General features: G+C 51.2%; 105 protein-coding genes, 2 other RNA genes, 15 pseudogenes and 1 riboswitch (1 of these 123 only partly in view). Of the genes and pseudogenes, 62 read left to right on the forward strand and 60 right to left on the reverse strand.

Annotation, left to right across the window (positions count from 1 at the left end):
• A non-coding RNA gene (locus J4685_RS02635) (RtT sRNA) lies at positions 1-70 on the forward strand; it begins 161 nt to the left of the window's first position.
• 44 nt (positions 71-114) lie between these two features.
• Positions 115-245: non-coding RNA, RtT sRNA (locus J4685_RS02640), on the forward strand.
• A 102-nt stretch (positions 246-347) separates the two neighbouring features.
• Here J4685_RS02640 and J4685_RS02645 read toward each other — a convergent pair.
• The 6 genes from J4685_RS02645 to narK all read right to left on the reverse strand — a co-directional run bounded on the left by J4685_RS02645 (position 348) and on the right by narK (position 10,564).
• Complete coding sequence (locus J4685_RS02645) at positions 348-1,877, reverse strand: tetratricopeptide repeat protein (protein WP_011233033.1); 1,530 nt, start codon at positions 1,875-1,877, stop codon at positions 348-350.
• Between the two features lie 241 nt (positions 1,878-2,118).
• Positions 2,119-2,796: a respiratory nitrate reductase subunit gamma gene (gene narI / locus J4685_RS02650; RefSeq protein WP_000545594.1), complete on the reverse strand. Its 678-nt coding sequence runs from the start codon at positions 2,794-2,796 to the stop codon at positions 2,119-2,121.
• Positions 2,796-3,506, reverse strand: a complete 711-nt coding sequence (narJ, locus tag J4685_RS02655; protein WP_000571668.1) for a nitrate reductase molybdenum cofactor assembly chaperone — start codon at positions 3,504-3,506, stop codon at positions 2,796-2,798. Before narJ ends, narI begins: the two co-directional genes overlap by 1 nt.
• Entirely contained in the window at positions 3,503-5,038 is a 1,536-nt protein-coding gene (gene narH, locus J4685_RS02660) for a nitrate reductase subunit beta (RefSeq protein WP_000702629.1), read from the reverse strand. Before narH ends, narJ begins: the two co-directional genes overlap by 4 nt.
• On the reverse strand, positions 5,035-8,778 hold the full coding sequence (locus tag J4685_RS02665) for a nitrate reductase subunit alpha (RefSeq protein ID WP_000032894.1): 3,744 nt from the start codon (positions 8,776-8,778) through the stop codon (positions 5,035-5,037). The genes narH and J4685_RS02665 overlap by 4 nt, the downstream gene beginning before the upstream one ends.
• Positions 8,779-9,166: 388 nt before the next feature.
• On the reverse strand, positions 9,167-10,564 hold the full coding sequence (gene narK, locus J4685_RS02670; RefSeq protein ID WP_000019848.1) for a nitrate transporter NarK: 1,398 nt from the start codon (positions 10,562-10,564) through the stop codon (positions 9,167-9,169).
• Positions 10,565-10,904: 340 nt separating this feature from the next.
• Between narK and narX the strand changes: the two genes are divergently transcribed.
• Both narX and narL read left to right on the forward strand, forming a co-directional pair.
• Positions 10,905-12,701 (forward strand): nitrate/nitrite two-component system sensor histidine kinase NarX, encoded by a 1,797-nt coding sequence (gene narX / locus J4685_RS02675; RefSeq protein WP_000476244.1) that lies wholly within the window; start codon positions 10,905-10,907, stop codon positions 12,699-12,701.
• Positions 12,694-13,344 (forward strand): two-component system response regulator NarL, encoded by a 651-nt coding sequence (gene narL, locus J4685_RS02680; protein WP_001064598.1) that lies wholly within the window; start codon positions 12,694-12,696, stop codon positions 13,342-13,344. The genes narX and narL overlap by 8 nt, the downstream gene beginning before the upstream one ends.
• On the opposite strand, the gene J4685_RS02685 is transcribed toward narL, so the two are convergent.
• Positions 13,345-14,769: a YchO/YchP family invasin gene (locus tag J4685_RS02685; RefSeq protein ID WP_001116408.1), complete on the reverse strand. Its 1,425-nt coding sequence runs from the start codon at positions 14,767-14,769 to the stop codon at positions 13,345-13,347. It abuts the gene before it with no gap.
• A 176-nt stretch (positions 14,770-14,945) separates the two neighbouring features.
• Between J4685_RS02685 and J4685_RS02690 the strand changes: the two genes are divergently transcribed.
• The gene (locus J4685_RS02690; protein WP_001179794.1) at positions 14,946-15,299 is read left to right on the forward strand and encodes a DsrE/DsrF/TusD sulfur relay family protein; all 354 of its coding nucleotides are present in this window, start codon (positions 14,946-14,948) and stop codon (positions 15,297-15,299) included.
• Between the two features lie 79 nt (positions 15,300-15,378).
• Here J4685_RS02690 and chaB read toward each other — a convergent pair.
• Positions 15,379-15,609 (reverse strand): annotated as a pseudogene (chaB, locus tag J4685_RS02695) (putative cation transport regulator ChaB).
• A 266-nt stretch (positions 15,610-15,875) separates the two neighbouring features.
• Here chaB and chaA point away from each other — a divergent pair.
• Complete coding sequence (gene chaA / locus J4685_RS02700; protein ID WP_000148420.1) at positions 15,876-16,976, forward strand: sodium-potassium/proton antiporter ChaA; 1,101 nt, start codon at positions 15,876-15,878, stop codon at positions 16,974-16,976.
• A gap of 53 nt (positions 16,977-17,029) precedes the next feature.
• On the opposite strand, the gene kdsA is transcribed toward chaA, so the two are convergent.
• From kdsA to hemA, 6 genes are read right to left on the reverse strand one after another with little or no spacing between them, the layout of a single operon-like run.
• The gene (kdsA, locus tag J4685_RS02705; protein WP_000811050.1) at positions 17,030-17,884 is read right to left on the reverse strand and encodes a 3-deoxy-8-phosphooctulonate synthase; all 855 of its coding nucleotides are present in this window, start codon (positions 17,882-17,884) and stop codon (positions 17,030-17,032) included.
• A 37-nt stretch (positions 17,885-17,921) separates the two neighbouring features.
• Positions 17,922-18,731 carry an invasion regulator SirB1 gene (sirB1, locus tag J4685_RS02710; RefSeq protein ID WP_001257065.1) on the reverse strand — a complete coding sequence of 270 codons (810 nt, stop codon included), beginning with the start codon at positions 18,729-18,731 and terminating at the stop codon, positions 17,922-17,924.
• A 3-nt stretch (positions 18,732-18,734) separates the two neighbouring features.
• On the reverse strand, positions 18,735-19,124 hold the full coding sequence (gene sirB2 / locus J4685_RS02715) for an invasion regulator SirB2 (RefSeq protein WP_000150667.1): 390 nt from the start codon (positions 19,122-19,124) through the stop codon (positions 18,735-18,737).
• Positions 19,121-19,954 carry a peptide chain release factor N(5)-glutamine methyltransferase gene (gene prmC, locus J4685_RS02720; RefSeq protein WP_000347318.1) on the reverse strand — a complete coding sequence of 278 codons (834 nt, stop codon included), beginning with the start codon at positions 19,952-19,954 and terminating at the stop codon, positions 19,121-19,123. The genes sirB2 and prmC overlap by 4 nt, the downstream gene beginning before the upstream one ends.
• Complete coding sequence (gene prfA / locus J4685_RS02725; protein ID WP_000804704.1) at positions 19,954-21,036, reverse strand: peptide chain release factor 1; 1,083 nt, start codon at positions 21,034-21,036, stop codon at positions 19,954-19,956. The genes prmC and prfA overlap by 1 nt, the downstream gene beginning before the upstream one ends.
• Positions 21,037-21,076: 40 nt before the next feature.
• Positions 21,077-22,333 carry a glutamyl-tRNA reductase gene (gene hemA, locus J4685_RS02730; RefSeq protein ID WP_000173208.1) on the reverse strand — a complete coding sequence of 419 codons (1,257 nt, stop codon included), beginning with the start codon at positions 22,331-22,333 and terminating at the stop codon, positions 21,077-21,079.
• 313 nt (positions 22,334-22,646) lie between these two features.
• Here hemA and lolB point away from each other — a divergent pair, with 313 nt between their 5' ends.
• From lolB to dauA, 4 genes are all read left to right on the forward strand, one after another.
• Positions 22,647-23,270, forward strand: a complete 624-nt coding sequence (gene lolB, locus J4685_RS02735; protein ID WP_000174484.1) for a lipoprotein insertase outer membrane protein LolB — start codon at positions 22,647-22,649, stop codon at positions 23,268-23,270.
• Entirely contained in the window at positions 23,267-24,118 is an 852-nt protein-coding gene (ispE, locus tag J4685_RS02740; RefSeq protein ID WP_000988256.1) for a 4-(cytidine 5'-diphospho)-2-C-methyl-D-erythritol kinase, read from the forward strand. Before lolB ends, ispE begins: the two co-directional genes overlap by 4 nt.
• A gap of 265 nt (positions 24,119-24,383) precedes the next feature.
• Entirely contained in the window at positions 24,384-25,331 is a 948-nt protein-coding gene (gene prs / locus J4685_RS02745; protein ID WP_011233032.1) for a ribose-phosphate diphosphokinase, read from the forward strand.
• A 124-nt stretch (positions 25,332-25,455) separates the two neighbouring features.
• Positions 25,456-27,141, forward strand: coding sequence for a C4-dicarboxylic acid transporter DauA (dauA, locus tag J4685_RS02750; protein ID WP_001037196.1), 1,686 nt, complete (start codon positions 25,456-25,458; stop codon positions 27,139-27,141).
• A gap of 44 nt (positions 27,142-27,185) precedes the next feature.
• On the opposite strand, the gene ychH is transcribed toward dauA, so the two are convergent.
• A complete protein-coding gene (gene ychH / locus J4685_RS02755) occupies positions 27,186-27,464 on the reverse strand; it encodes a stress-induced protein YchH (RefSeq protein ID WP_000823879.1) in 279 nt (92 codons plus the stop codon).
• A 275-nt stretch (positions 27,465-27,739) separates the two neighbouring features.
• Here ychH and pth point away from each other — a divergent pair, with 275 nt between their 5' ends.
• A complete protein-coding gene (gene pth / locus J4685_RS02760) occupies positions 27,740-28,324 on the forward strand; it encodes an aminoacyl-tRNA hydrolase (protein ID WP_000985595.1) in 585 nt (194 codons plus the stop codon).
• A gap of 116 nt (positions 28,325-28,440) precedes the next feature.
• The gene (ychF, locus tag J4685_RS02765; RefSeq protein ID WP_000505855.1) at positions 28,441-29,532 is read left to right on the forward strand and encodes a redox-regulated ATPase YchF; all 1,092 of its coding nucleotides are present in this window, start codon (positions 28,441-28,443) and stop codon (positions 29,530-29,532) included.
• 158 nt (positions 29,533-29,690) lie between these two features.
• Here ychF and J4685_RS02770 read toward each other — a convergent pair whose 3' ends face one another.
• Entirely contained in the window at positions 29,691-30,956 is a 1,266-nt protein-coding gene (locus J4685_RS02770) for a DUF4427 domain-containing protein (protein ID WP_000794378.1), read from the reverse strand.
• Between the two features lie 524 nt (positions 30,957-31,480).
• On the opposite strand from J4685_RS02770, the pseudogene hyaA reads away from it, so the two are divergent.
• The 8 genes and pseudogenes from hyaA (at position 31,481) to J4685_RS02810 (ending at position 40,043) form a co-directional block, all read left to right on the forward strand.
• Positions 31,481-32,558: pseudogene (gene hyaA / locus J4685_RS02775) on the forward strand (hydrogenase 1 small subunit).
• A gap of 5 nt (positions 32,559-32,563) precedes the next feature.
• A pseudogene (locus J4685_RS02780) lies at positions 32,564-32,734 on the forward strand (hydrogenase-1 operon protein HyaE); the annotation flags it as partial.
• Positions 32,731-33,579 (forward strand): hydrogenase expression/formation protein, encoded by an 849-nt coding sequence (locus J4685_RS02785; RefSeq protein WP_000063364.1) that lies wholly within the window; start codon positions 32,731-32,733, stop codon positions 33,577-33,579. The pseudogene J4685_RS02780 and the gene J4685_RS02785, both read left to right, overlap by 4 nt.
• A 74-nt stretch (positions 33,580-33,653) precedes the next feature.
• Positions 33,654-35,198, forward strand: coding sequence for a cytochrome bd-II oxidase subunit 1 (appC, locus tag J4685_RS02790; protein ID WP_000263616.1), 1,545 nt, complete (start codon positions 33,654-33,656; stop codon positions 35,196-35,198).
• Positions 35,199-35,209: 11 nt separating this feature from the next.
• Positions 35,210-36,346: a cytochrome d ubiquinol oxidase subunit II gene (gene appB, locus J4685_RS02795; RefSeq protein WP_000888112.1), complete on the forward strand. Its 1,137-nt coding sequence runs from the start codon at positions 35,210-35,212 to the stop codon at positions 36,344-36,346.
• A 12-nt stretch (positions 36,347-36,358) separates the two neighbouring features.
• A complete protein-coding gene (cbdX, locus tag J4685_RS02800; RefSeq protein WP_000270301.1) occupies positions 36,359-36,448 on the forward strand; it encodes a cytochrome bd-II oxidase subunit CbdX in 90 nt (29 codons plus the stop codon).
• A gap of 394 nt (positions 36,449-36,842) precedes the next feature.
• The gene (locus J4685_RS02805) at positions 36,843-38,117 is read left to right on the forward strand and encodes a Glu/Leu/Phe/Val family dehydrogenase (RefSeq protein ID WP_016505306.1); all 1,275 of its coding nucleotides are present in this window, start codon (positions 36,843-36,845) and stop codon (positions 38,115-38,117) included.
• A 213-nt stretch (positions 38,118-38,330) separates the two neighbouring features.
• Entirely contained in the window at positions 38,331-40,043 is a 1,713-nt protein-coding gene (locus J4685_RS02810; protein WP_000612832.1) for an alpha,alpha-trehalase, read from the forward strand.
• Between the two features lie 62 nt (positions 40,044-40,105).
• On the opposite strand, the gene J4685_RS02815 is transcribed toward J4685_RS02810, so the two are convergent.
• Positions 40,106-40,360 (reverse strand): GlsB/YeaQ/YmgE family stress response membrane protein, encoded by a 255-nt coding sequence (locus tag J4685_RS02815; RefSeq protein WP_000511323.1) that lies wholly within the window; start codon positions 40,358-40,360, stop codon positions 40,106-40,108.
• A 168-nt stretch (positions 40,361-40,528) separates the two neighbouring features.
• On the opposite strand from J4685_RS02815, the pseudogene ycgR reads away from it, so the two are divergent.
• A pseudogene (gene ycgR / locus J4685_RS02820) lies at positions 40,529-41,262 on the forward strand (flagellar brake protein YcgR).
• A gap of 13 nt (positions 41,263-41,275) precedes the next feature.
• On the opposite strand, the gene emtA reads toward ycgR, so the two are convergent.
• Entirely contained in the window at positions 41,276-41,887 is a 612-nt protein-coding gene (gene emtA / locus J4685_RS02825) for a membrane-bound lytic murein transglycosylase EmtA (RefSeq protein ID WP_000776974.1), read from the reverse strand.
• A 170-nt stretch (positions 41,888-42,057) separates the two neighbouring features.
• On the opposite strand from emtA, the gene ldcA reads away from it, so the two are divergent.
• Positions 42,058-42,972: a muramoyltetrapeptide carboxypeptidase gene (ldcA, locus tag J4685_RS02830; RefSeq protein WP_000051613.1), complete on the forward strand. Its 915-nt coding sequence runs from the start codon at positions 42,058-42,060 to the stop codon at positions 42,970-42,972.
• A gap of 96 nt (positions 42,973-43,068) precedes the next feature.
• Complete coding sequence (locus J4685_RS02835; protein ID WP_000338376.1) at positions 43,069-44,802, forward strand: potassium/proton antiporter; 1,734 nt, start codon at positions 43,069-43,071, stop codon at positions 44,800-44,802.
• A 62-nt stretch (positions 44,803-44,864) separates the two neighbouring features.
• On the opposite strand, the gene dadX is transcribed toward J4685_RS02835, so the two are convergent.
• Together dadX and J4685_RS02845 are read right to left on the reverse strand one after the other, a co-directional pair.
• Positions 44,865-45,935, reverse strand: coding sequence for a catabolic alanine racemase DadX (gene dadX / locus J4685_RS02840; RefSeq protein WP_000197903.1), 1,071 nt, complete (start codon positions 45,933-45,935; stop codon positions 44,865-44,867).
• A 13-nt stretch (positions 45,936-45,948) separates the two neighbouring features.
• Positions 45,949-47,247 carry a D-amino acid dehydrogenase gene (locus J4685_RS02845; protein WP_001266935.1) on the reverse strand — a complete coding sequence of 433 codons (1,299 nt, stop codon included), beginning with the start codon at positions 47,245-47,247 and terminating at the stop codon, positions 45,949-45,951.
• A gap of 322 nt (positions 47,248-47,569) precedes the next feature.
• On the opposite strand from J4685_RS02845, the gene J4685_RS02850 reads away from it, so the two are divergent.
• On the forward strand, positions 47,570-49,102 hold the full coding sequence (locus tag J4685_RS02850) for a SpoVR family protein (RefSeq protein ID WP_000190832.1): 1,533 nt from the start codon (positions 47,570-47,572) through the stop codon (positions 49,100-49,102).
• Positions 49,103-49,148: 46 nt separating this feature from the next.
• On the opposite strand, the gene fadR is transcribed toward J4685_RS02850, so the two are convergent.
• Complete coding sequence (gene fadR / locus J4685_RS02855) at positions 49,149-49,868, reverse strand: fatty acid metabolism transcriptional regulator FadR (RefSeq protein WP_000234826.1); 720 nt, start codon at positions 49,866-49,868, stop codon at positions 49,149-49,151.
• A gap of 219 nt (positions 49,869-50,087) precedes the next feature.
• Between fadR and nhaB the strand changes: the two genes are divergently transcribed.
• The 3 genes from nhaB (at position 50,088) to J4685_RS02870 (ending at position 52,754) form a co-directional block, all read left to right on the forward strand.
• Positions 50,088-51,632, forward strand: coding sequence for a Na(+)/H(+) antiporter NhaB (nhaB, locus tag J4685_RS02860; RefSeq protein ID WP_000406445.1), 1,545 nt, complete (start codon positions 50,088-50,090; stop codon positions 51,630-51,632).
• Between the two features lie 141 nt (positions 51,633-51,773).
• Positions 51,774-52,304: a disulfide bond formation protein DsbB gene (dsbB, locus tag J4685_RS02865; RefSeq protein ID WP_000943475.1), complete on the forward strand. Its 531-nt coding sequence runs from the start codon at positions 51,774-51,776 to the stop codon at positions 52,302-52,304.
• Positions 52,305-52,412: 108 nt separating this feature from the next.
• On the forward strand, positions 52,413-52,754 hold the full coding sequence (locus tag J4685_RS02870; RefSeq protein ID WP_000018967.1) for a DUF1971 domain-containing protein: 342 nt from the start codon (positions 52,413-52,415) through the stop codon (positions 52,752-52,754).
• Between the two features lie 71 nt (positions 52,755-52,825).
• On the opposite strand, the gene J4685_RS02875 is transcribed toward J4685_RS02870, so the two are convergent.
• The 5 genes from J4685_RS02875 to J4685_RS02895 form a co-directional block, all read right to left on the reverse strand.
• Positions 52,826-52,999 (reverse strand): GnsA/GnsB family addiction module toxin, encoded by a 174-nt coding sequence (locus J4685_RS02875; protein WP_001083583.1) that lies wholly within the window; start codon positions 52,997-52,999, stop codon positions 52,826-52,828.
• 192 nt (positions 53,000-53,191) lie between these two features.
• On the reverse strand, positions 53,192-53,329 hold the full coding sequence (locus tag J4685_RS02880) for a hypothetical protein (RefSeq protein ID WP_001519337.1): 138 nt from the start codon (positions 53,327-53,329) through the stop codon (positions 53,192-53,194).
• A gap of 351 nt (positions 53,330-53,680) precedes the next feature.
• Entirely contained in the window at positions 53,681-54,127 is a 447-nt protein-coding gene (locus tag J4685_RS02885) for a YcgN family cysteine cluster protein (RefSeq protein ID WP_001285703.1), read from the reverse strand.
• A 92-nt stretch (positions 54,128-54,219) separates the two neighbouring features.
• Positions 54,220-54,879 (reverse strand): fumarylacetoacetate hydrolase family protein, encoded by a 660-nt coding sequence (locus J4685_RS02890; protein WP_001519895.1) that lies wholly within the window; start codon positions 54,877-54,879, stop codon positions 54,220-54,222.
• Between the two features lie 49 nt (positions 54,880-54,928).
• Positions 54,929-55,222, reverse strand: coding sequence for a YcgL domain-containing protein (locus tag J4685_RS02895; RefSeq protein ID WP_016504813.1), 294 nt, complete (start codon positions 55,220-55,222; stop codon positions 54,929-54,931).
• A gap of 125 nt (positions 55,223-55,347) precedes the next feature.
• Between J4685_RS02895 and minC the strand changes: the two genes are divergently transcribed.
• The 3 genes from minC to minE are packed head-to-tail and all read left to right on the forward strand — an operon-like array spanning position 55,348 to position 57,161.
• On the forward strand, positions 55,348-56,055 hold the full coding sequence (gene minC / locus J4685_RS02900) for a septum site-determining protein MinC (protein ID WP_000072527.1): 708 nt from the start codon (positions 55,348-55,350) through the stop codon (positions 56,053-56,055).
• Between the two features lie 23 nt (positions 56,056-56,078).
• Positions 56,079-56,891, forward strand: a complete 813-nt coding sequence (minD, locus tag J4685_RS02905) for a septum site-determining protein MinD (protein ID WP_000101047.1) — start codon at positions 56,079-56,081, stop codon at positions 56,889-56,891.
• A gap of 3 nt (positions 56,892-56,894) precedes the next feature.
• Positions 56,895-57,161: a cell division topological specificity factor MinE gene (gene minE / locus J4685_RS02910; RefSeq protein WP_001185666.1), complete on the forward strand. Its 267-nt coding sequence runs from the start codon at positions 56,895-56,897 to the stop codon at positions 57,159-57,161.
• Between the two features lie 121 nt (positions 57,162-57,282).
• Here the strand turns inward: minE and rnd are convergent, their stop codons facing one another.
• From rnd to J4685_RS02935, 5 genes are all read right to left on the reverse strand, one after another.
• Positions 57,283-58,410: a ribonuclease D gene (gene rnd / locus J4685_RS02915; protein ID WP_001109135.1), complete on the reverse strand. Its 1,128-nt coding sequence runs from the start codon at positions 58,408-58,410 to the stop codon at positions 57,283-57,285.
• A gap of 72 nt (positions 58,411-58,482) precedes the next feature.
• Complete coding sequence (gene fadD / locus J4685_RS02920) at positions 58,483-60,168, reverse strand: long-chain-fatty-acid--CoA ligase FadD (protein ID WP_000758419.1); 1,686 nt, start codon at positions 60,166-60,168, stop codon at positions 58,483-58,485.
• Positions 60,169-60,372: 204 nt separating this feature from the next.
• Complete coding sequence (locus tag J4685_RS02925; protein ID WP_000290594.1) at positions 60,373-60,954, reverse strand: Slp family lipoprotein; 582 nt, start codon at positions 60,952-60,954, stop codon at positions 60,373-60,375.
• Between the two features lie 71 nt (positions 60,955-61,025).
• Complete coding sequence (gene tsaB, locus J4685_RS02930; RefSeq protein ID WP_001221018.1) at positions 61,026-61,721, reverse strand: tRNA (adenosine(37)-N6)-threonylcarbamoyltransferase complex dimerization subunit type 1 TsaB; 696 nt, start codon at positions 61,719-61,721, stop codon at positions 61,026-61,028.
• A 57-nt stretch (positions 61,722-61,778) separates the two neighbouring features.
• A complete protein-coding gene (locus J4685_RS02935) occupies positions 61,779-63,689 on the reverse strand; it encodes an ATP-dependent DNA helicase (protein WP_000128812.1) in 1,911 nt (636 codons plus the stop codon).
• 131 nt (positions 63,690-63,820) lie between these two features.
• Between J4685_RS02935 and J4685_RS02940 the strand changes: the two genes are divergently transcribed.
• Entirely contained in the window at positions 63,821-64,165 is a 345-nt protein-coding gene (locus J4685_RS02940) for a RidA family protein (protein ID WP_000029550.1), read from the forward strand.
• Positions 64,166-64,170: 5 nt separating this feature from the next.
• Here the strand turns inward: J4685_RS02940 and J4685_RS02945 are convergent, their stop codons facing one another.
• Positions 64,171-64,350, reverse strand: coding sequence for a YoaH family protein (locus tag J4685_RS02945; protein ID WP_000457328.1), 180 nt, complete (start codon positions 64,348-64,350; stop codon positions 64,171-64,173).
• 80 nt (positions 64,351-64,430) lie between these two features.
• Between J4685_RS02945 and pabB the strand changes: the two genes are divergently transcribed.
• From pabB to J4685_RS02965, 4 genes are all read left to right on the forward strand, one after another.
• Complete coding sequence (pabB, locus tag J4685_RS02950) at positions 64,431-65,795, forward strand: aminodeoxychorismate synthase component 1 (RefSeq protein ID WP_000978469.1); 1,365 nt, start codon at positions 64,431-64,433, stop codon at positions 65,793-65,795.
• Positions 65,796-65,798: 3 nt separating this feature from the next.
• The gene (locus J4685_RS02955) at positions 65,799-66,377 is read left to right on the forward strand and encodes a CoA pyrophosphatase (protein ID WP_000381531.1); all 579 of its coding nucleotides are present in this window, start codon (positions 65,799-65,801) and stop codon (positions 66,375-66,377) included.
• Between the two features lie 263 nt (positions 66,378-66,640).
• Positions 66,641-68,005 (forward strand): L-serine ammonia-lyase, encoded by a 1,365-nt coding sequence (gene sdaA, locus J4685_RS02960; RefSeq protein ID WP_000624276.1) that lies wholly within the window; start codon positions 66,641-66,643, stop codon positions 68,003-68,005.
• A 137-nt stretch (positions 68,006-68,142) separates the two neighbouring features.
• Positions 68,143-69,744 (forward strand): EAL domain-containing protein, encoded by a 1,602-nt coding sequence (locus J4685_RS02965; RefSeq protein WP_001192535.1) that lies wholly within the window; start codon positions 68,143-68,145, stop codon positions 69,742-69,744.
• 21 nt (positions 69,745-69,765) lie between these two features.
• Here the strand turns inward: J4685_RS02965 and yoaE are convergent, their stop codons facing one another.
• A complete protein-coding gene (yoaE, locus tag J4685_RS02970; protein WP_000421819.1) occupies positions 69,766-71,325 on the reverse strand; it encodes a CNNM family cation transport protein YoaE in 1,560 nt (519 codons plus the stop codon).
• Complete coding sequence (locus tag J4685_RS22730) at positions 71,313-71,645, reverse strand: protein YoaL (protein ID WP_011233029.1); 333 nt, start codon at positions 71,643-71,645, stop codon at positions 71,313-71,315. Before J4685_RS22730 ends, yoaE begins: the two co-directional genes overlap by 13 nt.
• A gap of 152 nt (positions 71,646-71,797) precedes the next feature.
• Here J4685_RS22730 and manX point away from each other — a divergent pair, with 152 nt between their 5' ends.
• The 5 genes from manX (at position 71,798) to mntP (ending at position 75,975) form a co-directional block, all read left to right on the forward strand.
• The gene (gene manX, locus J4685_RS02975) at positions 71,798-72,766 is read left to right on the forward strand and encodes a PTS mannose transporter subunit IIAB (protein ID WP_000150521.1); all 969 of its coding nucleotides are present in this window, start codon (positions 71,798-71,800) and stop codon (positions 72,764-72,766) included.
• A 52-nt stretch (positions 72,767-72,818) separates the two neighbouring features.
• Positions 72,819-73,619, forward strand: coding sequence for a PTS mannose/fructose/sorbose transporter subunit IIC (locus J4685_RS02980; RefSeq protein ID WP_000406916.1), 801 nt, complete (start codon positions 72,819-72,821; stop codon positions 73,617-73,619).
• Positions 73,620-73,631: 12 nt separating this feature from the next.
• Positions 73,632-74,483, forward strand: coding sequence for a PTS mannose transporter subunit IID (locus J4685_RS02985; protein ID WP_011233028.1), 852 nt, complete (start codon positions 73,632-73,634; stop codon positions 74,481-74,483).
• A 57-nt stretch (positions 74,484-74,540) separates the two neighbouring features.
• Positions 74,541-74,999, forward strand: coding sequence for a DUF986 family protein (locus J4685_RS02990; protein WP_000156291.1), 459 nt, complete (start codon positions 74,541-74,543; stop codon positions 74,997-74,999).
• A 196-nt stretch (positions 75,000-75,195) separates the two neighbouring features.
• A riboswitch (yybP-ykoY riboswitch) is annotated at positions 75,196-75,297 on the forward strand.
• Positions 75,298-75,408: 111 nt separating this feature from the next.
• Positions 75,409-75,975, forward strand: a complete 567-nt coding sequence (gene mntP, locus J4685_RS02995; protein WP_001518359.1) for a manganese efflux pump MntP — start codon at positions 75,409-75,411, stop codon at positions 75,973-75,975.
• On the opposite strand, the gene rlmA is transcribed toward mntP, so the two are convergent.
• From rlmA to mgrB, 6 genes are all read right to left on the reverse strand, one after another.
• Positions 75,972-76,781 (reverse strand): 23S rRNA (guanine(745)-N(1))-methyltransferase, encoded by an 810-nt coding sequence (gene rlmA, locus J4685_RS03000; protein WP_000010924.1) that lies wholly within the window; start codon positions 76,779-76,781, stop codon positions 75,972-75,974. The genes mntP and rlmA overlap by 4 nt on opposite strands.
• A 65-nt stretch (positions 76,782-76,846) precedes the next feature.
• Positions 76,847-78,592, reverse strand: coding sequence for a peptidoglycan glycosyltransferase FtsI (gene ftsI / locus J4685_RS03005; protein WP_000730309.1), 1,746 nt, complete (start codon positions 78,590-78,592; stop codon positions 76,847-76,849).
• A gap of 219 nt (positions 78,593-78,811) precedes the next feature.
• Positions 78,812-79,021 carry a transcription antiterminator/RNA stability regulator CspE gene (gene cspE / locus J4685_RS03010; RefSeq protein WP_001062678.1) on the reverse strand — a complete coding sequence of 70 codons (210 nt, stop codon included), beginning with the start codon at positions 79,019-79,021 and terminating at the stop codon, positions 78,812-78,814.
• A 12-nt stretch (positions 79,022-79,033) separates the two neighbouring features.
• Positions 79,034-79,177: a DUF2627 domain-containing protein gene (locus J4685_RS03015; protein WP_001537930.1), complete on the reverse strand. Its 144-nt coding sequence runs from the start codon at positions 79,175-79,177 to the stop codon at positions 79,034-79,036.
• A 648-nt stretch (positions 79,178-79,825) separates the two neighbouring features.
• Positions 79,826-80,113: a YebO family protein gene (locus J4685_RS03020; RefSeq protein WP_011233027.1), complete on the reverse strand. Its 288-nt coding sequence runs from the start codon at positions 80,111-80,113 to the stop codon at positions 79,826-79,828.
• Between the two features lie 70 nt (positions 80,114-80,183).
• Positions 80,184-80,327, reverse strand: coding sequence for a PhoP/PhoQ regulator MgrB (mgrB, locus tag J4685_RS03025; protein ID WP_000714547.1), 144 nt, complete (start codon positions 80,325-80,327; stop codon positions 80,184-80,186).
• 157 nt (positions 80,328-80,484) lie between these two features.
• Between mgrB and yobH the strand changes: the two genes are divergently transcribed.
• On the forward strand, positions 80,485-80,724 hold the full coding sequence (yobH, locus tag J4685_RS03030) for an invasion protein YobH (RefSeq protein ID WP_001239776.1): 240 nt from the start codon (positions 80,485-80,487) through the stop codon (positions 80,722-80,724).
• Between the two features lie 211 nt (positions 80,725-80,935).
• Here yobH and kdgR read toward each other — a convergent pair whose 3' ends face one another.
• Positions 80,936-81,727 carry a DNA-binding transcriptional regulator KdgR gene (kdgR, locus tag J4685_RS03035; protein WP_001262210.1) on the reverse strand — a complete coding sequence of 264 codons (792 nt, stop codon included), beginning with the start codon at positions 81,725-81,727 and terminating at the stop codon, positions 80,936-80,938.
• A 175-nt stretch (positions 81,728-81,902) separates the two neighbouring features.
• On the opposite strand from kdgR, the gene J4685_RS03040 reads away from it, so the two are divergent.
• Entirely contained in the window at positions 81,903-83,276 is a 1,374-nt protein-coding gene (locus tag J4685_RS03040) for an MFS transporter (RefSeq protein WP_000416142.1), read from the forward strand.
• Between the two features lie 47 nt (positions 83,277-83,323).
• Here J4685_RS03040 and htpX read toward each other — a convergent pair whose 3' ends face one another.
• The 4 genes from htpX to J4685_RS03060 all read right to left on the reverse strand — a co-directional run bounded on the left by htpX (position 83,324) and on the right by J4685_RS03060 (position 87,748).
• The gene (htpX, locus tag J4685_RS03045; protein ID WP_000984498.1) at positions 83,324-84,205 is read right to left on the reverse strand and encodes a protease HtpX; all 882 of its coding nucleotides are present in this window, start codon (positions 84,203-84,205) and stop codon (positions 83,324-83,326) included.
• Between the two features lie 193 nt (positions 84,206-84,398).
• Positions 84,399-86,447, reverse strand: a complete 2,049-nt coding sequence (prc, locus tag J4685_RS03050; protein ID WP_001091231.1) for a carboxy terminal-processing peptidase — start codon at positions 86,445-86,447, stop codon at positions 84,399-84,401.
• Between the two features lie 19 nt (positions 86,448-86,466).
• Positions 86,467-87,153 carry an RNA chaperone ProQ gene (proQ, locus tag J4685_RS03055; RefSeq protein WP_000431401.1) on the reverse strand — a complete coding sequence of 229 codons (687 nt, stop codon included), beginning with the start codon at positions 87,151-87,153 and terminating at the stop codon, positions 86,467-86,469.
• 97 nt (positions 87,154-87,250) lie between these two features.
• On the reverse strand, positions 87,251-87,748 hold the full coding sequence (locus J4685_RS03060; RefSeq protein WP_001518229.1) for a GAF domain-containing protein: 498 nt from the start codon (positions 87,746-87,748) through the stop codon (positions 87,251-87,253).
• Between the two features lie 128 nt (positions 87,749-87,876).
• Between J4685_RS03060 and yebS the strand changes: the two genes are divergently transcribed.
• The 5 genes from yebS (at position 87,877) to J4685_RS03085 (ending at position 93,934) form a co-directional block, all read left to right on the forward strand.
• The gene (gene yebS, locus J4685_RS03065; protein ID WP_001207289.1) at positions 87,877-89,160 is read left to right on the forward strand and encodes a membrane integrity lipid transport subunit YebS; all 1,284 of its coding nucleotides are present in this window, start codon (positions 87,877-87,879) and stop codon (positions 89,158-89,160) included.
• A complete protein-coding gene (locus J4685_RS03070; protein WP_001529852.1) occupies positions 89,129-91,762 on the forward strand; it encodes a PqiB family protein in 2,634 nt (877 codons plus the stop codon). Before yebS ends, J4685_RS03070 begins: the two co-directional genes overlap by 32 nt.
• A gap of 77 nt (positions 91,763-91,839) precedes the next feature.
• Positions 91,840-93,279, forward strand: a complete 1,440-nt coding sequence (gene rsmF / locus J4685_RS03075; RefSeq protein WP_011233026.1) for a 16S rRNA (cytosine(1407)-C(5))-methyltransferase RsmF — start codon at positions 91,840-91,842, stop codon at positions 93,277-93,279.
• A gap of 116 nt (positions 93,280-93,395) precedes the next feature.
• Positions 93,396-93,632 (forward strand): YebV family protein, encoded by a 237-nt coding sequence (locus tag J4685_RS03080; RefSeq protein WP_024131167.1) that lies wholly within the window; start codon positions 93,396-93,398, stop codon positions 93,630-93,632.
• Between the two features lie 110 nt (positions 93,633-93,742).
• The gene (locus J4685_RS03085; RefSeq protein WP_000457838.1) at positions 93,743-93,934 is read left to right on the forward strand and encodes a YebW family protein; all 192 of its coding nucleotides are present in this window, start codon (positions 93,743-93,745) and stop codon (positions 93,932-93,934) included.
• A gap of 18 nt (positions 93,935-93,952) precedes the next feature.
• On the opposite strand, the gene pphA is transcribed toward J4685_RS03085, so the two are convergent.
• From pphA to sopE2, 4 genes are all read right to left on the reverse strand, one after another.
• On the reverse strand, positions 93,953-94,603 hold the full coding sequence (gene pphA, locus J4685_RS03090) for a protein-serine/threonine phosphatase (protein ID WP_000986171.1): 651 nt from the start codon (positions 94,601-94,603) through the stop codon (positions 93,953-93,955).
• A 17-nt stretch (positions 94,604-94,620) separates the two neighbouring features.
• A complete protein-coding gene (locus J4685_RS22670) occupies positions 94,621-94,836 on the reverse strand; it encodes a hypothetical protein (RefSeq protein ID WP_024131546.1) in 216 nt (71 codons plus the stop codon).
• On the reverse strand, positions 94,827-94,991 hold the full coding sequence (locus J4685_RS03095) for a hypothetical protein (protein WP_001134855.1): 165 nt from the start codon (positions 94,989-94,991) through the stop codon (positions 94,827-94,829). Before J4685_RS03095 ends, J4685_RS22670 begins: the two co-directional genes overlap by 10 nt.
• Positions 94,992-95,275: 284 nt before the next feature.
• Positions 95,276-95,998: an SPI-1 type III secretion system guanine nucleotide exchange factor SopE2 gene (sopE2, locus tag J4685_RS03100; RefSeq protein WP_001284212.1), complete on the reverse strand. Its 723-nt coding sequence runs from the start codon at positions 95,996-95,998 to the stop codon at positions 95,276-95,278.
• 682 nt (positions 95,999-96,680) lie between these two features.
• Between sopE2 and J4685_RS03105 the strand changes: the two are divergent.
• A pseudogene (locus J4685_RS03105) lies at positions 96,681-97,075 on the forward strand (DUF1398 domain-containing protein).
• Between the two features lie 328 nt (positions 97,076-97,403).
• The gene (locus J4685_RS03110) at positions 97,404-97,880 is read left to right on the forward strand and encodes a hypothetical protein (RefSeq protein ID WP_000030943.1); all 477 of its coding nucleotides are present in this window, start codon (positions 97,404-97,406) and stop codon (positions 97,878-97,880) included.
• A 375-nt stretch (positions 97,881-98,255) separates the two neighbouring features.
• On the opposite strand, the gene J4685_RS03115 is transcribed toward J4685_RS03110, so the two are convergent.
• A complete protein-coding gene (locus tag J4685_RS03115; RefSeq protein WP_000354404.1) occupies positions 98,256-98,675 on the reverse strand; it encodes a GNAT family N-acetyltransferase in 420 nt (139 codons plus the stop codon).
• A gap of 370 nt (positions 98,676-99,045) precedes the next feature.
• Here J4685_RS03115 and J4685_RS03120 point away from each other — a divergent pair, with 370 nt between their 5' ends.
• Positions 99,046-99,315, forward strand: a complete 270-nt coding sequence (locus J4685_RS03120; protein ID WP_011233024.1) for a hypothetical protein — start codon at positions 99,046-99,048, stop codon at positions 99,313-99,315.
• A gap of 165 nt (positions 99,316-99,480) precedes the next feature.
• Positions 99,481-99,621 (forward strand): hypothetical protein, encoded by a 141-nt coding sequence (locus J4685_RS03125; RefSeq protein ID WP_000490064.1) that lies wholly within the window; start codon positions 99,481-99,483, stop codon positions 99,619-99,621.
• A 145-nt stretch (positions 99,622-99,766) separates the two neighbouring features.
• Here the strand turns inward: J4685_RS03125 and J4685_RS03130 are convergent.
• A pseudogene (locus J4685_RS03130) lies at positions 99,767-100,962 on the reverse strand (IS256 family transposase).
• Between the two features lie 69 nt (positions 100,963-101,031).
• On the opposite strand from J4685_RS03130, the pseudogene J4685_RS03135 reads away from it, so the two are divergent.
• Positions 101,032-101,454: pseudogene (locus J4685_RS03135) on the forward strand (tyrosine-type recombinase/integrase); the annotation flags it as partial.
• Positions 101,455-102,037: 583 nt separating this feature from the next.
• Here the strand turns inward: J4685_RS03135 and J4685_RS22410 are convergent.
• Positions 102,038-102,142, reverse strand: coding sequence for a DUF4113 domain-containing protein (locus tag J4685_RS22410; RefSeq protein WP_306292161.1), 105 nt, complete (start codon positions 102,140-102,142; stop codon positions 102,038-102,040).
• A 600-nt stretch (positions 102,143-102,742) separates the two neighbouring features.
• Between J4685_RS22410 and J4685_RS03145 the strand changes: the two genes are divergently transcribed.
• The 3 genes from J4685_RS03145 (at position 102,743) to J4685_RS03155 (ending at position 104,572) form a co-directional block, all read left to right on the forward strand.
• The gene (locus J4685_RS03145; RefSeq protein ID WP_001233452.1) at positions 102,743-103,657 is read left to right on the forward strand and encodes a DMT family transporter; all 915 of its coding nucleotides are present in this window, start codon (positions 102,743-102,745) and stop codon (positions 103,655-103,657) included.
• Positions 103,658-103,789: 132 nt separating this feature from the next.
• Positions 103,790-103,948, forward strand: a complete 159-nt coding sequence (locus tag J4685_RS03150; protein ID WP_000480735.1) for a DUF5993 family protein — start codon at positions 103,790-103,792, stop codon at positions 103,946-103,948.
• A 9-nt stretch (positions 103,949-103,957) separates the two neighbouring features.
• Positions 103,958-104,572, forward strand: coding sequence for a disulfide bond formation protein B (locus J4685_RS03155; protein ID WP_000848061.1), 615 nt, complete (start codon positions 103,958-103,960; stop codon positions 104,570-104,572).
• A gap of 408 nt (positions 104,573-104,980) precedes the next feature.
• Here J4685_RS03155 and J4685_RS03160 read toward each other — a convergent pair whose 3' ends face one another.
• Positions 104,981-106,960, reverse strand: coding sequence for an alkyl/aryl-sulfatase (locus J4685_RS03160; RefSeq protein ID WP_001237396.1), 1,980 nt, complete (start codon positions 106,958-106,960; stop codon positions 104,981-104,983).
• Between the two features lie 395 nt (positions 106,961-107,355).
• On the opposite strand from J4685_RS03160, the gene J4685_RS03165 reads away from it, so the two are divergent.
• Positions 107,356-108,486 carry a GGDEF domain-containing protein gene (locus tag J4685_RS03165; protein WP_000529517.1) on the forward strand — a complete coding sequence of 377 codons (1,131 nt, stop codon included), beginning with the start codon at positions 107,356-107,358 and terminating at the stop codon, positions 108,484-108,486.
• A 286-nt stretch (positions 108,487-108,772) separates the two neighbouring features.
• Here J4685_RS03165 and J4685_RS03170 read toward each other — a convergent pair whose 3' ends face one another.
• Both J4685_RS03170 and J4685_RS22415 read right to left on the reverse strand, forming a co-directional pair.
• On the reverse strand, positions 108,773-109,168 hold the full coding sequence (locus tag J4685_RS03170; protein WP_000089408.1) for a DUF977 family protein: 396 nt from the start codon (positions 109,166-109,168) through the stop codon (positions 108,773-108,775).
• A gap of 13 nt (positions 109,169-109,181) precedes the next feature.
• Positions 109,182-109,292: pseudogene (locus J4685_RS22415) on the reverse strand (replication protein); the annotation flags it as partial.
• On the opposite strand from J4685_RS22415, the pseudogene J4685_RS03175 reads away from it, so the two are divergent.
• The 3 genes and pseudogenes from J4685_RS03175 to J4685_RS03185 all read left to right on the forward strand — a co-directional run.
• Positions 109,289-109,653 (forward strand): annotated as a pseudogene (locus J4685_RS03175) (recombinase RecT); the annotation flags it as partial. The pseudogenes J4685_RS22415 and J4685_RS03175 sit on opposite strands and share 4 nt — an antisense overlap.
• A pseudogene (locus J4685_RS03180) lies at positions 109,652-109,960 on the forward strand (tyrosine-type recombinase/integrase); the annotation flags it as partial. The pseudogenes J4685_RS03175 and J4685_RS03180, both read left to right, overlap by 2 nt.
• A 933-nt stretch (positions 109,961-110,893) precedes the next feature.
• Positions 110,894-111,694, forward strand: a complete 801-nt coding sequence (locus J4685_RS03185; RefSeq protein ID WP_001536069.1) for a hypothetical protein — start codon at positions 110,894-110,896, stop codon at positions 111,692-111,694.
• 28 nt (positions 111,695-111,722) lie between these two features.
• Here the strand turns inward: J4685_RS03185 and J4685_RS03190 are convergent.
• Positions 111,723-111,865 (reverse strand): annotated as a pseudogene (locus tag J4685_RS03190) (helix-turn-helix domain-containing protein); the annotation flags it as partial.
• A 476-nt stretch (positions 111,866-112,341) separates the two neighbouring features.
• On the opposite strand from J4685_RS03190, the gene J4685_RS03195 reads away from it, so the two are divergent.
• The 3 genes and pseudogenes from J4685_RS03195 to J4685_RS03205 all read left to right on the forward strand — a co-directional run bounded on the left by J4685_RS03195 (position 112,342) and on the right by J4685_RS03205 (position 113,733).
• A complete protein-coding gene (locus J4685_RS03195; protein ID WP_011233020.1) occupies positions 112,342-113,112 on the forward strand; it encodes a transporter substrate-binding domain-containing protein in 771 nt (256 codons plus the stop codon).
• A 16-nt stretch (positions 113,113-113,128) separates the two neighbouring features.
• A pseudogene (locus J4685_RS22675) lies at positions 113,129-113,305 on the forward strand (phage tail protein); the annotation flags it as partial.
• Positions 113,306-113,547: 242 nt separating this feature from the next.
• Complete coding sequence (locus J4685_RS03205; RefSeq protein ID WP_071601151.1) at positions 113,548-113,733, forward strand: PagK family vesicle-borne virulence factor; 186 nt, start codon at positions 113,548-113,550, stop codon at positions 113,731-113,733.
• A gap of 90 nt (positions 113,734-113,823) precedes the next feature.
• Here J4685_RS03205 and J4685_RS03210 read toward each other — a convergent pair.
• The 4 genes and pseudogenes from J4685_RS03210 to J4685_RS03220 all read right to left on the reverse strand — a co-directional run.
• Positions 113,824-113,933 (reverse strand): annotated as a pseudogene (locus tag J4685_RS03210) (tail fiber assembly protein); the annotation flags it as partial.
• Positions 113,934-113,981: 48 nt separating this feature from the next.
• Complete coding sequence (locus J4685_RS22430; protein ID WP_011233019.1) at positions 113,982-114,314, reverse strand: DUF1353 domain-containing protein; 333 nt, start codon at positions 114,312-114,314, stop codon at positions 113,982-113,984.
• A gap of 105 nt (positions 114,315-114,419) precedes the next feature.
• Positions 114,420-114,959 (reverse strand): annotated as a pseudogene (locus J4685_RS22435) (DUF4376 domain-containing protein); the annotation flags it as partial.
• A pseudogene (locus J4685_RS03220) lies at positions 114,955-115,290 on the reverse strand (hypothetical protein); the annotation flags it as partial. The pseudogenes J4685_RS22435 and J4685_RS03220, both read right to left, overlap by 5 nt.
• Between the last annotated feature and the right edge of the window lie 53 nt (positions 115,291-115,343).

The raw sequence follows: 115,343 nt of genomic DNA on the forward strand, positions 1-115,343 counted from the left end.
ANGGCGTTGCCGCAGGCAACGACCCGAAGGGCGAAGCGCGCAGCGCTGAGTCATCCTTCCCCCACCACCATCACTCCCGTCGCGTATATTATCCCCGTTAAGCATAGTGCCTCATATCTCTCTGTACGGGGAAGGATGAGAAGCTTCGACTAAGGTTCGATTCGAGCGCAGCGAGAAAGCGTTGCCGTAGGCAACGGCCCGAAGGGCGAAGCGCGCAGCGCTGAGTCATCCTTCCCCCACCACCATCACTTCATAAAGTACCAATTTCAAATCAATCAGCACTGCCCCATATCCTTACCCCACAGGCAGACTTCACTCCATGGCGCCATGGCTTATTGGTTATCTTATCAATACTTCTTCCTGGCAATCTTTTTCGCCTCCTTTGACTGGTCAATTTTTCGCCAGATGAGATTAAAGGCGGCATATGTCTCGCTAAGTTGATCTGGGGTGAGCGTTCCCTTGAGTCGGTTTCTTTCGGCAATGAGCGCTGAACAATCATCCTTAGATTTTTCCGTATACATACTTGCCATGTAATACCAAATATAGGCCTGCTTATTATCTTTAGGCACACCCTGGCGCCCATGAGCATAAATTTCCCCAAGCGCTGATTGTGCAGGAGTAAACCCCTGCTCTGCCGCTTTAAGGTACCACTTCAGCGCATTCCGGCTATTTTCAGGCACGCCTCTTCCCGTGCTATATGCTACGCCAAGCTGATATTGCGCTTTCGCAAAATCCTGTTTTGCTGCTTTTCGATACCATGCGATAGCCTGTCTGTCGCTTTGCGCGACGTCGCGACCAAAAGCAGACATGATGCCCAGATGCGTTTGCGCAGCAGGCAGTCCCTGGCGTGCGGCTTTGCGATACCACGCCAGCGCCTGTTGGTAGTCCTGAGAAACGCCCTCACCCTGCATAAACATCACGCCGATCGCATCCTGCGCCTCGGCCAATCCTTGCGCTGCGGCTCTGCGATACCACTCCAGCGCCAGGTTGTGATCTTTCAATAAGTGATAACCGTTGTAATACCATACGCCAAAATTGTACTGTACCTTTGCCATCACGCGTTGCGCTGTTTTTCGATACCACGTCTGAGAGTGAACCCGGTCAGCGGGATGCGCTTTATCATAGAGCGCACTCAGCGGAATGTGGCCTGGCGTATAGCTGCCTGGTATACCTTCATTAAGCCAGTAAACTGCCTGACGATAATCCTGAGGCACGCCTTCACCATAAAAATAGGCAACACCGAGATAAAGTTGCGCGGGGTAGTACATATTTTCCGCCGCTTTACGCATCAAGATCGCCGTTTGCTGATAATCCTGAGGAACGCCCTGACCGTGGGCGTACATTACTCCAAGCTTAAATTGTGCTGACGAAGCTGAACCCTGTCCGCGGACAACGCCCGCATCATTGGTTGGAGAGGCGGCTTTTCGATACCACTCCAGCGCTAGCTGGGTATTTTGGGGAAACCCATCGCCATACATATAGGCGTCACCGAGAATTTCTTGCGTACTACTATCCCCTAGCTCTGCCGCCTTGCGATACCACTCCAGCGCTTTTTGTCGACTAAGTGGAAAATTTTCACCATAGTTGTAATGATAGCCAAGGATGAAATAGGAAAAATCCGAACCTTGTTTACCCGCTTTCTCCAGCCATTTTATGGCTAGTTTATAATCAGGCTTAACGTATCGCCCCTCCGCATACCAGCTTCCAAGCGCGAACTGCGCGCTTTCATCTCCTTGTTCCGCTTTTTGCTCTAATTCCTGAACGTACTGGCATTCTTCTGAGTCGGCGGGATAGCGCTCCTCGCAGACAGCAGCGTGAGCCATTTTTGAAATAAATATATTTAATATTATTATTTTGAAAATTGATGAAAAACGCATACAACTATCCTTATTGTCGTTTATGGCGTGATTATATGCTGCATCATCCTTTTTCTGCTTACAAAAAACTCGCACAGATGCTGAATAAACCCAAAAACAAAGAGTACGGATTCAGATGCCAGACATGGCAGATCCGCTGTAAACGAAACAAGGCGGCGGTCGATAAGGCATTTATGCCGCACTCCGGCAAACAGCCATAAAAAAACTCCGCCGAAGCGGAGTTTAGGGCATCGAGAAAAAATCAGTGACGCGCACGTACAATCTGGTATTTGCGAGTCAGATACTCGACCGGCACGCTCCAGATATGCACCAGGCGCGAGAATGGGAACAACAGGAACAGCGTCATCCCCAGTACCAGGTGCATACGGAAGATAAAGGCCACACCGTCCAGATGTGCGGATGCGCCACCGTGGAAGGTCACAACTGACTGCGCCCACCCGACCAGCTTCATCATTTCACTCCCGTCCATATGCTGGGCGGAGAACGGAATGGTCAGCAGGCCCAGCGCGCACTGAATCACCAGCAGCGAGAGAATCAAAATATCTGCGCCAGTAGTGGTGGCGCGGACACGTGGGCTAAACAGACGACGCTTGAGCAGTAAAATACCGCCAACCAGCGTCAGCACGCCGCAGGCGCCGCCGGCAATCATCGCCATCTTCTGCTTCACGTCGACCGGCAGAAAAGCTTCATACATCCAGTGCGGCGTTAACATGCCCAGGAAGTGACCGGCGAAAATACCCAGAATCCCAATGTGGAACAGGTTTGACGCCAGGTTCATTCCTTTGCGATCCAGCATCTGACTGGAAGCCGCCCGCCAGGTGTACTGACCGTAGTCGTAACGTAACCAGCTACCGATCAGAAATACCGATCCGGCAATGTACGGGTAGATATCAAAGAAGAACATATTCAGGAAGTGCATTAGTGCTGTCCTCCGGTGGTGATATTCAGATATTGCGGCGCCACGGCCCCGGCAAAACGACGCTGGTGAGCGGAGATTTCCGACTCGCCACACCCTTGATCGGCGAAGAATTTCACCTGCTCTTCTTCCCAGACCGCATCCAGTGCCTGCGGGGTATCATCACGTGCTTCATTCGCAATTTTTTCAGCCACTTTGTCGCTGTCGATAACGGTATTCGCCAGTTTTAACAGCAGATCGAACAGCACCGCATAACGGCTGTCACGCTGTTGCAAACGTGCGCTGAGCAGCGCCAGAATCGGCGCGATATCCTGTAACCCCCCTAACGCTTCGCTTTTCGGCAATTGCGCAAGGTATTCCAGATACAGCGGCAGATGATCGGGAAGTTCGCGGCTGTCGAGCTGCAAACCGTGCTGCTCATACTGTGCCATCAGGTCAACCATCGCCTGACCGCGATCGCGGGACTCCCCGTGAACATGTTCAAACAGCAGCAGCGATGTGGCGCGACCACGGTCAAACAGTTCGCTATAAGCGGCCTGTACATCCAGCATGTCCTGCGCGGTTAAATCGCGCAGGAAAACGCCCAGAGTCTGGGCATCCTCTTTATCCAGGTTCTCAGATGACGCGAGCGCATCGAACAACTCCTGCTGATGCTGCCACAGGGCAGCATCCGGGTACTCGAGCAGACGCGAAACAATGACGAGTTCAATCATGCGTGCGGCTCCGTTTTGCTGGTCACATCAACAGCGTCGATGCGGCGGCTGTTGAACAGATTGAATTTGGTATCAGACCCGTGGCAACCATCGCCGAAGGTAAAGCCACAACCGCTTTTCTCCGGGAATGCGTCACGCGCCAGTTCACGATGGCTGCTCGGTACCACAAAGCGATCTTCATAATTAGCAATTGCCAGGTAACGATACATTTCCTGCGCTTGGGCTTCGCTTAAACCCACCTCTTCCAGCGCGCGGGTATCCACTTTACCGTCTACGGTTTCCGCACGTTTGTAGTGACGCATCGCCAGCATCCGTTTCAGCGCCAACAGTACCGGCTGGGTGTCGCCAGCGGTCAACAGGTTCGCCAGGTACTGCACCGGGATACGCAGACTGTCTACATCCGGCAGAATACCGTTGCTGCCCAGTTCACCCGCGTCGGCGGCAGACTGAATCGGTGACAAAGGCGGTACGTACCAGACCATCGGCAGCGTGCGGTATTCCGGATGCAGCGGCAGCGCCAGCTTCCAGTCCATCGCCATTTTGTACACTGGCGATTGCTGCGCCGCATCGATCACGCTCTGCGGCACGCCGTCCTTCAGCGCCTGCTCAATGACAGCCGGATCGTTCGGATCGAGGAACACGTCCAGTTGACGCTGGTACAGATCTTTTTCGTTTTCCGTACTGGCGGCGCTTTCAATGGCATCGGCGTCATACAGCAGTACGCCAAGATAACGGATACGGCCCACGCAGGTTTCCGAGCAAACGGTCGGCTGACCGGCTTCGATACGCGGGTAGCAGAAGATGCACTTCTCGGACTTGCCGCTCTTCCAGTTGAAGTAAATCTTCTTGTACGGGCAACCGGTGATACACATCCGCCAGCCGCGGCACTTGTCCTGGTCGATCAGCACGATGCCATCTTCTTCACGCTTATAAATCGCGCCGCTCGGGCAGGTCGCCACGCACGCCGGGTTGAGACAGTGCTCGCACAGGCGCGGCAGGTACATCATGAAGGTGTTTTCGAACTGGCCGTACATCGCCTTCTGCATGTTTTCGAAATTCTGATCTTTGGCGCGTTTTTCGAACTCGCCGCCCAGAATCTCTTCCCAGTTTGGCCCGCTGGTAATTTTGTCCATCCGCTGGCCGGTAATCAGCGAGCGCGGACGCGCGATCGGCTGATGTTTGCTTTCCGGCGCGGTATGCAGGTTCTGGTAGTCGTAATCAAACGGCTCGTAGTAGTCGTCGATGCCCGGCAGATGCGGGTTAGCGAAGATTTTACCCAGCAGCAGCGCCCGGTTGCCCATGCGCGGCTGTAGTTTGCCGTTGATTTTGCGGATCCAGCCGCCTTTCCATTTTTCCTGATTTTCCCAGTCATTCGGAAAACCAACGCCAGGCTTACTTTCTACGTTGTTGAACCACGCGTATTCCATACCTTCGCGACTGGTCCAGACGTTTTTACAGGTGACTGAACAGGTATGACAGCCGATGCACTTATCGAGATTCAGCACCATGCCGACTTGTGAACGAATTTTCATTTTACGCTCTCCTGTACCTGGTCATTGCCTTCGCCATCCAACCAGTTAATGTTCTTCATCTTACGTACCACCACAAACTCATCGCGGTTGGAGCCGACGGTACCATAGTAGTTAAAGCCGTAGGCTAACTGCGCATAGCCTCCGATCATATGGGTCGGTTTCGGCGTAATGCGCGTCACCGAGTTATGAATACCGCCGCGCTGCTGGGTAATTTCCGACCCCGGCAGGTTTACGATACGTTCCTGCGCGTGGTACATCATGGTCATGCCCGCCGGTACACGCTGGCTGACCACTGCGCGTGCGGTCAATGCGCCGTTGCTGTTGAAGACTTCGATCCAGTCGTTATCTTCAATGCCCAGATCTTTGGCGTCGGTTTCGCTCATCCATACAATCGGGCCGCCACGCGACAAGGTCAGCATCAACAGGTTATCGCTGTAGGTCGAGTGGATACCCCATTTCTGGTGCGGCGTCAGGAAGTTGAGCGCCTTCTCCGGATTACCGTTGGATTTACGCCCCATCACCGCTTTCACCGAGCGGGTGTCGATCGGTGGGCGATACACCAGCAGACTTTCGCCAAAGTCGCGCATCCACTGGTGATCCTGATACAACTGTTGGCGACCAGACAGCGTACGCCACGGGATCAGCTCGTGAACGTTGGTATAACCGGCGTTATAAGAAACGTGCTCATCTTCCAGACCAGACCAGGTCGGGCTGGAGATAATTTTGCGCGGCTGGGCCTGAATATCGCGGAAGCGGATTTTCTCTTCTTCTTTATTGGTCGCCAGATGCGTATGGTCGCGACCGGTAAACTCGCTCAGCGCCGCCCAGGCTTTCACCGCCACCTGACCGTTGGTTTCCGGCGCTAACGTCAGGATCATCTCTGCCGCGTCAATCGCCGTGTTGAGCATCGGCTGGCCTTTCGCCGGACCGTCCGCTTTGGTGTAATTAAGCTTACGCAGCAAGTCCATTTCGCTCTGCGTGTTCCAGGCAATCCCTTTCCCGCCGTTGCCGATTTTCTCCATCAGCGGGCCGATAGAGGTAAAGCGTTCGTAAGTCGCCGGGTAATCGCGCTCGACGGTCATGATGTGCGGCGCGGTTTTCCCTGGGATCAGATCGCATTCACCTTTTTTCCAGTCTTTCACGTCCAGCGGCTGTGCCAGTTCAGCGGCAGAGTCGTGCTGGATCGGCAGCGTCACGACGTCAGTCTCTTTACCCAGGTAGCCTACACAGACTTCGGAGAATTTCTTCGCAATGCCTTTGTAGATTTCCCAGTCGCTTTTCGATTCCCAGGCCGGATCTACGGCGGCAGACAGCGGATGAATAAACGGATGCATATCCGAGGTATTCATATCGTCTTTTTCATACCAGGTGGCGGTCGGCAGTACGATATCGGAGTACAGGCAGGTGCTCGACAGGCGGAAGTCCAGCGTCACCACCAGATCCAGTTTGCCGTCCAGGCCATTGTCACGCCATTCCACTTCTTCCGGCTTCACACCGCCCTGTTTACCCAGATCCAGCCCCTGAATACCATGCTCAGTACCCAGCAGATATTTCAGCATGTACTCATGGCCCTTACCGGAAGACCCAAGCAGGTTAGAACGCCAGATGAACAGGTTACGCGGGTGGTTTTTACCGTTTTCCGGCTGCTCGGCGGCAAAGCGAATCGAACCCTCTTTCAGGGATTTGACGGTATAATCTACCGGTGTCATACCGGCTTTTTCCGCTTCACGCGCAATATACAGCGGGTTAGTGCCTAACTGCGGCGCCGACGGCAACCAGCCCATACGCTCGGCGCGCACATTGAAGTCAATCAGATGACCGCTATAGCGGGATTTGTCCGCCATCGGCGACAGTAACTCCTCGGCGGTCACCGTCTCGTAGCGCCACTGGCTGGAGTGGTTATAGAAGTAAGAGGTGCTATTCATGTGACGCGCCGGACGCTGCCAGTCAAGGGCAAACGCCAGCGGCTGCCAGCCGGTCTGCGGACGCAGTTTTTCTTGGCCGACGTAGTGCGCCCAACCGCCGCCGCTCTGACCAACGCAACCACAGAACACCAACATATTGATCAGCCCGCGATAGTTCATATCGAGGTGATACCAGTGGTTCAGACCGGCGCCAACGATAATCATTGAACGCCCGTGCGTTTTGTCCGCGTTATCGGCGAACTCCCGTGCGATACGGATGATCTGCGCCCGCGGCACGCCGGTGATCTGCTCGGCCCATGCTGGCGTATACGCTTTGGTATCATCATAACTGGCGGCACAATTTTCATCGTTGAGGCCGCGTTCCAGACCATAGTTCGCCATGGTCAGGTCATACACGGTGGTGACTAACGCGGTAGAACCATCGGCCAGTTGCAGACGTTTAACCGGCAATTTATGCAGCAGGACGTTATCCAGCGCCACATGATTAAAGTACTCTGAACCTTCGCCGCCGAAATACGGGAAGCCCACGTCAGCAATCTCATCCTGGCTGCCCAGCAAGCTGAGCTGCAATTCAGTTTCTGCACCGGTAGTCCCGTCGCGCTGTTCGAGGTTCCATTTGCCTTTTTCGCCCCAGCGGAAACCAATTGAACCGTTTGGCGCCACCATTTCACCGTTGCTGTTGATAGCGACGGTTTTCCATTCCGGGTTATTTTCCTGCCCCAGCGAATCAACGAGATCGGCAGCGCGCAGCATACGACCTGCGGCATAATAACCATCACGCTCTTCAAGCATCACCAGCATTGGCATGTCGGTATAGCGACGGACATAATCGGTGAAGTACTGGCGCGGGTTGTCGAGGTGGAACTCGCGCAGCATGACGTGGCCCATCGCCAGCGCCATCGCCGCATCGGTCCCCTGCTTCGGCGCCAGCCACAGATCGCACAGTTTGGCGATTTCAGCATAGTCCGGCGTCACCGCGACGGTTTTAGTGCCTTTGTAACGTACTTCGGTAAAGAAGTGGGCGTCCGGCGTACGGGTTTGCGGCACGTTAGAGCCCCAGGCGATAATATAGCTGGAATTGTACCAGTCAGCGGATTCCGGCACGTCGGTCTGCTCGCCCCAGGTTTGCGGGGAGGCTGGCGGCAGGTCGCAGTACCAGTCGTAAAAGCTCAGGCAGGTACCGCCAATCAGCGAAAGATAACGTGCGCCGGAAGCGTAGGAGACCATCGACATCGCCGGAATGGGTGAGAAGCCCGCGACGCGGTCAGGGCCATAGGTTTTCACGGTGTACACGTTGGAGGCAGCGATCAGCTCGTTCACTTCCTGCCATGAGGAGCGAACAAAGCCGCCACGACCACGCGCCTGTTTGAAGCTTTTGGCTTTATCGGCATCTTCAATGATGGAGGCCCATGCCTCTACCGGATCGCGATGCAGTTTTTTCGCCTCGCGCCACATCTTCATCAGACGTTTGCGCATTAGCGGATATTTCAGTCGGTTAGCGCTGTAGAGATACCAGGAGTAACTTGCCCCGCGCGGGCAGCCGCGAGGTTCATGGTTTGGCATATCAGGACGGGTGCGCGGGTAATCGGTTTGCTGTGTTTCCCAGGTCACCAGACCATTTTTGACATAAATTTTCCAGCTACAAGAACCGGTGCAGTTCACCCCATGGGTTGAGCGCACAATTTTGTCATGCTGCCAACGTTGGCGGTATCCGTCCTCCCAGTCCCGGTTTGTTTCGAGAAGCTGGCCGTGCCCATCGGCAAAGGTTTCGCCCTTCTGCTTGAAGTAGCGAAACCGGTCCAGGAATTTACTCATCGGGTTTCTCCTGTGTGGAACCTTACGGCTCTCTGATAAATCGACATTGCTTAACTAAGGGCGAAGGTAACGCGCTGAATGGGCGTGAGAATTGATAACGATCAAGGCGGACAGGGATGCAAATGGCGCGCAAACCTTCTGCATACTCCTTTAGGAGGAGTGTGTTTATTTGTATATCTTACTGATTTAAATGCATAAAATTAAATTTACGCACGACATGAATGTTAAATTTTCAACCAGTGGGTATTAAGGGGTATCCCCCTGGATGACCGATAAAGATGTGCGTGGTCAGCCCTGTCGCGCCTCTCTTCTTGACTATAAGTATGTTGTAACTAAATACAGATAAAAAAAAAGCGCGGCCTAACGCCGCGCAAAGGATAATCAAAAGTTACTTTTTATTTTTAGAATGACGTCCATATACCGCCCAGGTAATAACGACGCAGGCGATATAGAAAATAAGAAAGACTTTCATCGCGCCGACTGGCGAACCGGTTAAGGCTAAAGATGAACCAAACGCTTTCGGAATAAAAAAGCCGCCAATCGCGCCAATCGCGGAAATAAAGCCCAGCGCCGCCGCCGTATCGGTCGCCGCTTCACGCATGGCTCTTTCGTCCGACCCGCCTTCCGCTTTAACCCGGTCCATTGTCAGTTTACGGAAGATAACAGAGATCATCTGGAAGGTAGAACCACTCCCCAGCCCCGCCGTCAGGAATAGTGCCAGAAATACCCCGTAGAATGCGATAAAGCTACCGCCAACGCCGCCAGTAGGTAATGTCAGGAACAGCAGACCGCTGAAAATCGCCATCAGGACAAAGTTGATAAGCGTGACGCGAGTCCCCCCCAGACGGTCAGAAATTGCGCCGCCTGCCGAACGCGCCAGCGCGCCGATAAACGGACCGAAAAACGCATAATGCAGGATCTGCACATCCGGGAATTGCGTTTTAGACAGCATAGCGAACCCCGCGGAGAAACCGATAAACGATCCGAAGGTCGCCAGATACAGCAGACTCATGATCCACAGGTGACCACGTTTGAGCACCGGCAGTTGCTCTTTTAGCGAGGCCTTAGACGTCGCCAGTTCGTTCATGCCGAACCACGCCGCCAGCGTAAAAATGGCCAGGAAAGGCACCCAAATCCAGGCTGCGTTCGCCAGATAGAGCTGAGAACCGTCCGGCTGCTCTACACCGTGGCTGCCAAAGGCGGCAAAGATAGAGAGCGAAACCACCAGCGGCGCAACCAGCTGCATCACACTCACGCCCATATTGCCCAGACCACCGTTCAGACCCAGCGCGCCGCCCTGCTTTTGTTTAGGAAAGAAAAAGCTGATGTTCGCCATACTGGAGGCAAAGTTCGCGCCGGCAAAACCACACAGCAAGGAAATAATAATGAAAGTGCTAAATGGCGTACTGGTATCCTGAACGGCAAAGCCTAACCATACGCAGGGCACGATGAGGATACCGGTACTGAACGCTGTCCAGCGACGTCCGCCAAATAGCGGCACCATAAAGGAGTAAGGCACCCGTAGCAGCGCGCCGGAAACAGATGGCAGCGCAGTCAACATAAAGAGCTGATCGGTCGTAAAATTAAATCCCACTTTCGGCAGGTTCACCGCCACTGCGCTGAATAGCATCCAGACGCAAAACGCCAGCAGTAAACACGGGACAGAAATCCACAAATTACGGCTGGCGACACGATGGCCGCGCTGCTGCCAGAATGCCGGATCTTCCGGACGCCATTCCGTGATAACAGCGCCAGTTGCCCTTTCCGGGGCGGATGAGTGACTCATAGACACCTCTGATTCTTGATTTGATGTCTGCCACATTAGGGTTTACTGCCGAAGGTAAGTTGATATAAATCAAAGGAAAAGTCGTCATCACCGGCGACTAAAAATAGTTATTGCCCTTAATGAGTAGGCTATTTTGGTAAAAAAGCTGTGGTTTTTCACCATGCTGTGTCTGTCTACTCCTTCCCGTCGCAGATACCTCTCTACGGCGGCAATTAAGGAGTAACTCGTTATAGGTATGGGTATACTCCGCTGTATCGTTGAGAATAGCGGCACAGCCGATTGACGCCCCTCTTTTTTGCTACGTTTTTTCGGCGACATTACCCCGAAGAAAGAAGGTAACATGTTTAAACGGTGTTTCTCTCCTCTTACGCTGGTTAACCAACTGGCGCTGATTGTCATGCTCTCTACCGCTATCGGCGTGGCGGGGATGGCGGTTTCCGGCTGGCTGGTTCAGGGCGTACAGGGTAGCGCTCATGCGATTAATAAAGCGGGCTCATTGCGTATGCAAAGCTATCGACTACTGGCAGCTGTCCCGCTGGATGCTAAAGATCAAAAGCTGCTGGATGAGATGGAGCAAACGGCATTCAGCCCGGAACTGACCCGCGCCGCTGAGCGAGACGGGCAGCAAAAGCAGCTTAAAGCGTTGCAGGATTACTGGCATAACGAACTCTCGCCAGGACTACAGCACGCGCAAAACGCGCACGCGGTCGCAGAAGATGTCACGCGCTTTGTGGCGGGCCTGGATCGCCTGGTGACGTCGTTCGACCATACTACTGAATTGCGTATCGAACGCGTGGTATTAGTTCACCGGGTAATGGCGATCTTTATGGCGCTATTGCTGGTATTTACGATTATCTGGCTACGTGTTCGCCTTTTGCAGCCCTGGAAACAGTTATTATCAATGGCGCGCGCCGTCAGTCAGCGCGACTTTACCCAACGTGCCAATATCAGTGGACGCAATGAGATGGCCGCGTTGGGTTCTGCGCTCAATAATATGTCTGAAGAGCTGGCCGAAAGTTATGCGGTACTGGAACAGCGCGTACAGGAAAAAACAGCCGGTCTGGAACATAAAAACCAGATTCTCTCGTTTTTGTGGCAAGCCAACCGCCGACTGCATTCACAGGCTCCGCTATGTGAGCGTCTTTCACCGGTACTGAATGGCCTGCAAAATTTAACCCAGTTGCATGATATTGAGCTGCGAGTCTATGACCTGGAAGATGAAGATAATCACCAGGAATTTACCTGTCAGTCGGACATCAGTTGCGATGATAAAGGCTGCCACCTTTGCCCACGTAGCGCCCTGCCGATGATTAACGGCGGCACCACCTTAAAATGGCGGCTCACCGACTCTCACACCCAATACGGTATTTTGCTGGCGACGCTGCCCTACGGACGCCATCTCAGCCACGATCAGCAACAGTTGGTGGACACGCTGGTTGAACAGCTTACCGCGACTCTGGCGCTCGACAGGCATCAGGAGCGCCAGCAGCAGTTGATTGTCATGGAAGAGCGTGCCACCATTGCCCGCGAACTGCATGATTCTATTGCCCAGTCGCTCTCTTGTATGAAGATGCAGGTGAGCTGCCTGCAAATGCAGGGCGACGTGTTACCGGAAAGCAGCCGTGAGTTACTCAGCCAAATTCGCAATGAGCTGAACTGCTCCTGGGCGCAACTGCGCGAACTGTTAACCACTTTCCGCTTACAGTTGACGGAACCCGGGCTACGTCCGGCGCTGGAAGCAAGCTGCCAGGAGTTCAGCGCCCGGTTTGGCTTTACGGTAAAACTGGATTATCAGCTTCCCCCCCGCCTGGTGCCGTCACACCAGGCGATACACCTGTTGCAAATTGCCAGGGAAGCCCTCAGCAACGCCCTTAAACACTCTCATGCCGACGATGTGGTGGTGACAGTGACGCAATGTGGCAAACAGGTCAAACTAAAAGTGCAGGATAATGGCTGCGGCGTCCCGGAAAACGCCGAACGCAGTAATCACTACGGCATGATCATCATGCGCGATCGGGCGCAAAGTTTGCGCGGCGATTGCCAGGTACGCCGACGCGAGACTGGCGGAACAGAGGTCACTGTTACTTTTATTCCAGAAACAAACTTCACAGAAACCCAGGGAGATACCCATGAATAATCAGGAACCGGCAACCATCCTGTTAATCGACGACCATCCGATGCTACGCACGGGTGTAAAGCAGCTTGTGAGTATGGCGCCCGATATCAGCGTGGTCGGAGAAGCCAGCAACGGTGAGCAGGGTATTGACCTGGCGGAATCGCTCGATCCCGATCTGATCCTCCTTGATTTGAATATGCCGGGAATGAATGGTCTCGAAACGCTGGATAAATTACGCGAAAAAGCGCTGTCAGGACGTATTGTCGTTTTCAGCGTATCCAACCATGAAGAAGATGTCGTCACGGCGCTAAAGCGCGGCGCGGATGGTTATCTGTTGAAAGACATGGAGCCGGAGGACTTGCTCAAAGCGTTACAACAGGCCGCCGCCGGCGAAATGGTATTAAGTGAAGCGTTAACGCCGGTACTGGCGGCCAGCCTGCGGGCCAACCGCGCCACCACCGATCGCGATGTAACGCAACTCACCCCGCGTGAGCGCGATATTCTGAAGCTCATCGCGCAGGGATTGCCAAATAAGATGATTGCCCGACGTCTGGATATCACCGAAAGTACGGTCAAAGTGCACGTGAAACATATGCTCAAGAAAATGAAGCTGAAATCGCGCGTGGAGGCCGCCGTCTGGGTACATCAGGAACGCATCTTTTAATTATTGCTCCTGGAACGGTTGCCAATGCGGATTATCGTCCGGCATCGTGATAAACGGTTCAGTCAGCGCGAGCGTGATCTCATTGGAAGAGACACGCTGACCTTTTTCATCCTCAACCACCACCGATAAACGCCAGCGATTTGCCGCGCCTTCGCGGTGATCCCAGGCCGGCATAATGATTGTCCAGCCCTCGGTACTGCGGGTGTCCGTTCCTGCCGTCAAACTTAAGGCCTGTGTATCGCCCTGCCAGCTCAAATGACGAATACCGTGCACGCTGCGCACCTGCAATTTTAACGCAACCGTCTCACCAGGCGTAAGATCCCAGGGCGGCGTCGCCAGAAAAACCGTTAACGTTTTACGCTGCCGATACTCCATTGTCGGCAGCGAGTTACGTTGCGGCGTATCATAGCGGCTACCGCGTAATGACTGGCTTTGCGCCACTTCACTGGCGGCAAGCTGCTTTTTGAGCGGCACGCCGAAGCGGTAGTTAAGCGTCAGCCCCAGGTTATTCTGACTGACCCCGCTCTCGCCCTGTTTGTGCTGGGCGGTCATGGTAAGCAAAGGTACTGGCGTATAGTTGAGACCCAGTTTTAACGCGACAGGATTGTGATACCCCGTTCCGGAGTCAAACAGATCCACGCTATCGCCAAAGTACTGCTCCAGACTAACGCTGGTATTGATATGCTGGTAAAACGGCAGCCGCATTTGCGCGTTGATATCATACCCGCGCGCCATTCGCTGTTCTAAGGTCGCCGTATGCGTCTGCCAGTCGGCAAAAGGCTGATAATAGTTGGCGGATAAACGCAAATATTCTCCCCACGCCTCCGCGCCAAAGCCGGCGCGCTGCAGATTTTCATCCAGCAGATTATCGTAAAAGGTATTATAGCCAAGAAGCCAGCCATCCTGTGCCCAGCGCTGTCCTATGCCAACGTTGCTTACCAGTCCGTCAGTCTGTTGCGTAAGACCAAGCTGGCTCCAGGTCAGATAGCGCTGTTTATCCTGTAAAGGGATAAACCAGCTTCCGCGACTGCCGTTAAAATGACCTTCGTTATCGACGTTAATATCAACGCTGGCGCTGCCCCAGGCTGATAGCCAGCTTTCAAGCTGCTGGTTAACCTGCTCGCTGACCACATCGCGTACCTGTCCGAAAGCGAATTGCCGCGCCTGTTCACCGGTATCCAGATCGTTATTTTTCATGCTGGCTTCGCCAAACGCTTTGGCCATCTCGGCAAAATGCTTTTCCCCTTCGTGGGATTCCGGCATCATGCCTAAATCCGGCAGACGGTTTTGCGTGAAAGGATCTTGCGCCTGCGCACGGATCGTACCGCTGGCAGCCAGCAGGAGAAGCGAGAGTGAGAATGAACGAAAAACAATACGGCTCAACGTGTCGGCAACTTCTAAAACAAAAGATGAGAGGAATGGCATCAGAGTAAACCATAACGTGTCCGGACAGGTTTTGCAGCCTTTTCTCGTGCTTCCAGGAATATCCTTATTTTTTCCGCAGAGCGTCCCGGGATTTTATCCACGCATTTGGCGGTACCCGGTTCCCGAGGTAACATAACGCCATTGCCGACAAAATTTCTCGAGGAGAAGGGTTATTCATGCAAAATATCGTCATTATCGCTAACGGCGCCGCCTACGGCAGCGAATCATTATTTAATAGCCTGCGTCTGGCCATTGCGCTGCGCGAGCAGGAAAGCCATCTCGATTTACGCCTGTTTTTGATGTCAGATGCCGTAACCGCAGGGTTACGCGGTCAAAAACCAGCCGAAGGCTACAATATTCAGCAAATGCTGGAAATTCTGACCGCGCAAAACGTACCGGTAAAATTATGCAAAACCTGTGCGGACGGACGTGGTATCACTCCCCTGCCGCTGATTGACGGTGTGGAAATCGGAACGCTGGTCGAGCTGGCGCAATGGACGCTGGCGGCGGACAAAGTGCTGACATTTTGAATCTGTACGCGGGAAAAGCTCCCGCGTCAGGATAGACTTCCGGCAAGAAAATCAGGCTAACGCGTGAGTAATACCGCGTTTATTTTTTCTTATGCCATTTATCATCCTCGCCTTTTTCATAATCGTTTTTAACCGCCGCCCAGGCGACTTTGTGTGCGGTTTCCTCGCGGCTGGCGTCATCACGACGATCGGCTTTATCTTTATATTGCTCCCAGGCGCTATTAAACGCTTCTTTGTAAATGTCCTAGGCATGGGCTGGAAGAACATTCCGCACATTATCGGGTAAATCACTTTTGGCTTTATACGGCATCAGCGCCTCCGTCTTCAGGGAAAACATTAAGTGTGGTAAACAATGCGTTATTACGCCAGTCGAGGAGGATTTTTGCTTTTTACGGAAATTAACTTTTTGTTATTTAAACACTGTTAAAACAAGATGCTTGTTTTACTGACCTTGAAAGAAAAAAATCGTCTACGCCGTAAAACTACGTAAAAAACAACTAAAAAAATACAAATTTCTGCTATTTTTACCTTCTTTACTCTTTCCAAAATATTAACACCTGCACAAGGGAGACCCACATGACACATGCCTGTGAGGCGGTGAAAACCCGCCATAAGGAGACTTCGCTTATTTTCCCGGTTCTTGCGCTGGTAGTGCTGTTCCTTTGGGGAAGCAGCCAGTCACTACCAGTGGTTATTGGCATCAATATCCTTGCACTTATTGGTATTTTAAGCAGCGCATTTAGCGTGGTCCGTCATGCCGATGTATTAGCGCACCGACTCGGCGAACCCTACGGATCGCTTATTTTAAGCCTGTCCGTCGTTATTCTTGAGGTGAGTTTAATTTCAGCGCTGATGGCCACCGGCGATGCTGCGCCAACGCTTATGCGCGATACGCTCTACTCTATTATTATGATTGTCACCGGGGGACTGGTCGGTTTCTCGTTGTTGTTGGGCGGGCGTAAATTCGCAACGCAATATATGAATTTATTCGGGATTAAGCAGTATCTTATCGCACTGTTTCCGCTGGCGATTATTGTACTGGTTTTTCCAATGGCATTGCCGCAAGCCAATTTCTCTACCGGTCAGGCATTATTGGTCGCGTTAATTTCCGCCGCGATGTACGGCGTATTTTTGTTGATTCAAACCAAAACGCACCAGAGCTTATTTATCTATGAACATGAAGATGAAGGCGATGATGACAATCCACACCACGGTAAACCCTCCGCGCACAGTAGCGGCTGGCATACGGTCTGGTTACTTATTCATTTAATTGCGGTCATTGCCGTTACCAAAATGAATGCCAGCCCGCTGGAGGCGTTGCTGACCAGCATGAACGCCCCGGTCGCCTTTACCGGTTTCCTGGTCGCGCTGTTAATTCTCTCGCCGGAAGGACTGGGCGCGCTGAAGGCGGTACTGAATAATCAGGTTCAGCGGGCAATGAATCTGTTCTTCGGATCGGTGTTGGCGACGATTTCATTAACCGTGCCGGTCGTCACGCTCATCGCCTGGGTGACAGGTAATGATCTGGTGTTTGGTTTAGGCGCGCCGGAAATGGTAGTGATGGTGGCCTCGTTAGTGCTGTGCCATATTTCGTTCTCTACCGGACGCACCAACGTGCTAAACGGCGCGGCGCATCTGGCTTTATTTGCCGCCTATCTGATGACGATTTTTGCCTGATATAAAAAAGCCGGATAGTATCTTATCCGGCCTACACAAGCTAAAAACCGCAATCAGTTCTCGGTATCCAGCTCGTCGAAGCTTTTCACCAAATCATCAATTGCTTTTATCTGGGTCAGGAACTGCTCCAGTTTCGCCAGCGGCAGCGCGGAAGGACCGTCGCACTTCGCGTTAGCCGGGTCCGGATGCGACTCCAGGAACAGGCCCGCCAGACCGACAGCCATACCAGCGCGCGCCAGCTCGGTCACCTGACCACGACGACCGCCAGAGGCGGCGCCAAATGGGTCGCGGCATTGCAGCGCATGGGTAACGTCGAAAATCACCGGCGAGTTGCCGGAGACCTTTTTCATCACGCTAAAGCCCAGCATATCCACCACCAGGTTGTCATAACCGAAGTTCGCGCCGCGGTCGCACAGAATCACCTTATCGTTACCGCCCTCATGGAACTTATCCACGATATTGCCCATCTGACCCGGGCTTACGAACTGCGGCTTTTTCACGTTAATCACAGCGCCGGTTTTCGCCATCGCTTCCACCAGGTCGGTCTGGCGCGCCAGAAACGCCGGGAGCTGAATCACGTCAACCACATCAGCCACAGGCTGCACCTGGCTGGCTTCATGGACGTCAGTGATCACTTTTACGCCAAATGTCTGTTTGAGTTCCTGGAAGATTTTCATCCCTTCTTCCAGACCCGGCCCACGGTAAGAGTGAATAGAGGAACGGTTGGCTTTATCAAAAGAGGCCTTGAACACGTAAGGAATACCCAGCTTCTGGGTAACGGTTACGTAGTGCTCACAAATGCGCATTGCCAGATCGCGTGACTCCAGCACGTTCATACCGCCAAACAGCACAAACGGCAGGTCATTTGCCACCTTAATGTCGCCAATGTTAACCACTTTTTGTTTCATAGGATCGCCTTACACTTATAGGTAAAATGTCGGTTAATTAATGTAGAACAATTTGCTTGTGCGCAATGGTGTTGATCTGCGCACGAATCATTTCGCTGATCGGGTCTTCCGGACACTGTTCAACGAAGTAGCTTAAATCAGTCAGCGCAACGTGTTCACACTCAAGCTGCGCGTAGATCAACCCGCGGTCACGGATTTCGTAAGGATCTTCCGGGTTAAATTGCAACAATGCTTCGCTAACGCGCAGCGCCAGCTCCATTTGCCGTTCCTCCATCAGCGAGGATTTCAGCGTATCCAGTAGCTTACGAATCACTTCGGCGTTATCCGCTTCGTCCAAATCTTCATTAAACAACTCGGCGACCGGACTAATATTGCCTTTTAACCAGACTTCGAGGGTATGTTCATCAAGCGTTTCACCGTTGAACGGGTTAATCAGCCACATTTCCCCTTCCAGCGATTCAATACGCAAAATCAACTGCGTTGGGAAGATAACGGGCACCAACGGCAAATCAAGACGGTTTGCTATCCATAATAAAATAGCGCCCAACGATACCGCGCTCCCCTGGCGTTTTTTCAGGACTTTATCGAGCCATAAAGCATCAGAAAGACGGTAGACGCCGCGGGAGTCCGTGAACCCCCACTCGCCGTAAAAAAGTGCCAGCAATTTTTCCAGTTGCTCATCCTGAGACAGGAGCTGGCTAATTTCTTCCTGCGCCAGACTGACCAGACGTTCCAGTTCGTCGTAGACAAACTGCGTGGGAAAATCCAGGCGAATCATCTCTGATGCCAGGATCATGCCATCACACAGCGGCGCATTGTTAAATTCGAAATCAGCTAACGACCTCATGACTTACCCCAGTAACGGTATTTTTGTGGTGGCGAGTTTAATGATGATGTACAGCACCACCAGCGCCAGCGGGAAAGCGATAAAACGCGCCTGCTGGCTGCGCGCCTGACGATAATCAAGCGCAATAAAACCCAAAACGATGTAGATGATAACGCCAAACAGTTTTTCAGTCAGCCATGAGCCCGACTCCGTGAATGGCAGGATGTGCGTTTTAACGATTAACCCAATACCGCTAAGCAGTAACAGGGTATCTATGACGGGAGGCACGATTCGTGTCCAGCGCGCGGCGGCCAACGCATGGCCGCAATAGCGCCACCAGTAACGAGCGACAAACAAACTGACGGAGAGCGCAACACAAATAAGATGAAGCGTGAGCAACATTGCAATTGTCATGGCGTAAAACGCCCGCAGGTTACGCGTTCATTACCGCCATAATCACGACACGTTTCTACATCCGTGTAACCAGACCGCCTGAAAACCGCTCTTACCGCTTCGCCCTGCTGCCAACCGTGTTCCAGCAGCAGGAAGCCGCCGGGCGTTAACATCTGGCGGGCGTTATCGATAATATGCGTAAGATCCGCCATACCGTTTTCGTCCGCCACCAACGCCGAGCGCGGTTCAAAGCGTACATCGCCTTCGCTAAGGTGCGGGTCCTGCGCATCAATGTAGGGCGGATTGCTGACAATCATGTCGAACTGCTGCCCCGATAGCGCGCTGAACCAACAACTTTGCAGTATACGCACATTCTGGATAGCCAAATGTTCCGCGTTGCGTATCGCCAGCGCAACCGCATCAGGCATACGATCGACCGCAGTCACCTCGCAATCCGGTCGCTCGCAGGCCAGCGCCAGCGCAATCGCGCCGGTTCCGGTGCCTAAATCCAGAATACGACAGGTTTTGACCGGCAATCGCGCCAACGCCTGTTCCACCAGACATTCGGTATCCGGGCGCGGGATTAGCGTGGCGGGAGAAACGAAGAGCGGCAGCGACCAAAATTCGCGTAAGCCCGTCAGGTACGCAATAGGTTCGCCCTGTCTACGCCGCTGCAGCAGGTCCGCGAGCTGTTGTTGCTGGACGTCGGTAAGCGGCGTTTCGCCAAAGGCCATGATATACGTCCGCCCCTTGCCCGTAACGTACTCAAGCAGGATCTCGGCGTCGCGCCGGGGGCTGTCGCTGTCCCGGAGCTGGTTTACCGCCTCATGTAGCCAGTGCTGAAAATCCATTATTCCTGCTCGGATAAGGCGGCTAACAGGTCAGCCTGGTGTTCCTGAACAATCGGCTCAATCAGCATATCCAGCTTACCTTCCATCGTTTCATCAAGGCGATATAACGTCAGATTAATACGATGATCGGTCACGCGCCCCTGCGGGAAATTATAGGTCCGGTTACGATCGCTGCGATCGCCGCTGCCAAGCAGGTTGCGGCGCGTTGACGCCTCGGCCTGCTGGCGTTTTGCCGTTTCGGCGGCGTGAATGCGCGCCCCGAGCACCGAGAGCGCTTTCGCTTTGTTTTTATGCTGCGAACGCTCGTCCTGGCATTCCACCACGATGCCGGTCGGCAAGTGGGTAATACGGATAGAGGAGTCGGTGGTGTTAACGTGCTGACCGCCCGCGCCGGAAGAACGAAACGTATCAATGCGCAGATCCGCCGGGTTAATATCCGGCAGCTCGGCTTCCGGCAGCTCCGGCATCACGGCGACGGTACAGGCGGAGGTATGGATACGCCCCTGCGACTCGGTCGCCGGAACACGCTGTACGCGGTGTCCGCCGGACTCAAATTTCAGTCGGCCATACACGCCGTCGCCGCTGATTTTGGCGATGATCTCTTTATAACCGCCATGCTCGCCTTCGCTCATGCTCATGATCTCCACGCGCCAGCGGCGCGCTTCGGCATAACGGCTGTACATGCGGAACAGATCGCCGGCAAACAGCGCGGCTTCGTCGCCGCCGGTGCCGGCGCGAACCTCAAGGAACGCGTTTCGTTCATCGTCCGGATCTTTCGGCAGCAGCAGTACCTGTAACTGTTGCTCCAGTTGTTCGCTTTTTTCTTTCGCTTCGCGCAGTTCTTCCTGCGCCATTTCCCGCATTTCAGGATCGTCGAGCATCATCTGAGCCGTCTCGATATCGTCCTGAACCTGTTGCCAGTCCGTAAAACAGCGAGAAACGTCGCTTAATTGCGCATATTCGCGCGACAATGCGCGAAAGCGGTCCTGGTCGGCGATAATTCCCGCATCGCCCAGCAACGCCTGAACTTCCTCATGGCGTTCGTGCAGGGCTTCCAGTTTGGCAACGATAGAAGGCTTCATAGGCGTAAATTCACCCTGTAAAAAAGTGTGGTGTGTGCTGCTACTCCAGCCCGAGGCTGTCGCGCAGAATATTCAGGCGTTCGTCATCCCCGTCACGGGCAGCCTGTTGAAGTGATTTCGTTGGCGCATGAATCAGGCGGTTGGTCAGTTTCCATGCCAGATCCTGCAAGATGGCTTGCGCATCACCGCCCTGTTGAAGGGCCGACAGCGCTTTGGTAGTCAGTTCGTCACGAATCTGCTCCGACTGACTACGGTATTCCCGAATGGTCTCGCTGGCCCCCTGGGCGCGTAGCCAGGCCATAAACTCGCTGGCTTCCTGCTCAACAATCGTTTCCGCTTCCACCGCCGCAGCCTGACGCTGCGCCAGATTATGCGAAATGATGCTCTGTAAATCATCGACGCTATAAAGATAAGCGTTCGCCAGTTTGCCGACTTCCGGCTCAACGTCGCGCGGTACGGCGATATCCACCAGCAGCATCGGCTGGTTGCGACGGCTTTTTAATGCGCGCTCCACCATGCCTTTACCGATAATCGGCAGCGGGCTGGCGGTCGAACTGATGATAATATCGGCATCCTGCAAACGGGCGTCGATATCGCTGAGCGAGATAACCTCAGCGCCAACCTCATCCGCCAGGGCTTGCGCGCGCTCGCGGGTTCGGTTGGCGATAATCATCTTTTGTACTTTATGCTCGCGCAGGTGACGCGCCACCAGTTCAATGGTTTCGCCCGCGCCAACTAACAGTACAGTGACCGTCGAGAGCGATTCAAAGATTTGGCGGGCGAGCGTACAGGCGGCAAACGCGACGGAGACGGCGCTGGCGCCGATATCGGTTTCAGTCCGCACTCTCTTGGCGACGGAAAAAGACTTCTGAAACATTCGCTCCAGCGCGCTGGCGTTAAGGTGGCCTTTTTGCGAATCCGCAAACGCTTTTTTCACCTGACCGAGGATTTGCGGTTCGCCCAGCACCAGTGAATCCAGACCGCTGGCGACGCGCATCAGGTGGCTGACGGCGTCATTGTCCTGATGCCAGTACAGACTGTTGCGCAGATCGTCCTCGTTCAGGTTATGGTAATCGCATAACCAGCGGATCAGCGCTTCTTGCAGGTTATCCTGCTCTTCCACGCTCAGATACAGCTCTGTACGGTTACAGGTTGACAGCACGACCCCGCCCTGCACCATTGGCTGCGCAAGCAGGCTGTCCAGCGCCTGATCAAGCGTGTCCGGCGAAAACGTTACGCGTTCTCGCAGCGATACAGGTGCCGTTTTATGGTTAATACCGAGCGCTAAAAGAGTCATGTCTGCGGGAGTAGTACCAGCGTTGATATGGTTAGTCTGCTTGCATCATACAGGATGCGCGTGGTCAATAAAAGAGAGAGCCCCCTTTTGGAGTAATTGGCAGCGCTCGCTAATTTGATGATTTAAGACAACTTGAAAGTAGACGATGTCACCAGGCGGCGCTAGCATTAAAGGCTATAACTGTAACCGATAGCAAAAATTTGCCGAATCGCGGCGCGAACGTTTTTACAGCCTGCAGGTTCAGTTTTCAGGCCTGATAAGCGTAACGCCATCAGGCAATTATTGCACCGTATCACAAGGATTCGTCATCACTATGACCCTGCCCGATTTTCGCCTGATTCGTCTACTGCCGTTAGCAAGCCTGGTTCTCACCGCCTGTACGCTTCCTGGGCATAAAGGCCCGGGCAAGAGCCCGGATTCCCCTCAGTGGCGCCAGCATCAGCAAGAGGTGCGTCATCTGAATCAATACCAGACGCGCGGCGCCTTTGCTTACATCTCAGATGATCAGAAAGTCTATGCGCGCTTCTTCTGGCAACAGACCGGACAGGATCGCTACCGCCTGCTGCTTACCAACCCGCTGGGCAGCACCGAGCTGGAGCTTAACGCCCAGCCGGGCAACGTCCAGTTGGTGGATAACAAAGGCCAGCGTTATACCGCCGATGACGCCGAAGAGATGATCGGCAAACTCACCGGGATGCCGATTCCGTTAAACAGCCTGCGGCAGTGGATCCTCGGTCTGCCTGGCGATGCCACCGACTACAAACTGGACGACCAGTATCGCCTGAGCGAAGTGAACTACCGCCAGGATGGTAAAAACTGGAAAGTGGTTTACGGTGGCTATGACAGCAAAACGCAGCCTGCCATGCCTGCCAATATGGAGCTTTCAGACGGCAGTCAGCGCATTAAGCTGAAAATGGATAACTGGATTGTGAAATGATGACCCATTGGCCTTCTCCGGCAAAATTAAATCTGTTTTTATATATCACCGGACAGCGTGCAGACGGCTACCACACGCTGCAGACGCTGTTTCAGTTTCTGGATTATGGCGACACACTCCACATCGAACCGCGTCGCGATGGCGAAATCCATTTATTAACGCCGGTTAACGGCGTTGAAAATGAAGACAATCTGATCGTCCGCGCCGCGCAACTGTTGATGAAAATCGCCTCGGAGAGTGGACGCCTGCCCGCCGGAAGCGGCGCGGATATCAGCATTGAGAAGCGCCTTCCCATGGGCGGCGGTCTGGGTGGCGGCTCGTCTAACGCCGCGACCGTTCTGGTGGCGCTCAATCATCTTTGGCAATGCGGGCTTTCCATTGATGAACTGGCGACGCTCGGCCTGACGCTCGGCGCCGACGTCCCGGTCTTTGTTCGTGGCCACGCCGCGTTTGCCGAAGGCGTAGGCGAAATATTAACGCCGGTGAATCCGCCGGAAAAATGGTATCTGGTCGCGCACCCTGGCGTAAGCATTCCGACGCCGGTTATCTTTAAAGATCCTCAATTGCCGCGTAATACGCCAAAAAGGTCAATAGATACGTTACTAAAATGTGAATTCAGCAATGATTGCGAGGTTATCGCAAGAAAACGTTTTCGCGAGGTTGATGCGGCGCTTTCCTGGCTGTTAGAATACGCGCCGTCGCGCCTGACTGGGACAGGGGCCTGTGTCTTTGCTGAATTCGATACAGAGTCCTGTGCTCGCCAGGTGCTTGAGCAAGCCCCGGAATGGCTCAATGCTTTTGTGGCGAAGGGTGTCAACCTCTCCCCATTGCATCGAGAGTTACTCTAACGCATTCGGGTTTCAGGAAGATGGCGAAATGACGAATCGCCGGTCATATATGCCGTATTTGACCGGTGTGAGGCATCGATACCAGCGCACATGAAACGTGAATGAAGACGAGTAAGCCGGGCAAGCTGAGCTTCGGTGACAACGTCACCTTGTTCCAGACGTTGCATCGCGCTCTTTAATACACCGCCTGGATAGGATTTTGCCTGGCCCGCACAGTTTTCGGCAGATTCTTTCCACCAATGGACGCATGCCTGAGGTTCTTCTCGTGCCTGATATGAAGCTTTTTGCTGGTAACGCCACCCCGGAACTAGCACAACGTATTGCCAACCGCCTGTACACTTCTCTCGGCGACGCCGCCGTAGGTCGCTTTAGCGACGGCGAAGTCAGCGTACAAATCAACGAAAATGTACGCGGTGGTGATATTTTCATCATCCAGTCCACTTGTGCCCCAACCAACGACAACCTGATGGAATTGGTCGTTATGGTTGATGCCCTGCGTCGTGCTTCCGCAGGTCGTATCACCGCCGTTATCCCCTACTTTGGCTATGCACGTCAGGACCGTCGCGTACGTTCCGCCCGTGTGCCGATTACCGCAAAAGTTGTCGCTGACTTCCTGTCCAGCGTCGGCGTTGACCGCGTTCTCACCGTAGATCTGCATGCTGAACAGATCCAGGGCTTCTTTGACGTTCCGGTTGATAACGTGTTTGGTAGCCCAATCCTGCTCGAAGATATGCTGCAACTGAATCTGGATAACCCGATCGTGGTTTCTCCGGATATTGGCGGCGTGGTTCGTGCCCGCGCTATCGCTAAGCTGCTGAACGATACCGATATGGCTATCATTGATAAACGTCGTCCGCGCGCGAACGTTTCTCAGGTGATGCACATCATCGGCGACGTCACTGGCCGTGACTGCGTGCTGGTTGATGATATGATCGATACCGGCGGTACTCTGTGCAAAGCAGCAGAAGCATTGAAAGAACGTGGCGCTAAACGCGTGTTTGCCTACGCGACGCACCCGATCTTCTCAGGCAATGCGGCAAACAACCTGCGCAACTCCGTCATTGATGAAGTCGTTGTCTGCGACACCATTCCGCTGACCGACGAAATCAAAGCGCTGCCGAACGTGCGTACTTTGACCCTGTCAGGTATGCTGGCCGAAGCGATTCGCCGTATCAGCAACGAAGAATCGATTTCCGCCATGTTCGAGCATTGATCGAACCCGGATCTGAAACCCGCTGCGGCGGGTTTTTTTGTCTGTAACACCCTTTTGTATGACTTATGCCTCCTTCACCTGCCATTTAGTTGACAGATGATGCGCTCATGGATGAAACATTATTGTGAACAAATTATTTTCCTCACATGTGATGCCTTTCCGCGCTCTCATCGATGCTTGCTGGAAAGAAAAATATACCGCCTCCCGGTTCACCCGCGATGTGATAGCCGGGATCACCGTCGGGATTATTGCTATCCCGCTGGCGATGGCGCTGGCAATTGGCAGTGGCGTTGCGCCGCAGTATGGCCTCTATACCTCCGCTGTCGCCGGGATCGTGATCGCGCTAACCGGCGGCTCGCGCTTTAGCGTTTCCGGCCCTACCGCCGCGTTTGTGGTGATTTTGTATCCGGTATCGCAACAGTTTGGTCTGGCGGGCCTACTGGTCGCCACGCTGATGTCGGGCTTCTTCCTGATCCTTTTCGGCCTGGCGAGACTGGGGCGATTGATTGAATATATCCCGGTGTCGGTCACGTTGGGTTTTACCTCAGGGATTGGTATTACCATCGGTACCATGCAGATTAAAGATTTTCTTGGTCTGCAGATGGCCCATGTGCCAGAGCACTATTTGCAGAAAGTCAGCGCGCTGTTTATGGCGTTGCCCACCGTCAATATTGGCGATGCCGCCATTGGCGTGGTAACGCTGGGAACGTTGATTTTCTGGCCGCGTCTCGGTATTCGTCTGCCAGGACATCTTCCCGCGCTGCTGGCCGGTTGCGCCGTAATGGGGATTGTTAATCTGCTGGGCGGCAATGTGGCGACTATCGGCTCACAGTTCCATTACGTTCTGGCTGACGGCACTCAGGGCAACGGCATCCCGCAGCTCCTGCCGCAACTGATGCTGCCGTGGAGTCTTCCTGGCTCCGATTTCACGCTAAGCTGGGATTCACTGCGCGCGCTGCTGCCAGCGGCTTTCTCGATGGCAATGCTGGGGGCAATCGAATCATTGCTCTGCGCCGTCGTGCTGGACGGCATGACCGGCACCAAACATAAAGCTAACAGCGAACTTATCGGCCAGGGGCTGGGGAATATGGTCGCGCCGTTCTTTGGCGGCATCACCGCCACCGCCGCGATTGCCCGATCTGCCGCCAACGTCCGCGCTGGCGCGACCTCTCCCGTCTCGGCGGTAATTCACGCTATTCTGGTCATTCTGGCGCTACTGGTCTTAGCCCCGCTACTCTCCTGGCTGCCGCTTTCCGCGATGGCGGCGCTACTGCTGATGGTGGCATGGAATATGAGTGAAGCCCATAAAGTGGTGGATCTGTTACGCCATGCGCCGAAAGATGACATTATCGTTATGCTGCTGTGCATGTCATTAACGGTTCTGTTTGATATGGTCATCGCCATCAGCGTGGGGATTGTCCTTGCTTCCCTGCTGTTTATGCGCCGTATTGCGCGAATGACTCGACTTGCGCCGGTCAATGTCGATATGCCTGAAGATGTGCTGGTGCTGCGTGTTATCGGTCCGCTCTTTTTCGCCGCGGCGGAAGGGCTGTTTACCGACCTTGAGTCACGTATTAAGGGCAAACGTATCGTCGTTCTGAAATGGGACGCAGTACCAGTGCTGGATGCAGGCGGGCTTGATGCTTTTCAGCGTTTTGTGAAGCGTCTGCCGGAGGGTTGCGAATTGCGTATCAGTAACCTGGAGTTCCAACCGCTGCGCACAATGGCGCGTGCCGGTATCAAACCTATTCCTGGGCGTCTGACCTTCTTCCCGAACAGGACGGAGGCGTTAGCGGATTTACTCAGTTAATGGACAATGCCCGGTGGCGATAACGCTTACCGAGTCTGAACCGGTTAGCTATGACGACGATTGTCGCTACGGCGGCAACGTTTGTCATAGTGACGTACCCACCAATATTTGTCGCTCACCTGCTCATGCCCCCCTACACGAGCCCCCGCCAGCCAAAGAACTGCACCGACAAAAATGCTCAGTATTGCGCCATGCGCAAAAAATTGCGGCAAATTAAACTGCGGCAGTTGGTTTAAAATAGAGTAACCCACGCCGACAACCATCACGACCAGCCCCAACCCCATCAGCACGTTACCGAATAACGAAGCGTTTTTGCGTTTCATATGTCACCTCCGGAACTTTTGGGTTGTTTTTAGGAAATCCCCCTAAACTTTATGTGTAAAGTATAGACAACACTTCCATTTGTAAGTGCGGGTGCGATCACAAATGTAAAGTTTCATTTAACAAAACTTTACAAATAACACTCTGAACAGTTTACATTTTTAATAATCAATGCTGGCAATTATTTAATTTACTTCAGGGTGTCGCTGTGTTTTGTCAAGCGGGCAGACAGACAGTAAACTACGCGCCAGTTATGGATCTACTCAGGACAAAAAACGTGGCAATTAAATTGATTGTTGGTCTGGCGAATCCCGGCGCGGAATATGCCGCGACGCGACACAATGCAGGCGCATGGTACGTCGATTTACTGGCGGAGCGCCTGCGCGCGCCGTTGCGTGAAGAGCCTAAATTCTTTGGCTATACCTCACGCATCACGCTGGAAGGGGAAGATGTTCGCCTGCTGGTACCCACCACGTTCATGAACCTCAGTGGTAAAGCAGTTGGCGCAATGGCCAGTTTTTACCGTATTCAGCCGGACGAAATTCTGGTCGCTCACGACGAGCTGGATCTCCCGCCGGGCGTCGCGAAATTTAAACTTGGCGGCGGCCACGGCGGCCACAATGGTCTGAAAGACATCATCAGCAAGCTGGGCAATAATCCCAACTTTCACCGCTTACGCGTTGGAATTGGTCATCCAGGCGATAAAAATAAAGTTGTTGGTTTCGTGCTGGGTAAACCCCCTGTTTCTGAACAAAAATTAATTGATGAGGCCATTGACGAAGCGGCACGTTGTACGGAATTGTGGTTCAAAGAGGGTCTGGCCAAAGCAACAAGCCGTTTGCATACCTTTAAGGCGCAATAACCAGTGATGTGCGGCATTTTTGCCGCACGCCGTGTATAATAGGCGAAGTTATTTCCATTTCTGCAATCTGTTTTCTATAACAGGTTGATTATTAAGATATTAAGGTGAGTTAAATCATGGGATTCAAATGCGGTATCGTCGGTCTGCCCAACGTCGGGAAATCCACCCTGTTCAACGCGCTGACAAAAGCCGGTATTGAAGCGGCAAACTTTCCGTTCTGCACTATCGAACCGAATACCGGTGTCGTGCCGATGCCCGATCCGCGTCTGGACCAGTTGGCTGAGATTGTTAAACCGCAACGCATTCTACCAACCACGATGGAGTTCGTGGATATCGCCGGTCTGGTAAAAGGCGCATCCAAAGGCGAAGGGTTGGGTAACCAGTTCCTGACCAATATCCGTGAAACCGAAGCTATCGGTCACGTGGTCCGCTGCTTTGAGAACGACAATATCATCCATGTGGCGGGTAAAGTAAACCCGGCAGAAGATATTGATGTTATCAATACCGAACTGGCGCTGGCTGACCTCGATACCTGCGAGCGCGCTATCCATCGCGTACAGAAGAAAGCCAAAGGCGGCGATAAAGACGCCAAAGCGGAACTGGCCGCGCTGGAAAAATGCCTGCCGCACCTGGCCGAAGCGGGGATGCTGCGTTCGCTGGACCTGACGGACGAAGATAAAGCGGCTATCCGTTATTTAAGCTTCCTGACGCTGAAGCCGACAATGTATATCGCTAACGTCAATGAAGACGGTTTTGAAAATAACCCGTATCTGGACCAGGTTCGCGAAATCGCCGCCAAAGAAGGTTCGGTCGTGGTTCCGGTGTGTGCCGCCGTCGAAGCTGATATTACTGAGCTGGAGGATGACGAGCGCGACGAATTTATGGCTGAACTGGGTCTGGAAGAGCCGGGGCTGAACCGCGTTATTCGCGCAGGTTATCGTCTGCTGAACCTCCAGACCTATTTCACCGCCGGGGTGAAAGAGGTTCGCGCATGGACCATTCCGGTTGGCGCAACCGCGCCGCAGGCAGCAGGTAAAATCCATACCGACTTCGAAAAAGGCTTTATCCGCGCCCAAACTATCGCCTTTGACGACTTTATTACCTATAAAGGTGAACAAGGCGCGAAAGAAGCCGGTAAGATGCGAGCGGAAGGCAAAGATTACATCGTTAAAGATGGCGATATAATGAACTTCCTGTTCAACGTCTAAATAACATTTGTTGTCTTATGAGGTTTTGCTGAATCTCATAAGAGGCAAAGAAACTCATAAAATCCACGCAGCCGCGTGGATTTTTTATTTCATAATATCTCAACTCATACTGACAGGCTCAATTAACGCAGAGCTAACAGGGTAAGTTTTTTTCTTAATTACCAGTCGACATTCACTGTATGATTATAAAAAGGATGCTGATCCTTTAGCGGCGTCTCATAACTTGGGATCGCATCATAATCATCTTTTCCCCGAACGGAATACCTTCCCGCTTCGATATCAAAACGATGTTTGAGCCATCCCGCAACATGACTTGCGAAAGCCTCTTTTCTTCTTAATGGCCAATCAACAGAAGCCAAATTAACATCTAATAAGTACCGCCCTTCTTTATTAACCTTGATCATTCCAGCCTGCAGTAACGCCCGTACCACCTGGGATTGGTTATCATGAATCCAGACCCAGGCATTTCCAAATTCCATTGCATAATTATCATTTAAAAAATCTTTTTTTGAATATAATTCACTTACATAATCATTGATAGAGTCAGCATAATTTTTTACTTTAGATGCAGATAAATCAAAAAAAGATTCAAATTCGAAAGTATTGTCATTAATATAGGACAGTAACGCACCCGGTTCCGAGAGCTGGGTCCATGATTGTAAACTCTCTACAGCTATAATGAATTTGAAAGTATTTCTTCCAATGACACCCCGGTCAATTAAAGTTAAAATATCGTGAGCTACGGTAGGGATATCTTCTGCAAACGGGACGATTATTCCCGCACCACTTATTTCGCTTGATCTAAAATCAAACCCTGGGGTACTTTCAATGTTTTCCGGAATACCATACTCTTTAATATGATTAAGGAATTTTTTAATATCGCCACGATATGGCCATCGCCATTCGCGTTCATGTGTCCAGTCAATCTTACCTGGAACATAAGTAACATATCTATATTGTTCAATCAGAGGAAGAGCCGTTTCATCAAGAATACGTTCCCCATATCTGCCTTGCGAGCATCGAGCATTGTTATGCTGATCCAACCCATATATGACTGGCCTTGCCCCATAATTAAACATTTGCTCTTTAGGTAAAACGATTGCATATAAACCAATATTTTCATTTCGTTCTAATCGGCGAACACCAGTTTCTAAATAAGCTGCAATCGGCATATCTGTAAAGCATACCACCGGGGAGTCACCATATACGGTTCGTTGTCCATTTCGGTATGACCAGGACGAGAAAATTTTATGACTGCGTAAAGATAATCTAAGTAAATATTTAGCATCAATGGAACATGCATGGTGCTGATTATTAAAACCACAGTGTTCAGGTAAATAAATATGGCTACCGGTCTCTAAATCAACGTCCCGAAAAAAATGAATCAAATAATCGGATAAGTCAAATCTGATGTTATTTTTCATGGGACGCCCTCTTTCAAACAGTCTCTTTTTTGCATTCCTTTAAAACCAGCACCATCATTTTATATAAAAATCATCACGAAGTATGCTTCTTTTAACGATGACATCAAATCCTCCCTCCTTTTGCATCAACTTACGTATCCCTGAAATGGCGAGACCAGGCTAAATCCACTTGAGGTTGCTCACTGAAAACCTCATCCCGGAACAAACTCAACCGCGCTTCCCCGCCACGGCCCTTTCGCCGAAAAACCGATAATGGGTATAAATATACCGCTATAAGCTATACCCACACACTTCACATTGTTTCTTATCGTTAATCCGATACGCTTTTTTCACATTATTTCTGGCGGTATACGTCGGTGCAAAGTGAATCGGGCTCGTTTCCGCGCTCGCGCGTAACACAATGATTTACCTTGCTGGCGGAACGTCAACGGACCCGCAAAAGCGCCTTATGCCCCTGGCGGAGCGTGGTGCAAAAAGGAGAAAAAATACGCGTTATGAATAACGAGGAGACCTTTTATCAAGCCATGCGTCGTAAGGGAGTGACCCGACGCAGCTTTCTCAAATTCTGTAGCCTTGCCGCCACATCGCTGGGACTGGGCGCCGGAATGACGCCAAAGATCGCCTGGGCGCTGGAGAATAAACCGCGGATTCCGGTGGTCTGGATTCATGGACTGGAATGCACCTGCTGTACCGAATCCTTTATCCGTTCCTCGCACCCGCTAGCCAAAGATGTGATCCTCTCGCTGATTTCCCTCGATTATGACGACACCCTGATGGCCGCCGCCGGCGCACAGGCCGAAGAAGTCTTTGACGATATTACCACTCGCTACGCCGGGAAATACATTCTGGCGGTGGAAGGCAATCCGCCGTTAGGAGAGCAAGGAATGTTCTGTATCAGCGGCGGCCGCCCGTTTATTGAAAGCCGCCGCGGGCGCCAGCGCTATTATCGCCTGGGGAAACTGCGCCTCCTGGGGTTGCGTCCAGGCCGCCCGCCCCAATCCGACCCAGGCAACGCCTATCGATAAAGTGATCACCGACAAGCCGATCGTGAAAGTCCCTGGATGTTCGCCAATCCCGGATGTCATGAGCGCCATTATCACCTATATGGTGACGTTTGATCGTCTGCCGGAACTCGATCGCATGGGCCGTCCACTGATGTTCTATGGTCAGCGTATCCACGATAAATGCTACCGTCGCGCCCATTTTGACGCCGGTGAATTTGTCGAGAGCTGGGATGATGACGCCGCCCGCAAGGGATACTGCCTGTACAAGATGGGCTGTAAAGGGCCAACCACCTATAACGCCTGCTCCTCCACACGCTGGAATGACGGCGTCTCCTTTCCTATCCAGTCCGGTCACGGATGTCTGGGATGTTCAGAAAATGGTTTCTGGGATCGCGGCTCGTTTTATAGCCGCGTGGTGGATATTCCCCAGATGGGTACCCATTCAACCGCCGATACGGTGGGGCTGACCGCGCTGGGCGTGGTCGCGGCGGGCGTTGGCGGTCACGCTATCGCCAGCGCACTCAACCAACGTAAACGCCACAAACAACAGTTAGCGCAAGCCGAACAACAGCCGGACAATGAGGATAAACAGGCATGAGTAACCAGTATCAAACCCAGGGTGATCGCTTTAATGTACGTCGGTTTCCGGCGACGTTGGTTTTTACAGACGGCGAGCTACGCGGCGCGCTCAGCGGCATTCATCCCTGGGCTGAACTGCTCACGCTGATGCGTTCGATGGTTGACACTCCCGCAGCGCAGGAGACAGCACAATGAGCAACGCCTTTTTTCATCTGCTGGGGCCAGGCACGCAGCCTGATGACGCCAGTTTCTCGATGAATCCCCTACCGCTCACCTGTCAGGTCAATGGCGACCCAAGTATGGCGGCGCTGGAACACTGCGCTCACAGCCCGGCGGTGATGGCATTGTTGACCGATCTGCGAGGTCAGCTTGCCCGGCGCATCCCGGAAGTCGGCGACGTGCTGGGATGGGAGTTATCTCCCCTGAATGCCGATGATCTCTCATTCCTCAATACGCTATTGGGCGAAGGCGAAGTCTCGGTACGCATTCAGCATCCGGACGGGAGTGAAAGCGAGATCCAGGAGACCATCTTCTGCGGCCTGTGGCGGGTACGCCATCTGCATAACCGACGTCTGCTGACGGATCGTCTGGAAGCGGGTAGCGCGCCCCTGGCATTGTGGCAAGCGGCGACTGCCGATACGCTGCCTGACGACGCTCTGCTGCCTCCGCCTGTCGCTGGCCTGATGAATGGACTGCCGCTGGCCCATGAGTTATTGGCGCACGTACGCGATCCGGCGTCGCAACCTCACAGCATCAATTTGACCCAACTGCCGCTCAACGAGGCCGATCGCCTTTTTCTGGCGCGTTTATGCGGACACGGGAATATTCAGATTCGCATCTCCGGGTATGGTGAAAGTCAAATCAACGCCACAGCATTGCGCCATCTCTGGCATGTGCGCTGTCTGGACGCGCTTAAAGGGCCGTTACTCGATAGCTATGAGATTTGTCCTTTGCCGGAGCTGGTACTGGCGGCCCCGGAAGATCTGGCCGATTCGCGCCAGCGCCTGGATGAAGTCTGCCGATGGCTGGAGACGCGCTAACGCTCTCAACAGGAACGTAACCGGTGTCCGGTACTGATTAGCTTTTTACTCTCTTTCTGCCTACAGGAGTTAGCATGTGGGATGTCATTGACTTATCGCGCTGGCAGTTTGCGCTGACCGCGCTGTATCACTTTTTATTTGTTCCTCTTACGCTTGGGCTGATTTTTTTGCTGGCCGTCATGGAGACGATCTATGTGGTGACGGGGAAAACCGTCTACCGCGATATGACGCGTTTCTGGGGCAAGCTCTTCGGGATCAATTTTGCTCTCGGTGTGGCTACCGGCCTGACCATGGAGTTTCAGTTCGGGACTAACTGGTCGCTCTATTCCAACTATGTGGGCGATATTTTCGGCGCGCCGCTGGCGATGGAAGCGTTACTGGCCTTCTTTCTCGAATCCACTTTTGTCGGCCTGTTCTTTTTCGGCTGGCAGCGGCTGAATAAATACCAACACCTGCTGGTCACCTGGCTGGTGGCCTTCGGCTCCAATATTTCAGCATTATGGATTCTGAATGCCAATGGCTGGATGCAGTATCCTACCGGCGCTCATTTCAACATCGATACGTTACGGATGGAAATGAGCAGCTTCAGCGATCTGGTCTTTAACCCGGTGAGCCAGGTGAAATTCGTCCATACCGTCATGTCCGGTTATGTCACCGGCGCCATGTTTATTATGTCCATCAGCGCCTGGTATCTGCTACGTGGCCGCGAGCGTGAGGTGGCCTTGCGCTCGTTTGCTATCGGCTCAGTATTCGGCACCCTGGCCATTCTGGGAACCCTACAACTGGGGGACAGTTCGGCCTACGAGGTCGCCCAAATTCAGCCGGTGAAACTGGCGGCGATGGAAGGCGAATGGCAAACCGAACCCGCGCCCGCGCCGTTTCATCTGATTGCCTGGCCGCAGCAGGAACAGGAGCGTAATGCATTTGCCGTGAAGATCCCTGCTCTGCTGGGTATTCTGGCCACCCATTCGCTGGATACGCCGGTTCCGGGGTTAAAAAACCTAATGGACGACACTCTGCCGCGCCTGAAGCGTGGCCGGGAGGCCTGGCTACTCATGCAGGAGATAGCGCAAGGCAATCGCTCGCCGCAGGTACTGAATGCGTTTCACACCGTTGAGGGCGATCTGGGGTACGGCATTCTGCTGGCGAAATATGCCCCGGATATGAACCATGTGACGCCGGAGCAGTATCGTGCGGCCCAGCGTGGCGCTATTCCTCAGGTGGCGCCGGTGTTCTGGAGTTTCCGTATTATGGTCGGCTGCGGTTCGCTGCTGTTAGTGGTGATGTTGATTGCGTTGATACAGACGCTGCGAATGCGTATCGACCAGCATCGCTGGGTATTGCGTATGACGCTGTGGAGCCTGCCGTTACCGTGGATTGCCATTGAAGCCGGTTGGTTTATGACGGAGTTTGGCCGTCAGCCCTGGGCGATTCAGGACATTCTGCCGACCTGGTACGCTCACTCCGCGCTGACGCCGGGCCAGTTGGCCTTCTCAATGGGGCTTATCCTCGGACTTTACACCCTGTTTTTAATCGCGGAAGTCTATCTGATGCAGAAGTACGCGCGTCTTGGGCCGAGCGCCATGCAACATCAACAACAAGCGCAACAACAGGGATAAAGGAGACAATCATGTTGGATTATGAAACGTTGCGGTTCATTTGGTGGCTGCTGATCGGCGTCATCCTGGTGGCATTTATGGTAACTGACGGGTTTGATATGGGTGTCGGTTGCCTGCTCCCGCTGATAGCGCGCAACGATGACGAACGCCGGGTGTTGATCAATAGCGTCGGCGCCCACTGGGAAGGAAACCAGGTATGGTTGATTCTCGCGGGCGGGGCATTATTCGCCGCCTGGCCACGGGTCTATGCCGCCGCGTTTTCCGGTTTTTATGTGGCGATGATCCTGGTGCTGTGTGCCCTCTTCTTTCGCCCGCTGGCCTTTGATTATCGGGGTAAAATCGCCAATGCCCGCTGGCGCGCGCTGTGGGATACCGGTCTGGTTATCGGCAGCCTGGTGCCCCCCGTTGTATTCGGCATCGCGTTCGGCAACCTGTTTTTAGGCGTGCCGTTTGCCTTCACGCCGCAGCTTCATGTTGACTATTTTGGCACCTTCTGGCAGTTACTCTCGCCCTTTGCCCTACTGTGTGGATTATTGAGTCTGTCGTTGGTGATTATGCAAGGAGGCGTCTGGTTACAGTTGAAAACGGAGGGCGTTATTCGTCAACGGGCTCTGTCGGCCACCCGCCACAGCGCGCTGCTGATCGTGATCTGCTTCCTGCTGGCCGGTTACTGGCTGTGGGCCGGCGTTGATGGCTTTGTCTTACTCACGCAGGATGCCAACGGCCCTTCCAATCCGCTCTTAAAAGGCGTGGCGATACTCCCTGGCGCATGGGTGAACCACTTTATACGCTCGCCGCTACTGCTCATCATCCCGTTGCTCGGTATGATCCTGCCGATTCTGGCTTTCTATGCCTGCCTTCGCGGTCAGACTATTCGTGGATTTCTGTTCGCTTCCCTGACCCAGGCCTGCGTCATCTTTACCGCCGGCATAACGCTATTTCCTTTTGTGATGCCGTCGAGTGTTAGTCCTCTCTCCAGCCTGACGGTGTGGGACAGCACCTCCAGCCGGATGACGCTCGAAATCATGCTGGTGATTGTGCTGATTTTTCTGCCGATCGTACTGCTCTATACGCTGTGGAGCTATTACAAAATGTTGGGGCGTATCAACCTGGAGACCCTCCGCCGCAACGATCATGAACTTTATTAGGGAGCGGGAGCGATGTGGTATTTACTGTGGTTTGTCGGCATTCTGCTGATGTGCTCACTGTCGACGCTGGCGCTGGTATGGCTTGAGTCGCGTCAACAATAAAGAGGTAAACCGGGGCCAGCGCCGTCTGACTCCGGTTATTTTTATCTTTTTACGCGCCTGGCGAAGACGTTTCCCCGCCGACAGGACGACATAACATTGATACATGTCGTTATCATAATGTTTACTTTTAGAGGTGCGTCATAATTATGACAAATAGCCACCTTGCACATATTTCGCATATTTAAGCAATTACTTGCATAATTAGCGATACATCTCCTCTTATAGCGGATAATTAACCACTTACCATCCAAAATCATAACGAAAATCCAACTGCCTGCCATTTTTGATCTGAGTTAATTGTTTAAAAAAGTGTTAAATTTATCGCTACATGGTGTGATCTACTATGTACCACGGTCAATTAAAGAACATATTACTTTTATCACTAAGGTTTATCATGGATAAGTTATCTTACGCTTCAGATAGCAGCACATCTGCCTGGAATACCTACCTGCAACAAATCGAGCGTGTGGCCCCTTATCTGGGCGAGTTATCCCCCTGGGTGGATACTCTGCGCCACCCAAAACGCGCTCTGATCGTCGATATTCCGGTACAAATGGATGATGGCACTATTCGTCATTTCGAAGGATATCGCGTGCAGCACAACCTCTCCCGAGGTCCGGGTAAAGGCAGTGTTCGCTACCATCCTGACGTTGATCTCAATGAAGTGATGGCCCTGTCAGCATGGATGACCATCAAATGTGCCGCGCTGAACCTGCCATACGGCGGCGCTAAAGGCGGTATCCGCGTCGATCCGTTCTCGCTGTCGGAAGGTGAACTGGAGCATTTGACCCGCCGCTATACCAGCGAGATCGGCATTATCATCGGGCCGCAGAAAGATATTCCTGCGCCGGATGTCGGCACCAACGGTAAAGTGATGGCCTGGATGATGGATACGTATTCCATGAATCATGGCACGACGATCACTGGCGTCGTCACCGGTAAGCCTATCCATCTTGGCGGTTCGCTGGGTCGTGAAAAAGCGACGGGGCGCGGCGTTTTCGTCAGCGGGCTGGAAGCCGCGCGTCGGGCGAATATCGCCGTTGAAGGCGCTCGCGTTGCGGTTCAGGGTTTTGGTAACGTCGGCAGCGAAGCCGCGCGTCTGTTTGCAGGCGCTGGCGCCCGTGTCGTGGCGATTCAGGATCATACCGCGACCCTGTTTAACGCCACCGGTATTGACATGAAGGCGCTCACGGCATGGCAGACAGAACACAAACAGATAGCCGGTTTCCCGGGCGCGGAAACTATCGCCAGCGATGCGTTCTGGCGTCTGGAGATGGATATTCTGATCCCGGCGGCGCTTGAAGGTCAGATAACTCGTCAGCGCGCGGAAGCCCTGACGTGTAAGCTGGTGCTGGAAGGGGCTAACGGCCCGACCTATCCGGATGCTGATGATGTTCTGGCCAGCCGTGGTATCCTTGTGGTGCCTGATGTGGTCTGTAACGCAGGCGGCGTAACCGTCAGCTACTTCGAATGGGTACAAGATATGGCCAGCTTCTTCTGGAGCGAAGAAGAGATCAACGCGCGCATGGACAAAATCATGACCGACGCGATCGTCCATGTCTGGGAGAAAGCGGCTGAGAAATCCTGTTCTCTGCGCACCGCAGCCTATATTGTCGCCTGTGAGCGCATTCTGTTGGCCCGTAAAGATCGCGGTATCTATCCGGGTTAAGGCTACAAGTCATTGCGCTAAAATCCACGTCCCGGCGTGGATTTTTTGTCTGTATACCCCGTTTTCCACGCGCGCGCCGATAAATTCTGTCTCAATAAAATGTCTGTTTGTTCGCAAAATAGCGGTTCAATCACGCGTATCTGGTCATCGTAGACTAAGGTTTTGTCATGGTAAATGCCGTTGGCTTTGGCTCACCGCTAAGGAGATAACTTGATGATACCCCCAGAGATTCGCCGTTCTGTTCTACTGCAGAAAGCCATAAAACTGGCGCTGGCAGGGACGCTGCTGACGTTTGCATCGTTTTCGGCGACTGCCGCAGACCCGTCTTCCGACACTGAAACTCCGCAGCCGCCGGATATTTTGCTTGGCCCGCTCTTTAATGATGTCCAGAATGCAAAACTCTTCCCCGATCAGAAAACCTTTGCTGACGCCATACCTAATAGCGATCCGCTCATGATTCTTGCGGATTATCGTATGCAGCGGAACCAGTCCGGCTTCGATTTACGTCATTTTGTTGATGTTAACTTCACCCTGCCGAAAGCGGGTGAAAAATATGTCCCGCCTGCCGGGCAGTCATTGCGTGAACATATTGATGGCCTGTGGCCGGTGCTGACCCGTTCAACTAAAAACGTCGAAAAGTGGGACTCGCTCTTGCCGTTGCCTGAATCCTATGTCGTACCGGGTGGGCGATTCAGAGAGATTTACTACTGGGACAGCTACTTTACGATGCTGGGGCTGGCAGAAAGCGGGCACTGGGATAAGGTGGCGGATATGGTGGCGAACTTTGGTTACGAAATTGACGCCTGGGGGCATATTCCCAACGGCAACCGTACCTACTACCTGAGTCGTTCGCAGCCGCCTTTCTTTGCGTTTATGGTTGAGTTACTGGCGCAACATGAAGGTGACGATGCGCTGAAAGAATACCTGCCGCAACTGCAAAAAGAGTACGCCTACTGGATGGAGGGCGTTGAGACATTGCAGCCAGGGCAACAAAACCAACGCGTCGTCAAACTGGAGGACGGCAGCGTTCTCAACCGCTACTGGGACGATCGGGATACGCCCCGCCCTGAATCCTGGGTTGAAGATATCGCTACCGCCAAAAGCAACCCCAACCGCCCGGCAACGGAGATCTATCGAGACCTCCGATCTGCCGCCGCCTCCGGCTGGGATTTCAGTTCCCGCTGGATGGATAATCCGCAGCAGCTCAGTACCATCCGTACCACCACGATTGTCCCTGTCGATCTTAACGCTCTGCTGTATCAGCTGGAGAAAACCCTCGCGCGCGCCAGCGCTGCGGCGGGCGATCGGGCCAAAGCCTCGCAATATGACGCGCTGGCCAACGCGCGGCAAAAAGCCATTGAAATGCATCTGTGGAATAACAAAGAGGGTTGGTATGCCGACTACGATCTGCAGAACAATAAAATCCGTGACCAACTCACCGCTGCCGCGCTGTTCCCGCTCTATGTAAACGCCGCCGCGAAAGATCGCGCCGTGAAAGTGGCGGCGGCGGCCCAGGCGCATCTGCTACAGCCTGGCGGGCTGGCTACCACCTCGGTTAAAAGCGGACAGCAGTGGGATGCGCCAAACGGCTGGGCGCCGTTACAATGGGTCGCTGCCGAAGGATTGCAAAATTATGGGCAGGATGACGTGGCAATGGAAGTCACCTGGCGCTTTTTAACCAATGTGCAGCACACCTACGATCGCGAGAAAAAACTGGTCGAAAAATATGATGTCAGCAGTACCGGAACCGGCGGTGGCGGCGGCGAATATCCCCTTCAGGACGGCTTTGGCTGGACCAACGGCGTGACGCTGAAAATGCTCGATCTGATTTGTCCGCAGGAAAAACCGTGCGATAGCGTACCGTCTACTCGTCCGGCATCGTTAAGCGCAACGCCGACAAAAACGCCGTCTGCAGCGACGCAGTAACGCGTGTTTATAGTAGGTTGACCCGGCGCTGACCGAGTCAACGCTTACACGTTCTGCAGCGGTTAGCCGCGTCGCAGAAGGCGGAAAATCACCAGCACCACAATCGCGCCCACCACGGCGACCAGGAAACTGTGCAGATTAAAGCCACTGATACTGCCGCCAATACCAAACATCGTCGCCAGCCATCCGCCAACGACCGCCCCGACGATACCGAGAATACAGGTCAGGATAAATCCCCCGCCATCGCGCCCCGGCATAAGCAATTTGGCGATAACGCCGGCAATCAAACCAAAAACAATCCAGGCGATAATTCCCATTTGCGAACCCTCTTTCCAGTAAAAACGTTTTAAGTATAGGCAAAGTCGAGCGTCGCATTTCTGAACACTGATTTATCTCGCGGACATAAAAATTTATTTATCGCTATTAAGTTCTTTCTACTGATGCCGATAACCCAACGATAGTCTGCGTATCAGGGGTTATTTCGTGTGAGTGGTTACAATGAGCAGTTCCTGAAAAAAATCCATTAGCGATATTAGGCGTGCTACGGGATTTAAATAAAAATCAGGTTCCACTGCGTATTTCATGGGCGCATGGTCAATTCATTAGTAAAATTTTGGCGGTAGCCCCGGAAAAACTCATCGTGGATTACGGCAGCCAGGAATATGAAAATAGCGCCGTATTACGCGCCGGGCAGGTAGCCATTATCGCAGAAACACAAGGCGCAAAAGTCGAGTTTACGTTGCCGCAACTCGTTACAGGTGAATATCAGCGGCTGCCGGCCTTTATCACGCCCCTGCCGTCATCACTGTGGTTTGTCCAGCGCCGGGAGTATTTTCGCATTGGCGCGCCGCTGTATCCGCCTTATTACGGCGTCACCACGCTACCGGACACCCGTACGTTACGTTTTCGCCTGTTTGATCTTTCCCTGAGCGGCATGGGCGCGCTACTGGAATCCGCCATCCCCGACGGACTAATCGAAGGCGCACGCTTTTCGCAGGTTGAACTGAACATGGGGCCATGGGGGATTCTTCACGTTGACGCCCAGCTTCTCGCCATCAGCGAGCGTAAGGTGATTGATGGGAAAAATGAAACGATCACCACTCCCCGCCTGAGCTTTCGTTTCCTTAACGTTAGCCCGGCGGTGGAGCGGGAGTTGCAGCGGATTATTTTTTCGCTTGAGCGCGACGCCCGAGAAAGAGCGAATAAAGTGCGAGAATAATCTTCACGCTAAACTACATGGCGTCCAGCGCCTGCTGAAGCTTCCAGATATAGCGCGGCGCCTGCGGCGCGGGATGATTATCAACAACATGTTCAAAAAACTCGTCAGCATCCAGATCGTTAATTTTTTCTATCGCCTTCTTCCTGTCGGATGAAAAAGTACGCAATAACGCGCCTGCGCCGTTAGCATAAGAGACGACCAGCGCATATTGCATCACCTGCGGATCTTTGATGCCGGCCAGCGGCCCATTTTCCAGAATGCTCAGATACGCCGCGCCCATTGAGATGTTACGCTCAGGGTTTTTCAGCTCGCTGGTGGTCGGTTCGCCACGCCAGCCCATACGACGGTAAACGTCGCGCCCGGAGGTCGACGCCTTTAACTGCATCAGGCCAATCGCATTGGACTTACTGACCGCGTTAGGGTTGCCGCCGGATTCAATGGCGATAATCGCGGTGATTAAATGTGGATCAACCCCCCATGCCGCCCCGGCTTTTTCACTGATGGGCATCCACTGCATCGCACGCTTTACAGGCACTTCGGCATTCCACGGTGGATTCCTGTAATCCTGTTTTGAGCTACAGCCAGCCAGTATTACTACCAAAAAAGCAAACCATCTTAATTTCACGTCATCTATCCTTATAGCCGTAACTTATCTGCCGAAGAGGTCATACCGCCCCGGCCAGGTACTTAGGTTGCCTCCCTGGTGCGCATCCAGAAACGTCGCACAACGAGGGACATCGCCTAATATATGCGGCATGATATACATTTGCATTCTATTGTCAGCAAGGAATTACCATGTCTCTGTTTCATTTAATCGCCCCCTCGGGCTACTGTATTAACCAACAGGCCGCGTTACGCGGCGTTCAGCGCCTGACTGACGCGGGTCATCAGGTGGAGAATGACGAGGTGATTCGTCGCCGCTATCAGCGTTTTGCCGGTACGGACGCGGAACGGCTGGCCGATGTTAATTCGCTGGCCTCGCTAACTTCGCCGGATACGATCGTCATGCCGGTTCGCGGCGGCTATGGCGCCAGCCGCTTGCTGGATCGTATCGACTGGCAGGCGCTCGCCTCCCGGCAACAGCGCGATCCCTTACTGATTTGCGGTCATAGCGATTTTACGGCGATTCAGGCTGGACTCCTGGCGCAGGCCAATGTCATCACCTTTAGCGGTCCTATGCTGGCGGCAAATTTTGGCGCCGAAACGCTGAATACGTTCACCGAGCAACATTTCTGGCTGGCGCTACGCAAGGCGCAATTTACCGTAGAGTGGCAAGGCGACGGCCCTCAGTGCGACGTACAAGGCACCTTATGGGGCGGAAATCTGGCGATGTTGATTTCCCTTATCGGTACGCCCTGGATGCCGACTATCGATAAAGGAATTTTAGTGCTGGAAGATGTCAATGAGCATCCTTTCCGGGTGGAGCGTATGCTTTTGCAACTGGAGTACGCCGGAATTTTAAACCGCCAGAGCGCCATCGTTCTCGGCAGCTTTAGCGGCGCGGCGCCCAACGAGTATGACGCCGGCTATTCTCTGGAGAGCGTCTACGCGTTTTTACGTTCCCGTCTGTCCGTTCCGCTGATTACCGGTCTCGACTTCGGGCATGAACAGCGTACGGTAACGCTCCCTATCGGGGCAAACGCGACGCTTAAAAATACGCGCCAGGGGACTCAACTCACTTTATCTGGTCATCCTACGCTGCAATTGTAAAAAAAGTCCCCGACAGGCTAAGTAAAACGCTGCCCTGGCCGTTATTATGTTAATGTTAAATAATACGAAGTCGTGTGAGTCAGGAGATATAAAACGTTGGATGCTGCAACAATTATTAGTCTATTTATTTTAGGTTCCATCCTTGTAACCAGCAGTATCCTGTTAAGTTCATTCTCATCGCGACTGGGTATCCCGATTCTGGTCATTTTCCTCGCCATTGGGATGTTAGCGGGTGTGGATGGCATTGGCGGTATTCCTTTCGATAATTATCCTTTCGCTTATATGGTCAGTAACCTGGCGCTGGCGATTATTTTACTCGATGGCGGCATGCGCACCCAGGCCAGCTCTTTCCGGGTAGCGCTGGGCCCCGCGCTGTCGCTGGCGACGCTCGGCGTACTAATCACGTCGGGGTTAACAGGTATGATGGCCGCCTGGCTGTTTCATCTGGATCTTATCGAAGGTCTGCTCATTGGCGCGATAGTCGGTTCCACTGACGCCGCAGCGGTCTTTTCTCTGCTTGGCGGCAAAGGGCTAAACGAACGTGTAGGCTCCACGCTGGAGATCGAATCGGGAAGTAACGATCCGATGGCCGTTTTTCTGACCATTACATTAATTGAGATGATCCAGAAACACGAAACCGGTCTGGACTGGATGTTTGCCGTCCATATTATCCAGCAGTTCGGTCTCGGTATTGTTTTTGGCCTGGGCGGCGGTTACCTGCTACAGCAGATGATCAACCGTATTTCTCTGCCCAGCGGCCTGTATCCGATGCTGGCGCTCAGCGGCGGTATTCTGATTTTTGCCTTGACGACCGCGCTTGAAGGCAGCGGCATTCTCGCGGTCTATCTGTGCGGATTCCTGTTAGGAAACCGCCCGATTCGCAACCGTTACGGCATCCTGCAAAACTTTGACGGACTAGCCTGGCTGGCGCAGATCGCGATGTTCCTGGTCCTGGGGCTGCTGGTGACGCCTTCCGATCTGTGGCCGATTGCCGTCCCTGCGCTTATTCTCTCTATCTGGATGATTTTCTTCGCCCGCCCATTGTCGGTGTTTACCGGCCTGCTGCCATTTCGCGGCTTCAATCTTCGGGAGCGCATTTTCATCAGTTGGGTCGGACTGCGCGGCGCGGTGCCGATTATTCTCGCCGTTTTCCCGATGATGGCCGGGCTTGAAAACGCTCGCCTGTTCTTTAATGTCGCTTTCTTTGTGGTACTGGTGTCGCTGCTCCTGCAGGGAACATCGCTGTCATGGGCGGCGAAGAGAGCTAAAGTGGTCGTGCCTCCGGTTGGCTGGCCAGTATCGCGCGTGGGGCTTGACATCCATCCTGATAATCCGTGGGAGCAATTCATCTATCAGTTGAGCGCCGACAAATGGTGCGTCGGCGCGGCGTTGCGCGACCTGCATATGCCGAACGAAACCCGCATTGCCGCGCTATTTCGCAATAATGAACTGTTTCACCCCACGGGTAGCACTCGCCTGCAGGAAGGCGACGTACTCTGCGTGATTGGCCGGGAGCGCGATCTGCCAGCGCTGGGCAAATTGTTTAGCCAGTCGCCGCCGGTTTCGTTAGATCAGCGTTTCTTTGGCGATTTTATCCTCGAAGCGAATGCGAAATTCGCCGACGTGGCGCTTATCTACGGGCTGGAAGAAGGAACGGAATACCGGGATAAACAACAAACTCTGGGTGAAATCATACAGCAGCTGCTGGGCGCTGCGCCGGTCGTCGGCGATCAGGTAGAGTTTGGCGGCATGATTTGGACAGTAGCTGAAAAAGAAGATAACGTGGTACGCAAGATTGGGGTACGCGTCGCCGAAGACGAAGCAGAATAAGGTCGCCTGACAACGTCGACCCGCCCCCAGGTGGACCAGTCGACGCCTTAGCCTGCATTATGTTACGTTGTCACAAACGGCACGCGCGGCGCTACGGCGCACAGTAGCTCATAGCCCAGCGTGCCTGCCGCAGAAGCGACATCATCGACCTTAATTTCTTTGCCCCATAATTCAACCGGCGTGCCGATTCCCGCCTGCGGACACGGCGTCAAATCCACCGCCAGCATATCCATTGAAACGGTGCCTACTGTTCTGGTACGGATACCGTCCACCAGCACAGGCGTCCCGGTCGGCGCATGGCGTGGATAGCCATCGGCATAACCCGCCGCGACGATGCCAATGCGTTGTTCCTGAGTCACAGAATACCCTCCGCCATAGCCTACCCTTTCACCCGCACTCAGCGTCTGCACGCCAATAATTTCGCTACTCAGCGTCATCACAGGTTTTAGTCCGGTATCGGCAATATCCCGCCACTGTCCTGACGGCGACGCGCCGTACAAAATAATGCCCGGCCTGACCCAGTCATAATGCGCCTGGGGATGCCACAGCGTCGCTGCCGAATTTGATAACGAGTATGCACACTGAAGACCTTCCGTCGCCAGCGCAATACGCCTCATCGCCTCCCCGATACCTTCCGGATGATCGGCCTGAGCAAAATGTGACATCAGGGTCATTTCACCGACATTGCGCATTGCCCGCAATTGCTGCCAGACGGTCTGCGCCCGCTCAGGCTGAAAACCGAGTCGGTTCATACCGCTGTTGACTTTGACATAGATATCCAGCGGCGCGTTAAGCCGCGCATTTTGCAGCGCTTTCAACTGCCAGTTACTGTGGATGCAGGTGGTCAGCCGATAAGTGTCATACGCCTCCAGGTCTTGCGCATGGAAAAACCCCTCCAGCATCAATATCGGCCCTTTCCACCCGCGCTCACGCAGGGTAATCGCCTCTTCAAGGTTGAGCATAGCGAAACCATCTGTGGCGCCCAGCGCGCTCCAGACGCGTTCAATACCGTGGCCGTAGGCGTTGGCTTTCACTACCGACCAGACGCGCGCCTCCGGGGCCGCCCGGCGCACAATAGCCAAATTTTGTTTCATTACCTGTAAATCAAGGCTGGCCTGTATAGGGCGGGTCATTTCACTTCCTTTATCAGTTATGCGCGCTATGCAAACGTTGCGGGCGGGTGGGCGTAAAATCGGAACGGTATCGCGCCACGCTCAGATCGTCGTAGGGTATCGCTGGCGTACGACCCGACAAGATATCGCTTAACAACTGGCCTGAACCGCAGGCCATCGTCCAGCCTAAGGTGCCGTGTCCAGTATTAAGCCACAGATTTTTATAACGGGTGCGTCCTACTACCGGCGTGCCGTCCGGCGTCATGGGGCGCAGGCCGGTCCAGAATGTGGCCTGCTCAATATGACCGCCGCGCGGAAAAAGATCGCGCACAACCATCTCCAGCGTCTCGCGGCGCGGTTGCAGTAAGTCGGTATTAAAGCCCACGATTTCCGCCATTCCCCCCACGCGAATACGCTTATCAAAACGCGTAATAGCGATTTTGTAGGTTTCATCAAGAATCGTCGATACCGGCGCGCCGTCTGGCTCGACGATTGGGATGGTTAATGAATAGCCTTTCAGCGGATACACCGGGATATCAACGATGCCTTTAAGCATCGCCGTCGAATACGATCCAAACGCCATGACATACGCATCTGCTTTAATGATCTCATCGGCGCATTTCACGCCGTAAATCTGATCATTTTCGTACAGTAATTTTTCCACGGGAGTATTAAAGCGAAAGGTTACGCCCGCCTGCTCCGCCATGCGCGCCAGACGCTGGGTAAAGAGCTGACAGTCCCCGGTTTCATCATTCGGTAAGCGCAGCCCGCCGGTTAATTTATGCGCAACCTCAGCCAGAGCGGGTTCAACTTCCGCCAGTCGGCTGGCTTCCAGGAGCTGATACGGCACCCCGGCATCTTCCAGCACGGCGATATCACGGGTGGCGTTCTCATACTGTTGCGCGGTGCGGAAGAGTTGTAGCGTTCCCCCCTGGCGGCCTTCATATTCGATACCGGTCGCGGCGCGTAGCGTTTTCAGGCAGTCGCGACTATATTCCGCCAGACGCACCATGCGGCCTTTATTTTCCATATAATGCCGGGTATCGCAGTTACGCAGCATTTGCCACATCCACTTCAGTTGAAACGGGGTGCCATCCAGACGCACCGCCAGCGGCGCATGGCGCTGGAACATCCATTTTATCGCCTTCAGCGGTACGCCAGGGGCCGCCCAGGGTGCCGCATATCCCGGTGAAATTTGTCCGGCATTCGCCGCGCTGGTTTCTTGCGCCGGGCCGGATTCGCGATCGATGACGGTGACATCATGCCCCGCCTGACTCAAGTACCAGGCGCTGGTCACGCCAACTACGCCACTCCCCAGGATGACAACTCGCATAGCCACTCCGTTAATAGTAAAAGAACAATCTTCTGATTACATCTTGATAACCCAGATGAAAATATTATTCAGCATATGACTTTTTTATGGTGACGTGCTTCACATATACCCTAAAGACAAGCGATCCCACTGGTTTGGGATCTCCTGCTACGCGGCATGGCTATACAGCATAAAATGATGCCAATACCCGTTTTTTTGCCGTTCAGAGTGGAGGAAATCGCAAAGAAAAGTTTTCACGATCAAGTCGTTTTTTAACATGGTGTTCTATGCTTGAAAGGAGGCGCTCCATACAGAGAGCGTCGCCAACAATGAGGGTGCGCGAATGGCAACGATTGATTCCATGAACAAGGACACCACACGTTTGAGCGATGGCCCCGACTGGACATTTGATCTGCTGGATGTCTATCTGGCAGAGATAGACCGCGTGGCGAAACTCTACCAACTGGATACTTACCCGCACCAAATTGAAGTCATCACTTCCGAACAGATGATGGACGCCTACTCCAGCGTCGGGATGCCGATCAACTATCCGCACTGGTCGTTTGGCAAAAAGTTCATTGAGACGGAACGTCTGTATAAGCATGGTCAACAAGGACTGGCTTATGAAATTGTGATCAACTCTAATCCCTGCATTGCCTACCTGATGGAAGAGAACACCATCACCATGCAGGCGCTGGTCATGGCGCACGCCTGTTACGGCCACAACTCCTTTTTTAAAAATAATTATCTCTTCCGGAGCTGGACGGATGCCAGCTCTATCGTCGATTACCTGATTTTCGCCCGGAATTACATTACCCGCTGTGAAGAACGCTACGGAGTGGATGAAGTAGAAAAACTGCTCGACTCCTGCCACGCGCTGATGAATTACGGCGTCGATCGCTATAAGCGCCCGCAGAAAATCTCGTTGCAGGAAGAGAAAGCGCGACAAAAAAGCCGGGAAGAGTATCTACAAAGCCAGGTGAATATGCTGTGGCGCACGCTGCCAAAACGCGAGGAAGAAAAAACTGTCGCCGAAGCACGCCGCTTTCCTGCTGAACCGCAGGAAAACCTGCTCTATTTTATGGAGAAAAACGCCCCGTTGCTCGAGCCGTGGCAGCGCGAAATTCTGCGCATCGTGCGTAAAGTCAGCCAGTATTTTTATCCGCAGAAACAGACGCAGGTCATGAACGAGGGCTGGGCGACCTTCTGGCACTACACCATCCTGAACCATCTGTATGATGAAGGCAAAGTGACGGAACGCTTTATGCTGGAGTTTTTACACAGCCATACCAATGTCGTATTTCAGCCGCCCTATAATAGCCCCTGGTATAGCGGAATTAACCCCTATGCGCTCGGCTTTGCCATGTTCCAGGATATCAAACGTATTTGTCAGTCGCCCACGGATGAAGATAAATACTGGTTTCCGGATATTGCCGGTTCCGACTGGCTGGAAACGCTGCACTTCGCCATGCGCGATTTTAAAGATGAAAGCTTTATCAGTCAGTTCCTGTCGCCAAAAGTGATGCGTGATTTCCGTTTCTTCACGGTACTTGATGATGACAGGCATAATTATCTGGAGATCTCCGCCATTCATAACGAAGAAGGTTATCGGGAGATTCGATCAAAACTGTCGTCACAGTATAACCTGAGCAACCTGGAGCCGAATATTCAGGTCTGGAATGTGGATTTACGCGGCGACAGATCGCTGACGTTGCGTTATATCCCGCATAACCGCGCGCCGCTGGATAAAGGCCGCAAAGAGGTGCTGAAACATGTGCATCGGTTATGGGGCTTTGATGTGATGCTGGAGCAACAAAATGAGGATGGCAGCGTAGAACTGCTGGAGCGTTGTCCGCCGCGCATGAACACGCTGTAATCGAGATGCTGCCCGGTAGTGTTTGCGTCTACCGGGCATCGCGGGATTATCGTCCCTGAATCGCTAAATCGCCGGGCAGATTTTTCTGCATCCGATGCCAAATCTCGCCGCTGTCATGCCCATAACGCCGCACCGTTTCATACACCTGGTCGTGCGCGCCCTGCTCGCATAACGACGATAATTTATGATAGAAACCCAGTGCCAGACTGCGCGCTTCCGGATTGGCGAAATAGTGGCGACCAATGCGGGTGTATAACCCTTTCATGCCGTTCAGGATCAAGCCGTAAATAGGATTGCCGGAGGCAAATGCCAGACCACGAAAGATGTTATAGTCCAGATCGGCGAATGCATCGGCATGGTCGGCCACTTCGTGGGCAGTGGCCAGCACTTCCTGCGCCTTATCCGGGTGTTGACGCAATGCGGTACGAATAAAGATAGTAGAAATATTGGTACGCACCGACAACAAATTGTCGATCAGTTGCGGAACGCTTTCATGATCAAGGCGGGCCAGCGTTTCAAGGATATTCAGCCCTGACGTTTCCCAAAAATTATTAACCTTTGTCGGTTTGCCATGCTGAATGGTCAGCCAGCCATCTCGCGCCAGCCGCTGTAACACCTCGCGTAATGTCGTGCGCGTCACGCCGATCAGTTCGGAGAGTTCTCGTTCTGCCGGTAAGATCGTGCCAGGAGGAAAGCGGTTATTCCAGATACTTTCAATAATATACTCTTCCGCGAAACCCGCCGGGCTCTGCGCCTTAATGACCATAGTGAGATTTCCATTACACAGCAAAACATAGTTGTACTCATCATACCAGACGGGCGTAACACCTGATAGCGGACGCAATGAAGAAAAAGGGGATCAAGGCACCATTTCTGATATCGCCTGCCAATATCGTTAAGGACTTGCTTGCATTCGTCGCGCTCGCTACTCTCTGTGTTTAAACATAAAAACGCTATTTCATTTTTCTAGGTAAGGAAAAATTTCATGGAGATCTCATGGGGTCGCGCCATGTGGCGCAACTTTTTAGGCCAGTCGCCCGACTGGTACAAACTGGCACTACTTGTCTTTTTAATTGTTAACCCATTCATTTTCTTAGCTAATCCCTTTGTTGCTGGTTGGCTGCTGGTGGCAGAGTTTATCTTCACTCTGGCGATGGCGTTAAAGTGTTACCCCCTGCTGCCCGGCGGGTTACTGGCCATTGAAGCCGTTATCATCGGCATGACCAGCGCCGCCCATGTACGTGAAGAGGTTGCCGCCAACCTGGAAGTCTTGCTGCTGCTGATGTTTATGGTGGCAGGCATCTACTTTATGAAGCAGTTATTGCTGTTTATTTTTACCCGTCTGTTACTCAGTATCCGCTCGAAGATGGTTCTGTCGCTGGCCTTTTGCGTCGCCGCCGCGTTCTTGTCGGCTTTCCTTGACGCGCTTACCGTCGTTGCGGTGGTGATCAGCGTCGCCGTCGGTTTTTACGGGATTTACCATCGTGTGGCCTCATCGCGCGGCGAAGAGAACGATATGCTGGACGACAGCCATATCGATCCGCATTACAAAACGGTGCTGGAGCAATTCCGCGGATTCTTGCGTAGTCTGATGATGCATGCAGGCGTGGGGACGGCGCTGGGCGGCGTCATGACCATGGTCGGGGAGCCGCAAAACCTGATCATCGCTAAAGCGGCTGGCTGGCATTTCGGCGACTTCTTTTTGCGGATGTCGCCTGTCACCGTCCCGGTACTGGTATGTGGACTGTTAACCTGTATGCTGGTCGAGAAAATGCGCTGGTTTGGCTATGGCGAAACGTTGCCCGAAAAAGTCCGCGACGTCTTGCAGCAATTCGACGATCAAAGCCGTAAGAAGCGCACCCGCCAGGATAAAATTAAACTAATAGTCCAGGCGGTTATTGGCGTCTGGCTGGTTACCGCCCTCGCCCTCCATCTCGCGGAGGTGGGACTGATTGGTCTGTCGGTCATTATTCTGGCCACCGCGTTAACGGGTGTCACCGATGAACACGCCATCGGCAAAGCGTTTACCGAGTCGCTGCCGTTTACTGCGCTGTTAACCGTTTTCTTCTCCATTGTGGCGGTTATTATCGATCAACATCTTTTCGCGCCGATTATTCAGTTCGTCTTGCAAGCCTCTGAACACGCGCAGCTAACGCTGTTCTATCTCTTTAACGGCCTGTTGTCCTCCATCTCAGATAACGTCTTTGTCGGCACCATTTATATCAACGAAGCGAAGGCGGCAATGGAAAACGGCGCTATCAGCTTAAAACAGTTTGAGCTGTTAGCTGTGGCCATCAATACCGGTACTAACCTGCCATCGGTAGCGACGCCAAATGGTCAGGCGGCATTCTTATTCCTGCTGACCTCCGCGCTGGCGCCGTTAATCCGTCTCTCCTATGGCCGTATGGTCTGGATGGCGTTACCGTACACTATCGTACTGACCCTGATAGGGCTACTGTGCGTCGAATTCGCTCTTGCGCCGGCCACCGAATGGATGACTCAGGCAGGATGGTTAGCAACGCTTTCGTAACGTTTGGCCGGGCAATACACCGCCCGGCTCCGATTTTTGCCTGATAATTATCCAATTACACATTATTTCATTTCCCGCTAGTGGCGCACGAATTGAATTGGTTTACACTGCGGTCTCTACGCATGTTGCAGGGAAATTATTATGTTGCGATTTTTAAACCAGTGCTCACGGGGTCGGGGCGCATGGTTACTGATGGCGTTTACCGCCCTGGCGCTGGAAATGGTGGCGCTGTGGTTCCAGCACGTCATGTTACTTAAACCTTGCGTGCTATGTATTTACGAACGTTGCGCCCTGTTTGGCGTGATGGGCGCGGGTCTGGTCGGCGCAATAGCGCCGAAAACGCCGCTGCGATACGTGGCAATGGTTATCTGGATTTACAGCGCCTGGCGGGGTCTACAACTGGCGTATGAACATACGATGATTCAGTTGCATCCCTCGCCGTTCATGACCTGTGACTTTATGGCGCGCTTTCCAGACTGGTTGCCGTTGGGTAAATGGCTACCGCAGGTGTTTGTGGCATCCGGTGATTGCGCCGAGCGCCAGTGGTCGTTTTTAACGCTGGAGATGCCGCAATGGCTGTTGGGGATCTTTGCCGCTTATCTTGTAGTGGCGATAGCCGTCGTCATAGCCCAGGCATTTAAGCCTAAAAAACGCGACCTGTTCGGTCGTTGATACACACGCTCCTTCGGGAGCGTTTTTTTTGCCCGAAGCGTTGTTTGCCAGTGATTAAAAGGTGTATATTAAATACATCTTTTAATCACCACATCAGGGAGATGTCTTATGTCCCACTTACGCATCCCGGCAAACTGGAAAGTTAAACGCTCTACCCCCTTTTTCACCAAAGAAAATGTTCCGGCGGCACTGCTCTCTCATCACAACACAGCGGCAGGCGTTTTCGGACAACTCTGCGTGATGGAAGGCACCGTGACCTACTATGGCTTTGCGAATGAAACCGCGACAGAACCAGAAGTGAAAGTGGTAATTAATGCCGGGCAATTCGCCACCAGTCCGCCGCAATACTGGCATCGGGTAGAGCTGAGCGATGATGCGCGGTTCAACATCCATTTTTGGGTAGAGGAAGACCATCAGGGCGAGGAAATGTATCAACAGAAAAAAGCCTGACATCGGTAAACCAGTCACCACTGGGCGGCGTCCCGCCCAGTAGCCAGGTGATTAATGGCGCTAATTAAACGCTAGAGTAGTTTAATTTTAACGTGGTATCCCTCAAGCCCTTTCATCGTTTCTCGCGGCACGAACTCTATTTCGGAAACCTCTTGCCCGGTTTTCTTCCGTAGTTCGGCGACCTTTTTGCTAATGAGTGCCGCGATTTCCTCTTCCGCTTTATGTGTCAACTCTTCGCTGTTCATTGATTTCCTCCTTTGAACTCGCAAACGGCTAAGCGCAATAAGACAGTGTCGTCATGGACGCGCTACTATTTTAACGTACAAAAAATTATAGGCTATCTTTCTGAGAGTTATCAGGATGTTTCACTTTGAAAGATGCAAAAAAACCGCCTGGCACAGACGGTGCATCAGGCGGTTGGTTAATAGCACAAGACGCTATCTACGAGGATCTTCAACCTCATTCTGGGTATCCGGGTCGAGAGGATCGTCTCCCTCTGGCGTATCCGGAATATTTTCACCAGGAAGCGGCTCATCCTCTGGTAATGGATCGACTAAATCAGGACGTTCAGACATAAAGCCTCCAACGAACCATAGTTATTAAAGATACCCTACAGCACTACTTTTGGTTTTTCTTTGGATTTTTTCCTTCGTCTTCGGGTGTCTTATCAGGCTTCCTGGGCTGATCCTTTGAAACGCGCAACGGTTGGTTATTCATGGGGTAACTCCTCAGGATAGGCAGCGATATACTGCTTTGAAAGTATAGAGTCGCCGCCATACGTGCGCGAGCGCAGCGACAAGGCGCGTCAGGGAAGAAGAGAAGGCGGTGATAACGCCAGGTGACGGAATTTGCACGCAATTCCTGGTTGCAGGGGTCGCCCGGCGTAAATTAAAGAATTGTAAACAATCAGCCGTTTTGCCGAAGACTTATTCTGCCCACGACGGTTTATTTAAAATATGATCCTGCCAGTCCCGTACTTCAGATTCTTTAACCGCGATATGACGGACAGAAATTCGCTCGCCATGCATAGCGGCTTTCGATCCAGTCAGCAGCGGATGCCACGTCGGCAAGGGCTTACCTTCCGCCAACAAACGGTAGGCGCAGGTCATCGGCAACCATTCAAAGTCTGGCAAGTTTTCGCGAGTGAGTTTGATACAGTCGGGTTCAAATTCAAAACGGCGTTCATAATGACGGCACTGGCACGTTTTGATATTTAATTGCCTGCACGCCACGTTGGTGAAGTAGATTTCATCTGTATCTTCATCCATCAGCTTATGCAGGCAGCATTGACCACAGCCATCGCACAGCGACTCCCACTCGGCATCGGTCATTTCATCCAGGGTTTTACGTTGCCAGAAAGGTGTATCGCTCATTAAAGTATCCGCCATTGCACTAAAGCTGCGCCTTATAACCAGTCTGGCCTGCAGATGCAAGTTTTACCGCCGCTGAAGGCGGCAAGCAGATTTTACAGAACGCGGGTAGACAACGTTTCGCCATTAAAACGAATGTCCAGCTCATCGCCGCTTAATAATGGCCCCACGCCTGCCGGCGTGCCGGTTAGCACCACGTCCCCGGCTTTGAGCGTAAAATAGCGGCTCATATAGGCGATAAGGGGCACAATAGGATGAATCATATCCGCGGTCGACCCTTGCTGGCGAACCTCGCCATTAACGTTAAGTCCGATAACCGTATTTTGCGGATCGCCGCAGAAGGCCGCGACAGGGATGAAGCCTGAAATCGGACATGCGTTATCAAAACCTTTGGCTTTTTCCCAGGGCTGTCCGGCCTTTTTCATTTTCCCTTGAATATCGCGCAGGGTTAAATCAAGCGCCACGCCATAACCGGCTATCGCTTTACGTACATGATCTTCGGTCGCCTGGCGGAGCGTTGCGCCAATCAGCACGGCAAGCTCAACTTCATGATGAACAGCGCCCATATCCGCCGGAATCGCCAGCGGCTGGCGAATATCACACAATGCGGTTTCCGGCTTGATAAAAAGCACGGGTTCTTCCGGCGTCGCGCTGCCCATCTCCTTGATGTGATTTGCGTAATTACTGCCCACGCAGACCACTTTACTTACCGGGTAATCAAGCAAGGCACCTTGCCAGTTACGATGTTGATACATATTTTCCCCTAAGATCATGATGGAATTCAGGCGCGGCGCCGAATACCGTTTAACGGTCAGCGGGCGACGTATTTTGTCCCACCGAAGAAAGATGTTGTTTCAGCAAATCTTCCGGCGGCGGCGGCAATTGTAAATAATAGCCCTGCTCGCTTAACGCCTGTTTTACTTTTTCGAGCTCGGCATTGACTAATTTTTTACGTCCATCAAGCGGCAGCATCATCGCTAACTGCGGCTGACCGAATCCTTTCATCAACGCTTCAGGCACCTGCGAAAAATCGTCTTTTTTTTCGACATACAAATAGGTTTGATCGCGCTTGCTACTTCTATAGATCACACAAAACATACTTTTACTCTGAATTAACGGGATGGTGACTTGCCTCAATATAATACTGACTATAACATGCCTTCTGGACTTCGGAATATCACTCCGTATCGGAGATGATAAATAGCAAATTGAGTAAGGCCAGGATGTCAAACACGCCAATCGAGCTTAAAGGCAGTAGCTTCACCTTATCAGTGGTTCATTTGCATGAAGCGGAACCAGAGGTTATTCGTCAGGCGTTAGAAGACAAAATAGCGCAGGCTCCTGCGTTTTTAAAACACGCCCCTGTCGTTATTAACGTTAGCGGTCTTGAAAGCCCGGTAAACTGGCCGGAACTGCATAAGATCGTGACCTCAACCGGCTTACGCATTATCGGCGTGAGCGGCTGTAAAGACGCCAGCCTGAAAGTAGAAATCGATCGGATGGGTCTTCCTTTACTGACTGAAGGTAAAGAGAAAGCGGTTCGGCCTGCGCCCGTTGAGCCGGCAACGCCCAGCGAACCGCCGCAAAACGCTAATCCCATCACAAAAACGCGATTAATTGATGTTCCGGTTCGTTCCGGTCAGCGCATTTATGCTCCACAATGTGATCTGATTGTTACAAGTCACGTCAGCGCTGGCGCAGAGCTTATCGCTGACGGCAATATCCATGTCTATGGCATGATGAGAGGTCGCGCGCTGGCAGGGGCGAGCGGCGATCGGGAAGCGCAAATTTTTTGTACCCATCTGACGGCAGAACTGGTCTCTATCGCAGGTGTTTACTGGCTGAGTGATAAAATCCCGGCAGAATTTTATGGCAAAGCGGCGCGCCTGCGTTTAGCAGACAACGCTTTGACAGTTCAACCGTTGAATTGATCCCTTTTTAACAAGGAATTTTTATGGCACGCATTATTGTTGTTACTTCGGGTAAAGGGGGCGTTGGCAAGACCACCTCCAGCGCGGCCATCGCTACAGGTTTGGCCCAGAAGGGAAAGAAAACTGTCGTCATTGATTTTGATATCGGACTGCGTAACCTCGATCTGATTATGGGGTGCGAACGTCGTGTCGTTTACGATTTTGTAAACGTCATTCAGGGCGATGCGACACTGAATCAGGCGCTGATCAAAGATAAGCGTACTGAAAATCTCTTCATTCTTCCGGCGTCGCAGACCCGGGATAAAGACGCGCTAACGCGCGAAGGCGTCGCTAAGGTACTGGACTCACTGAAAGCGATGGACTTTGAGTTCATCGTTTGCGACTCGCCGGCGGGCATCGAAACCGGGGCGCTGATGGCGCTCTATTTTGCCGATGAAGCGATCATCACGACTAACCCGGAAGTCTCTTCTGTCCGTGACTCGGACCGTATTCTGGGTATTCTGGCATCGAAATCTCGTCGCGCAGAAAATGGCGAAGAACCGATTAAAGAACATCTCCTGTTGACGCGCTACAATCCAGGCCGCGTCAATAAAGGCGACATGCTCAGCATGGAAGATGTACTGGAGATTCTGCGTATTAAACTCGTCGGGGTGATCCCGGAAGATCAATCCGTACTGCGCGCATCGAACCAGGGCGAACCGGTGATTCTTGACGCCACTGCGGATGCGGGTAAAGCCTATGCAGATACCGTAGATCGTCTGTTGGGAGAAGAACGTCCTTTCCGCTTCATTGAAGAAGAGAAGAAAGGTTTCCTCAAACGCCTGTTCGGAGGATAAATTATGGCATTACTGGATTTTTTTCTCTCGCGGAAAAAGAGTACCGCTAATATTGCAAAAGAGCGGTTGCAAATCATTGTCGCGGAACGTCGCCGTAGTGATGCCGAACCGCATTATTTACCGCAGTTACGTAAAGATATTCTTGAGGTCATTTGTAAATACGTACAAATCGATCCGGAAATGGTTACCGTCCAGCTTGAGCAAAAAGATGGTGATATCTCCATCCTTGAACTTAACGTAACGCTGCCGGAAGCCGAAGAGTCAAAATAAGCTCTTTTATGGGAAAATTCCTGGATTAAAAAAGGCAGAAGAATCTGCCTTTTTTATTTTTTTACATTATTCCGAATACGGACATTTATTTCACTGGCCGTTTTCCCGGCAATTACCGTCGTTAACGCGGATACTCCTGCAACAGAAGAGTTAACTTCTCCGCCATCAGTTCGGCGCGCCAGCCGGAAATCAATTCCGGTTGCCCATTTTGCGGTTTTAATTTCCAGTGCCAGTTAAGCAACTGATTAATCTGCCGACGCGATGCCAGTAGCTCGCCGCTGACGTGATGCGACGCGCTCACCTCCGCCACCAGCGCTTTGATGGCCTTAAACGCTTTGCGATAGCCCGGCATGTCCATCAGATTCAACAGGGGTTCCGGCAATGCCTCTTCCGGTAGCGCCTGTGCTTTCGCCACCAGCGATATCAACGTCTTGCCGTGAAAACGAATCTCGCTGCCGGAAAGCCCCAGGCTATCCAGCTCACCGAGACTGCCCGGCATATAACGCGCGACCGCCCACAGGTTTTCTTCACGCACAACAAAGTTCACCGCCATATCGCGCTCACGCGCCTTACGTAGCCGCCAGTCAGCTAAAAGTTGCAGACAGGCTAACTGGCGAGTACGCAGTTGCCAGGCATTGGTGATATCCCGCCATGCTTCTTCCGGCGCCTGAATCTCCTGACGACGCTGCTGCATCAATCGGCATTCATCAAGCGCGGCAGGCAGCCACCCTGCGGCTTCAGTTTCAATCATCAGCTTTTTGGCGATCGGTAACAGATACCAGACATCCGCCGCCGCGTATTCACACTGACGTTCGCTTAAAGGCCGGGCTAACCAGTCGGTACGAGACTCGCTTTTGTCCAGCGCCACGCCCGTATACTCTTCTACCATCGACGCAAAACCCCACGACAGCGGACGCCCGCAAAACGCCGCCAGAATTTGCGTATCAATCAGGGGTTCCGGCAGTTCGCCAAACGCATTCAGAAATACTTCCAGATCTTCGCTACCCGCGTGCAGAAATTTGGTGATTCCCGTATCGCGCAGCACCGCTTTTAACGGCGACCAGTCGCTGATGCCGAGCGGATCGATCAGGGCGACATTTGCCCCGTCAAATAACTGGATCAATCCTAACTGCGGGTAATAGGTGCGGGTACGGACAAATTCCGTATCTAAAGCAATAGCCGGACATGTGCGGACAGCTTCACACAGGCTCGCCAGCGCATCGTCCGTTTCAATCATTTGGTAATTCAAATCGTGTTCTCTTTGGTTCGCGCCAAAAAAAACGCCGGCTTAACCGGCGTCTCTCGTTAGCTGACTTAACGCTCAGGCTTTATTGTCTACTTTGCCACGGGCTTCGTCACGCAGTTCTCGTCGTAAAATTTTCCCAACGTTAGATTTTGGTAATTCCTCGCGAAACTCTACCTGTTTGGGCACCTTATATCCGGTCAGATGGCGACGGCAGAAGGTGATCAACGCATCGTCAGTCAATGCCGGATCTTTCTTAACCACAAAAAGCTTCACCGCTTCGCCGCTACTACCGGAAGGCACGCCAACCGCCGCGACTTCCTGCACGCCAGAATGCTGCATCACCACATCTTCAATTTCGTTTGGATAAACGTTGAAACCAGAAACCAGAATCATATCTTTCTTACGATCGACAATCCGCAGAAAGCCGTCTTCATCCATAACCGCAATATCGCCCGTATGCAGCCAGCCATCTTTAATGATTTCATCCGTCGCGTCAGGACGCTGCCAGTATCCCAGCATAACCTGAGGGCCTTTCACGCAAAGCTCTCCGGCCTCACCCGGTGCGACTTCGTTGTCATCGTCATCCACCAGTTTGGCTTCTGTTGACGGTACAGGCAGGCCGATACTGCCGCTGTGATAATCAATATCATGCGGGTTGACGCTCACCAGAGGGGCGCACTCGGTCAGCCCGTAGCCTTCCAGCAGGTATTGCCCGGTCAGCTTTACCCAACGTTCTGCAACGACGTTTTGCACCGGCATCCCGCCGCCGGCTGACAGATGCAGCGAAGAAAAATCCAGCTGTTGAAACTCTTTATTATTGAGCAGGGCGTTGAATAGCGTATTAACGCCAGTCATCGCCGTAAATGGATATTTCGCCAGCTCCTTGACCAGACCGGGGATATCACGCGGATTGGTAATCAGCAGGTTTTGCCCACCCAGCTCGATAAAAAGCAGACAGTTCATGGTTAAGGCAAAAATGTGATACAGCGGCAGCGCGGTCACTACCAGCTCTTTCCCCGGGTGCAGCAGCGGCCCATAGGTCGCTTTCACCTGCTCCAGATTCGCCAGCATATTGCGGTGGGTCAACATCGCGCCTTTCGCCACGCCCGTCGTACCGCCGGTATATTGCAGGAAAGCCAGATCTTCAGCGACAACCTCGGGTTTGACATACTGCATACGGTAGCCATGCTGTAGCGCGCTGCGAAACGAGATCGCATCTGGCAAGTGGTATTTTGGCACCAGACGCTTGATGTATTTCACGACAAAGTTAACAACCGTACCTTTGGCGGTAGAAAGCTGGTCGCCCATCCGCGTCAAAATAACGTGCTGTACCGACGTTTTCTCGACCACTTTTTCCAGCGTATGGGCAAAGTTAGAAACAATAATGATTGCCGCCGCGCCGCTATCGTTAAGCTGATGCTCAAGTTCGCGCGGCGTGTAAAGCGGGTTAACGTTCACCACAATCATGCCGGCGCGTAAAATACCAAATAGCGCGACGGGATACTGCAACAGGTTTGACATCATCAGCGCCACACGGTCGCCTTTTTTGAGTCCCAGCCCTTGTTGTAAATAAGCCGCAAATGCCCGACTACGTTCTTCTAATTTACGGAAGGTCATTACCTCCCCCATATTGACGAACGCAGGCTGATCGGCATAGCGCGTCGCCGCATGTTCAAACAGTTCAACCAGGGATTGATAACGGTCAGGGTTGATCTCCGCCGGAACATCAGCAGGATAACGGTTAAGCCAAACCTTCTTCAATGCATCACCTCTAAAATGAGTGTTCGTCGTCATCACAACCCCAGTTAACAAACAAGTCGTTAACATTATATTAACTCAGCGTACCAGTTTATTAATTACGCAACTGAAAGGTTGCGAAGCGCGTCACTATTTATTTTTATTATGTCTCTATGAATGCAGAAACAGCGGACCAGCCGCTGTTTCTTTTATTGATAAAACAAAGGGTTACTCTGTTACTATCGTCTGAACCTCTGCGGGTCCAGGGTTATACCATCCCCAACCGCCATAGCCATAAGGCCAGGCGCGTCCGCCGTAAAACCACGGATCGATCGGCTGTGGAGGCATGACGACCTGCTGAACAAGATGCCAGCGTTTATAGCCGGTAGCCTGCATCAGCATAAATTTATACGGCGTATTGCCGATTTTACCGTCAACCGTGCCGGTTATCGGGCCAACAACGGTAACTAACTGGCCACGGAAGTCCACCGGGTCCAGAAAACCGTTCACATCGGCAAAAATTCTGCCGCGCGAGGCTTCGCCCAGAACAGGACGCGCGCCGCTGTCGAGCGGTACGGTAGCGATTTCAAGCCGGGTTTTTCCCTGCTGATTTTGTACCGCCACAACTTTGCCGCCAAAACGCGCCTCTTGCCCGATATAGAGCTGTGGCGCATTCATCACCCGCACCAAATCCTGCTGCGGCGTCGGACTCGAACCTTTAATGGCATCCGGGATAGTCACGCAACCGCTCAGCATAAGCGCAAAAGCGCACGCCAGCGCCCCTTTTATTAACCTTTTTTGAACCGCCATGATGCGACTCCTTTTTCTCGACCTCTATTCCACCCCACAGCATAAAGTATGGGGGGTAATAGTAGTGAGAGTCATTCTTTGCCGGGAAGTTTCTTCCACGCCACTTCGTTACGCAAATAAACCGGCTCGGCATGTTCCACGGCAACGGTCTCTCCTGCCGCCAGCTTTTGACTGGCGATGGGCAACATATCTTCCGCTGCCGGGAGCGACACCTCCCCATCATGAAGCGTCAGGCCGCACTCCTTCGCCAGATCGGGCCATGCGGACCAACCCGTTCCTACGGTCGCCCACTCGCCGGAAAGCTGTTTCAACCGCTCGCCGACCCGTTCCGGTTTCAGCACCGCTTCCGTCTCTTCGCCCTGCCAGACGCCCTGCGCATCACGCTGGTATTCCGCCCAGTACACTTCGCCCATCCGCGCGTCAATCGCAGCGAGTACGCGGGTCGCGCCGGTTTTACGCCACGCGCCCTGCGCCATCGTGGCAAGCGTCGAAACACCGATCATCGGCAGATTTGCCCCTAACGCCAGCCCTTGCGCAATACCAATGCCGATACGCACGCCGGTAAAGCTGCCCGGACCGCGCCCAAACGCCAGCGCATCTATCTCATTGAGCGAGGCGCCGCTGGCGACCAGAATTTCCTGCACCATGGGCAGGATACGTTGAGTGTGTTCTCGTGGACAAAGCTCAAAGTGAGCATTGATAGTACCGTTGTTCCACAGGGCGACAGAACAGGCCTCTGTGGCGGTATCGATAGCCAGAATTCGCATGAGGTTTCGTGCTTAGATCAATAAAATAGCGCGCATCTTACCATACTCCGTAACAAATTACTCGGCGGATGGAATCGCAAGAAAGCGAACGGCACGGGCGATATCACGCGTGCGCGGCGCAGGAGGCAGGCTGGCGAGAAACGTGGCGCCATAGGGCCGCATCACCAGCCGGTTATCACAAATCACTAACACCCCGCGATCGTCCGCATCGCGAATCAGCCGCCCTACTCCCTGCTTCAGCGTAATCACCGCGTCGGGCAGTTGAACCTCATCAAACGGATCGCCGCCGCGCAAACGACAGTCTTCCATTCGCGCTTTTAACAGCGGGTCGTCCGGGGAAGTAAACGGCAATTTGTCGATAATCACCAACGATAACGTATCGCCGCGCACGTCCACCCCTTCCCAGAAGCTGCTGGTGGCGACGAGCAGCGCGTTGCCGGCGCTAACAAATTGCTGTAACAGTTGGCCTTTACTGGTTTCCCCTTGCAACAACACTGGCAGCGTCATGGTGGCGCGAAACTGCTCCGCCAGCTCGCGCATCATGGCGTGTGAGGTGCACAGCATAAAACATCGCCCGTTATTGGCTTCGATAATCGGCCTGAGCATAGCCGCCAACTGTCGCGCCGCGCCGGGCTGGTTGGTTTGCGGTAGGTTACGCGGTACGCAGAGTAACGCCTGGCGCGTATAGTCGAATGGGCTGGGCAGCAGCATGGATTCTGCCTGTTCAATTCCCAGACGGGCGGTAAAGTGGTGAAGATCATCATTTACCGACAACGTGGCCGAGGTAAAAATCCAGCTACCGGGCTTCTGTTCCATCACCTCTTTGAATTTATCCGCCACGGTGAGCGGCGTCAGCGCCAGGGTGAAATGGCGCGAGGTGCACTCATACCAGTAGCTGTATCCCGGCTGATTGATCTCTTTTAAGCGTTTCAGCCGTGAACGGTATAGCGTGGCGCGTTCAAAAGCCGCATCCAGCAGCGCCGAACGGCCCAGCGACAGTTTCGCCACGTCGTAACAAAGCTCCAGCGTATCATCCAGCAGTAAAAATGCCCGTTGGATACGCGAGTCGGCTAACAGTTCACGCAAATTTCCCCGGTAGCCGGGCTCCCCCAGTTGCAGACGAAAATCCTGGGCGCTCTGGGCAAGGCGATCGGCGCATTTTTGCAACTGTTGAGTGTCTTTCAGTTCCGTCCGGTAGGCGATGGTGATGTCTTTTGCTAAATCCAGCAACTGACGGCTGGAGAGCGATTGTCCGAAATACTGGCTGGCGATGTCAGGCAGTTGGTGGGCTTCATCGAAGATCATTACTTCAGCCTGAGGGATAAGTTCGCCAAATCCGCTCTCTTTAACCACCATATCCGCAAGAAAAAGATGGTGGTTTACAATCACCACATCCGCGTCCATCGCCTTTTTACGCGCTTTCACCACAAAGCACTCTTTGTAGAGCGGGCAATCGCTGCCAAGGCAGTTGTCGTTGGTACTGGTGACCAGCGGCCAGGCTTGGGAATCCTCCGCCACGCTGACGCAGGTGCTGATATCGCCATCCCGCGTCTGATTTGACCAGGAGCGCAGCAATATCATGTCGCTTAACGTTTGTACCGGTAAATCGCCGCCCGCCAGCACTTGTTGTTCCAGACGCTCCAGGCAGAGGTAGTTTGAACGTCCTTTCAACAGGGCCGTCTTACCGGTAAACGCCAACGCTTTTGCTACCGTCGGCAGATCGCGGCTGTAGAGTTGATCCTGCAACGCTTTCGACCCGGTCGAAATAATGACTTTTTTCCCGGCGCGCAACGCCGGAGCGAGGTAAGCATAGGTCTTCCCGGTTCCGGTGCCGGCTTCAACAACCAGAGGCTGCGCATTTTCAATCGCTTGTGTTACGGCAACCGCCATTTGTCGCTGTGGTTCGCGCGGTTTAAAACCGGTTATCGCTTTGGCCAGTTGGCCATCTGCTGCAAAATCGTCCGTCACACTGCCCCCTGTTAATTTGCACAGGGGATTATGTCAGGGTAGAAAGGCTTACGCCAGTTACAGAGGTGACGGCGGCGCCACATTGTGGCAGTCTTGAGCCATTCAAATGGAAAGCAAATGAGGAATTAGTAATGTCTATCGTGCGTATTGATGCCGAAGATCGTTGGTCAGACGTGGTGATCTACAATAATACGCTGTGGTATACCGGCGTGCCGGAAAACCTGGACGCCGATGCTTTTGAGCAAACGGCGAATACTCTGGCGCAAATTGATGCGGTGCTGGAAAAACAGGGCTCCAGTAAGTCACGTATTCTGGATGCCACTATTTTCCTGAGCGATAAAGCGGATTTTGCCGCCATGAATAAGGCGTGGGATGCGTGGGTCGTCGCAGGTCATGCGCCGGTACGCTGTACCGTACAGGCCGGGTTGATGAACCCGAAATATAAAGTTGAGATTAAGATTGTCGCGGCGGTATAAGCCGGTTATTCGTCTTCATCCTCAAAACGCGCCACTATGCGTTCGCCGGTATGGTTGGCGCGAAGCTCGCCCGCCACCTGGGCAATCGCTTCTCCGCTGCTCATACCTTGCGACATCAATTCCTGGATACGTTCTACGGCTTTTTGCTGTTGTTCATGACTGAGTGAAGGTAAACCTGCAAACATGATTAACTCCTGCTAAATTGTTAGCGCTAATTATTTCACGCTACCCGGCGGTAAGCCAGTAGTGTTGTAACGAGTCAGGAATGATGAAGACGTTATCTCCCACTGTTATCACCTTACCCTGGCGTCCGGACGCCGCTGAACACTATTTTGCGCCCGTAAACCATTTACCCTGGGCGATGCTGCTGCATTCAGGTGATGCTATTCATCCCTATAACCGTTTTGATATTCTGGTCGCCGATCCTGTCACCACACTGACCACGCGCGCGCAGGAAACCACGGTATGTACTGCGCGCACGACTACCGTCACTCTCGACGATCCGTTACACGTTTTGCAGACTCAACTGGAGGCGCTGCCTTTCCATCCTCAGCCTGACCCTGACTTACCCTTTCAGGGCGGCGCGCTGGGTCTGTTTGGTTACGATTTAGGGCGGCGTTTCGAAATTCTGCCCGATACTGCCGCGCGCGATATCGTTTTACCCGATATGGCGATTGGCCTTTACGACTGGGCGCTGATTGTCGATCACCAAAAACAGGTGGTGTCGCTGATAAGCCATCACGATGCAGACGCCCGATATCGCTGGCTCACCAGCCAGCGCGCGCCAACCCGCACGCCCTTCAGGCTTACCTCAGCCTGGCAATCCAATATGACGCGTTGCGAGTATGGCGAGAAGTTTCGTCAGGTGCAGGCCTGGCTGCACAGCGGGGACTGCTATCAGGTCAATCTTTCCCAGCGTTTTCAGGCGAGCTACGAGGGTGATGAATGGCAGGCTTTCGAACGCCTTAACCGCGCAAATCGCGCCCCGTTCAGCGCCTTTCTTCGTTTACATGACGGCGCCATATTGAGCCTTTCTCCCGAGCGTTTTATCCAACTGGAGAATGGTCATATTCAGACGCGCCCGATCAAAGGTACGCTTCCACGGCTTAACGATCCGCAGGCGGATCGTCAGCAGGCGCAGAAACTGGCCAACTCAATGAAAGATCGCGCTGAAAATTTGATGATCGTCGATTTGATGCGTAACGACATTGGCCGGGTCGCCGTGCCGGGTTCAGTGAAAGTGCCGGAACTGTTCGTCGTCGAACCATTTCCTGCCGTTCACCATCTGGTTAGCACCATTACCGCCCGTTTACCGGACTCGCTTCATGCTACCGACCTGCTGCGCGCGGCTTTCCCCGGCGGCTCCATTACCGGCGCGCCTAAAGTGCGGGCGATGGAAATTATCGACGAACTGGAGCCGCAGCGACGCAACGCCTGGTGCGGTAGCATCGGTTATCTGAGTTTCTGCGGCAAGATGGATACCAGTATTACTATCCGCACCGTCACGGCAACGCAGGGCCAACTCTATTGCTCAGCCGGCGGCGGTATCGTGGCCGATAGCAAGGAAGAAGCGGAATATCAGGAAACTTTTGATAAAGTTAATCGTATCCTGCACCCACTGGAGAACTAATACGTGGATACCAGCCGTCTGACGCTCGATCATTTCTTATCGCGCTTTCAGCTTTTGCGCCCGCAGATAACTCATGAAACGTTAAATCAACGTCAGGCCGCCGTACTGATCCCTGTGGTTCGCCGCCCCCAGCCGGGGCTGCTGTTGACCCAGCGGGCTATTCATTTGCGCAAACACGCCGGACAGGTCGCCTTTCCCGGCGGGGCCGTGGATAGTACCGATGCTTCGCTTATCGCCGCAGCGCTTCGCGAAGCGCAGGAGGAAGTCGCCATCCCGCCGCAAGCCGTGGAAGTGATTGGCGTTTTACCGCCGGTAGACAGCGTGACCGGTTTTCAGGTCACCCCGGTGGTCGGCATTATTCCGCCAAATCTCCCCTGGCGCGCCAGTGAAGACGAAGTGTCTGCGGTGTTTGAAATGCCGCTGGCGCAAGCGTTGCAACTGGGTCGATATCATCCGCTTGATGTTTACCGTCGCGGCAATTCGCACCGCGTATGGCTCTCCTGGTATGAGCATTATTTCGTCTGGGGCATGACCGCAAACATTCTTCGTGAGCTGGCGCTGCAAATCGGCGTAAAGCCCTGACTGTACACAACGCCATTCACGTTGCCTCAAGGCGGTAACAATCGCCTCCCCCAAAGAGGCAGCCTGAAGGGCAACGTGTATATACTTAACTTTACGCGCGCAAGACACGACTTGAGATTACTGTCGCAATATTAGTAAAAACGCGGTTATTCATTAGTTTAATTCATGTGAATAGTTAAGCTGATGCCAGCGTTCCCTCTTACACTATGCGCAGTTATAACATCGTAACCGGAAGCCCCGGTTGCCCTGTCAGGAGTATTATCGTGATTAGCCTATTCGACATGTTTAAGGTAGGGATTGGTCCCTCCTCTTCCCACACTGTTGGCCCGATGAAGGCCGGTAAACAGTTCGTCGATGACCTGGTCGAAAAAGGATTACTGGATAACGTTACCCGCGTCGCTGTCGATGTCTACGGCTCGCTGTCGCTGACGGGGAAAGGTCACCATACCGATATCGCCATTATTATGGGTCTGGCGGGTAATGAACCCGCTACCGTGGATATTGATAGTATCCCCGGTTTTATTCGCGACGTCGAAACGCGCGAGCGTCTGTTACTGGCCCAGGGACGTCACGAAGTCGACTTCCCGAAAGATGACGGAATGCGTTTTCACAACGGCAATTTGCCGCTGCATGAAAACGGGATGCAGATCCACGCCTGGCATGACGACACGGTCATTTATAGCAAGACGTACTATTCCATCGGCGGCGGCTTTATCGTTGATGAAGAGCATTTCGGCCAGGAAGCGACGAATGAGGTTACTGTACCTTATCCGTTTAAATCGGCGAAAGAAATGCTGGAGTATTGCAACAGTACCGGCCTTTCACTCTCCGGCATGGTGATGCAAAACGAACTGGCGCTGCATAGCAAGAAAGAGATTGAAGAGTATTTCGGTCACGTCTGGCAGACCATGCAGGCCTGTATTGATCGTGGTATGAATACCGAAGGCGTGCTGCCGGGGCCGCTGCGCGTACCGCGTCGCGCCTCTGCGCTGCGTCGTATGCTGGTTTCCAGCGATAAGCTTTCCAACGATCCGATGAACGTCATTGACTGGGTGAACATGTTTGCTCTGGCGGTGAACGAAGAGAACGCCGCAGGTGGTCGCGTCGTGACGGCGCCAACCAACGGCGCGTGCGGCATCGTGCCTGCGGTACTGGCTTACTACGACCATTTTATTGAGTCTGTCAGCCCGGATATTTACACCCGCTACTTCCTGGCGGCAGGCGCTATTGGCGCGCTGTATAAGATGAACGCGTCTATTTCCGGCGCGGAAGTCGGCTGTCAGGGCGAAGTCGGGGTCGCCTGTTCGATGGCGGCGGCAGGCCTTGCTGAACTGCTGGGCGCCAGCCCGGAACAGGTTTGCGTTGCCGCTGAAATCGGCATGGAGCATAACCTGGGGCTGACCTGCGACCCGGTTGCCGGTCAGGTGCAGGTGCCGTGTATCGAACGTAACGCCATTGCTTCGGTTAAAGCGATCAACGCTGCGCGTATGGCCATGCGTCGAACCAGCGCGCCGCGCGTCTCGTTGGATAAAGTCATCGAAACGATGTACGAGACCGGAAAAGACATGAACGCAAAATACCGCGAAACGTCGCGCGGCGGGTTGGCTATTAAAGTCCAGTGTGATTAAACGCCGTTTCCCCTCCCTTCGCCCATCTGCTACGGATGGGCGAAATTTTTATCTCTTCCTCGTCGACTCCACGTTTCCCCACTACACTTGCTGTGTCGCGGTTGGCTTTTGTCGCCAACGCTTATTGGGCGGCCCGCATGCAAACAGCACAACGGATCATCAATCATTATCGCCGTAATCGTTTCATTGTTTGCACGATTTGTGCACTGGTCACGCTCATTCTTACGCTGAGCATCCGATTTATTTCGGAGCGGAACTTAAATCACCATCGCACGGTTGCATTCGCGAATCATGCCGTTGATGCGCTGGATAATGTTTTGCATCCTCTCCAGGTCGGACGAAACGTACTGCTCCCCTTGCTTGAGCTTCCGTGCGCGACCGCGCATCTGCCGTTGCGTAAGCAAGCCGCCCGTCTGCAAACCGTTCGTTCTATCGGGCTGGTGAAAGAGGGAATTCTCTATTGCTCAAGCATTTTTGGCGCCCGTAATACTCCCATACGCCAGCTTCAGCCCGATCTTCCCGCAGTCGGCGATCTGCTGCTACTTTCCACAGACCAATCGTTACTCAAGGGAAGCCCGATCCTCATTCAGTGGTATCCCGCCTCTGCCGATGGCCAGGATGGCGTGATGGAAATTGTGAATATTGACTTGCTGACGACTATGCTACTTGAGCCGCAGCAGCCGCAAATTACCAGCGCCAGCCTGACGGTCGGCAAACGGCACCTGTTATATGGTCGGGGCGTGGTCGATACTCTTCCGGAATTAAAAAAAGATGAAGAGCGTTACCAGCTTTCATCGCGACATTTCCCTTTTACTATCAGCGTCAGCGGGCCGTCGGCAGGCGTACTGGCGTTCAAACATCTCCCGACGCAGTTACCGCTGGCCGTATTGCTTAGCCTGTTGATCGGTTATATCGCCTGGCTGGCAACGGCCAGCAGAATGAGCTTTTCCTGGGAAATTAATCTGGCCCTTGCCGAACGGGAGTTTGAGCTATTTTGTCAGCCGTTGCTTAATGCCCGCACGCAGCAATGTACCGGCGTTGAGATCCTGTTACGCTGGAACAACCCGCGCCAGGGCTGGATCTCACCGGATGTTTTTATTCCTATCGCCGAGGAACATAACCTGATAGCGCCGCTGACCCGCTATGTGATTGCGGAAACCATTCGGCAGCGGCACTACTTCCCCATCAACCATCAGTTTCATATCGGCATCAATGTAGCGGCAAGCCATTTCCGACACGGCGTGCTTCTCAAGGATCTTAATCAGTACTGGTTTAGTGCGGAACCTGTTCAGCAACTGGTGCTGGAGCTCACGGAACGCGACGCGTTGCTTGACGTTGATTACCGCCTGATGCGCGAGCTGCATCGTAAAGGCGTGAAGTTAGCCATCGATGATTTTGGCACAGGAAACAGCTCGCTCTCCTGGCTGGAAAAACTGCGTCCGGATATTTTGAAAATCGATAAATCCTTCACCGCCGCCATCGGTACCGATGCGGTCAATTCAACGGTGACCGATATTATTATCGCGCTGGGGCAAAGACTGAATATTGAACTGGTGGCGGAAGGGGTCGAAAACCAGACGCAGGCACAGCATTTGCGCCAGCATGGCGTGCAAATGTTACAGGGCTATCTCTATGCGAAGCCGATGCCCATTAGCGAATTTCCACAGTGGCTGGCGGGCAGCGCGCCGCCGCCCGCCCGGCATAACGGACAGATTATGTCCGCGATGCCGCATCTATAGACTTGATTCCTGCGTGTGACGTTATTCCTCTTCGTCGTGGGCAGGCTGTTCTTTAACAATTCGAACCAGATCGACACGGTAATCGTTGGCCTCGACAATGGTGATCCGCAGGGGCGGAAAATCAATGACATCGCCTACACGAGGAATATGGCCATTAGCGGCGATCACTAACCCCGCGACCGTCGCAATATCGCCCTCTTCGTTCACCAGATGGTCAACTTCCAGCGCCTGCTGTAGCGCATGAAGATCGGTGCCGCCCTTCACTATCCAGCCCTCGGCATCGGCAACGATTTCCGGCGTTTCATCGGCATCCGGGAACTCACCGGCAATCGCTTCCAGCACATCCAGCGGCGTAACCAGCCCCTGCACCACGCCGAACTCGTTAGTGACGATAACGAAACTGCCGCGCGCGCGGCGCAAAACGCCTAACAGATTGATAGGATCAAGCGTTTCCGGCACCACTATCGCCGGGGAAGACGCGGCGATAGCCGCAACATCCGCGCCCTCTTCCAGCGCCACCAGCAACTCTTTCGCCCGCACGATACCGATAATTTCATCCAGCTCGCCCCGGCATACCGGGAACAGGCTATGCGGAGAAGAGAGTAACTGCTGACGGATTTCAGCTACGCTGAGATTCGCATCCACCCAACTAATTTCGCCTCGCGGCGTCATAATGCCGCGCAGGGAGCGCGACGCCAGAGTCAGTACGCCGTTAATCATGTAGCGTTCTTCTTCGGCGAAGGCGCCTTCCGACACCGATATCGCGGCCGGACTATCCGTCTCATGTTGCGTACTCGTCTGGCGTTTACCGCCCATCAGACGCAGGATAGCGTCCGCAGTACGCGCGCGCAGCGGCAACGTGGACTGATGACGAATAAAGTTGCGGCGCGCAATCTGGTTAAACACCTCGATAACGATCGAGAAACCAATTGCCGCGTACAGGTAGCCTTTCGGAATATGGAAACCAAACCCTTCCGCCACCAGGCTCAAGCCGATCATCAGCAGGAAACTCAGACAGAGCACCACCACCGTCGGATGCTGGTTGACAAAACGGGTCAGCGGTTTTGACGCCAGTAGCATCACCGCCATCGCAATCACCACCGCCGCCATCATAACCGGCAGATGGTTTACCATACCTACCGCCGTAATCACGGCGTCCAGCGAGAAGACCGCATCCAGGATGACAATCTGCGTGACTACCACCCAGAAGCTCGCATAGCCTTTACCGTGTCCGGTGTCATGCTCGCGGTTTTCCAGACGTTCATGCAGCTCGGTGGTCGCTTTAAACAGCAGGAATATACCGCCCAGCAGCATAATTAAATCGCGGCCGGAGAAGGTAAAATCCCAGACAGTAAAGAGCGGCTTTGTTAAGGTCACCAGCCACGAAATAATGGACAGCAGCGCCAGACGCATAATCAGCGCCAGCGAGAGCCCGATAAGACGCGCTTTGTCACGCTGCTTTGGCGGCAATTTATCGGCGAGGATCGCGATAAAGACCAGGTTATCGATACCCAGGACAATTTCCAGGACGACGAGCGTGAGTAAACCCACCCAAATTGAGGGATCCATTAATAATTCCATGACAAGCTCCTGCTTAAGGAATGACTAAACGGCGCCCACAACATCTCAAAGGATGCAGGCGGTAACGCAATAAACAAAGTAAGGCTATGGCAAGATATGCCAGATTGACAGGCGCAAAACGGCCAAAGAGTGAAATGACGTCGGTGACGATCCATACAACGGGCTGCTGCCCTATACCCCATTCTAATTAAACGGAAGCTAAACATAACAGAGACAACTGGTTTTTGGCAAAGATTTACCTTCCTTTGCAAAGAGATGTAACCAGGATATTTTACACTTCGAAATTTCTCATTATCGAAAACAAAATTACGGATCTCCATCACACAAAATATTTTTTTCGATATCTAAAATAATTCACGAAAATCATGCGTTTTTCGTTGTAACCCTCATCTGAATCGATTCGCTTGCGGACGGCGATTCAAAAAATACATCTGTCAAGTTGATGTGTTGACAATAATAAAGGAGGTAGCAAGTGACCATTGCTATTGTTATAGGCACACATGGTTGGGCTGCAGAGCAGTTACTTAAAACAGCCGAAATGCTGTTAGGCGAGCAGGAAAACGTCGGCTGGATCGATTTCGTTCCAGGCGAAAATGCCGAAACGCTGATCGAAAAGTACAACGCTCAGTTGGCTAAACTCGATACCAGTAAAGGCGTGCTATTTCTCGTTGATACATGGGGAGGCAGTCCGTTTAATGCTGCCAGCCGCATTGTCGTCGATAAAGAGCGCTATGAAGTTATTGCCGGCGTCAACATCCCGATGCTGGTCGAAACGTTTATGGCTCGTGACGACGATCCGAGCTTTGACGAGCTGGTCGCACTGGCGGTAGAAACCGGTCGTGAAGGCGTAAAAGCGCTGAAAGCGAAACCGGTAGAAAAAGCCGCGCCAGCGCCAGTCGCCGCCGCGCCAAAAGCGGCCGCACCGGCAAAACCGATGGGCCCGAATGATTATATGGTTATCGGGCTTGCCCGTATTGATGACCGCCTCATTCACGGTCAGGTCGCTACCCGCTGGACCAAAGAGACCAATGTCAGCCGTATTATTGTTGTGAGCGATGAAGTCGCGGCGGATACCGTACGTAAAACGCTGCTGACGCAAGTTGCGCCGCCGGGCGTTACGGCGCATGTGGTTGACGTCGCGAAAATGATTCGCGTCTACAATAACCCGAAATACGCCGGTGAACGCGTGATGCTTCTGTTTACCAATCCTACCGACGTCGAGCGCATCGTTGAGGGCGGCGTGAAAGTCACTTCCGTGAACATTGGCGGTATGGCCTATCGTCAAGGTAAAACGCAGGTGAACAACGCCGTTTCCGTCGATGAAAAGGATATCGAAGCCTTTAAAAAGCTCAACGAGCGCGGCATCGAGCTTGAGGTGCGTAAAGTTTCCACCGATCCGAAACTGAAAATGATGGATTTAATTGCCAAAGTGGCGAAATAACCGCCGGCATTTAATTAGCTTTCACACTTAAGATAGCAATAGGAGAAGTACAATGGAGATTACCACTCTTCAGATTGTGCTGGTGTTCATCGTCGCATGTATCGCGGGTATGGAGTCGGTACTTGATGAATTTCAGTTCCACCGTCCGCTGATCGCCTGTACCTTAATCGGCGCCGTTCTGGGGGACATGAAAACCGGTATTATCATCGGCGGTACTCTGGAAATGATCGCTCTGGGCTGGATAAACATCGGTGCTGCCGTTGCGCCTGATGCCGCACTGGCGTCCATCATCTCTACCGTTCTGGTCATCGCCGGGCATCAAAGCATTGGCGCCGGTATCGCGCTGGCGATTCCGCTGGCGGCGGCAGGCCAGGTACTGACCATTATCGTTCGTACCATCACCGTGGCATTCCAGCACGCGGCGGACAAGGCGGCTGAAAACGGCAACCTGACGGCGCTCTCCTGGCTGCACGTTTCTTCTCTGTTCCTGCAGGCAATGCGTATCGCTATCCCGGCGGTTATCGTTGCCATCTCCGTAGGCACCAGCGAAGTACAGGGAATGCTGAATGCGATTCCTGAAGTCGTCACAGGTGGTCTGAACATCGCCGGCGGCATGATCGTCGTGGTTGGTTATGCGATGGTTATCAACATGATGCGCGCAGGCTACCTGATGCCGTTCTTCTACCTCGGTTTCGTCACCGCGGCTTTCACAAACTTCAACCTGGTCGCACTGGGTGTCATCGGCGCAGTGATGGCTATTCTTTACATCCAGCTGAGCCCGAAATACAACCGTGTAGCGGGCGCGCCTGCAGCGGCTGCTGGCAATAACGATCTCGACAACGAACTGGACTAACAGGTGAGCGAAATGGTTGATATGACTAAAACTACCACCGAGAAAAAACTCACTCCGAGCGATATTCGCGGCGTATTTCTTCGTTCTAACCTGTTCCAGGGGTCATGGAACTTCGAACGTATGCAAGCGCTGGGCTTCTGCTTCTCTATGGTGCCGGCGATTCGTCGCCTGTATCCGGAGAATAATGACGCGCGTAAACAGGCGATTAAACGTCACCTGGAGTTCTTTAACACCCATCCTTACGTTGCGGCGCCGGTACTGGGCGTGACCCTGGCAATGGAAGAAAAGCGTGCGAACGGCGCAGAGATTGACGATGGTGCTATCAACGGTATCAAAGTCGGTCTGATGGGACCGCTGGCAGGCGTCGGCGACCCTATCTTCTGGGGTACCGTCCGTCCGGTATTCGCGGCGCTGGGCGCAGGTATTGCGATGAGCGGCAGCCTGCTTGGTCCGCTGCTGTTTTTCATCCTGTTTAACCTGGTGCGCCTGGCGACCCGTTATTATGGCGTGGCTTATGGCTACCGCAAAGGCGTCGATATCGTTAAAGATATGGGCGGCAGCTTCCTGCAAAAACTGACTGAGGGGGCGTCAATCCTCGGCCTGTTTGTCATGGGGGCATTGGTTAACAAGTGGACGCATGTGAATATCCCGCTGGTGGTTTCCACCATCACTGGTCAGGATGGTCAGACACGCGTTACCACCGTGCAAACCATTCTCGACCAGCTGATGCCGGGTCTGGTTCCGCTACTGTTGACCTTTGCCTGTATGTGGCTGCTGCGTAAGAAAGTTAACCCGCTGTGGATTATCGTGGGCTTCTTCGTCATTGGTATCGCCGGCTACTCCGTAGGACTGCTGGGCCAGTAAGGCTGTTGTACACTACCGGGGCCAAACGGCCCCGTTTTTTATTTCTCTGGAGGATAAATGACTATCACGGACCTGGTGCTGATTCTCTTTATTGCCGCATTATTGGTTTACGCTCTCTACGATCAGTTCATCATGCCTCGTCGCAATGGCCCCACTCTGCTTTCTATAGCCCTGCTTCGCCGCGGTCGCGTAGACAGCGTTATCTTCGTTGGGCTGGTCGCCATCCTTATTTATAACAACGTAACCAGCCACGGAGCGCAGATGACCACATGGTTATTAAGCGCGCTGGCGTTAATGGGATTTTATATATTCTGGATCCGCACGCCACGGATCATCTTTAAACAACGTGGCTTTTTCTTCGCCAATGTCTGGATAGAATATAACCGTATTAAAGAGATGAATTTATCGGAAGACGGCGTACTGGTGATGCAATTAGAACAACGACGCTTGCTTATCCGTGTACACAATATCGACGATCTGGAAAAAATATATAAACTTCTTATTGAAAATCAATAATCTAAGATATAGCCTCAACTATGTTTTTCGAATTTTATTTCGAATCATAATATAGCTAAGGCTATATTTTCTATTGACCAATTGTTATTTAATTTAACGTTTTATTGATGAATAAATCTAAATGAAAATCGTTTTCAATTAGAAGGCAAATAATATTTTATCGCTGTTGTTTTATATTCTAAAAATATGTTAATGTTGCGCCGTCAATTGGGGAGTAGCCGATTTCCAGACTCCGGAAATGTACGCGTCAACATACTCGTTGCAAAACGTGGCGCGTACGGACCAGCCGCCGCTGGTCAGGCGAGACCATAGGCGCATCAACTGCTGTGTATTTCGTCACAGAATGGCGACATGCATGTTTGCTGGGGGCAGTGATGTGTTTAATGGATACCCCGGTCAGGACGTTGTCATGCACTTTACTGCTACTGTTCTTCTCGCTTTCGGTATGTCGATGGATGCTTTCGCGGCATCAATTGGCAAAGGCGCCACCCTACATAAACCCAAATTCTCAGAAGCGTTGCGTACCGGTCTTATCTTTGGCGCGGTTGAAACGCTGACCCCGTTGATCGGCTGGGGGCTGGGGATATTGGCGAGTAAATTCGTTCTGGAATGGAACCACTGGATAGCCTTTGTTCTGCTGATCTTTCTGGGCGGACGCATGATCATCGAAGGTATCCGCGGCGGTAGTGATGAAGACGAAACACCGTTACGCCGCCACAGCTTTTGGCTATTAGTCACGACGGCTATCGCGACCAGCCTCGATGCGATGGCGGTTGGCGTCGGTCTGGCGTTTTTGCAGGTAAACATCATCGCAACCGCATTGGCTATCGGTTGCGCCACGCTTATCATGTCCACCCTCGGAATGATGATTGGTCGCTTTATCGGCCCAATGCTGGGTAAGCGTGCTGAAATTCTCGGCGGGGTCGTACTGATAGGAATTGGCGTCCAGATCCTCTGGACGCATTTTCACGGTTAACGGTTACGCTGCCAGAGATGAAGGTTGAAATCCGTCTGGCAGCTAAGTCCGGCGCTGGCAGCCAGTTGTTCCCACACTTCTGGTCTGGCGCGCCAGGCAAATGGCGTCATTTGCAACAGTGCTACAGCCGCTTCGGCGGTGAGCTGCATGTGATAAGCAAGGCGGGTACTCTGCTGCAATGTGAATCCGTCGAGCTGCTCGGTATACGGCGCATGTAAACGCACCTCATCATAAATGAGCCCTTTTAGTTCCATCAAATGATGCGGCCCCGGCGTGGCGGTAACGACCCAACCACCAGGTTTCACCACACGCGCCAATTCCTGCGCCTTACACGGGGCGTAGATTCTGATCACCGCATCCATTGACGCATCGGCAAAGGGCAGTCGATGGCTTGACGCCACACAAAACTTCACCTGCGAATAGCGCTTCGCCGCCGCTTTGATCGCCGTTTTAGCAACGTCCAGTCCAAACGTGGTGACTCCCGGCAACGCCTCGGCAAAAGCGTGAGTGTAATACCCCTCGCCGCAGCCGATATCCAGAATCGCCGTGGCCGACTGATCCAGCCGCTCGCGCAACAGGTTAATCACCGCATCGCGCAGCGGCTGATAATGGCCTGCATCAAGAAACGCTCTCCTCGCCTGCATCATTTCGGCGCTGTCGCCCGGATCGCGCGAACGTTTATGCTGTACCGGCAGCAGATTGATGTAGCCCTCTTTCGCCACATCAAACTGATGGCGCTGTGGACATATAACGCTGTTATTAATCTGCGTAAGCGGCTGATGGCAAAGCGGACAGGTAAACGACATGACAACTCCGGACTGGGGCGCTAAAGGGCGCAAGTGTAACGCGAATTGCGCCCCGGGAAAATCCTTTACGAGCCCGGAACCGCAACGTGGCTGCCATGCATCACCAGAAGGTGATCTGAATCGGCTGGCATACCGTCTGGCTCAACATTTTCCAGCCGCAGCACATCGCCCATGATCTGGCTGAATACGGGCGCAGATACCGCGCCGCCATAATAAGCCCCGTTTTGCGGATTATTAATCACCACCACCAGCGCAAATCTGGGGTTACTTGCCGGCGCGACGCCTGCGGTATATGCCACATACTTATCGACGTATTTACCATCATCGCCAATTTTTTTCGCCGTCCCGGTTTTGACCGCAATACGGTAGTCTCTTACTGCGGCTTTTGTTCCGCCGCCGCCAGGCAACGCGACGCTCTCCATCATATGTTCCACCTCGTGCACCAGTTCTTCCGGCATTACCCGCGTGCCGATCACGGGCGGATCAACTTTGGTGATCGATAACGGACGGTAGATACCAAAGCTGCCAATCGTGGCATAAACATGCGCCAGTTGCAGCGGCGTCACCATTAATCCATAGCCAAAAGCGAAGGTAGCGCGATCTAAATCACTCCAGTAACGGCGTTTCGGTAATAACCCGCTGCTCTCTCCGGTGAGACCCAGTCCGGTAGGCACGCCGAAACCAAAGCTTTTATAAGTATCCATTAATTTCTGCACCGGCATCGCCAGAGAAAGGTGAGAAACGCCGGTATCGCTGGATTTTTGCAAAATGCCGGTTAATGTCAGTTCCGGATAGTAACCGACGTCGCGGATACGGTGTCCATCGAGAGTAAAAGGATGGGTATCGATAACGCTGTCCGGCTGCACGATGCCCTGCTGTAACGCAGTCATAATGACCAATGGCTTCACAGTAGAACCGGGTTCGAAGGTGTCGCTAATCGCGCGGTTACGAAAATCGTCCAACTGCGCGCCTTCACGGTTGTTCGGGTTGAAATCCGGGTAGCTCGCCATCGAGAGAATTTCACCCGTTGGGATGTTAATCAATACGGCAGCGCCGGATTCCGCTTTGTTCCAGATGACGGCGTTATCCAGCGCATCTTCGGTAACCGTTTGCAGACGTTCATCAATGCTAAGCTGAAGTTCATGAGCAGGAACCGGATTCACTTCCGTAATGTTCTCAATAACGTGACCAAATTTATCTTTGCGCACCAATCGGGAGCCCGGTTTTCCCGTCAGTTGCGCGTTAAAGCTCTTTTCAATACCTTCTATTCCCTGCCCGTCGATATTGGTAAAGCCGATCAAATTGGCCGCTACGTGTCCGGCAGGGTAAAAACGGCGCGACTCTTCCCGCAGGTTAATACCCGGTAGATTCAGTTTATCTATCCATTCGGCTTGCTGGGGTGAAACCTGGCGCGCGAGGTAGATAAAACGACCTGCCGGGTTACTGTTTACCCGTTCCGCAAGCGTACTGAGAGACAGATGTAAGGCGCTGGCCAGCGCCTGCCAGCGCTCATTGTAGCCAACGCCGCCTTTGCTTATGATAGTTTTCGGATCGGCCCAGACAGCATTAACCGGAACGCTCACCGCTAAGGGCCGCCCTTCTCTGTCGGTGATCATGCCGCGTGGAGAGGCCGTGGTCACTTCACGAAGCGAGCGCATATCTTCTTGTTTCACCAGTTTCGACGGCGTAACAATTTGCAGCCATGCCACCCCCCCTAACAACAATGCCATACTGAGCAGAATGGCAGTGCAAAGTAGTGCAAAACGTATGGGTGTAAAATTACGGGTATCGCCGTCGCTTTTCTTTTTCACTTGATCTCCAGCCGAATCATTTTTCAGGTGATTGATTTAACGGGAAACGGACGGAAAAACCAGAAAAAACAATGCTAATAACATCGCGCCTTTGCAACAAATCGCTAACGAGAGCGCATCCAGACACATTTTGAAAGATATTGAATTAAAAAGCCCCGCTTTTAGCGAGGCTTTATATCTGAGGCTGACGCGACAAACGCATCAAATCAGTGGTGTCGATCAGATAGCTGTTACGTTAACAGCAGCCGGACCTTTCTGGCCGTCCTGAATTTCGAACTCAACGTTCTGGCCTTCAGCCAGAGTTTTGAAACCATTGCCCTGGATAGCGGAGAAGTGTACGAACACATCTTTGCTGCCGTCAGCCGGAGTAATGAAGCCAAAACCTTTGGATTCGTTGAACCACTTAACTTGACCTTTAATCTTTGCCATTTGCAAAATTCCTTAGAGTGTTTTCTTTGCCCGTAGGCATAACATAGATAAAACTGAGACATTACTGCTTGAGGCACTAATATAAGGTTCGGCAGAGAAGCGGTATTCAACGTCAACGTGTTTACTCAGGACTTCTTTACTGAAAATGCCACACATAAACAGAACTGTACCTCGTTTAACCCAAAGCCTGTTATCACATACAACGTTAATTATGGCAAGCCATTTTTAAACGTGTCTCGATCCGTCGCACAAATTACGAGAACCTTCACAAATTGACAGCACGTTTATGCAACAAAATTGCGAAAGATATATCCTCACGCGCTGACGGACTCCTGACAACGTCACTGCTGAAAAGCCATTTTTCTACCATAGCTCAATAACTTCGCTTCTTCCAGTGCATCAAATCACATTTAAAAGCTGTATTTTTCATATCACTTTTTATGCTGAGTTATGCATAAATTGTCACAATGATAAAAAACACCTTTTAATCAAAATAATAGAAAAGGAAAGCGATTTTCGACACCGCTTTTTGTGATGTTCTGCGTCTTTACAGAATGCCTTAAAATAATGAACAAACAATGACAATCCATAAAGAGAGAGAAACGTTTCGCTTTTAATAGAGAATGAGCGGTATCACAAAAATGCTATATGTCCATTTGTTATACATATAAAACTATGTTGCATATAAAGCCATATATTAGGTAAGGTGTTGATGCTGTAGTATCAGTTGCAAACGGCAACGCGGAGAGATCCGACGGGGAAATGGGGCGTATGGCACTGGCGCCATTTGCGCCCCGGTAAGCATTATCGTTCTGCAACCAGACGAATGATGTCCTCATCCTCTTTTGGTTCGCTTGCCGCTGTTGTGGGTTCCGCTTCTTTTTCTGGTTCGTTTGCTTCGCAAAGACGGCGTAACAACGCGTTTTGCCGCTTCTGTTGATCCAATAACGCTTCGAGCAATTCTATCTGCTCGTTGGCACGGGAACTTGCCCGGTTGACAAAGAACCAGAGCGCCAGCCCCACCACCAGAACCACCATTGATACTATTAAAGATGCAAGAGAAAACGCACCAGAGTTTAAAACGTCGTTCATTTCACCACCTCAATGTAGAGACGTCATTCTACCACTGCTACACGGGAAGGAAATCTCTGGTGTAAAACGTTTACCAGGGAATAAATTTATTGATGGCGCAAATACCGCTGAAAAATTGTACATCCTGATCGCACATGATATTAAACACCTGCGCCCACAGCAACAGGCATACTACCACCACGATGCCGAGAACGACCCATCGAAATTTTTTCACTCCACTCTCCGATCTTACATCTTATGTCGCTAAATTATCATGAGTTACTTAAACCAGGAGTAACTGTAGCGGCATTATATGTTTTTAGGAATGATTCACTTGTTTCAATCAATGTACACGCTACTCTTATTCTAACTAAAAAAGAAAAGAGGTAGTAATGCGTTTGAGCATTCGCGCAATTGTATTGTTTGCCCTGGTGTGGATAGGCCTGCTGATGAGCGGCTATGGCGTCCTGGTGGGAAGTAAAGTGAACGCTGCGGGGCTGGTTTTACAGTGCCATTACCTGACCGCACGCGGCACCAGCACGGCGCAATATCTCCATACCAACAGCGGCATAATTGGCTTTTCCGACTGTCCCATTTTCAGAAAAATCGCCACCGTGGTGGATAATGGCTAAGCGGCAATAAATAATTTCACAGTGAAACTATCACCAATAATTCCCCTATATTGGCTGTTGTTCATAAGTACTGTTAAATAATATTTTAATAACCGTTAAATAAGCCGACAGATATTATCTACTTTTACGATTTCATCCCACCCGATGTTATAAAAAAAGCAGCTACATTTTTCGCAGCTGCTTTTTTTTAACGTCATGCTAATAACGTTGCTTAGAAGGGATAATCGTTGTAACCCATTTGCTCAGAAATTTTACGCGCGGCGGCGTGTAACATAGCCACATATTCCTGTAGGCGTTCTTCTGAAAAACGCAGCGTCGGGAACGAAATGCTTAACCCTGCGATGACTACGCCAAAACGGTCAAATACCGGTACGCCGATACAACGTAACCCTTCCTCCTGTTCTTCGTTATCTTCACCGTAGCCTTGCGCACGCACTTCATCCAACAGCGGCAGCAACGCTTCAGTGCTGGTAATCGTGCGTCCAGTGCTTTGCTTATACTCTACGCCGTCGAGAATCTGCTTAACCTCATCACGGTCGCGCCAGGCCAGAAGCACTTTACCGATGGCCGTACTGTACAGCGGATTACGACGCCCAATACGTGAGTACATACGCAGATTGTACATAGAGTCAATTTTATGGATATAGACAATGCTGTCTTCATCCAGCGCGCCAAGATGGATAGTTTCTTTTGTCAGACGAGACAGTTCGCGCATCTGAATGTCCGCACTGCGGATGAGATCAACATTTTGCAAAGCTCGCGCGCCCAGCTCAAACAGCTTTAGCGTCAGAGAGTATTTTTCAGACTCCCCCTCCTGAGCCACGTAGCCCAGCGTTTTCATGGTTTGCAAAAAGCGATAAACGGTGCTTTTCGACATCATGACGCGCTGCGATAGCTCGGTAATCCCTATTTCACGCTCTTCACCCAGCACCTGCAGAATGCCGAAAACTTTCAGCACAGAAGATACAGAATCAGGCTGCTTATCCAGATCTGCGTTTGCCATTTATCACCTCATTACGAGCGTTTTATAAAATTCAGAACGAGTTTTTATTATAATTTCACGCCAGGTCGCCCGCAATCCATCTTTGCTTACTTCGTTACAAATCTACGACATAACAACTCAGTATTAATGCTAACATTATTATTCAGCTCATAATTCCCCTTATTACAAAATACTTATGGAAAAAACACGGGCCGATGGCCTGCCCCTCCCGCAGAGATACGGTGCTATCCTGACGATTATTATCGGTATTTCGATGGCGGTTCTGGATGGCGCAATCGCTAATGTCGCGCTGCCAACCATTGCGACTGATTTACATGCCTCCCCTGCCAGCTCTATCTGGATTGTCAATGCGTACCAAATCGCCATTGTCGTCTCACTGCTTTCCCTGTCTTTTTTAGGCGACATGTTTGGTTATCGCCGGATCTATAAATGTGGTTTAGTGGTATTTCTGCTTTCATCATTGTTTTGCGCGCTTTCAGACTCGCTGCAGATGCTGACGCTGGCGCGCATCGCGCAGGGATTTGGCGGCGCGGCGCTAATGAGCGTAAACACGGCGCTGATTCGTCTTATCTACCCCCAGCGTCATCTGGGACGAGGCATGGGAATTAACTCTTTTATCGTCGCAGTCTCTTCCGCCGCGGGTCCGACGATCGCCGCGGCGATTTTGTCCATCTCATCATGGAAATGGCTGTTTCTGATTAATGTCCCGTTAGGTATCATCGCGTTAATTCTGGCCATACGCTTTTTACCAGCAAACATCGCCCATGACACTAAGCCGCGCTTTGACTTACCGAGCGCGGTAATGAATGCGCTCACATTTGGCCTGCTGATTACCGCATTGAGCGGCTTTGCCCAGGGACAGTCGCTAACGTTGATTGGCGCAGAGCTGCTCGTTCTGGTCGTGGTCGGGTTTTTCTTCGTGCGCCGCCAGCTTTCTTTGCCCGTCCCTTTGTTACCCATCGACTTGTTACGCATTCCGCTTTTTTCACTCTCGATCGGCACGTCAATTTGCTCGTTCTGCGCGCAAATGTTAGCCATGGTCTCGCTACCTTTTTATCTGCAAACCGTGCTGGGCCGTAGCGAAGTAGAAACCGGCCTGTTATTGACGCCCTGGCCGCTGGCAACGATGGTGATGGCGCCGCTGGCGGGATACCTGATAGAACGTCTTCATGCCGGTTTGCTGGGGGCGCTGGGAATGGTGATAATGGCAGCCGGGTTGTTTGCGCTGGTCATGTTGCCAGGCTCCCCCTCCGATCTGAATATTATCTGGCCGATGATCCTTTGCGGCGCAGGGTTTGGCCTGTTCCAGTCGCCGAATAATCACACCATTATCACTTCCGCGCCGCGTGAGCGCAGCGGTGGCGCCAGCGGGATGCTGGGCACGGCGCGACTGTTAGGCCAAAGTACTGGCGCCGCGCTGGTAGCACTGATGTTGAACCAGTTTGGCGATAGCGGTACGCATCTTTCTCTGCTCGCAGCGGCGATCCTGGCGACTCTCGCGGCGGTGGTGAGCGGTTTACGTATTACGCAACCACGCGTTCAGGCGTAAAAAAAGCGCGTCATTCGACGCGCTTTTCATACTTGTCAGTGGGCTTATTATTTCAGGTACTCACCGCTACGCAGCGCTTCAATGCGTTTATCCAGCGGTGGGTGCGTCATAAACAGCTCGCTTAACGATTTCGATTTACCGTTAATACAAAACGCCATCATGCTGGTCGCTTCTTGCGGCTCGTAGCTGGTTTTCAGGCGCTGCAACGCGGCAATCATTTTTTCACGGCCCACCAGCTTCGCCGATCCCGCATCGGCATGAAACTCACGGTAACGGGAGAACCACATGGTGATAATGCTTGCCAGAATACCGAAGACCAGTTCCAGCACCGTCGCAACGGCGAAATAGATTAGCGGATTACCGTTACTTCCTTCGCCTTCATCACGGTTGCCGCCCAGAAAACCAGCAGCAATTTGCGCGATAATGCGCGAAATAAAGATAACGAAGGTGTTAACCACCCCCTGAATCAACGTCATCGTCACCATATCGCCATTGGCAATATGGCTGATTTCATGCGCAATGACGGCTTCCGCCTCGTCAGGGCTCATATTTTGCAACAGACCGGTGCTCACAGCGACCAATGAGGCGTCACGGCGTGCGCCCGTCGCAAACGCGTTAATGTCCGGCGCATGGTAGATAGCAACCTGCGGCATGGCGATACCAGCCTGGCGCGCTTGCGTTGCTACGGTGTTCATCAACCAGCGTTCTCTTTCATTGCGAGGCTGTTCAATAACTTCCCCTCCTACGGATTTTAACGCCATCCATTTGGACATCAGCAATGAAATAAAAGAACCGCCAAAACCAAACAGCAGCGCCATGATCAGCAAGCCTTGCACGCTGCTCGATTGTATCCCTGTCAGGCTCAGAACCAGCCCGAAAACGACCATCACGGCCAGGTTCGTCAGCAGGAAGAGCGCGATTCGCATCATAATTTTCTTTTAACCTCAATTTAACAAAGCGCACTATGCGATTACCCACATCGTATGGGTCTTATGGCTATTTTCAAGCATCACCAGGCGGTAAGTCACGAGAAAAACACAACTTTACATTTTGTAGCATTATCCTGACGACTTCTGCGCTTGTTAAAAAAAAACAGGCACAATTTTTTGTGCCTGTTTAGCGTTACTTATCGGCTGCCGCCTGCTCCGCTGGTTTTTCTTTTTCAAGATGCGCCAGGTCCAGAGCAATCTTCACCGTTTCATCAAGGTATGGGTCCGGCTCCTGGTAATCCTTTGGCAGATCGTCCAGTTTCTTCAGCAACGGTTTACCCTCACGTTTAAACCGATCGTTAATACGCGCCAGACGCAGAGCGTCTTCTTCATTGTTCTCTTTCTCACGCTGCGCATAATTCAGAGAGACGATGTTGCGCTTATCCTTCATGGCATTGAAACGTGCGATATCCTTCATGATGTACTGAAACTCAGGATCTTTGGCGATACGCGCGTTGTGCTCTTTTAATAATTCCGGGCCAAACGGGGCCAAATCGTCCGATTTCACGTACTTCGCCGCATCAATGCTATCCCACGGCAAGGCGTTATCTTCAAATTTTTCTCCGGTTTCCGTCTCTTCATTGCCAGTCGGCATGATGATATCCGGCGTGACCCCTTTACGCTGCGTACTACCGCCGTTGACACGGTAGAACTTCTGAATGGTGTACTGCACCGAACCCAGCGCAGGCCATTCCGGGCGGAGCATCTGATCGTAAATTCGGTTTAGCGAACGATATTGCTGTACCGTCCCTTTACCGAAGGTTGGCTCACCGACAATCAGCGCGCGACCATAATCCTGCATCGCGGCAGCGAAGATTTCCGATGCCGAAGCACTGAAACGATCGACCAGCACCACCAGCGGGCCTTTGTAGTAGACCACGCCGTCGGTGTCGCTATCCTCACGCACTTTACCGTTATTGTCGCGCACCTGAACTATCGGACCAGAAGGGATAAACAGACCGGAAAGCGAAACGGCTTCCGTCAGCGCCCCACCGCCGTTTGAACGCAGATCGATAACGATGCTGTTAACATTCTGTTTTTCCAGCTTCTGAAGCTGAACTTTGACATCATCGGTCAAGCCAACATAGAAGCCTGGAATATCCAGTACGCCAACTTTTTCCTTGCCGACGGTTTTCACCGACATTTTAACCGCGCGATCTTCAAGACGAATCCGTTCACGCGTCAGCGTGATAATACGCGTTTTCGTCCCTTTGCCAGCCGGCAGTATTTCCAGTCGAACCTTGCTGCCTTTTGGCCCTTTGATCAGCGCCACCACATCGTCAAGACGCCAGCCAATGACGTCGACCATCGGTTTTCCGGCCTGCCCTACGCCGACGATACGATCGCCGACGCTAATCGACTTGCTCTTCGCTGCTGGGCCGCCGGCGACCAATGAGTTAATGACAGTGTAATCGTCATCCATTTGCAGCACCGCGCCGATACCTTCCAGAGACAGGCTCATTTCGGTATTAAACTGCTCGGTATTGCGGGGAGAAAGATAATTCGTATGCGGGTCGATTTCACGCGCAAAAGCGGTCATCGCCAGCGAGAACACATCTTCACTGTTGGTCTGCGCCAGGCGGCGAATAGCGAATTTGTAGCGACGCGTCAGCGTTTCGCGAATTTCTTTGTCGCTCTTGCCGATGAGTTTCAGACTGAGCTCATCGAATTTCACTTTACCATCCCACAGCGCATTTAGCTCAGCCTCATCTTTCGGCCAGGGCGCTTTACTGCGGTCCAGGTTAAACGTATCGTTTCCGGTGAAATCCATTGGCCGTTCCAGCACTTTTAGCGCGTACTGGTAACGTTCAAACCGGCGCTTTTGCGCCAGGTTATAAAGATCGTAAAAAACATCCAGCTTACCCGTGCGCAGCTCATCGCCCAACACGGTTTTCTTTTTCGCAAACTGCTCGACATCGCTCGCCAACAAAACGTTGTGGCTATAGTCGAGAAGATTCAGATAGCGATCAAAAATCTTTGCCGAAAATGCCTCATCCAGATCGAACTGGCGATAGTGGGAGCGGGTAAAACGCGACGTTACGCGCTCGCTCACCGTCGCATGTTGCGTCTCTTCCTTTAGTACGGGAATTTGATCGGCACGCGTAATATCTTCCACGGCGAAGGACTGGCCTGCTAATGCAAGCAGGCCAGCTAACGCGGTAAGCCTAAAAAAAGTGTTCATGCCAGGCCTGGCCTCCGTTTCAGAACACCAGGTGTTCTGCGCGTACAATCAAAGACATACCCGAATTCAGCTGTACACGGACACCATCTTTGGTGATTTCTAATACGGTGGCATCCATCGCATTATTACCCGCTTTCACCTTGAGGGACTGCCCTACGGTCAATACTGAAATATCAGAAACCGGCGTGTGCTTCTCTTCGCGAGGCGCACGCGGCGCTTTCGTCGTCGGTTTATCAGCGCGAGGTTTACGTTCAGCGCCTTCTTTACGACGCGCTACCGGGCGAGGTTTACGCTCGCGTCGCGGCGCGTCTTCTTTTTCGCCAGCCGCTGCGGCAGCTTCGCGTTTTTTCGCTTGCTGCTCTGCGCGCTGCGCCTGAACACGGGCTTTGGCTTCTTCAAGCTGCTTACGCGCATGTTCGACATGCTGTTCTTCCAGCTCGCCGCACGGATTGCCATCAAGGTCGACGCGCGTTGCGCCCGGCTTAACGCCGTACAGGTAACGCCAGCTTGAAGTATAAAGACGTAAAGCGGAACGAAGTTGCGTTTTGCTGAGGTTCATTTCGCCCCCAACTCGCTCTACCAGATCCTGAAAAATACCAATTTTCAGCGGGCGAGCTTCGCCTTCCGCACTAAAACAGTGAGGAAAACGCTCGGCCAGAAACGCGATAACTTCTTTACTGCTATTCAACTTAGGTTGATTTTCCATGAAATTTCCTGATTACAACGGACGTAGCCAACAAGCAGCAGGCATGAACAGGCGTCATTATAATGACGCCATCAGTAATTGCTACGTTATCCGTTGATTATCCTGCGACGCTCGCAAAGAATTTTTTGTAATCCGTCGTTGCAAGCACGGTTTCAAGCTGTGCGACCAGCGTACGCAGGCCGTGTTCATCTTCTTCGGTAAAACGGCCAAACGCCGTGCTATCTATATCCAGCACGCCGATAATCCGTTCCCCAACCGTGACAGGCAGCACAATTTCGGCGTTGCTGGCGGCATCACAGGCAATATGGCCGTCAAACGCATGAACATCATCAATACGTTGAACCTTATTCTGCGCTACCGCTGCGCCGCACACGCCGCGACCAACCGGAATCCGCACACAGGCGATTCGCCCCTGAAACGGCCCCAACACCAGCGTATCGCCTTCGAGGAGATAAAATCCCGCCCAGTTCACCTCGGTAAGACGTTCGAACAGTAGCGCGCTGGTATTCGCCAGCGTGGCCAGAAAGCTGGTTTCACCTGCCATTAACGACTGAAAATCGCGGTTTAACGCCGCGTATAGTTCTGTTTTGCTCATTATATAATCACTCCGTGGTCTTACTCCTAAACACAGGCTATTAAAATAAGCATTAAATGCGTTCTTGCTCAAGATTATTCCTGTCATGAGTTAAGATTACATTATTCTAACACTTTGATTCACGATACATGGCTCTGAACACCTCACACGTCACGCCAACAAAAAAGCTAACGTTCAGGTCAATTAGCGAAGCGCTGCCGCGCAGCCACTACCAGCGCTGCCCTGAATGCGACATGCTGTTCAGCTTGCCGGAGATGAGCGCTCATCAAAGCGCTTATTGTCCTCGTTGCCAGGCCAAAATTCGCGATGGGCGCGACTGGTCGCTGACGCGGCTGACCGCGATGGCGGTAACCATGCTGCTATTGATGCCGTTTGCCTGGAGCGAACCGTTACTCCATATCTACCTGTTGGGCGTACGCATTGATGCCAATGTGATGCACGGCATCTGGCAAATGACGCAGCAGGGCGATCCGTTAACCGCCGCAATGGTGCTCTTTTGCGTGATGGGCGCGCCGCTTATTCTCGTTTTTTCAATTGCTTACCTGTGGTTTGGCAGCCTCCTCGGCATGAATCTGCGTCCAGTCCTGCTGATGTTGGAAAAACTGAAAGAGTGGGTGATGCTGGACATCTATCTGGTCGGTATTGGCGTTGCCTCTATCAAAGTGCAGGACTATGCCTTTCTGCAGCCGGGCATCGGGCTTTTAGCGTTCGTCTCGTTGGTGGTTCTTAGCATTCTGACTATGATTCATTTGAATGTGGAGCAACTATGGGAACGATTTTATCCGCAGCGCCCTGCTCAACGTGCGGACGAAAGATTGCGCGTCTGTCTTGGCTGCCACTTTAGCGGCTATCCGGATGCGAAAGGACGCTGCCCGCGTTGTCATATTCCGCTACGGTTACGCAGAAAACAGAGCATACAGAAGTGTTGGGCGGCCTTGCTGGCGTCTATTGTCTTTTTGCTGCCGGCAAACCTGCTGCCTATCTCGGTAATCTACATTAATGGCGGGCGTCAGGAAGATACTATCCTGTCGGGCATTATGTCGCTTGCCAGCAGCAATATCGCCGTCGCCGCCGTCGTTTTTATCGCCAGTATTTTGGTGCCGTTTACCAAAGTCATCGTGATGTTTACGCTACTGTTGAGTATCCATTTTAAATGCGAACAGGGACTGCGGACGCGAATTCTGTTGCTGCGTCTGGTGACATGGATAGGCCGCTGGTCGATGCTGGATCTTTTCGTTATCTCGTTAACCATGTCTCTGATTAATCGCGATCAGATTCTGGCTTTTACTATGGGACCGGCTGCGTTTTATTTCGGCGCAGCGGTAATTTTGACTATTCTTGCAGTGGAATGGCTGGATAGCCGCTTACTTTGGGATGCACATGAGTCAGGAAACGCCCGCTTCGAAGACTGAAGCGCAAATTAAAACCAAACGCCGTATTTCACCTTTCTGGCTGCTACCGCTTATCGCGCTAATGATCGCAGGGTGGCTAGTATGGGATAGCTACCAGGATCGCGGCAATAGCGTGACTATCGATTTTATGTCGGCGGATGGTATCGTGCCAGGCCGGACTCCCGTGCGTTATCAGGGAGTAGAAGTCGGCACCGTGGAAGATGTCAGTCTGAGCAAAGATCTGCGCAAAATTGAAGTTCGCGTCAGTATCAAATCAGATATGGAAGATGCGTTGCGCGAAGAGACGCAATTCTGGCTGGTGACGCCCAAAGCCTCGCTGGCGGGCGTTTCCGGCCTGGATGCGTTGGTCGGCGGGAATTACATCGGTATGATGCCAGGTAAAGGCAAGCCCAGAGATCATTTCGTCGCCCTGGATACACAGCCTAAATACCGGCTTAGCAACGGCGATCTGATGATTCATCTCAATGCGCCGGATCTCGGTTCGCTTAATAGCGGTTCACTGGTCTATTTCCGTAAAATCCCTGTCGGACGGGTGTATGACTATTCGATTAACCCTAACAAACAGGGCGTGACGATTGACGTTCTGATTGAGCGACGGTTTACCGATCTGGTGAAAAAAGGCAGCCGTTTCTGGAATGTCTCCGGCATTGACGCCGATCTAAGCCTGAGCGGCGCGAAGGTGAAACTGGAGAGCCTCGCGGCCCTGGTCAATGGCGCGATTGCGTTTGATTCGCCGGACAATTCCAAACCCGCCGCCCAGGATGACACGTTCGGCTTATATAAAGATTTAGCCCACAGCCAACGAGGGGTAATCGTTAAACTTGAGCTGCCCAGCGGAGACGGTCTGAAGGCGGAATCTACGCCGCTCATGTACCAGGGACTGGAGGTGGGTGAGCTTTCTAAACTGACGCTCAACCCTGGCGGTAAAGTCACCGGAGAGATGACCGTCGATCCCAGCGTTGTTCCGCTGATGCGGGAAAATACGCGCATTGAGTTACGCAATCCCAAACTGTCGCTAAGTGACGCGAATATCAGTTCGTTGTTAACCGGAAAAACCTTCGAACTGGTGCCGGGCGACGGCGAACCGCGCAGTGAATTTGTGGTGGTGCCGGGTGAAAAAGCCCTGCTGCATGAGGCGAATGCCTTAACCCTGACGCTGACGGCCCCGGAAAGTTACGGCATCGAACCGGGCCAGCCGTTAATTTTACATGGTGTAAAAATTGGCCAGGTCATTGAGCGCAATTTATCCAGTAAAGGCGTGTCATTCACCGTCGCGATTGAACCGCAGCACCGGGATTTGGTACAGGGCGACAGTAAATTCGTGGTCAACAGCCGGGTGGATGTCAAAGTCGGCCTTGACGGCGTAGAGTTCCTCGGCGCCAGCGCCAGCGAGTGGATTGACGGCGGAATTCGTATTTTACCCGGTACGAGCGGGAAGATGAAATCCACCTACCCGCTCTATGCTAACCTGGAAAAAGCGCTGGAAAATAGCCTCAGTGACTTACCGACTACCACCTTAACGCTGACGGCCGAAACGTTGCCGGATGTCCAGGCAGGTTCCGTCGTGCTGTATCGAAAATTTGAAGTAGGCGAAGTCATCACCGTTCGCCCACGCGCCAATACCTTTGACATCGACCTGCATATTAAGCCGGAGTATCGCCACCTGTTAACCAGCAATAGCGTGTTCTGGGCGGAAGGCGGCGCGAAAGTGCAACTTAACGGCAGCGGCCTAACGGTACAGGCCTCGCCACTCTCCCGCGCGCTGAAAGGGGCCATTAGTTTTGATAACCTGAGCGGCGCCAGCGCCAGTCGGCGCAAAGGCGATAAACGCATTCTTTATGCTTCAGAAACTTCCGCCCGCGCGGTAGGCGGACAAATTACGCTGCACGCGTTCGACGCCGGAAAATTGGCGGAGGGGATGCCCATTCGTTACCTCGGTATTGATATCGGTCAGATCCAGACGCTGGAATTGATCACCGCACGTAATGAAGTGCAGGCAAAAGCCGTACTTTATCCGGAGTACGTACAGACATTTGCCCGCGCCGGGACACGTTTTTCCGTTATTACGCCACAAATTTCCGCGGCGGGCGTCGAGCATCTGGATACGATTCTCCAGCCCTATATTAACGTTGAGCCAGGACGCGGCGCGGCACGGCGCGACTTTGAACTGCAGGAAGCCACGATTACCGACTCACGCTATCTGGATGGGTTAAGCATCGTCGTGGAGGCGCCAGAAGCAGGCTCGCTTAATATTGGCACCCCCGTCCTGTTTCGCGGTATCGAAGTAGGAACCGTCACCGGAATGTCCCTGGGGTCGCTCTCCGATCGCGTGATGATCACCTTGCGCATCAGTAAGCGTTACCAATATCTGGTGCGTAATAACTCCGTATTCTGGCTTGCCTCCGGCTATAGTCTCGACTTTGGTCTGACAGGCGGCGTGGTGAAAACGGGGACATTTAATCAATTCATCCGTGGCGGTATCGCCTTCGCTACTCCACCAGGTACGCCGCTGGCGCCAAAAGCGCAAGCCGGTAAGCATTTCCTGTTACAAGAGAGCGAACCGAAAGAGTGGCGTGAATGGGGTACCGCTCTGCCACGTTAAACACCAGGCTCCGGCGTACTCGCGCCGGAGCGTTTTATGCTACACTGCGCGCCTGTTTTTTTGCCGGCGATACACCTGTGGCTCAACACGCTGTCTATTTTCCTGACGCTTTTCTGACGCAAATGCGTGAAGCAATGCCTTCCACGCTCTCTTTTGATGAATTTATTTCGGCCTGCCAACGCCCGTTGCGCCGCAGTATACGCATCAATACGCTTAAAATATCCGTGGCTGATTTCCTTGCCCTAATCGCGCCCTACGGCTGGTCGCTCACGCCAATTCCGTGGTGTCATGAAGGATTCTGGATCGAGCGCGATGATGAAGAGGCATTGCCGCTTGGCAGTACCGCTGAGCATTTAAGCGGCCTGTTTTACATTCAGGAGGCCAGTTCGATGCTGCCGGTCGCGGCCCTGTTCGCCGATGATAATCATCCGCAGCGGGTCATGGATATGGCAGCGGCGCCTGGCTCCAAAACCACGCAGATCGCTGCCCGCATGGGGAACCGCGGCGCCATTCTGGCCAACGAATTTTCGGCCAGCCGCGTCAAAGTTCTGCACGCTAATATCAGCCGATGTGGAATCGCCAATACCGCGCTGACGCATTTCGATGGCCGCGTATTTGGCGCTGCGTTACCGGAGATGTTTGACGCTATCCTGCTGGATGCGCCCTGCTCTGGCGAAGGCGTAGTACGTAAAGATCCTGATGCGCTAAAAAACTGGTCGCCAGAAAGCAATCTGGATATCGCGGCGACACAGCGGGAACTGCTCGACAGCGCTTTTCATGCTTTACGACCCGGCGGCACGCTGGTCTACTCCACCTGCACGTTAAATCGCCAGGAAAACGAAGATGTCTGCCTCTGGCTGAAAGAGACCTACGCCGACGCCGTTGAATTTTTGCCGCTGGGTGATTTGTTTCCTGACGCTGACCGCGCCCTCACCCCGGAAGGCTTCCTGCACGTCTTCCCGCAAATTTACGACTGCGAAGGATTCTTCGTCGCACGTCTGCGTAAAATGTCATCCCTTCCAGCCATGCCCGCGCCGGGGTATAAAGTGGGGGCGTTTCCTTTTACCCCCCTCAAAGGCCGCGAAGCATTAAACGTTACCCAGGCGGCCAACGCCGTCGGACTGCTATGGGATGAAAATCTCCATCTTTGGCAGCGTGAAAAAGAGGTCTGGCTGTTCCCGGCAGAGATTGAATCACTGATCGGAAAAGTCCGTTTTTCCCGGCTCGGTATTAAGCTGGCCGAAAGTCATAATAAAGGCTATCGCTGGCAACATGAGGCGACGATAGCCCTTGCCTGCCCGACTCATGCTCACGCGTTCGAACTTTCTGCGCAAGAGGCGGAGGAGTGGTATCGTGGTCGGGATATTTATCCGCAAACACCCCCTGCCGCTGATGATGTCCTGGTGACGTTCCAGCATCAGCCGCTTGGTCTGGCAAAACGTATCGGCGCCAGAATAAAGAACAGTTACCCGCGTGAACTGGTGCGGGATGGCAAACTCTTTACTGGTAATAGCTAAAAGCGCACAAAAAAACCGCACTTTTTGACTGGCGCTTTTGCGTACGTTGACTACGCTGAAAAATGGACGGCTAAACTGGTCGTACCACAATTAGCGTATTAACGGAGAGCACGATGATGAAAACCAGTGTGCGCATTGGCGCTTTTGAAATCGACGATGCCGAATTACATGGCGAATCGCCGGGGGAGCGAACGTTAACTATCCCCTGTAAATCCGATCCGGATTTATGTATGCAACTGGACGCCTGGGATGCCGAAACCAGCGTTCCCGCCATTCTCAACGGGGAACATTCCGTTTTGTTCCGTAATCATTACGATCCTAAATCTGATGCCTGGGTCATGCGTCTTGCCTGACTCAAAAAGAACCCGTCGCCAGGCGGGTTATTTATTCTTCCTTTTCTCATTTCCCCCCTGCGCTAACCTCTCCTACACTATCATGTAAAGTAGTTAACATTGAGGATGTAATGTTCGCGCTGGTACTTTTTGTATGTTACCTGGATGGAGGATGCGAGGATATTGTCGTGGACATCTACGATACCGAGCAGCAATGTCTTTATTCGATGGACGATCAACGGATTCGCCATGGCGGCTGTTTTCCGGTAGAGGATTTTATCGATGGCTTCTGGCGGCCTGCGCAGCAATATAGCGATTTTTAACCCTGGTCGCTGATACCGCTATTGTATCCGCGCTAACGTCAATTGCCCGCCAAATACCGCGCCCGTATCAATATAGTGTACGTTGGCGAAATCCATGCGCTGACGCAACGGCGTATGGCCAAACCAAAAATGATCGGCACCGCTAATCCCGCCGCGCTTATTTATGAGCCGTTCGCGGCTCCAGAGAACCTGATGTAAATCGATTTTTTTTTGCCATTGATAGGTTGACGCGGGGTAATCAGCATGAGCGATCACATGCGTGCTATGGCGGCAGCGAACTTCCAGTATCCAGGGCAGTCGCTGACAAAGGATAAAAAGCGCTTCAGCTTGCGCAGCGTGTTCAGCGGTCAGGCGGGTAAACCAGTCGCCACCATTCATCAACCACAGCGTCGACTGCGATGAGGCCCGCGCATCCAGCGCCATCTGTTCATGATTGCCGCGAACCGCCGTCATCCAGGACTCACGCAGTAAAGCCAGGCAACCCAGGCTGTCCGGGCCTCTATCAATGATATCGCCCACAGAAACTAACAAGTCTTGTTGCGGATCAAATCGACACTCACGTAACCTTTTCATTAACATTGAAAAACAGCCGTGAATATCGCCGACCACCCAGACATGCCGCCAATTCTTTGCCTCTATTCGCTGATAAATCTCTTCAGGCCGCATCATATTTTTCCTGTCGTTCATTATCCAGGACAGATATAAAAAGATAGCGTGTGCAGATTTTTTTGCTTAGTAAACGTGCTCTGTTGTAAATAGCGAATTTCATCAGTAGCGAGTAAATGCTTTGTTATTATCGCAATAAAATATAACTGGCTGCGCCAGGGGAGTGTTATCCCCTGGCGCAGCGAGCTACTCACTATCGCCTGTTCACCTTCAATATTCTCCCTCCTTAAAAACATATCGGAAACATAAACCACATATCGACACCACAGGCTTCAGCACACTCTTTAGCTGAGTGAGTTGCAAGGCAAACCAGCGCCAATGCAGGTGTCGTTACCGTGGCGACCATCGCCCCCACAAACAGGCGCAGCACAATTTTTTTTAAAGGCGGCATAACCTCTCCTGACAGTTAACAGACCATTAATCCTTATCGAGACATCATCCGTGCGCGGGTATCATAGACTTAACAACACGCGGTGTTTCAAAAAAAACTGTCTGGTTATGCCGGTATTTAGAGTAATAACAATTATTTTAAGTTTTAAGGGTATCCATTTGATTTTTATATTAAAATAAAGATGACGACGTTTTGTTAAAAGCGTCGCCATAAAAATGAATATATAGTTTCAGAAAATCTGCTATTAATTCATATAGTTAATAGCAGTATTGTATTTACTATCTTCAGGAGGCATTCTGAAGATACTTATTCGCAATATTTTCTATAGTTAACTGAAATTGTTGTGGCGTTGGCATCGTCCCCTTATTAAACAGCGGCGTAACCTCTTTCATAACGATTTTCTCAGCATACGCTTTAAAAGACACCTGCTGATTATGATTTATAAACATATGTGGATATTTAATGCTCGCTGCAGCAATGAGGGGGACGACAAAAGGATTCGCCCCTGCCCCACCTGGAGTAAATACGCCGTTTTTTATCTCCCCAGGTAGCCCCGCATTCTGCGCAGCCTCTCCTATCTCTTTCAGAAAGGGGGTAATACTGACCCCTTTACTGATGAGTAATTTACAACAGTGATCTTTATTATTACTGTACACGGCTGATAACATGGCTTCGCATGTCTGACGAGCATAGGCCGGATCTTTACTCGCATTACCTTTGATATCCAGGCTATTGAGCTTTTGCAGCATAAAATCTTTAACAGTTTTACTGGTTAATACTGCCCTCCCCTCAGAGGCGCTCCCACGATGAAAATGGGTAGTCGGTATGTCTGTTTGCAGATGCAGGCTAAAGCGATCTGACAGACTCGTCGACAGGCTGATAAAGCTATTTCTAACGGCAGTAATACTTTTTGCAAAAACGTCCTTATCCGTTGTTTTTTCTTTTACTGGTTCAACATCACTTCTATGGATTCTGTAGTGCTGGGTGGATAGTGTTATGTTAGCCACGGTAGTTCTCCTTTTGGGTACCTATGCAGAGCTACACTTTATTTATATTTCTTGCTTTCAAAAAATAGCCACCTTCGCCACAACCATTTTTATTTATTGATCTTTATAGATTTTATTTTCCTGATGAATTTTGTTCTTCTGTCACTTAGCCTGTTTTTTTCGGCGCAAGGTGATCGACTTTTATCCAGGAACATTTTTACCGGGACAATCCTGAACAGGCAAAACATCACTTCAATTCAACTGCTGCGTCACACAAAACATTCATGAATATTATTATTTATGCTGATGTTGTTACGATTTTGCCCCCATTCACAGGCTGACTGTCAATTATCCTGCCTGCGGGTTAGCCGCTTTTTCAAAACCTATAAAGTCGCCACGCCAAACCTCTCCGCCACTGTAATCATTGTCGAGACATCAGTTAATTAACTGATTTTTATATATTATGACTTTTCATGGCGTTCAGAAGAACTACAAATGAAATGGATTGACTCATCTATTAGTGGTCAAAAAAACGCGCTACAAGAAATAATCAGTAACAATTGCAACACTATTCCAATCATAACGTAAACTATATGATACCACACGATTATTATTGCTTTTAGGTAACATCTTTGTATGGCTGCTTTTAAGCAACAATACTCTAACACAACATATAACATTATAACTTACAATAGGTTAACAAATGGAATTACAGCTCATGCTTAACCACTTTTTCGAGCGCGTCAGAAAGGATGCAAATTTCAACACATTTCTAATCGATCTGGAATATAATAATATCGCTTATTACATTTATTTTGTTGCTACCGGTAATGTGAAAATTATCACTCATGCAGGCCACTTCATTTCTATTAAAAGCAATAGAAAGCTGATTAAAGTCAATTCAACACCGAATACGCAATTAATAAAATTGACTTCAGCTAAACACTTTTCGGGGGAGCATTCCTATGAAAAATACTGTACCGATCTGGCAACGGCAGGCGTTTTTAAATGGATTGTTGAATTAAACCAAAAAACTCGACAATACTGGTCGAAAGACAACCAATTATTATATATAAAAATGTGGTCATGCCGCTTTAACAAGCCAGGGTAATAATAGCGTCAGTCGTGACATCCGGCGTGTTACGACTGCGGGTTATCCATTTAGAGACCATAATGAGAGTCTGACTGCGAGAGTTACCCTGTGCAGTCCGACCGATGCAACAACGTTTGACACGATGCTCGACAACAGCATCTCCTGGTGCAGGAGAAATGATTTTCAAAGCGATATCGACTAAAAGCTCAAAATATTTGCCTGCTATTTATATTCTATCTAATTAATACCCTCCTGAAAGTGTGGCATAATTGCAGAATCTGTCAGGATTCCGGGAGCATACCGGAGCGTAATCGAAAAAACATCTGGAGATGTATGAGCAAGGATGAAATCAGTTATCAAATTCTTTACCGGTACTCTCTGGAAAAGCTGTACAGTACTCTTACCAGAAGAGTAGATAACGTGCTGTCATTCGCCCTCATTTTTCTCGGGGTCGGCGTCACCATAAACGTCGGGAGTCCCTTTATTCTGGGGCCTGGCATTGTGGGTATCGCCATACTAAAAAGAGTACTCCGCTTCGGCACGCGATCAGCACAGGCCGACCGGCAGTCCCGCGCCTGGCTGAAACTTTTTAATACTCAGCACCGCTTTCCTTCAGATAAAACACTGTTCCTTGCTTTCACATCGCTTGAGCAAGACGCGAGTGAAGTATGGTCCATGCTTATTGGTCCTGCCATCGTCATGACTGAGACCGCCCTCGGAAAAACGCCCATTGAGACATTGACGGCGGGTGAAAAACTCTGTGCATTTTTGAGCGGCGCGACGAAATCCCAGCCAGCAGATCGCAATTGACCTGTCTTCTAAACGCCTGTGCCATACCACAGAGATTTATTAATGGAGTACTAACGCTGTCAGCAGGTTTCTCTGAGTGAAAGATTCGTATTATACGCACAGCCCAGTTTACAGTTTATATAACAGCGCAATATGTTTTTGTATCCGTACCATGCCGCCTGCAAGCGGCTGTCTGAGTACCTCTAGCCATGCCAGGAGGTATTAGCTCAAATGTGAGCTGACATATCTATGGCACAGCGCCAAACCTAATCTGACTGTCCGCTCTGTGCCAGAAGCGGACGCTGATCATGGTGTGTACAGGCCAACAGTACGATATATTATAAAGTTACCTGATTGCAGCTTTCATAAGGCTATGGGTATTCAAATGCAGCAAAGCTATAAATCAGGCTTAATTAAATAATGCCTTTGCGAACCTACTTTAGGAAAGTCCGGTAGCGACATTTGAAGTATATAACCCTGTTTTTCATAAAAAGGGAGAGCCTGGAAGCTAAAGGTATCTACAAGTCCATGAACACAGCCTTTCCGCAAACCTTCTTTTTCGGCCATCTCCATAAGTTGACTCCCCAGACCGCGGCTCCTTGCAGATTCACTTACCCAAAGATAGTCGATGCAAAGCCACGGACCTTTTCTGTCAGCAATTAATCCGCCTACCATTTCGCCGCTTTCGTTTCTGCAGTAGACCCCAAGCTGCCCATTTTTACTAAAATCGACGAACTGAGCATTGTAGCTTCTTAATCCGGCTAATAGTTCTTCTTTATCAAATTCAGTAACTTGATGTGTAATTTGAATGTCCATACATATCCAATTGAACAAGTTTGCATTTGGAATATAACGTTATAAATAAGTTAATTAAATGTATCAATAGAAAGTTTATTTTTACTCCTGCGGGGCAGATCACGTCCGCTACTCGCTTAAAGCAAACTGTCAGTTGGAGTCTGAGCTGGTACAATTAATGTGCCACTGGTTAGAAATCAGTAATACGATTTTATCAGGCTGATACTCTGGCCTGTCAGGATTTGAGGTATCCACCCGGTTTACCAGCCCACTGTATTTGGCACCAGTGGAACCCACTTCCCGATCCAGGATATCCAGTATCCACCGCCGAACCTCTTTCCCCAAAAGATATGTGCAACCTCAAGCGCCTTGTCTGGATGATGACCACGGTATGAAGTTTGATAACGCGTGGAATCAGGGCGTTTGGTACGCTCTCCGTTCAGCAACTGGACGCCCTTCTCCCCAGCCTTTCAGCGTTGAAGATTTGCCAGCGCTGGGTGAAGAGTGTAGGCGAATTATGAAAATCACTTCTGCCGTTTATACTTCGAAAAAGACGTTATCAGAAAGGTGGTTCGCAAGCGCGGAGTTATTAAACCTTTACTTAACGAAATACGGTTTAAGTTGCTTGAATTGCAGCAGAAAGAAAACGACGGCTTGCTGATGCTGGACAAATTAAGCAAGCATGGCATCAATGGACTGATACGCCGTCAATAAAAGGAAGGGTGCATGGACGATCCCGTCGCATCACCAATCACAACGGAAGGGCACAAAACAACATTTCACAGCGTAAAGGATAAAACACGATGCCATTTTCAATCAAAAACATATGTTCAGGTCCAAGAGGACACTACCCATAAATCTCCAGACCTATACAGAACAAGCCAGTACCGAGGAATTGCACTCTGACCTCAACAACATGCGATATACAGGGCTATACAGTATTCAGCAGATGTTCCTGCAGTTTTGAAATGCGCCCACCCGGTGCAGAAGAAAGAACCCCACGACTAAAATTCTCAGCAACGGAGCTCTCATGGCTATCTAAAACAATAGAAACAGAGATGCGCAACACAAAAGAATGAGCCTGTCAGTAATTCTGTGTAACTGCCCAGTTATTAAAGGTGATCGCTCAGGCGGTCACCGAACTCGATAATAAAACGGCTCATCGCCAGCCGCCAGTTCTGGATCGGCATACTCCATTTTTTGACGCATCCTCGATCGCCAGATAAATAACTTTTCGTACTGAGTCACCCGTCGGGAACACCTTGCGTTTCTTAATCGCGGCACGGATCACGCAGTTCAGGGATTAGATTGCGTTTGTGGTGTAGATGGCCTTGCGGATATCCGGCGGATAACTGAAGAGCGTATTGAGGTTTTCCCAGTGCGCACGCCAGCTTTTGCTGATTTGCGGATATTTATCGTCCCGGGCTTTCGCGAACGCATCCATCGCCATCAGTGCCGCCTCTTCGGTCGGGGCCTGAGGCCGCTGGTGGCGACTTTGTAGCCTTTCCAGGCTACGTATTTCAGGCTGTTACGCACCATGTGGATACTGCACAGCTGGATATGGGGCTGCGGGAAGACGCTGTTTATCGCATCCGGGAAGCCCTTCAGACCATCCACACAGGCAATCAGGATGTCCTGAACGCCCCGGGTTTTCAGCTCCGTCAGCACGCTTAGCTAGAACTTTTCGCCTTCATTTTCGGCCAGCCACATACCCAGTAACTCTTTCTGGCCTTCGGTGTTGATACCCAGTGCCAGGAAGACGGCTTTGTTGATTACGCTGCCATTCTGACGGACTTTGACGACAATGCAGTCCATATAAACAATGGGGTACAGCGCATCCGGTTGCCGGTTTTGCCTCTCAGTGACCTGCTCTTTTACGGCGTCGGTGACTTTAGATATCAGCGAGGGTGACACATTGGCGTCGTACATCTCTTTTGAAGGTGGCGACGATTTCGCGGGTAGTCATGCCTTTGGCGTAGAGGGATAAAATTTGGCTGTCCATCTGCGTAATGCGCGTCTGGTGCTTCTTAAGCAGCTGTGGTTCGAAGGTGTTTTCACGCTCACGCGGTATGTTGAGTTCTATCTCGCCGTCATCGCATAACACCGTTTTGGACGAGTAGCCATTACGGGTGTTTGAGCCTGTTTTGGGCGCATTTTTCTCATACCCGGGGTGGTCAGCCAGCTCCGCATTGAGCGCCGTTTCGACGGTTAATTTCGTCAGCATACGGGAAAACGAATTGAGGTCGGCTTCGGTTTTAAGGCCTTTAGCCAGTTCAACCGCAAGGGCTTTGAGTTTCTTTTCGTTCATAATTGCCTGTCCCCGTTACTGGAGTGAACATATCAAAAACAGGCAATTACACAATTTTAATTACAGTCTCAGTTCAGTCACATTATTGATGAGCGACTGTACGTTAAGCAAATCAAGACCGGGATGAAAATCGCTCTGCCACTTTCGCTCAACCTTCCTTCCATGGGTTTACGCCTCAGTACGGTGATTGAGCGTTGCCGCCTGGTAAGCCGTAGCGAATACCTTATCAGCGCTGGCATACGCAAAAACAGCCCGAACGGGAGTATTCATCCTAATAGCCTGACTAAAAAATTTGTTGCGGCACGAAAATTGACCGGAATAAATTTCAGTGAAAACCCACCGCCGTTTCACGAGATCCGCAGCTTATCCGGACGACTGTATAAAGACGCTTACGGCGAAGGGTTTGCTCAGAAACTCCTGGGACATACTTCAGAGAACACAACAAAAATATACCTTGATGGACGTGACGAAAAGGCATACATGATGCTCTGATTTTCTGTTTTAAAAATGTTAAATCAGGTTTTATCGTGGTATAAAGAAAAAAGACCGAATACAGAAATTCGGACAAATTTCGGACAAGAGTTTGTAATTACTTGATTTATAAAGAAAACAAAAAGAGACCGAATACGATTCCTGTTTACGGCAACAATTGTTCTTTCTCTTTAAATTCATAATGTTATATATTAATTAAGTGATTTTAACGATTAGAACACGTTATTTTTGATTCTAATAGATTCAATTAGTTATCACTTTTTACGTTTTAATTCGGACGTATTTCGGGCCATTTTGCGTATAAATCCCCCGACCAAACAAACTCACTGCCCAATACATCTCTCCCCTCTTCCATTGGGGGACTCTCGATGCCAAATACCCATGTAGACGAAGGCTTAATAGTGATGCCAACAAAAGCGATCGCGAAAAGTTGAACAGGTGGCTAGTTTCAGATTAAACACATTAGTTAGTCATCCTGAACAAGTAAAATCCGCCGCAACTGGCAACCATTCAATACTCGCACTATCGAACGATCGCCAGCTTGCCGCAGCCCGTTCTTGCATACGATGTGGCTGCGGTTCCATTACATCAGGAATGTGAAAATCGGGATAAACTGCCACTTAACCTGAAGCAGGTCTTCATAGCGGGTGGTATACCGAGGCGAAAGCATTTCTCTTAAGGTCGTCATATAAAAACATTCTATTACAACGAGTTATCTCCTCCTGCCTCCGCCCCGGCGCAAAGCTATAGTTTTTTCTATCTCCTTGTGAAACAAACAATTATTCTTGCTATGGCGCTGATTAACAATCGTTCGCGGGCAACGTACATTCAGCGAGTTTCAGAGCTTCCTGACGGAATTCCGCCGGTGCTGTTTCCGGGGCTTCTTACTGGTTGATACAGATCCTGCCTCTTACTTGAGAATTTACTCATTTAGCCGTATGTCCATTATGGGTGGATAAGATCATTTATCATCGTAAGGGTTGAAAGCGATAAGTTAAACTTGTCCTGGCTCAACAAGAGAACCCGACTAATGATGAGCTCTTCATCTTCAAGGCGTTTTATTCCTTCCAGCAAGAATAGATATTAAATCGACAACTGCTGCCAGGTCTTGCAGGCGCAGTGGACAATCGTGTGGTAACAGCCTGAGTCATTTCTTATTTTTCTCATTCAGCATAACTGCGTCTTCTGATAGAGAAATTTTTATCTAAACATATAAAAAACACAGTGAAGAAAACGCTACTTTTTTCTAGCTAAAAAGCTAAATTAATTTTTTTACGGAGAGGATCTTATGCGCAAGGTGTCGATATCTATATTATTCATGCTAGTTTCACTGACCTGGGGGACTACATGGTTGGCTATGCGAATTGCCGTTGAAACTATCCCTCCAGTGTTTGCAACCGGAATGAGGTTTATGTTTGCAGCACCTTTTTTAATCATCATTGCATGGTTAAGAAAAAAAACACTGTTATTTCCTCCCGGACAACGATTATTCCAGTTTGTGATTTGCATCTTTTATTTTTCTATTCCTTTCTCACTAATGATTTATGGTGAAACCTATGTCAACTCTGGGCTTGCCGCCATTATCTTTGCGAATATGCCTGTGGCCGTTTTGATAGCATCGGTTTTGTTTCTAAATGAAAAAGCGAAACTAATGCAGATCGCGGGCTTAACTATCGCAATCACTGCATTGACGGGGATACTTCTTGAAGAAGCGAATACAAGTACAGAGAGTCACTGGCAGGGTATCACTGCGCTTATTTCTGCTGTGTTAATCCATGCCATAATATATACACAATGTAAGAAAAGAAGTTGTACTGTCTCTGTTATCACATTTAATGCGCTCCCGTGCCTTTTAGCTGGGTTGATACTTTCTGCGACAGGATGGTTTTTTGAAAGACCACAAGTATCAACCTTCTCAGTACACTCAATATTAGCTACTCTGTATCTCGGGGCTTTTGCTGGAGTTTTTGGTATCCTGTGCTACTTTGCGCTTCAGCAAAAGGCTAATGCCTTCCAGGCTTCGCTTGTATTTCTTATCTTTCCGCTGATTGCGGTAAGTCTGGAAGACTATATTTATGGATATGCTATTTCAACACATTCAATGCTGCTTATTATACCATTAGCTATCGGGATATTTCTTACTCTTGTCGCCAGAAATATCCCTGTAACCAGCAGATGCCGGGATAATTCATCACAGGAATAATCGATTTATAATAACGCAAATAATTCCTGAAGCCTTACTGAGCTCCGGCTAATGCGGGGTGGATAAGCTGGAATACAGACCCGGTAATACACAGCGATTATATTAACAAGCAATGTAATAAAGGAGTTTTTTATGTTCATGTTTCTGCCATTCTTGCTTGCACTGAGCGTGGCAATGGGGGCCATAAACAGAAAGGATAAAGTCAGCTACATTCTGTGGGCCGTTTTACTCATCGTCACTATTTTATCATTCATTCATCATATGACCAATTCGCTGACTTTGTCATTTTAAGGAGTGTGTATGAAAACGCATCATCATCCAATAACATTTGTTCATCTGATTAATCAGGTGGGACTCCTTGGGATATGCGTTGCTCTGGTTGTAGCCTTTTATTATCAACTCGTTAGGCATGAGCTGCCTTGTCCAATTTGCTTATTACAGCGGGCTGGCCTCATCATCGCCGGTTTTGGCTTTTTATTTAACCTCTGCTTTGGTCTACGAGGTATACATTACGGGATGGTAATTATTGGCAGTATCCTGACCGGAGTTATGGCATCCCGGCAAATGTGTTTGCATATCATGCCCGGTGACACAGGATATGGTTCTGCATTTTTTGGATTACACTTTTATACCTGGACTCTGATTACGTCAATTCTCATTATTATTGCTGTTGCGGTAGTTCTGGCAATCAGTAGCATGAATGCTGCATTTCGTTCATTGAATATTAATCCGAACCTGTTCAGTATTGTCGGTTGGGTATTTCTATTACTGATTACTGCCAACCTTATTTCAACTGTACTGGAATGTGGCGGAGGGGAATGTGCTGCTAACCCGGTCACATATAAGCTACTGTCGAAGCAGGATATTGCCTTTCTGAAAACAGGCCTCCTGACGAGGACAGTTCTCCGGTTATGACGCACTTTTAAAATGACTGATTGGTAAATATATAGCAAGCACCTGTCTTGTAGAAACTGGAATGGTTATGGGCTAACACGGAAGTTTCAGTAACGTTGAAATGGTGCAATAATAGGAATCAAACTTATAACCTTCGCATTACGAATTAGTAGAATCACATTTAACTAACTAAAAGCATGTTGACCAGACTCGCAGACCATTGAATCACGCAACAACCAGTTACTGTCATCTGATGAAAAAGGCTGTGCATAACAGAATCAGGACTGACTGGCATCAGGGTCATGTGCTTCAGCAGCAAATACATAAAATGAAGCAAGATATAAAGAATGAAGGAAAAATCGAGTATGAAAAACGTACAGAATTGTCTGAAGTAACTTCCCTGCAGCATTGACGCCGCAGGGAATCTATTTATGGTGTAACTATATTGAACCAGAACTCAAACTTGTCCATATAGCCCAGCATCTCATCCAGTTTCGCAGCATTACCGGTAACGTTGACTTCTCCTTTATCTTGAGCCTGCTTCAGAGTTTCTTCCTTCAGGATAATTTTATTCAGCGTGTCACGGTTCAGAGTAATCGTGGCATCAGCGTCTTTCGCTTCAGCATTAGCCGTGTGGTTCAGCACGCCATTTTCCAGCTCAAGCTTGTACTTTCCGCCGTCGCTGCCAAGGTCAATATTAAACACCGCCCGGGCATTACCCGCTTTTTCACCGTTGATATGTACAGCCAGGAAATCGAAGAACATTTCAGGGGTCATTGCCCGAACGGTATCCGGACTTGCTGTATTTGGCGTCGGACCTTTAACCACACCGTTACGCAGCTCCTGCGCACCGGTCAGGTAGAAGTTACGCCATGGACCAGATTCAGCCTGATACCCCAATTGTTCCAACGCATCGGCTTCAAGGTTACGTGCATTCTGGTTATTTGGATCGGCAAACACGACCTTACTCACCACCTGAGCAACCCAACGGTAGTTCCCCTGGTCAAAGTCTGCTTTGGCTTTCTGAAGAATCGCATCGGCACCGCCCATATATTCAACAAATTTCTTAGCCGCTTCTTCGGGTGGCAGCTCATCAAGGGTTGCCGGATTGCCATCGAACCAACCGAGATACAGCACATACGTTGCTTTTACGTCATGGCTGATGGAGCCGTAATAGCCGCGGTTGGCCCAGGTTTTTGCCAGGCTATCCGGTAGTTTGAAGTTGGCCGCTATTTCGTCGCGAGTCAGACCTTCATTGGCCATACGCAGAGTCTGGTCATTGATATAACGATACAGGTCTCGCTGGCTTTTCAGCAGACCAACAACATTCTCGTTACCCCAAGTCGGCCAGTGGTGCTGGGCCATAATAATTTCAGCTTTGTCACCCCAACGCACTATAGCTTCGTTGATATATTTCGACCACGGCAACGGCTCACGAATTTTTGCACCGCGTAGCGAGTAAGTGTTATGCAGGGTGTGAGTGACGTCCTCTGCGGCTTCGATGAGTTTCTTCTCTTCGATGAACCACAGCATTTCCGAAGGGGCTTCCGAACCAGGGGCCAGCATAAAGTCGTAAGTCAGGCCATCAATCACTTCTTTCTGGCCGTCTTTATCAATGATATTAGTGGGCGCAATCAGTGTCACCGTCCCCGCAGAGGTGGTCGTCCCCAGTCCGGCGCCAACCTGGCCGGAGGCATCTGGTTTCAGGAGGTTGCCATACATATAGCTGGCACGGCGGCTCATCACGTTGCCGGCCATAATATTCTCGGCTACTGCTGCCTCCATAAAGCCAGCAGGCGCATACACTTTCACCTTGCCGGATTTCACGTCCGCTTCATCGACAACGCCACGCACACCGCCATAGTGGTCAACATGGCTATGAGTATAAATGATGGCGACAACAGGCTTATTGCCACGGTTTTTGAAATACAAATCCATACCGGCTTTGGCTGTTTCCGCAGAAACCAGCGGATCGACAACCGTAATCCCCTCTTTACCTTCGATAATCGTCATGTTGGATAAATCAAGGTTACGAATCTGGTAGACGCCGTCTGTTACTTCAAACAAGCCACTGATATTGATTAGTTGGGACTGACGCCACAGACTAGGGTTAACAGTGTCAGGAGATTTTTCCCCTTCTTTTATGAAAGCGTACTGCTGTGGATTCCAGATGACATTCCCTTGCTCTCCCTTAATCACCTCTTCAGGTAAATCAGCAATAAAGCCTTTATGGGCATTCGTGAAATCGGTGTTATCAGAGAAAGGAAGTTGGTTATAAAGCGCATTGTTAGCTTGCTTGGTTGAAGCAGTGGCACCTTTTGGGGCTTCCTGTGCAAATAAAGGTGTCAGCGCAGAGGAAGAGAGTAGCCCCGCCAGCACAAAACTTTTAACGATCAACTTAAGTCTCATTTGTACCCCTCATGTAAAAATATTCTGTATCACTCAGCCTGGTCGATTAATTATCTGTTAATTCAAACAATTAAAGTTATTGCTGACCATTTTCTCTCTTTTAAATATAACCAAAACGTTACATTTCGCTATTTATGGATACAAATAAATCGTGTTTTACGTCTGCCAGTTACATCCTCTTTTAGTAAGTGGGGTAAGCTCGCTTCCAGTTTCCGGGAGACACTATAATTCTCCTCCCTACTACAGGAATTGTGACTATAAGTTCGTCACTGTGGAGCAAAAATCATCTCATCAGCCAAAAATGCAGCCTGGCCTGATAGCTTTTCCATTTTTCACCGTGAAGTATCTCCGCACTACACTGGATAGTAATTATTCATTATATGAGGCGATTAAGGATGGGGCAGGATTCGGACGACAGGCGCCGTACCTCCAGTGCTGGAAGGGTATGGCAGGATCATAAAGATATGGTCAGGCAAGCGCTACGTGTAAGTATTCCGTGGTTCACATTTGTGAATATCAGCTTTGCGCTTATCATTTTATTTCGCCACATACTCATCAGTGACTTTGACAAGTCGATCAGTGCACAGACTGGAATACTGCCTTTAATAGACGATATTATGGGCAGTATTATTGTTTTTTCGTTCCTGATACTCCTTTTCATTTACCGCCTTCCGACCAGATTTACTCCTCTTTGTCTGGTGATGCTACTGATTCTCAGTCTGATGTGGAGCTATTGTAGCTACTGTTTTATTGTCTGGTGGCAGCTGCCTTTTGCCTGGCCTCTCAGTGTCATCCTTATGCTTACCGCGCTGGCTGCGCTTTATTATCATCTGCCAGCGTTGCTACTTTTCATCGTCCCGTTATGGCTGACCGCCCTACTGGCCAGTGTGCAGCTTAACCAGTATATGAATATCCGGTTTTTATTAGTCTGGCTTACTCTTACCGCCATACTCATTTATGGTCGCTTTATCCTGCAGCGCTGGTTTGATGAAGCCTGGTTGCGTTACCAGGAAAACCGGATGCTTATTGCGCGTCTCGACGTTATGGCTCACCAGGATGCACTGACCGGGACCGCTAATCGACGTTCAATGGAAAGTTTTCTTGGGGGTGCTCTCCGCCAGACGGAGCCGTTTGCACTGATCATGCTCGATGTGGACTATTTCAAAAACTATAACGACCATTATGGTCACCAGGCTGGCGATGCCTGTCTGGCAAAGGTGGCCTGTGTAGTGAAGAGGTCGATTCGTACTCCGGCAGACCTGGTGGCACGTTACGGGGGCGAGGAGTTTGTCGTTGTGCTGCCTTCTTCGTCGCTGAATGAAGCAGCACTGGTTGCTCAACGTATTCAGACAAACCTGCGTGAAACCGCACTGCCACATGCAGCATCTGCGGTTAGCGAAACGGTCACCGTCAGCATGGGCATCACCCTTTCCACAGCCGGTGACACTGTTACCGGCATTATTGCCAGAGCGGACGAGGCCCTTTATCGGGCTAAACAACAGGGACGTAATCGTTGGGTAAAGTAAAACCAGTTGCCCGGTGTTTGATACAGATGATCACCTTGCCATACTCAGATAATTAAAACTGAATATTTGGAAGCAAAAAAGACAGTCGGACTCACGGAACCTTTGCGCTGGTACAGCCTGAATATCAGATAAAATTATGTCCAGCCGCAGACAACCAGTTGACAGTGGAATATTCCTGGTGTTGTGAACAAGGCGACATTCACAACACGACTGTGCTCACGGAATTCAAATGCCGAACGGGTGATTACGATATTCACTACCTCTGCAAAGTTATATTATTCGATTTTCATGCAGATTCCGCCTCCCGGTAATGTCCCGGATAAAATGCCAGTCCCCTTTGCATCGTCACGCTGTTCCGGCACTCCGTACAGATAACGTTTCTGGTCCGGTCGTAGGAACTCACGACACCTTCCGGCGTTTTCAGAAAGCGGGTAATCCTGGCATCTTCACGTTTCTGCTTCCAAAGCAGGAAAACCTGTTCCGAAGGAAAAATACCGCTTCTCCCGGCCTGATACAGATCCCCACAACTTTCCGCCTTTTCCAAGTAGTGGCGGGCTGTAAAAATGGTTAACCCTGTTATCTTCCGCAGCTCTCCAAACGTCATCCGACCGTGTGTTCGTATCAGTTCCGTCAGGCGCTTCTGTATTTCAGCTTTCTGCGCCGGTGTGTAATTTCTGCTCATAAGTCCCCCCCTGTTAAAGCCTTCCCGCCGCCTTACGCCGTCTGAATTCTTCCATCATCAGTTGTGCCGGGGTTGGCCCTGCCGGATGGCGCGGCGCTGCAAGTTGACGGCGTACCGGCGGTAGCCACAACGGAAATCCGAAAAGTTCCGGCGCTGGGTGACTGTGACACCATGAGTTTTGTCAGCGCCATCGTTCAGTATTCCCAGCTTGGGCTGGAACCCGGCGGCGCGCTCGGTCATGCCTATCTGCTGCCGTTCGGAAACAAAAACGAAAAGTCAGGCAAAAAAACGTTCAGTTAATTATTGGCTACCGGGGAATGATCGACCTTGCCCGCTGTTCCGGACAGATTGCCAGCCTTTCCGCGCGCGTTGTCCGTGAAGGTGACGATTTCAGCTTCGAGTTTGGTCTGGAAGAGAAGCTGGTACACCGTCCGGGTGAGAACGAAGATGCACAGGTTACTCATGTCTATGCCGTTGCCCGCCTTAATCGATCGCTGCCGACTGGTAAGCCGAACTGATTTCATGATCAGTGCAGGAATCAGGAAAAATAGCCCGACCGGGAATATTCATCCGGATGGATTGACAAAGACATTTGTAAAAGCAAGAAAAGCCTCCGGCGTTAACTTCAGCAATAATCCACCGACATTTCACGAGATCCGAAGTCTGGCCGGGCGGTTGTACAAAAATGAGCACGGCGAGGTGTTCGCCCAAAAACTCCTGGGCCACACCTCAGAGAACACCACGAAACTCTATCTCGATGAACGCGATAATAAAGCTTACGTGATGCTCTGATTTTGCTGTAAAAGAAATGTTAAACTGGATTTGGATGTGATATAACCAAAAAGACCGGAATACAGAAATTCGGAAAATTTCGGATCGTTAATTGTAAATAGCTTATTTATAAGAAAAATAAAAAGAAACCGAATACGATTCCTGTTTACGGCAACAATTGATCTTTCTCTTTAAATTCACAATGTTACATATTAATTAAGTGATTTTAACGATTAGAATACGTTATTTTTGATTCTAATAGATTCAATTAGTTATCACTTTTTACGTTTTAATTCTGACATATTTCGAACCATTTTGCGTATAAATCCCCCGACCAATCAAACTCACTGCCCAATATATCACTCGACCTCTTCCACTGGTGGCCTCCCGATGCCAAATGCCCATGTAGACGAAGGCTTAATAGTGATGCCAACAAAAGCGATCACGAAAAGTTGAACAGATGCCTGGTTTCAGATTAAACACATTGATTAGCCATTCTTAACCAGTAGAATCCGCCGCGACTGGCAACCATTCAATATTCGCACTATCGAACGATCGCCAGTTTGCCGCAGGCCGTTCCTGCATACGACGTGGCTGCGGCACCGATCATACCGGGCAGTCGTCAAACCTCCAGGATCGCGCATCGTCAACGATGCAGGTGATCGTGAACAAGATATAGTTTTCCACAGTTCGTACAGGATAGGCCTCCTTATTGCTGCCTTCGCAGTGACAGTAACTGTCCCTGTGTTTTCACATCCTAACCTACCATGTCCCCGATAAGTTAAGTATATGAGCGTAGAGGAGCTTTTCGACCATGGGCACAACCTCTAAATCTGAAGGGAGTTCATCAATAGATACAATAATGAACGTTTCTTTAAAGATCTTTGTAGTCAGTCCCTGTTAGGTTGTCGTGACATAAGAATATCGCTTAATTTTGAATTCAGGGAAATGTAATTGATTATAAATGTTGGACATGTAGCTACAGAAAAATTCGACACAACTGGAGTGAGCGCCTGTAACAACCAACAGAGTACTTCAGTTGATTTATCCTCCTGTATTATTAATGCTGCTTCAGAATGTACCGTTTTTGTCAGAACAATAATAAAGAAATCGGACAGTTATGATGCTATGCAAATTGACAGGCTTAAAATTGATACGCAGGAAAAATACGACGCTCTTAATTTACAAAGAGAACATCACAAGAAATTTCTGCAAACTATAAAAGCAAACTCTTTTGACAGAGCTATGGCTGAAAGACCAGAAAACCCAATATCTCTGAGTCTAATATATTCTTCCATTGATTCAATAAAATATAACACAGGGAACTGTGCTGATATGTCGCTAATTTTAGGTGCGATTATTGCAAAATATATACCACAAAGACTAACCGGAATAGGATTTTCGAAAAATAATGTATTTGATGCCAGAATAAGCACATCCCTTATGTATAATAGCGCGTCAGGAGGGAATCATGTGGTCGTTTTTTTGACTTTTACTGATTCAAAAGGAATATCGGAATATATACTTGACCCTTGGCTGGATGCGCGCATTTTCAAAAAGGAAGAGTCATATGAAATTTATAAAAACAATAGCAGTGAATATATCAATGAAAATCATTGCTTCGAAGCATACGATAAATACACTGCTATAATGAATAGCGCAGAATATATAGACGCCATAACAAAGACAATAAATCTTTTATATAGAGTTAATCTTGATGAAATTCAATTAACAAATCCATTTAAGTTTATATAATTAACTCTTATGGCTGATTAAAGGAGTGTTATTTTCCCATGAATGGCATCAAAGGCATGTTACTCGCCGGAAATTTTCTGTACAACGTCGAAACGCCAACATCATAAATAATCGCTACCTGCTGTCACGGTACTCCGGCCCTAATGAGGCGCCCGGCTGCGCCCATTGTTCCTGTGATTATTATTTAATAACGATTACGAAAGCAAAAACTCAACTAACTGAATTAAATAGAATTAAACAAAAGTGACATATAAAAATGTACTTAATTATGTACTTTTGAAATCGTCAGCATACGATCTGCTGATCAACATACGACGTTACATCACAATAGTGAACTGTACGACCTATAAACACGATTACAGTCAGTTCTGACTAAACAGCAGGCAGCCTACCAAGGCACGCTCTTGCAAACAACGTGACTGCGGTAATCCATCACATCAGAAATGTGAAAAATCAGGGTGAAAATTTAATTGAAGCTGTCACTTAACCCGAAGCAGGTCTTCATAGCGGATAGTATATCGTGGCGAGAGGATCTCCCGTTTAATATACCACTATTATTGGATTCCCTGCCCAGTATAGGTTACCGGTGCAATGGAGAGAAGACAATCTCATCTGTAGTCTACTGATCAAACATTAGGGTAAGAGTAATGAAAAAAGTATATTTTATGTTTGTTATCTTGTTGTCACTTTCAGGTATTCATTCCGCGATGGCAAAACCCTGGCAGGAGATTAAAGAAAGCAAAGAGTTACGTGTGGGGGTGCCTGGTGACTATGCTCCCCTCGCATTTCACAACAAACAAAATAAATTAATCGGTTTTGATATTGATATGGCATATTCACTGGGCAAAGCTCTGCACCTGAATATCCTGTTTGTACCTAGCAGTTGGCCTACACTGTCAACTGACCTGACAGCAGACAAATTTGATATTGCAATGGGAGGGATTACAGAAACTCCCGGCAGAAGAAAACAGTTCGCACTTTCTTCTCCGGTACTTAAAAATGGGAAAATAGCGCTGACGCAATGTAACAGGATTAATGACTTCAAATCTCTTGAAGATATTGACCGTAAGGGCGTGCGGATTGTTGTTAATCCAGGTGGTACAAATCTGGACTATGTTGACAAGCATATCAGGTATGCAGATGTTATTCGCGAAAAAGATAATGATGCCACTCTGCAGAGGATTCGTGAACGCAGCGCTGATGTCATGTTTACCGACTTGCTCGAAGGTACTTATTACCAGAACAAAGAGCCAGGCGTCTTCTGCGTATCAACCAGGAGTATCCTCCCCGACACTGCCGGTAATAAAGTCTATATGATGGCGAAGGATAATCAGTATCTTCTTGATGCTGTAAATAGCTGGTTATCTGATGAAAACAAAATCATACTTGCCAGAAAGTGGCTGATAAATCCAGAGTAGCCGCCACAAAGTTTTGACAAGCACCATTGCCGACTGACGAACAGAACTGGCGCGGAGTGAAAGATGTGACGACGATAAAGCCAGCCAGGCTAAATGGATGGCTTATATCAGGAAGCTTAAAACGCTGGATTTAACAGGCGTTTCAGATGAGGCCACATTCACAGTAATCAGATGGTCTGCATTACCACAGTAATACTACTAACTTGCAGTTTTTTAGGCGTTAATTTGGTTCTGGTATCTACACGAGTTCATTCAGATACAAGTAAATTTTCTGTAGAGAATGAAATTACTATACTTATTATTCCATTTCAAAGTAAATACTTGCTTAACAATCAGTAGACAGACAAGAAAAATTTTCGCCTCTGCTTTATCCTGGTAAAGGATTGCGGTAAAAGTTAAGAAGGCAGCATAACTCTCAACTATGTGGATAATATTATGAATAAATTTAACAGTGTATTGTTAGCGCTGGTTTTTGCTATATCAGCCATAACATTTTCTTCATCTGCAATGGCCACTGAAAGCGGTAATAAAGGATTCCCGGGCATTTCCTTTCCGTGGTGTAAAATCTGGCCGGCAGGTATATCAATCCCAGAACTACCGTTGGGTAAAATATGCTGGTAAACGAAACAACCTTTTATTAACCTGGGTGATTAATTACCGTGTAAACAAGTAATTTGTGATACATGGATAATTAAAGTGCCACAGTAACGACTACAGACTGGCTGGTTTATCCGGCCAGGAGAGGCAGATGTATCCACCCTGTTTACCATTACGCTGTAGAGTTCCCATGCTTCCAGCCGTTTAATCTCGTCATCTGTGGCAAATCATTCACAGTATTTACGTTCTTTCCCATACATTCCCCTGCCAAATCACCTGACCGCCAGATACATCACAATCCGTTTCCACTTCGGCGCGCCAAGCACGGTCATTCCGTCCAGGAATATCAAATTGGCTTCTTTTTTCGTGCGCAGCGCATTGTCGTAAAGGTAGTCGTGGGTTATTGCCGCTTTAGCGTATTTGCCGTCTGGCGGCATGACTGACCAGAAGATGCATGGCACGGTGGCGAGATCAGTTACAAATCCGGCTGGTACGCTGATTACGTCGCTGTTGTCGTCGCTGAGGTAAAACTCAAAAGATTCATGTACACGCCAAAGGTAGTGGCCAGGCATTTCAAGAATGGCCGGGGTTGTGAAGCAGCTCATAATACATTCCTTAACGGTTTTCCGGCCAGCCAACACGTAACCCAGTACAGCCTGTGCGTTGGTGAGACTGTTCACTTCGTCCTTCATCTGCCGCTGGCGTTCGTGGATTTTAAAACCCACCAGTACCATGTTTTGTTGCATAGCGGCTTCGAGTTTAATCAGTTCGTCTGCGCTCATTGGCACATCGATGTTATCTGCATCCGTCCAGAAGAATCCTGGTGGTAGCGTTCCCTGTTTTGCCACCGCCGTTACTGGCGACAGTCGGTCCTGCGACGCTTTACCGCAGTCCCAGTGGTGATCATTCAGTGTGAACGGATAGTTACCGTTTTCCTGCGCATTAGGCCACACATTAATCTCAGCGTATTTCTGACCGAGTGCGGTCGCAAGGTCAGCCACCCACTGACCGTTTTCAAATTTATCTATTGGTGATGTGGGGGCCTGTGTAGTGGTGTTCTCCGGTAACGGGCCGGGTTTTGAAATATAAATCGGGTTGCTGGTTTGCGTGTCGTACACTGTTTCGCCGTGATGGTCTTTGTTCAGACTCCACGTTTCGGTTTCAGGGTCAAATACAGCAATATGACTGGCCGGAATATCAGGAGGGGCAATATCGGTACAGTTTGACGGTAATCCGGTATGTGGCGCTACCGTCGGCAATATCCAGTCCGGCAGTGCCTGTCACCATTACTGAAACATTACTGCCTTCACCGACACTCCAGACCTGCGCGACGATACGGTAATGCTCCTGGATATTTTGTGTCTGCGGTAACAGTGAACAGTCCAGATACAACGAACTCAGTTCCGGATCATCTCCGGTACCGGTGATAATCCCTGTGGTCTGGTCGTTAACACTGGCTGTGATGGCCTTCTCCCTGAAATACTGCTCCACAGCATTTAGCAACTCATCCGGTTTACGGTTACCGATGAATGAGGTTGATATCTGTTCGCTCATCCCTGGCTGCTGCCCGGTCTGGCTATCCCCGGCGCAGCTTCTGCTGTTAAATCAGATGAAACAGAACGCGCCGACGGAGC

This window comes from Salmonella sp. 32100201201700099SM, assembly GCF_017572645.1.
GTDB lineage: Bacteria > Pseudomonadota > Gammaproteobacteria > Enterobacterales > Enterobacteriaceae > Salmonella > Salmonella enterica.

Coding starts and splice junctions, on each gene's coding strand:
- J4685_RS02925 (WP_000290594.1), bottom strand. CDS start 60,954: ATGGCGGTTCAAAAAAGGTTAATAAAAGGGGCGCTGGCGTGCGCTTTT.
- J4685_RS22410 (WP_306292161.1), bottom strand. CDS start 102,142: ATGACGACCTTAAGAGAAATGCTTTCGCCTCGGTATACCACCCGCTAT.
- J4685_RS02810 (WP_000612832.1), top strand. CDS start 38,331: ATGATACCCCCAGAGATTCGCCGTTCTGTTCTACTGCAGAAAGCCATA.
- dadX (WP_000197903.1), bottom strand. CDS start 45,935: ATGACCCGCCCTATACAGGCCAGCCTTGATTTACAGGTAATGAAACAA.
- J4685_RS02870 (WP_000018967.1), top strand. CDS start 52,413: ATGTCCCACTTACGCATCCCGGCAAACTGGAAAGTTAAACGCTCTACC.
- J4685_RS03095 (WP_001134855.1), bottom strand. CDS start 94,991: ATGCCGCCTTTAAAAAAAATTGTGCTGCGCCTGTTTGTGGGGGCGATG.
- J4685_RS03020 (WP_011233027.1), bottom strand. CDS start 80,113: ATGAACGACGTTTTAAACTCTGGTGCGTTTTCTCTTGCATCTTTAATA.
- chaA (WP_000148420.1), top strand. CDS start 15,876: ATGACACATGCCTGTGAGGCGGTGAAAACCCGCCATAAGGAGACTTCG.
- J4685_RS03195 (WP_011233020.1), top strand. CDS start 112,342: ATGAAAAAAGTATATTTTATGTTTGTTATCTTGTTGTCACTTTCAGGT.
- prmC (WP_000347318.1), bottom strand. CDS start 19,954: ATGGATTTTCAGCACTGGCTACATGAGGCGGTAAACCAGCTCCGGGAC.
- ldcA (WP_000051613.1), top strand. CDS start 42,058: ATGTCTCTGTTTCATTTAATCGCCCCCTCGGGCTACTGTATTAACCAA.
- J4685_RS03155 (WP_000848061.1), top strand. CDS start 103,958: ATGAAAACGCATCATCATCCAATAACATTTGTTCATCTGATTAATCAG.
- narK (WP_000019848.1), bottom strand. CDS start 10,564: ATGAGTCACTCATCCGCCCCGGAAAGGGCAACTGGCGCTGTTATCACG.
- narH (WP_000702629.1), bottom strand. CDS start 5,038: ATGAAAATTCGTTCACAAGTCGGCATGGTGCTGAATCTCGATAAGTGC.
- prc (WP_001091231.1), bottom strand. CDS start 86,447: ATGAACACTTTTTTTAGGCTTACCGCGTTAGCTGGCCTGCTTGCATTA.
- J4685_RS03070 (WP_001529852.1), top strand. CDS start 89,129: ATGAGTCAGGAAACGCCCGCTTCGAAGACTGAAGCGCAAATTAAAACC.
- J4685_RS02945 (WP_000457328.1), bottom strand. CDS start 64,350: ATGTTTGCAGGTTTACCTTCACTCAGTCATGAACAACAGCAAAAAGCC.
- narL (WP_001064598.1), top strand. CDS start 12,694: ATGAATAATCAGGAACCGGCAACCATCCTGTTAATCGACGACCATCCG.
- sirB2 (WP_000150667.1), bottom strand. CDS start 19,124: ATGACAATTGCAATGTTGCTCACGCTTCATCTTATTTGTGTTGCGCTC.
- J4685_RS02985 (WP_011233028.1), top strand. CDS start 73,632: ATGGTTGATATGACTAAAACTACCACCGAGAAAAAACTCACTCCGAGC.
- minE (WP_001185666.1), top strand. CDS start 56,895: ATGGCATTACTGGATTTTTTTCTCTCGCGGAAAAAGAGTACCGCTAAT.
- J4685_RS03125 (WP_000490064.1), top strand. CDS start 99,481: ATGTTCAGGTCCAAGAGGACACTACCCATAAATCTCCAGACCTATACA.
- J4685_RS02815 (WP_000511323.1), bottom strand. CDS start 40,360: ATGGGAATTATCGCCTGGATTGTTTTTGGTTTGATTGCCGGCGTTATC.
- yoaE (WP_000421819.1), bottom strand. CDS start 71,325: ATGGAATTATTAATGGATCCCTCAATTTGGGTGGGTTTACTCACGCTC.
- J4685_RS02850 (WP_000190832.1), top strand. CDS start 47,570: ATGGCAACGATTGATTCCATGAACAAGGACACCACACGTTTGAGCGAT.
- J4685_RS02990 (WP_000156291.1), top strand. CDS start 74,541: ATGACTATCACGGACCTGGTGCTGATTCTCTTTATTGCCGCATTATTG.
- J4685_RS02940 (WP_000029550.1), top strand. CDS start 63,821: ATGTCTATCGTGCGTATTGATGCCGAAGATCGTTGGTCAGACGTGGTG.
- cspE (WP_001062678.1), bottom strand. CDS start 79,021: ATGGCAAAGATTAAAGGTCAAGTTAAGTGGTTCAACGAATCCAAAGGT.
- appB (WP_000888112.1), top strand. CDS start 35,210: ATGTTGGATTATGAAACGTTGCGGTTCATTTGGTGGCTGCTGATCGGC.
- mntP (WP_001518359.1), top strand. CDS start 75,409: ATGCACTTTACTGCTACTGTTCTTCTCGCTTTCGGTATGTCGATGGAT.
- J4685_RS03015 (WP_001537930.1), bottom strand. CDS start 79,177: ATGTGTGGCATTTTCAGTAAAGAAGTCCTGAGTAAACACGTTGACGTT.
- J4685_RS03040 (WP_000416142.1), top strand. CDS start 81,903: ATGGAAAAAACACGGGCCGATGGCCTGCCCCTCCCGCAGAGATACGGT.
- J4685_RS02645 (WP_011233033.1), bottom strand. CDS start 1,877: ATGCGTTTTTCATCAATTTTCAAAATAATAATATTAAATATATTTATT.
- narJ (WP_000571668.1), bottom strand. CDS start 3,506: ATGATTGAACTCGTCATTGTTTCGCGTCTGCTCGAGTACCCGGATGCT.
- J4685_RS02690 (WP_001179794.1), top strand. CDS start 14,946: ATGCAAAATATCGTCATTATCGCTAACGGCGCCGCCTACGGCAGCGAA.
- htpX (WP_000984498.1), bottom strand. CDS start 84,205: ATGATGCGAATCGCGCTCTTCCTGCTGACGAACCTGGCCGTGATGGTC.
- J4685_RS02890 (WP_001519895.1), bottom strand. CDS start 54,879: ATGTATCAACATCGTAACTGGCAAGGTGCCTTGCTTGATTACCCGGTA.
- J4685_RS03145 (WP_001233452.1), top strand. CDS start 102,743: ATGCGCAAGGTGTCGATATCTATATTATTCATGCTAGTTTCACTGACC.
- J4685_RS03160 (WP_001237396.1), bottom strand. CDS start 106,960: ATGAGACTTAAGTTGATCGTTAAAAGTTTTGTGCTGGCGGGGCTACTC.
- J4685_RS03165 (WP_000529517.1), top strand. CDS start 107,356: ATGGGGCAGGATTCGGACGACAGGCGCCGTACCTCCAGTGCTGGAAGG.
- J4685_RS22670 (WP_024131546.1), bottom strand. CDS start 94,836: ATGTTTTTAAGGAGGGAGAATATTGAAGGTGAACAGGCGATAGTGAGT.
- yobH (WP_001239776.1), top strand. CDS start 80,485: ATGCGTTTGAGCATTCGCGCAATTGTATTGTTTGCCCTGGTGTGGATA.
- J4685_RS02785 (WP_000063364.1), top strand. CDS start 32,731: ATGAGCAACGCCTTTTTTCATCTGCTGGGGCCAGGCACGCAGCCTGAT.
- J4685_RS03150 (WP_000480735.1), top strand. CDS start 103,790: ATGTTCATGTTTCTGCCATTCTTGCTTGCACTGAGCGTGGCAATGGGG.
- J4685_RS02875 (WP_001083583.1), bottom strand. CDS start 52,999: ATGAACAGCGAAGAGTTGACACATAAAGCGGAAGAGGAAATCGCGGCA.
- J4685_RS02895 (WP_016504813.1), bottom strand. CDS start 55,222: ATGTTTTGTGTGATCTATAGAAGTAGCAAGCGCGATCAAACCTATTTG.
- kdgR (WP_001262210.1), bottom strand. CDS start 81,727: ATGGCAAACGCAGATCTGGATAAGCAGCCTGATTCTGTATCTTCTGTG.
- dsbB (WP_000943475.1), top strand. CDS start 51,774: ATGTTGCGATTTTTAAACCAGTGCTCACGGGGTCGGGGCGCATGGTTA.
- ychF (WP_000505855.1), top strand. CDS start 28,441: ATGGGATTCAAATGCGGTATCGTCGGTCTGCCCAACGTCGGGAAATCC.
- proQ (WP_000431401.1), bottom strand. CDS start 87,153: ATGGAAAATCAACCTAAGTTGAATAGCAGTAAAGAAGTTATCGCGTTT.
- ispE (WP_000988256.1), top strand. CDS start 23,267: ATGATGACCCATTGGCCTTCTCCGGCAAAATTAAATCTGTTTTTATAT.
- yebS (WP_001207289.1), top strand. CDS start 87,877: ATGGCTCTGAACACCTCACACGTCACGCCAACAAAAAAGCTAACGTTC.
- lolB (WP_000174484.1), top strand. CDS start 22,647: ATGACCCTGCCCGATTTTCGCCTGATTCGTCTACTGCCGTTAGCAAGC.
- J4685_RS03110 (WP_000030943.1), top strand. CDS start 97,404: ATGAGCAAGGATGAAATCAGTTATCAAATTCTTTACCGGTACTCTCTG.
- J4685_RS02980 (WP_000406916.1), top strand. CDS start 72,819: ATGGAGATTACCACTCTTCAGATTGTGCTGGTGTTCATCGTCGCATGT.
- J4685_RS22730 (WP_011233029.1), bottom strand. CDS start 71,645: ATGGAGATCCGTAATTTTGTTTTCGATAATGAGAAATTTCGAAGTGTA.
- J4685_RS03205 (WP_071601151.1), top strand. CDS start 113,548: ATGAATAAATTTAACAGTGTATTGTTAGCGCTGGTTTTTGCTATATCA.
- fadR (WP_000234826.1), bottom strand. CDS start 49,868: ATGGTCATTAAGGCGCAGAGCCCGGCGGGTTTCGCGGAAGAGTATATT.
- hemA (WP_000173208.1), bottom strand. CDS start 22,333: ATGACTCTTTTAGCGCTCGGTATTAACCATAAAACGGCACCTGTATCG.
- narX (WP_000476244.1), top strand. CDS start 10,905: ATGTTTAAACGGTGTTTCTCTCCTCTTACGCTGGTTAACCAACTGGCG.
- J4685_RS02770 (WP_000794378.1), bottom strand. CDS start 30,956: ATGAAAAATAACATCAGATTTGACTTATCCGATTATTTGATTCATTTT.
- J4685_RS03080 (WP_024131167.1), top strand. CDS start 93,396: ATGAAAACCAGTGTGCGCATTGGCGCTTTTGAAATCGACGATGCCGAA.
- J4685_RS02665 (WP_000032894.1), bottom strand. CDS start 8,778: ATGAGTAAATTCCTGGACCGGTTTCGCTACTTCAAGCAGAAGGGCGAA.
- nhaB (WP_000406445.1), top strand. CDS start 50,088: ATGGAGATCTCATGGGGTCGCGCCATGTGGCGCAACTTTTTAGGCCAG.
- J4685_RS02845 (WP_001266935.1), bottom strand. CDS start 47,247: ATGCGAGTTGTCATCCTGGGGAGTGGCGTAGTTGGCGTGACCAGCGCC.
- rlmA (WP_000010924.1), bottom strand. CDS start 76,781: ATGTCGTTTACCTGTCCGCTTTGCCATCAGCCGCTTACGCAGATTAAT.
- J4685_RS02805 (WP_016505306.1), top strand. CDS start 36,843: ATGGATAAGTTATCTTACGCTTCAGATAGCAGCACATCTGCCTGGAAT.
- sirB1 (WP_001257065.1), bottom strand. CDS start 18,731: ATGAGGTCGTTAGCTGATTTCGAATTTAACAATGCGCCGCTGTGTGAT.
- J4685_RS03085 (WP_000457838.1), top strand. CDS start 93,743: ATGTTCGCGCTGGTACTTTTTGTATGTTACCTGGATGGAGGATGCGAG.
- J4685_RS03060 (WP_001518229.1), bottom strand. CDS start 87,748: ATGAGCAAAACAGAACTATACGCGGCGTTAAACCGCGATTTTCAGTCG.
- J4685_RS03115 (WP_000354404.1), bottom strand. CDS start 98,675: ATGGACATTCAAATTACACATCAAGTTACTGAATTTGATAAAGAAGAA.
- tsaB (WP_001221018.1), bottom strand. CDS start 61,721: ATGCGAATTCTGGCTATCGATACCGCCACAGAGGCCTGTTCTGTCGCC.
- appC (WP_000263616.1), top strand. CDS start 33,654: ATGTGGGATGTCATTGACTTATCGCGCTGGCAGTTTGCGCTGACCGCG.
- J4685_RS03120 (WP_011233024.1), top strand. CDS start 99,046: ATGAAGTTTGATAACGCGTGGAATCAGGGCGTTTGGTACGCTCTCCGT.
- J4685_RS02685 (WP_001116408.1), bottom strand. CDS start 14,769: ATGCCATTCCTCTCATCTTTTGTTTTAGAAGTTGCCGACACGTTGAGC.
- narI (WP_000545594.1), bottom strand. CDS start 2,796: ATGCACTTCCTGAATATGTTCTTCTTTGATATCTACCCGTACATTGCC.
- cbdX (WP_000270301.1), top strand. CDS start 36,359: ATGTGGTATTTACTGTGGTTTGTCGGCATTCTGCTGATGTGCTCACTG.
- J4685_RS02885 (WP_001285703.1), bottom strand. CDS start 54,127: ATGAGCGATACACCTTTCTGGCAACGTAAAACCCTGGATGAAATGACC.
- kdsA (WP_000811050.1), bottom strand. CDS start 17,884: ATGAAACAAAAAGTGGTTAACATTGGCGACATTAAGGTGGCAAATGAC.
- J4685_RS02880 (WP_001519337.1), bottom strand. CDS start 53,329: ATGTCTGAACGTCCTGATTTAGTCGATCCATTACCAGAGGATGAGCCG.
- prfA (WP_000804704.1), bottom strand. CDS start 21,036: ATGAAGCCTTCTATCGTTGCCAAACTGGAAGCCCTGCACGAACGCCAT.
- J4685_RS03170 (WP_000089408.1), bottom strand. CDS start 109,168: ATGAGCAGAAATTACACACCGGCGCAGAAAGCTGAAATACAGAAGCGC.
- pphA (WP_000986171.1), bottom strand. CDS start 94,603: ATGATGCGGCCTGAAGAGATTTATCAGCGAATAGAGGCAAAGAATTGG.
- J4685_RS02965 (WP_001192535.1), top strand. CDS start 68,143: ATGCAAACAGCACAACGGATCATCAATCATTATCGCCGTAATCGTTTC.
- minD (WP_000101047.1), top strand. CDS start 56,079: ATGGCACGCATTATTGTTGTTACTTCGGGTAAAGGGGGCGTTGGCAAG.
- minC (WP_000072527.1), top strand. CDS start 55,348: ATGTCAAACACGCCAATCGAGCTTAAAGGCAGTAGCTTCACCTTATCA.
- ychH (WP_000823879.1), bottom strand. CDS start 27,464: ATGAAACGCAAAAACGCTTCGTTATTCGGTAACGTGCTGATGGGGTTG.
- J4685_RS22430 (WP_011233019.1), bottom strand. CDS start 114,314: ATGAGCTGCTTCACAACCCCGGCCATTCTTGAAATGCCTGGCCACTAC.
- pabB (WP_000978469.1), top strand. CDS start 64,431: ATGATGAAGACGTTATCTCCCACTGTTATCACCTTACCCTGGCGTCCG.